The sequence below is a fragment of the Achromobacter arsenitoxydans SY8 genome (assembly GCF_000236785.1).
GTDB classification, from domain to species: Bacteria; Pseudomonadota; Gammaproteobacteria; order Burkholderiales; family Burkholderiaceae_B; genus Achromobacter; species Achromobacter arsenitoxydans.
Genome location: NZ_AGUF01000047.1, coordinates 1 through 111969 on the forward strand (window position 1 = coordinate 1; position 111969 = coordinate 111969).

At 67.4% G+C, this 111969-nt stretch carries 111 protein-coding genes (1 of these 111 only partly in view); 48 read left to right on the plus strand and 63 right to left on the minus strand.

Translation table 11 applies throughout. From position 1 onward, the window contains the following. Positions 1-733 (plus strand): D-alanyl-D-alanine endopeptidase (gene pbpG / locus KYC_RS12795; protein ID WP_008162770.1); only part of this gene is annotated, 733 nt, incomplete at its 5' end. 79 nt (positions 734-812) lie between these two features. On the opposite strand, the gene KYC_RS12800 is transcribed toward pbpG, so the two are convergent. Continuing rightward, positions 813-1199, minus strand: coding sequence for a ribbon-helix-helix domain-containing protein (locus tag KYC_RS12800; protein WP_008162772.1), 387 nt, complete (start codon positions 1197-1199; stop codon positions 813-815). A gap of 258 nt (positions 1200-1457) precedes the next feature. Here KYC_RS12800 and adhP point away from each other — a divergent pair, with 258 nt between their 5' ends. Beyond that, on the plus strand, positions 1458-2483 hold the full coding sequence (gene adhP / locus KYC_RS12805) for an alcohol dehydrogenase AdhP (RefSeq protein WP_008162773.1): 1026 nt from the start codon (positions 1458-1460) through the stop codon (positions 2481-2483). A gap of 75 nt (positions 2484-2558) precedes the next feature. On the opposite strand, the gene KYC_RS12810 is transcribed toward adhP, so the two are convergent. The 4 genes from KYC_RS12810 to KYC_RS12825 form a co-directional block, all read right to left on the minus strand. Continuing rightward, positions 2559-3137: a DJ-1/PfpI family protein gene (locus KYC_RS12810; RefSeq protein ID WP_008162775.1), complete on the minus strand. Its 579-nt coding sequence runs from the start codon at positions 3135-3137 to the stop codon at positions 2559-2561. Between the two features lie 125 nt (positions 3138-3262). Further along, positions 3263-3751, minus strand: a complete 489-nt coding sequence (gene ybaK / locus KYC_RS12815; protein WP_008162777.1) for a Cys-tRNA(Pro) deacylase — start codon at positions 3749-3751, stop codon at positions 3263-3265. Positions 3752-3790: 39 nt separating this feature from the next. Beyond that, entirely contained in the window at positions 3791-4771 is a 981-nt protein-coding gene (gene xerD / locus KYC_RS12820) for a site-specific tyrosine recombinase XerD (protein ID WP_008162779.1), read from the minus strand. A 9-nt stretch (positions 4772-4780) separates the two neighbouring features. Beyond that, a complete protein-coding gene (locus KYC_RS12825) occupies positions 4781-5707 on the minus strand; it encodes a LysR substrate-binding domain-containing protein (RefSeq protein ID WP_008162781.1) in 927 nt (308 codons plus the stop codon). A 167-nt stretch (positions 5708-5874) separates the two neighbouring features. Between KYC_RS12825 and KYC_RS12830 the strand changes: the two genes are divergently transcribed. The 3 genes from KYC_RS12830 to KYC_RS12840 all read left to right on the plus strand — a co-directional run bounded on the left by KYC_RS12830 (position 5875) and on the right by KYC_RS12840 (position 10095). Continuing rightward, positions 5875-7557 carry a thiamine pyrophosphate-binding protein gene (locus KYC_RS12830; protein WP_008162783.1) on the plus strand — a complete coding sequence of 561 codons (1683 nt, stop codon included), beginning with the start codon at positions 5875-5877 and terminating at the stop codon, positions 7555-7557. Between the two features lie 131 nt (positions 7558-7688). Next, complete coding sequence (locus KYC_RS12835) at positions 7689-8882, plus strand: acyl-CoA dehydrogenase (protein WP_008162784.1); 1194 nt, start codon at positions 7689-7691, stop codon at positions 8880-8882. A gap of 226 nt (positions 8883-9108) precedes the next feature. Next, positions 9109-10095: a TRAP transporter substrate-binding protein gene (locus KYC_RS12840; RefSeq protein WP_008162786.1), complete on the plus strand. Its 987-nt coding sequence runs from the start codon at positions 9109-9111 to the stop codon at positions 10093-10095. Positions 10096-10115: 20 nt separating this feature from the next. Here KYC_RS12840 and KYC_RS12845 read toward each other — a convergent pair whose 3' ends face one another. The 5 genes from KYC_RS12845 to KYC_RS12865 form a co-directional block, all read right to left on the minus strand. Continuing rightward, entirely contained in the window at positions 10116-10559 is a 444-nt protein-coding gene (locus tag KYC_RS12845; RefSeq protein WP_008162788.1) for a MaoC family dehydratase, read from the minus strand. A gap of 68 nt (positions 10560-10627) precedes the next feature. Beyond that, positions 10628-11875 carry a benzoyl-CoA 2,3-epoxidase subunit BoxA gene (gene boxA, locus KYC_RS12850; RefSeq protein ID WP_043518316.1) on the minus strand — a complete coding sequence of 416 codons (1248 nt, stop codon included), beginning with the start codon at positions 11873-11875 and terminating at the stop codon, positions 10628-10630. A 52-nt stretch (positions 11876-11927) separates the two neighbouring features. Then, a complete protein-coding gene (gene boxB / locus KYC_RS12855) occupies positions 11928-13355 on the minus strand; it encodes a benzoyl-CoA 2,3-epoxidase subunit BoxB (RefSeq protein WP_008162792.1) in 1428 nt (475 codons plus the stop codon). Between the two features lie 115 nt (positions 13356-13470). Then, complete coding sequence (gene boxC / locus KYC_RS12860) at positions 13471-15129, minus strand: 2,3-epoxybenzoyl-CoA dihydrolase (RefSeq protein ID WP_008162794.1); 1659 nt, start codon at positions 15127-15129, stop codon at positions 13471-13473. Positions 15130-15334: 205 nt separating this feature from the next. Then, a complete protein-coding gene (locus tag KYC_RS12865) occupies positions 15335-16243 on the minus strand; it encodes a helix-turn-helix transcriptional regulator (RefSeq protein ID WP_008162797.1) in 909 nt (302 codons plus the stop codon). A 177-nt stretch (positions 16244-16420) separates the two neighbouring features. Between KYC_RS12865 and KYC_RS12870 the strand changes: the two genes are divergently transcribed. The 8 genes from KYC_RS12870 to KYC_RS12905 all read left to right on the plus strand — a co-directional run bounded on the left by KYC_RS12870 (position 16421) and on the right by KYC_RS12905 (position 24050). Beyond that, positions 16421-16894 carry a DUF4863 family protein gene (locus tag KYC_RS12870; protein WP_008162800.1) on the plus strand — a complete coding sequence of 158 codons (474 nt, stop codon included), beginning with the start codon at positions 16421-16423 and terminating at the stop codon, positions 16892-16894. Between the two features lie 83 nt (positions 16895-16977). Continuing rightward, positions 16978-18537, plus strand: a complete 1560-nt coding sequence (locus KYC_RS12875; protein ID WP_008162802.1) for a benzoate-CoA ligase family protein — start codon at positions 16978-16980, stop codon at positions 18535-18537. After that, complete coding sequence (locus KYC_RS12880; RefSeq protein WP_008162804.1) at positions 18534-19358, plus strand: alpha/beta fold hydrolase; 825 nt, start codon at positions 18534-18536, stop codon at positions 19356-19358. Before KYC_RS12875 ends, KYC_RS12880 begins: the two co-directional genes overlap by 4 nt. A gap of 55 nt (positions 19359-19413) precedes the next feature. Further along, complete coding sequence (locus tag KYC_RS12885; RefSeq protein ID WP_008162806.1) at positions 19414-20574, plus strand: ABC transporter substrate-binding protein; 1161 nt, start codon at positions 19414-19416, stop codon at positions 20572-20574. Positions 20575-20605: 31 nt separating this feature from the next. After that, complete coding sequence (locus KYC_RS12890) at positions 20606-21487, plus strand: branched-chain amino acid ABC transporter permease (RefSeq protein WP_008162807.1); 882 nt, start codon at positions 20606-20608, stop codon at positions 21485-21487. Between the two features lie 40 nt (positions 21488-21527). Next, positions 21528-22586: a branched-chain amino acid ABC transporter permease gene (locus KYC_RS12895; RefSeq protein ID WP_008162809.1), complete on the plus strand. Its 1059-nt coding sequence runs from the start codon at positions 21528-21530 to the stop codon at positions 22584-22586. Continuing rightward, entirely contained in the window at positions 22579-23340 is a 762-nt protein-coding gene (locus tag KYC_RS12900; protein ID WP_008162811.1) for an ABC transporter ATP-binding protein, read from the plus strand. Before KYC_RS12895 ends, KYC_RS12900 begins: the two co-directional genes overlap by 8 nt. Continuing rightward, positions 23340-24050: an ABC transporter ATP-binding protein gene (locus tag KYC_RS12905; protein WP_008162812.1), complete on the plus strand. Its 711-nt coding sequence runs from the start codon at positions 23340-23342 to the stop codon at positions 24048-24050. The genes KYC_RS12900 and KYC_RS12905 overlap by 1 nt, the downstream gene beginning before the upstream one ends. On the opposite strand, the gene KYC_RS12910 is transcribed toward KYC_RS12905, so the two are convergent. The 5 genes from KYC_RS12910 to KYC_RS12930 form a co-directional block, all read right to left on the minus strand. Beyond that, on the minus strand, positions 24047-25606 hold the full coding sequence (locus KYC_RS12910; RefSeq protein WP_008162814.1) for an acetolactate synthase large subunit: 1560 nt from the start codon (positions 25604-25606) through the stop codon (positions 24047-24049). The two genes, KYC_RS12905 and KYC_RS12910, sit on opposite strands and share 4 nt — an antisense overlap. A gap of 201 nt (positions 25607-25807) precedes the next feature. Next, positions 25808-28216 carry a TonB-dependent siderophore receptor gene (locus tag KYC_RS12915; protein ID WP_008162815.1) on the minus strand — a complete coding sequence of 803 codons (2409 nt, stop codon included), beginning with the start codon at positions 28214-28216 and terminating at the stop codon, positions 25808-25810. Positions 28217-28312: 96 nt separating this feature from the next. Then, entirely contained in the window at positions 28313-29278 is a 966-nt protein-coding gene (locus KYC_RS12920; RefSeq protein WP_008162817.1) for a DUF4880 domain-containing protein, read from the minus strand. Beyond that, positions 29275-29793 (minus strand): sigma-70 family RNA polymerase sigma factor, encoded by a 519-nt coding sequence (locus KYC_RS12925; protein WP_008162819.1) that lies wholly within the window; start codon positions 29791-29793, stop codon positions 29275-29277. The genes KYC_RS12920 and KYC_RS12925 overlap by 4 nt, the downstream gene beginning before the upstream one ends. Before the next feature lie 218 nt (positions 29794-30011). Next, positions 30012-31034, minus strand: a complete 1023-nt coding sequence (locus tag KYC_RS12930; RefSeq protein WP_008162820.1) for an amino acid ABC transporter substrate-binding protein — start codon at positions 31032-31034, stop codon at positions 30012-30014. A 353-nt stretch (positions 31035-31387) separates the two neighbouring features. Between KYC_RS12930 and KYC_RS12935 the strand changes: the two genes are divergently transcribed. Genes KYC_RS12935 through KYC_RS12950 form a run of 4 tightly spaced genes read left to right on the plus strand, consistent with a single transcriptional unit; the run spans position 31388 to position 34612 of the window. After that, complete coding sequence (locus KYC_RS12935; protein ID WP_008162822.1) at positions 31388-32407, plus strand: Bug family tripartite tricarboxylate transporter substrate binding protein; 1020 nt, start codon at positions 31388-31390, stop codon at positions 32405-32407. Positions 32408-32452: 45 nt separating this feature from the next. Next, a complete protein-coding gene (locus KYC_RS12940; RefSeq protein WP_008162825.1) occupies positions 32453-33133 on the plus strand; it encodes a 3-oxoacid CoA-transferase subunit A in 681 nt (226 codons plus the stop codon). A 10-nt stretch (positions 33134-33143) separates the two neighbouring features. Beyond that, positions 33144-33785, plus strand: coding sequence for a 3-oxoacid CoA-transferase subunit B (locus KYC_RS12945; protein WP_008162828.1), 642 nt, complete (start codon positions 33144-33146; stop codon positions 33783-33785). After that, a complete protein-coding gene (locus tag KYC_RS12950) occupies positions 33785-34612 on the plus strand; it encodes an IclR family transcriptional regulator domain-containing protein (RefSeq protein ID WP_008162830.1) in 828 nt (275 codons plus the stop codon). The genes KYC_RS12945 and KYC_RS12950 overlap by 1 nt, the downstream gene beginning before the upstream one ends. 16 nt (positions 34613-34628) lie before the next feature. Here the strand turns inward: KYC_RS12950 and KYC_RS12955 are convergent, their stop codons facing one another. From KYC_RS12955 to KYC_RS12980, 6 genes are all read right to left on the minus strand, one after another. Beyond that, positions 34629-35678, minus strand: a complete 1050-nt coding sequence (locus KYC_RS12955) for an L-threonylcarbamoyladenylate synthase (RefSeq protein ID WP_008162831.1) — start codon at positions 35676-35678, stop codon at positions 34629-34631. A 13-nt stretch (positions 35679-35691) separates the two neighbouring features. After that, positions 35692-36879 (minus strand): 5-(carboxyamino)imidazole ribonucleotide synthase, encoded by a 1188-nt coding sequence (locus KYC_RS12960; RefSeq protein WP_043518319.1) that lies wholly within the window; start codon positions 36877-36879, stop codon positions 35692-35694. 5 nt (positions 36880-36884) lie between these two features. Continuing rightward, a complete protein-coding gene (gene purE / locus KYC_RS12965; RefSeq protein WP_008162835.1) occupies positions 36885-37406 on the minus strand; it encodes a 5-(carboxyamino)imidazole ribonucleotide mutase in 522 nt (173 codons plus the stop codon). 105 nt (positions 37407-37511) lie between these two features. Further along, positions 37512-38084: a disulfide bond formation protein B gene (locus tag KYC_RS12970; protein ID WP_008162836.1), complete on the minus strand. Its 573-nt coding sequence runs from the start codon at positions 38082-38084 to the stop codon at positions 37512-37514. 10 nt (positions 38085-38094) lie between these two features. Next, on the minus strand, positions 38095-38253 hold the full coding sequence (locus KYC_RS29645; RefSeq protein WP_008162839.1) for a DUF5993 family protein: 159 nt from the start codon (positions 38251-38253) through the stop codon (positions 38095-38097). A 163-nt stretch (positions 38254-38416) separates the two neighbouring features. After that, positions 38417-39298 carry a phosphoribosylaminoimidazolesuccinocarboxamide synthase gene (locus KYC_RS12980; protein ID WP_008162841.1) on the minus strand — a complete coding sequence of 294 codons (882 nt, stop codon included), beginning with the start codon at positions 39296-39298 and terminating at the stop codon, positions 38417-38419. A gap of 248 nt (positions 39299-39546) precedes the next feature. On the opposite strand from KYC_RS12980, the gene KYC_RS12985 reads away from it, so the two are divergent. Then, on the plus strand, positions 39547-39999 hold the full coding sequence (locus tag KYC_RS12985; protein WP_008162843.1) for a GFA family protein: 453 nt from the start codon (positions 39547-39549) through the stop codon (positions 39997-39999). Between the two features lie 99 nt (positions 40000-40098). On the opposite strand, the gene fba is transcribed toward KYC_RS12985, so the two are convergent. The 7 genes from fba to KYC_RS13020 all read right to left on the minus strand — a co-directional run bounded on the left by fba (position 40099) and on the right by KYC_RS13020 (position 49224). Then, entirely contained in the window at positions 40099-41163 is a 1065-nt protein-coding gene (fba, locus tag KYC_RS12990; protein ID WP_008162845.1) for a class II fructose-bisphosphate aldolase, read from the minus strand. 220 nt (positions 41164-41383) lie between these two features. Next, on the minus strand, positions 41384-42823 hold the full coding sequence (locus tag KYC_RS12995; RefSeq protein ID WP_008162847.1) for an amidase: 1440 nt from the start codon (positions 42821-42823) through the stop codon (positions 41384-41386). Then, positions 42816-44447 carry an ABC transporter ATP-binding protein gene (locus KYC_RS13000; RefSeq protein ID WP_008162849.1) on the minus strand — a complete coding sequence of 544 codons (1632 nt, stop codon included), beginning with the start codon at positions 44445-44447 and terminating at the stop codon, positions 42816-42818. The genes KYC_RS12995 and KYC_RS13000 overlap by 8 nt, the downstream gene beginning before the upstream one ends. After that, positions 44447-45286 carry an ABC transporter permease gene (locus KYC_RS13005; protein ID WP_008162851.1) on the minus strand — a complete coding sequence of 280 codons (840 nt, stop codon included), beginning with the start codon at positions 45284-45286 and terminating at the stop codon, positions 44447-44449. Before KYC_RS13005 ends, KYC_RS13000 begins: the two co-directional genes overlap by 1 nt. After that, positions 45283-46260: an ABC transporter permease gene (locus KYC_RS13010; RefSeq protein ID WP_008162853.1), complete on the minus strand. Its 978-nt coding sequence runs from the start codon at positions 46258-46260 to the stop codon at positions 45283-45285. The genes KYC_RS13005 and KYC_RS13010 overlap by 4 nt, the downstream gene beginning before the upstream one ends. After that, positions 46257-47861, minus strand: a complete 1605-nt coding sequence (locus KYC_RS13015; RefSeq protein ID WP_008162855.1) for an ABC transporter substrate-binding protein — start codon at positions 47859-47861, stop codon at positions 46257-46259. Before KYC_RS13015 ends, KYC_RS13010 begins: the two co-directional genes overlap by 4 nt. A 40-nt stretch (positions 47862-47901) precedes the next feature. Further along, the gene (locus tag KYC_RS13020; RefSeq protein ID WP_008162856.1) at positions 47902-49224 is read right to left on the minus strand and encodes an ArgE/DapE family deacylase; all 1323 of its coding nucleotides are present in this window, start codon (positions 49222-49224) and stop codon (positions 47902-47904) included. Between the two features lie 231 nt (positions 49225-49455). Between KYC_RS13020 and KYC_RS13025 the strand changes: the two genes are divergently transcribed. After that, complete coding sequence (locus tag KYC_RS13025) at positions 49456-50229, plus strand: IclR family transcriptional regulator (RefSeq protein WP_008162859.1); 774 nt, start codon at positions 49456-49458, stop codon at positions 50227-50229. A gap of 173 nt (positions 50230-50402) precedes the next feature. After that, positions 50403-52004, plus strand: coding sequence for an ABC transporter substrate-binding protein (locus tag KYC_RS13030; protein WP_008162860.1), 1602 nt, complete (start codon positions 50403-50405; stop codon positions 52002-52004). Positions 52005-52046: 42 nt separating this feature from the next. Here the strand turns inward: KYC_RS13030 and KYC_RS13035 are convergent, their stop codons facing one another. After that, on the minus strand, positions 52047-52946 hold the full coding sequence (locus KYC_RS13035; RefSeq protein WP_008162862.1) for an SMP-30/gluconolactonase/LRE family protein: 900 nt from the start codon (positions 52944-52946) through the stop codon (positions 52047-52049). Positions 52947-53257: 311 nt separating this feature from the next. On the opposite strand from KYC_RS13035, the gene KYC_RS13040 reads away from it, so the two are divergent. Then, positions 53258-54550 (plus strand): dicarboxylate/amino acid:cation symporter, encoded by a 1293-nt coding sequence (locus KYC_RS13040; protein ID WP_043518336.1) that lies wholly within the window; start codon positions 53258-53260, stop codon positions 54548-54550. A 159-nt stretch (positions 54551-54709) separates the two neighbouring features. Then, the gene (locus KYC_RS13045; protein WP_008162865.1) at positions 54710-55099 is read left to right on the plus strand and encodes a hypothetical protein; all 390 of its coding nucleotides are present in this window, start codon (positions 54710-54712) and stop codon (positions 55097-55099) included. A gap of 33 nt (positions 55100-55132) precedes the next feature. On the opposite strand, the gene KYC_RS13050 is transcribed toward KYC_RS13045, so the two are convergent. From KYC_RS13050 to phnG, 8 genes are all read right to left on the minus strand, one after another. Then, a complete protein-coding gene (locus KYC_RS13050) occupies positions 55133-55567 on the minus strand; it encodes a hypothetical protein (RefSeq protein ID WP_008162867.1) in 435 nt (144 codons plus the stop codon). Positions 55568-55733: 166 nt separating this feature from the next. Further along, positions 55734-56933, minus strand: coding sequence for an alpha-D-ribose 1-methylphosphonate 5-triphosphate diphosphatase (locus tag KYC_RS13055; RefSeq protein WP_008162870.1), 1200 nt, complete (start codon positions 56931-56933; stop codon positions 55734-55736). A 2-nt stretch (positions 56934-56935) separates the two neighbouring features. Then, the gene (gene phnL, locus KYC_RS13060; protein WP_008162871.1) at positions 56936-57655 is read right to left on the minus strand and encodes a phosphonate C-P lyase system protein PhnL; all 720 of its coding nucleotides are present in this window, start codon (positions 57653-57655) and stop codon (positions 56936-56938) included. A 2-nt stretch (positions 57656-57657) separates the two neighbouring features. After that, positions 57658-58443 (minus strand): phosphonate C-P lyase system protein PhnK, encoded by a 786-nt coding sequence (phnK, locus tag KYC_RS13065; RefSeq protein ID WP_008162874.1) that lies wholly within the window; start codon positions 58441-58443, stop codon positions 57658-57660. After that, entirely contained in the window at positions 58440-59321 is an 882-nt protein-coding gene (locus KYC_RS13070; protein ID WP_008162875.1) for an alpha-D-ribose 1-methylphosphonate 5-phosphate C-P-lyase PhnJ, read from the minus strand. The genes phnK and KYC_RS13070 overlap by 4 nt, the downstream gene beginning before the upstream one ends. Then, complete coding sequence (locus tag KYC_RS13075; protein ID WP_008162878.1) at positions 59318-60448, minus strand: carbon-phosphorus lyase complex subunit; 1131 nt, start codon at positions 60446-60448, stop codon at positions 59318-59320. Before KYC_RS13075 ends, KYC_RS13070 begins: the two co-directional genes overlap by 4 nt. Before the next feature lies 1 nt (position 60449). Further along, positions 60450-61067, minus strand: a complete 618-nt coding sequence (phnH, locus tag KYC_RS13080; RefSeq protein ID WP_008162879.1) for a phosphonate C-P lyase system protein PhnH — start codon at positions 61065-61067, stop codon at positions 60450-60452. Between the two features lies 1 nt (position 61068). Further along, positions 61069-61539 carry a phosphonate C-P lyase system protein PhnG gene (phnG, locus tag KYC_RS13085; RefSeq protein ID WP_043518323.1) on the minus strand — a complete coding sequence of 157 codons (471 nt, stop codon included), beginning with the start codon at positions 61537-61539 and terminating at the stop codon, positions 61069-61071. 185 nt (positions 61540-61724) lie between these two features. Between phnG and phnF the strand changes: the two genes are divergently transcribed. The 4 genes from phnF to phnN all read left to right on the plus strand — a co-directional run bounded on the left by phnF (position 61725) and on the right by phnN (position 65078). Further along, entirely contained in the window at positions 61725-62447 is a 723-nt protein-coding gene (gene phnF / locus KYC_RS13090; protein ID WP_008162884.1) for a phosphonate metabolism transcriptional regulator PhnF, read from the plus strand. Between the two features lie 116 nt (positions 62448-62563). Then, on the plus strand, positions 62564-63757 hold the full coding sequence (locus KYC_RS13095) for an alpha-D-ribose 1-methylphosphonate 5-triphosphate diphosphatase (protein ID WP_008162886.1): 1194 nt from the start codon (positions 62564-62566) through the stop codon (positions 63755-63757). A gap of 2 nt (positions 63758-63759) precedes the next feature. Beyond that, the gene (locus KYC_RS13100; RefSeq protein ID WP_008162889.1) at positions 63760-64503 is read left to right on the plus strand and encodes a DUF1045 domain-containing protein; all 744 of its coding nucleotides are present in this window, start codon (positions 63760-63762) and stop codon (positions 64501-64503) included. After that, positions 64500-65078 carry a phosphonate metabolism protein/1,5-bisphosphokinase (PRPP-forming) PhnN gene (gene phnN, locus KYC_RS13105; RefSeq protein ID WP_008162890.1) on the plus strand — a complete coding sequence of 193 codons (579 nt, stop codon included), beginning with the start codon at positions 64500-64502 and terminating at the stop codon, positions 65076-65078. Before KYC_RS13100 ends, phnN begins: the two co-directional genes overlap by 4 nt. Positions 65079-65084: 6 nt before the next feature. On the opposite strand, the gene KYC_RS13110 is transcribed toward phnN, so the two are convergent. Next, positions 65085-66056 carry a LysR family transcriptional regulator gene (locus KYC_RS13110; protein ID WP_008162893.1) on the minus strand — a complete coding sequence of 324 codons (972 nt, stop codon included), beginning with the start codon at positions 66054-66056 and terminating at the stop codon, positions 65085-65087. A 108-nt stretch (positions 66057-66164) separates the two neighbouring features. Here KYC_RS13110 and KYC_RS13115 point away from each other — a divergent pair, with 108 nt between their 5' ends. Genes KYC_RS13115 through KYC_RS13125 form a run of 3 tightly spaced genes read left to right on the plus strand, consistent with a single transcriptional unit; the run spans position 66165 to position 69547 of the window. Continuing rightward, positions 66165-68000, plus strand: a complete 1836-nt coding sequence (locus KYC_RS13115) for a gamma-glutamyltransferase family protein (RefSeq protein ID WP_008162894.1) — start codon at positions 66165-66167, stop codon at positions 67998-68000. A gap of 54 nt (positions 68001-68054) precedes the next feature. Then, on the plus strand, positions 68055-69029 hold the full coding sequence (locus KYC_RS13120; RefSeq protein ID WP_008162896.1) for a Bug family tripartite tricarboxylate transporter substrate binding protein: 975 nt from the start codon (positions 68055-68057) through the stop codon (positions 69027-69029). Continuing rightward, complete coding sequence (locus KYC_RS13125; RefSeq protein ID WP_008162897.1) at positions 69026-69547, plus strand: GAF domain-containing protein; 522 nt, start codon at positions 69026-69028, stop codon at positions 69545-69547. Before KYC_RS13120 ends, KYC_RS13125 begins: the two co-directional genes overlap by 4 nt. Before the next feature lie 37 nt (positions 69548-69584). Here KYC_RS13125 and phnE read toward each other — a convergent pair whose 3' ends face one another. The 3 genes from phnE to phnC all read right to left on the minus strand — a co-directional run bounded on the left by phnE (position 69585) and on the right by phnC (position 72315). After that, entirely contained in the window at positions 69585-70379 is a 795-nt protein-coding gene (gene phnE / locus KYC_RS13130; protein WP_008162899.1) for a phosphonate ABC transporter, permease protein PhnE, read from the minus strand. Positions 70380-70456: 77 nt separating this feature from the next. Further along, positions 70457-71440, minus strand: a complete 984-nt coding sequence (gene phnD / locus KYC_RS13135; protein WP_008162901.1) for a phosphonate ABC transporter substrate-binding protein — start codon at positions 71438-71440, stop codon at positions 70457-70459. Positions 71441-71472: 32 nt separating this feature from the next. Then, positions 71473-72315, minus strand: a complete 843-nt coding sequence (gene phnC / locus KYC_RS13140; protein WP_008162904.1) for a phosphonate ABC transporter ATP-binding protein — start codon at positions 72313-72315, stop codon at positions 71473-71475. Between the two features lie 195 nt (positions 72316-72510). Here phnC and KYC_RS13145 point away from each other — a divergent pair, with 195 nt between their 5' ends. From KYC_RS13145 to KYC_RS13160, 4 genes are all read left to right on the plus strand, one after another. Next, the gene (locus KYC_RS13145; protein WP_043518341.1) at positions 72511-72963 is read left to right on the plus strand and encodes a GFA family protein; all 453 of its coding nucleotides are present in this window, start codon (positions 72511-72513) and stop codon (positions 72961-72963) included. 37 nt (positions 72964-73000) lie between these two features. Then, positions 73001-73540 (plus strand): SRPBCC family protein, encoded by a 540-nt coding sequence (locus KYC_RS13150; RefSeq protein WP_008162908.1) that lies wholly within the window; start codon positions 73001-73003, stop codon positions 73538-73540. Between the two features lie 515 nt (positions 73541-74055). Continuing rightward, on the plus strand, positions 74056-74319 hold the full coding sequence (infA, locus tag KYC_RS13155; RefSeq protein ID WP_008162910.1) for a translation initiation factor IF-1: 264 nt from the start codon (positions 74056-74058) through the stop codon (positions 74317-74319). A gap of 153 nt (positions 74320-74472) precedes the next feature. Then, entirely contained in the window at positions 74473-74760 is a 288-nt protein-coding gene (locus KYC_RS13160) for a hypothetical protein (RefSeq protein ID WP_008162912.1), read from the plus strand. Between the two features lie 15 nt (positions 74761-74775). Here the strand turns inward: KYC_RS13160 and KYC_RS13165 are convergent, their stop codons facing one another. The 3 genes from KYC_RS13165 to mog all read right to left on the minus strand — a co-directional run bounded on the left by KYC_RS13165 (position 74776) and on the right by mog (position 76710). Continuing rightward, on the minus strand, positions 74776-75642 hold the full coding sequence (locus tag KYC_RS13165) for a peptidoglycan DD-metalloendopeptidase family protein (RefSeq protein ID WP_008162914.1): 867 nt from the start codon (positions 75640-75642) through the stop codon (positions 74776-74778). 5 nt (positions 75643-75647) lie between these two features. Further along, on the minus strand, positions 75648-75986 hold the full coding sequence (locus tag KYC_RS13170) for a hypothetical protein (protein ID WP_008162917.1): 339 nt from the start codon (positions 75984-75986) through the stop codon (positions 75648-75650). 91 nt (positions 75987-76077) lie between these two features. Then, positions 76078-76710, minus strand: a complete 633-nt coding sequence (gene mog, locus KYC_RS13175) for a molybdopterin adenylyltransferase (protein ID WP_008162919.1) — start codon at positions 76708-76710, stop codon at positions 76078-76080. Between the two features lie 278 nt (positions 76711-76988). Between mog and KYC_RS13180 the strand changes: the two genes are divergently transcribed. The 4 genes from KYC_RS13180 to KYC_RS13190 all read left to right on the plus strand — a co-directional run bounded on the left by KYC_RS13180 (position 76989) and on the right by KYC_RS13190 (position 80574). Next, entirely contained in the window at positions 76989-78113 is a 1125-nt protein-coding gene (locus KYC_RS13180) for a D-alanyl-lipoteichoic acid biosynthesis protein DltD (protein WP_008162921.1), read from the plus strand. Continuing rightward, on the plus strand, positions 78110-78235 hold the full coding sequence (locus KYC_RS30050; RefSeq protein ID WP_008162923.1) for a hypothetical protein: 126 nt from the start codon (positions 78110-78112) through the stop codon (positions 78233-78235). The genes KYC_RS13180 and KYC_RS30050 overlap by 4 nt, the downstream gene beginning before the upstream one ends. A gap of 109 nt (positions 78236-78344) precedes the next feature. Further along, on the plus strand, positions 78345-79820 hold the full coding sequence (locus tag KYC_RS13185; RefSeq protein ID WP_008162925.1) for an inorganic phosphate transporter: 1476 nt from the start codon (positions 78345-78347) through the stop codon (positions 79818-79820). Positions 79821-79917: 97 nt separating this feature from the next. Then, entirely contained in the window at positions 79918-80574 is a 657-nt protein-coding gene (locus KYC_RS13190) for a DsbA family protein (RefSeq protein WP_008162927.1), read from the plus strand. A gap of 19 nt (positions 80575-80593) precedes the next feature. Here KYC_RS13190 and KYC_RS13195 read toward each other — a convergent pair whose 3' ends face one another. From KYC_RS13195 to KYC_RS13215, 5 genes are all read right to left on the minus strand, one after another. Beyond that, on the minus strand, positions 80594-81205 hold the full coding sequence (locus tag KYC_RS13195; RefSeq protein WP_008162930.1) for a glutathione S-transferase family protein: 612 nt from the start codon (positions 81203-81205) through the stop codon (positions 80594-80596). Between the two features lie 43 nt (positions 81206-81248). Then, a complete protein-coding gene (locus tag KYC_RS13200; protein ID WP_008162931.1) occupies positions 81249-81596 on the minus strand; it encodes an AzlD domain-containing protein in 348 nt (115 codons plus the stop codon). Next, a complete protein-coding gene (locus KYC_RS13205) occupies positions 81593-82306 on the minus strand; it encodes an AzlC family ABC transporter permease (protein ID WP_008162934.1) in 714 nt (237 codons plus the stop codon). The genes KYC_RS13200 and KYC_RS13205 overlap by 4 nt, the downstream gene beginning before the upstream one ends. Before the next feature lie 61 nt (positions 82307-82367). Further along, positions 82368-82688 (minus strand): chaperone modulator CbpM, encoded by a 321-nt coding sequence (locus KYC_RS13210; protein ID WP_008162936.1) that lies wholly within the window; start codon positions 82686-82688, stop codon positions 82368-82370. 2 nt (positions 82689-82690) lie between these two features. Beyond that, positions 82691-83632 carry a DnaJ C-terminal domain-containing protein gene (locus KYC_RS13215; RefSeq protein WP_008162938.1) on the minus strand — a complete coding sequence of 314 codons (942 nt, stop codon included), beginning with the start codon at positions 83630-83632 and terminating at the stop codon, positions 82691-82693. Positions 83633-83862: 230 nt separating this feature from the next. Between KYC_RS13215 and KYC_RS13220 the strand changes: the two genes are divergently transcribed. The 8 genes from KYC_RS13220 (at position 83863) to fabI (ending at position 91556) form a co-directional block, all read left to right on the plus strand. Continuing rightward, positions 83863-84348 (plus strand): GNAT family N-acetyltransferase, encoded by a 486-nt coding sequence (locus KYC_RS13220; protein WP_008162940.1) that lies wholly within the window; start codon positions 83863-83865, stop codon positions 84346-84348. A 75-nt stretch (positions 84349-84423) separates the two neighbouring features. Beyond that, on the plus strand, positions 84424-84753 hold the full coding sequence (locus KYC_RS13225) for a DHCW motif cupin fold protein (RefSeq protein ID WP_008162942.1): 330 nt from the start codon (positions 84424-84426) through the stop codon (positions 84751-84753). A 116-nt stretch (positions 84754-84869) separates the two neighbouring features. Continuing rightward, entirely contained in the window at positions 84870-85502 is a 633-nt protein-coding gene (gene yfcF / locus KYC_RS13230; RefSeq protein WP_008162944.1) for a glutathione transferase, read from the plus strand. Between the two features lie 58 nt (positions 85503-85560). Further along, positions 85561-85968: a VOC family protein gene (locus KYC_RS13235; RefSeq protein WP_008162946.1), complete on the plus strand. Its 408-nt coding sequence runs from the start codon at positions 85561-85563 to the stop codon at positions 85966-85968. Positions 85969-86133: 165 nt separating this feature from the next. Next, complete coding sequence (locus tag KYC_RS13240) at positions 86134-88587, plus strand: DUF3141 domain-containing protein (RefSeq protein ID WP_008162949.1); 2454 nt, start codon at positions 86134-86136, stop codon at positions 88585-88587. 3 nt (positions 88588-88590) lie between these two features. Further along, entirely contained in the window at positions 88591-89535 is a 945-nt protein-coding gene (locus KYC_RS13245; protein WP_008162951.1) for a phosphate acetyltransferase, read from the plus strand. Positions 89536-89601: 66 nt separating this feature from the next. Next, positions 89602-90786 (plus strand): acetate/propionate family kinase, encoded by a 1185-nt coding sequence (locus KYC_RS13250; RefSeq protein ID WP_008162953.1) that lies wholly within the window; start codon positions 89602-89604, stop codon positions 90784-90786. Further along, positions 90783-91556, plus strand: coding sequence for an enoyl-ACP reductase FabI (gene fabI / locus KYC_RS13255; protein ID WP_008162955.1), 774 nt, complete (start codon positions 90783-90785; stop codon positions 91554-91556). The genes KYC_RS13250 and fabI overlap by 4 nt, the downstream gene beginning before the upstream one ends. Positions 91557-91561: 5 nt before the next feature. Here fabI and KYC_RS13260 read toward each other — a convergent pair whose 3' ends face one another. The 4 genes from KYC_RS13260 to tkt all read right to left on the minus strand — a co-directional run bounded on the left by KYC_RS13260 (position 91562) and on the right by tkt (position 97841). Continuing rightward, positions 91562-93250 (minus strand): SulP family inorganic anion transporter, encoded by a 1689-nt coding sequence (locus tag KYC_RS13260; RefSeq protein ID WP_008162958.1) that lies wholly within the window; start codon positions 93248-93250, stop codon positions 91562-91564. A gap of 241 nt (positions 93251-93491) precedes the next feature. Beyond that, positions 93492-94685: a phosphoglycerate kinase gene (locus tag KYC_RS13265; RefSeq protein ID WP_008162960.1), complete on the minus strand. Its 1194-nt coding sequence runs from the start codon at positions 94683-94685 to the stop codon at positions 93492-93494. Between the two features lie 93 nt (positions 94686-94778). After that, entirely contained in the window at positions 94779-95789 is a 1011-nt protein-coding gene (gap, locus tag KYC_RS13270) for a type I glyceraldehyde-3-phosphate dehydrogenase (protein ID WP_008162963.1), read from the minus strand. A gap of 15 nt (positions 95790-95804) precedes the next feature. Further along, complete coding sequence (gene tkt / locus KYC_RS13275) at positions 95805-97841, minus strand: transketolase (RefSeq protein ID WP_008162965.1); 2037 nt, start codon at positions 97839-97841, stop codon at positions 95805-95807. Between the two features lie 209 nt (positions 97842-98050). Here tkt and KYC_RS13280 point away from each other — a divergent pair, with 209 nt between their 5' ends. Next, positions 98051-98782, plus strand: a complete 732-nt coding sequence (locus KYC_RS13280) for a 16S rRNA (uracil(1498)-N(3))-methyltransferase (protein WP_008162968.1) — start codon at positions 98051-98053, stop codon at positions 98780-98782. Between the two features lie 62 nt (positions 98783-98844). Here the strand turns inward: KYC_RS13280 and KYC_RS13285 are convergent, their stop codons facing one another. The 4 genes from KYC_RS13285 to KYC_RS13300 form a co-directional block, all read right to left on the minus strand. Beyond that, positions 98845-99312, minus strand: a complete 468-nt coding sequence (locus KYC_RS13285; protein WP_043518327.1) for a barstar family protein — start codon at positions 99310-99312, stop codon at positions 98845-98847. Continuing rightward, on the minus strand, positions 99309-100541 hold the full coding sequence (locus KYC_RS13290; RefSeq protein ID WP_008162972.1) for a patatin-like phospholipase family protein: 1233 nt from the start codon (positions 100539-100541) through the stop codon (positions 99309-99311). Before KYC_RS13290 ends, KYC_RS13285 begins: the two co-directional genes overlap by 4 nt. After that, complete coding sequence (locus tag KYC_RS13295) at positions 100522-102810, minus strand: NADP-dependent malic enzyme (RefSeq protein ID WP_008162974.1); 2289 nt, start codon at positions 102808-102810, stop codon at positions 100522-100524. The genes KYC_RS13290 and KYC_RS13295 overlap by 20 nt, the downstream gene beginning before the upstream one ends. 137 nt (positions 102811-102947) lie before the next feature. Beyond that, positions 102948-103835: a hypothetical protein gene (locus tag KYC_RS13300; protein ID WP_008162977.1), complete on the minus strand. Its 888-nt coding sequence runs from the start codon at positions 103833-103835 to the stop codon at positions 102948-102950. Between the two features lie 43 nt (positions 103836-103878). Between KYC_RS13300 and KYC_RS13305 the strand changes: the two genes are divergently transcribed. Then, complete coding sequence (locus tag KYC_RS13305) at positions 103879-105039, plus strand: pyridoxal phosphate-dependent aminotransferase (protein ID WP_008162978.1); 1161 nt, start codon at positions 103879-103881, stop codon at positions 105037-105039. A 49-nt stretch (positions 105040-105088) separates the two neighbouring features. On the opposite strand, the gene KYC_RS13310 is transcribed toward KYC_RS13305, so the two are convergent. Further along, on the minus strand, positions 105089-105907 hold the full coding sequence (locus KYC_RS13310) for a lytic transglycosylase domain-containing protein (protein WP_008162980.1): 819 nt from the start codon (positions 105905-105907) through the stop codon (positions 105089-105091). A gap of 81 nt (positions 105908-105988) precedes the next feature. Here KYC_RS13310 and ubiD point away from each other — a divergent pair, with 81 nt between their 5' ends. After that, the gene (gene ubiD, locus KYC_RS13315) at positions 105989-107533 is read left to right on the plus strand and encodes a 4-hydroxy-3-polyprenylbenzoate decarboxylase (protein ID WP_008162982.1); all 1545 of its coding nucleotides are present in this window, start codon (positions 105989-105991) and stop codon (positions 107531-107533) included. Positions 107534-107619: 86 nt separating this feature from the next. On the opposite strand, the gene KYC_RS13320 is transcribed toward ubiD, so the two are convergent. From KYC_RS13320 to KYC_RS13340, 5 genes are all read right to left on the minus strand, one after another. Further along, positions 107620-107976 carry a hypothetical protein gene (locus KYC_RS13320; RefSeq protein ID WP_008162983.1) on the minus strand — a complete coding sequence of 119 codons (357 nt, stop codon included), beginning with the start codon at positions 107974-107976 and terminating at the stop codon, positions 107620-107622. Positions 107977-107979: 3 nt separating this feature from the next. Continuing rightward, positions 107980-108399 carry a phage holin family protein gene (locus tag KYC_RS13325; RefSeq protein ID WP_008162986.1) on the minus strand — a complete coding sequence of 140 codons (420 nt, stop codon included), beginning with the start codon at positions 108397-108399 and terminating at the stop codon, positions 107980-107982. Positions 108400-108467: 68 nt separating this feature from the next. Then, on the minus strand, positions 108468-108785 hold the full coding sequence (locus KYC_RS13330; protein ID WP_008162987.1) for an ElaB/YgaM/YqjD family protein: 318 nt from the start codon (positions 108783-108785) through the stop codon (positions 108468-108470). An 83-nt stretch (positions 108786-108868) separates the two neighbouring features. After that, positions 108869-109594, minus strand: a complete 726-nt coding sequence (locus KYC_RS13335; RefSeq protein WP_008162989.1) for a hypothetical protein — start codon at positions 109592-109594, stop codon at positions 108869-108871. A gap of 140 nt (positions 109595-109734) precedes the next feature. After that, positions 109735-111969: the 3' portion of a nitrate reductase gene (locus tag KYC_RS13340; RefSeq protein ID WP_050814870.1), read on the minus strand. Its footprint extends 486 nt past the window's final position; only the last 2235 of its 2721 coding nucleotides appear in the window; its start codon lies beyond the right edge, outside the window; its stop codon occupies positions 109735-109737.

Genomic DNA, 111969 nt, shown 5'->3' on the forward strand with positions numbered 1-111969 from the left:
GCAAGACCTGGAAACGTCCACCGTCATCTTCGCCAAGAACGAAAACGTCGTGCGTCCCATCGCTTCCATTTCGAAGTTGATGACCGCCGTCGTGGTCGTGGACGCCAACCTGCCCATGGATGAAATGCTGGAGATCACCGACGAAGACGTCGACGAACTCAAGCACACCACTTCGCGGCTGCGCGTGGGCACCAAGCTGTCGCGCGGCGACATGCTGCACCTGGCGCTGATGTCTTCCGAGAACCGCGCCGCCAATGCGCTGGGCCGCCACTATCCGGGCGGCCTGCCCGCTTTTGTGGCCGCCATGAACGCCAAGGCGCAGTCGCTGGGCATGACCAGCACGCGCTTCATCGAACCCACCGGCCTGTCCAGCAACAACGTGTCGTCGCCGCACGACCTGGCGCGCCTGTTGCGCGCGGCGTCGCAGCGTCCGCTGATTCACCGCTACTCCACCGACACGGAGTACGAGGTCGAGATCAACAACCGCACGCAGACCTTCCGCAACACCAACCTGCTGGTGCGCAAGCCTGACTGGGACATCAAGGTGTCCAAGACCGGCTACATCAATGAAGCGGGCGAGTGCCTGGTAATGCTGGCGCGCATCAATGGCCGCGACCTGGCCATCGTGCTGCTCGATTCGCAGGGCAAGCTCTCGCGCATCGGCGACGCCGTGCGCATCCGCCGCATCGTGCAGAGCGAAGTGGCGCTGGCGTCGATCCAGTCCGGCGGCTGATGCCGGCTTGAACGCGGCGCGCCGCAAGCAAAAGGCCCGATAAACAACATCGGGCCTTTCGCATTTGGGTTGCGGGAATCTAGGCGGCCCGGCGCTTGGGGACCAGCGGCTGCGCGTCGCATAGCGAAGGCGGCAACCCTTCCAGCACGGCCCGCGCATCCAGCGAGCCGATGGGCACGCTGGCATCCACCGGAATCCGGCCTTCGGCCTGCAGCAGCTGATACCGCAGGCAGCACACGCGCAGGAAGGACGTGAAATTTGCGGCCTCGCCGCGGTACTCGACCAGTTCGTCGTACAGACGTTCTATCAGTTGCGTGACGCGCATGCCGTCGCGCGCGGCCAGCTCTTCCAAGACCTGCCAGAACAAGTGCTCAAGCCGCAGGCTGGTCGCCACGCCATGCAGGCGCAGGGAGCGGGTTTCGGAGGCATACGATTGTTCGCTGGCTCGGATGAAGATTTCACACATGGGAGCTCCTGGGATGCCGGGCAACGCGCCCACTGCGGCGGACGCGCCTGCGCCCCAATTTACGACGTTTGCCGCGCCGGCGGCAACCGAGCCAACCCGCAGGCCGCTCGCTTTGCGTCCCCGGCTAAGCGACTGCCCCTTCCTTCTGCAACCACGCGTTACCCGTCATTGCTGCGCCCGCCCAAGTTGATATAAATCATGGTCTTGGACGCCCGTGCGTTCGAGCATAGTGAAACTGATCAGACTTCGGAGGTAGTGATGGACAAGACCATGAAGGCCGCAGTTGCACGAGCATTCGGCAAACCCCTGGTAATCGAAGAAGTCGCAGTGCCGCGCCCGGGCCCGGGCGAACTGCTGGTGAAGATCGAAGCCTGCGGCGTGTGCCACACGGACCTGCATGCCGTCGAAGGCGACTGGCCCGTCAAGCCCAATCCCCCATTCATCCCCGGCCACGAAGGCGTGGGCCATGTCGTCGCGGTGGGCGCAGGCGTCACCCATGTCAAAGAAGGCGACCGCGTGGGCATCCCCTGGCTGTATTCGGCCTGCGGACATTGCGAACACTGCCTGGGCGGATGGGAAACCCTGTGTGAACAGCAGCAGAACGCGGGCTACTCGGTCAACGGCGGCTTTGCCGAATACGCGCTGGCCGCGGCCGATTATGTCGGCCTGCTGCCCAAGAACGTCGGCTTCGTCGATATCGCTCCCGTGCTGTGCGCGGGCGTCACCGTATACAAGGGCCTGAAGATGACGGACACCCGGCCGGGCAACTGGGTGGTCATTTCGGGCATCGGCGGTCTGGGGCACATGGCGGTGCAATACGCCAAGGCCATGGGCCTGAACGTGGCCGCCGTGGACATCGACGATGCCAAGCTCGACTTTGCGCGCCGCCTGGGCGCGGAAGTCACGGTCAACGCCAAGACCACGGATCCCGCCGCCTACCTGAAGCGCGAGATCGGCGGCGCGCACGGCGCGCTGATCACCGCGGTATCGCCCAAGGCCTTCGAACAGGCGCTGGGCATGGTGCGCCGCGGCGGAACGATCTCCCTGAACGGGCTGCCGCCCGGGGACTTCCCCCTGTCGATTTTCGACATGGTGCTGAACGGCGTGACCGTGCGAGGCTCCATTGTCGGATCCCGCCTGGATCTGCAGGAGTCCCTGCAGTTCGCCGAGGAAGGCAAGGTCCACGCCACGGTCGCCACGGAAAGCCTGGAGAACATCAACGACGTCTTCGACCGCATGAAGAAGGGCCAGATCGAAGGCCGCATCGTGCTCGACTTCGCCTGACGCCAGGTATCGCGAATAGCAACGCCCGGGACGGCCATGCCGCCCCGGGCGTTCATCTTTGACAGGCGCCGCGCGTCAGTGCGTGATCTTCGTGCCCAGCACCGCCAGGAACTGCGCCATCCAGGCCGGATGGGCAGGCCAGGCCGGCGCCGACACCAGGTTGCCGTCGGTATAGGCTTGGTCAACGCCGATCTCGGCATAGGTGCCGCCCGCCAGACGGACTTCCGGGGCGCACGCCGGGTACGCCGAGCACGTGCGGCCTTTCAGCACGCCCGCCGCGGCCAGCAGTTGCGCGCCGTGGCATACCGCCGCGATGGGCTTGTTCGCCTTGTCGAAGGCGCGCACGATATCCAGCACTTTTTCGTTCAGGCGCAGATACTCGGGCGCGCGGCCGCCCGGGATCACCAGCCCATCGTAGGACGAAGGTTCGACGCGGTCGAAGTCGTAGTTCAGCGTGAAGTTGTGGCCGCGCTTTTCGGTGTAGGTCTGCGCGCCTTCGAAATCATGGATGGAGGTGGCCACCGTGTCGCCGGCCTTCTTGTCCGGGCAGACCGCGTGCACCGTGTGCCCCACCGTCAGCAGCGTCTGGAACGGCACCATGGTCTCGTAGTCTTCGGCATAGTCGCCGACCAGCATCAACAGTCGTTTGCTCATGATTGTCTCCTTGGGATGAGGGTGGCGTCCGGTTGCGCGCCCGACGTCCGGGCTCCGGCTCTTGATGTTCTCGCCCCCATTTTGCCCGCGCGGATTTCAGGCCGGGTGGTAGCGGGATACCACCTTCACTCCAGCGCCACGGCCACCGGCCGCGCGCCCAGCAGATCCACCAGCACCTTGGGGGCAATGCCCACCAGATAGCCGCGCCGCCCGCCGTTGATGTAGACCACCGGATACTCCAGCACCTCGGCTTCCACCCACACGGGCATCTTCTTGCGGGTGCCGAATGGAGACGTGCCGCCCACCTGGTAGCCGGAATGGCGCTGCGCGACTTCGGGCTTGCAGGGTTCGACCCTTTTCAGCCCGGCCTGGCGCGCCAGGTTCTTGGTGGAGACCTCGCGGTCGCCGTGCATGACGACGATCAGCGGCTTGGCCGATTCGTCTTCCATCACCAGCGTCTTCACGACCGCGTGCGGGTCCAGGCCAAGCTGGCGCGCGGCCTCGCCGGCGCCGCCGTGGTCGACGTAGTCGTAGGTGTGCTCGGTGTAGGCCACCTTGTTCTGTTTGAGGAACTGGGTGGCGGGCGTTTCGGATACGTGGCGGGCTTTGCTCATGAGGAATGCCGGGTTCGAAAGAAAATGGGATGACGGCGGCTAAGCGCGCGGGTGATGCGCCGCGTGCAGCGCCTTCAGGCGCTCTCGGGCCACATGCGTATAGATCTGCGTGGTGGAAATGTCCGCGTGGCCCAGCAGCATCTGCACCACGCGCAGGTCGGCGCCATGGTTCAAGAGGTGCGTCGCGAAGGCGTGCCGCAGCACGTGGGGCGACAGGGGCGCGTGCACGTCGGCCAGCAGGGCGTACTTCTTGACCAGTTGCCAGAACGCCTGCCGCGACATCGCCTCGGCGCGGCTGGTGATGAACAGCGCATCGCTAACACGCCCCGCCGCCAGTTCGGGGCGGGCGGTGGCCAGGTACTGCCCGATCCAGTGCGCGGCTTCGGCGCCCAGCGGCACGAGGCGGTCCTTGCCCCCCTTGCCCTGCACCACCCGCACCACGCCTTCGTTCAGGCTCACGTCCAGCGCGCGCACGCCAACCAGTTCCGACACGCGCAAGCCCGTGGCGTACAGCGTTTCCAGCATGGCGCGGTCGCGCAGGCCGCGCGGCTCGCCAAGATCGGGCGCGCGCAGCAAGGCGTCCACCTGCTGTTCGGACAGGGTCTTGGGCATGCGCGGCGGCTGCTTGGCGGCCACCAGCGTCAGGCAGGGGTCATGACCGGAGCGGTGTTCGCGCAGGGCCCAGGCGTAGAAGCGGCGCAGCGCGGCCAGGCGGCGGTTGGCGGTGGTGGCGCGCGTTTCCTCGTGGCGGAACGCGAACCAGGCCTCGATGTCGGCCTTCTGCGCCTCGCACAGGGGCTTGGCCGGGCCGGCGTCGGGCACGCGGCCCGCGGCCTCGCCGTGGCGGTCGGCCATTTCCCGGGCGTAGGCCTCGGGGTCCTCCAGCCAGCGCGCAAATCCGGTGAGGTCGCGCCGGTAGGCGGCCAGGGTGTTGGCGGACAGTCCGTCCTCGAGCCAGACGGCGTCGATGAAAGCGTCGATATCGGCCTGGGAGGCCAGCGGCTGGCGGGTGTTGGACATGACGGGATTCTACGGCTGGGCGCGGCCGGCAAGGCGTTCGCCCACGCCGGCGGCGGCCGACTTGAGCCAGGTTTCGAACAATTTGAGCGCCTCGGAACGGTCGCTGCGTTGGGGATAGCCGAAGTAATAGCCCTGGCTGACCGCCAGCGATTGCGGCACCGGCATGGCCAGCGAGCCCTGGTCCAGCGCGGGCTGCGCCAGGAAACGCGGCATCAGCCCGACGCCCAGGCCAGCTTGCACGGCCGCCATCACCATGGTGAAAAGCTCGTACCGCGGACCGCCCGCCGCCTGCGGGCCGTACAGATAGTTATTGGCGGCGTACCACTGACGCCAGGCATCGGGCCGCGAGGCCAGATGCAGATGGGTCATGCCGGACAGCGCGCTGGCGCCCTGCTCCGCGGCGCGGGCCGCCAGCTCGGGCGCGCAGACGGGAACCAGCTCGCGTTCGGGGAACAGCAGCCCGCCCTGGGTGCCGGGCCACAACCCGTCCCCGTGGTAGAGCGCGCCATCGAAGGGCTGGTCCTTGAACTGGAAAGGCAAGGTGCGCACGGACAGGCTGACGGTGATGTCGCCATGCTCGCGCTGGAAGTCCGCCAGGCGCGGAATCAGCCAGGTGGTGGCCAGCGTGGGCACCACGGCGATGTGGATGCTGCGGCCCATGCCGGTGCGGCTGACCAGGCCGAACGTGTCTTTTTCGATCTGGTCCAGATGGTGGCGGATGCGGCCGGCGTATTCCGCCCCATGGTCGGTCAGCACGATGCGCCTGCGCACCCGCGTGAAGAGCTGCACGCCCAGGCGCGCCTCCAGGCTGGCGACCTGCCGGTAGACCGCGCTATGGGTCAGGGACAATTCCTCGGCCGCGCGCGAAAAGCTGCCCAGGCGGGCAGATGCCTCGAAGGCCTGCAGGGCGCTCAGATTGGGGATGCCGTTTCTCATGGAGCGGATGACGCCAGGAGCCGGCCCGGGGCCGGTGCGCTGCATGCTGCGGCGCACCAGGCGCGACGTGCCGGCGGATCAATAGATTGTGCAATTTTATCAATTGCGTTGTGCGCTCAGGGAACATATGCTCGGGAATCCTACCCTAGGCTAATCACGACACCACCATGCCTCAGCAAGATTCCCGCCTTGGCGGTCACATCCTGGTCGACCAGCTGGTCGCCCAGGGCGTCAAACATGTGTTCTGCGTTCCCGGCGAAAGCTATCTGGCGGTGCTGGACGGCCTGCACGACGCCGATATCAAGGTCACCGTGTGCCGCCAGGAAGGCGGCGCGGCCATGATGGCCGACGCCCACGGCAAGCTCACCGGCGAGCCCGGCATCTGCATGGTCACCCGCGGCCCCGGCGCCTCGAACGCGCTGGCCGGCGTGCACATCTCCAAGCAGGACTCCACGCCGATGATCCTGTTCGTCGGCCAGATCGAACGCGGCATGCGCGAACGCGAAGCCTTCCAGGAAATGGACTACCGCGCCGTGTTCGGCACCCAGGCCAAGTGGGTCACCGAAATCGACCAGGTCGAACGCATTCCCGAACTGATTTCCCGCGCCTTCCACATTGCCACCTCCGGCCGTCCCGGCCCGGTCGTGATCGCGCTGCCCGAAGACATGCTGGTCGAAGCCGCCAAAGTGGCCGACGCCCCGCGCTACGAAGTGATCGAATCCGCCCCCACGGCCGGCCAGCTCGCCGACCTGGAAAAGCTGCTGGCCGATGCCAAGAACCCGGTCGCCATCCTGGGCGGCGCACGCTGGGACGCCCGCGCCGTGCAGCAGTTCGCCGATTTCGCGCAGCGCCACGCGCTGCCGACCGCCGTGTCGTTCCGCCGCCAGATGCTGTTCCCGGCCGATCACCCCTGCTTCATCGGCGACGTGGGCCTGGGCATCAATCCCGCCCTGCTCAAGCGCGTGGCCGACGCCGACCTGATCCTGCTGGTCGGCGGCCGCATGTCTGAAAACCCCAGCCAGGCCTACACGCTGCTGGACATTCCGGTGCCCAGGCAGAAGCTGGTGCACGTGCATCCCGACTCCGCCGAACTGGGCCGCGTCTACCGCCCCACCCTCGCCATCAACACGTCGCCCGCCGCGTTCGCCGAATCGCTGGCCGGCCTGAAGGCGCCCGCCAAGCCGGTATGGGCCGAGGGCACGCAGGCGATGCGCGAGTCCTACCTGAAGTGGAGCGACCCCGAAGCCATCACCACCCCGGGCGCGCTGCAACTGGGCCAGGTCATGGCCTATCTGGAAAAGACGCTGCCCGCCGACGCCATCATGACCAACGGCGCGGGCAATTACGCCACCTGGCTGCACCGCTTCCACCGTTTCACCCGCTACGGCACGCAGCTGGCGCCCACTTCGGGCTCCATGGGCTATGGCCTGCCCGCGGCCGTGGGCGCCAAGCGCGTCTGGCCGGACAAGACCGTCGTCTGCTTCGCGGGCGACGGCTGCTTCCTGATGCACGGCCAGGAATTCGCCACGGCGGTGCAGTATGACCTGCCCATCATCGTGGTGCTGGTGGACAACGGCATGTACGGCACGATCCGCATGCACCAGGAAAAGCACTACCCGGGCCGCATTTCCGCGACCCAGCTCAAGAACCCGGACTTCGCCGACTACGCGCGCGCCTTTGGCGGCCACGGCGAACGCGTCGAGACCACCGAACAATTCGGTCCGGCCTTCGAACGGGCGCTGGCCAGCGGCAAGCCGGCGATCCTGCACTGCTTCATCGACCCGGAAACCATCAGCCCGTCCACGACCCTGGAAAAGATTCGCGACGCGGCGCTGAAGGCCCAGCACTGATCCCTGAACCGGCGTCAAGGCCGGCGGCGCGCTGAAGCGCACCGCCGTGCAAACCCCAACTTGCCGCCCGAATTATTTTAAGTTTAAACTTTCTAGATTCCGATCTCGGAAATCCATAGCGGAGACCCAGCATGTCCTCGAACCCCTCTTTCCACTGGCAAGACCCCCTGTTGCTGGACCAGCAACTGACTGAAGAAGAACGCATGGTGCGCGACGCCGCCTATGCCTACTCGCAGGACAAGCTGGCTCCGCGCGTGCTCAACGCCTTCCGCAACGAGAAGACCGATCCGGAAATCTTCTCCGAAATGGGCGAACTCGGCCTGCTGGGCGCCACCATCCCCGTCGAATACGGCGGCGCCGGCCTGAACTACGTCAGCTACGGCCTGATCGCCCGTGAAGTCGAACGCGTCGACTCCGGCTACCGCTCGATGATGAGCGTGCAGTCGTCGCTGGTGATGGTGCCGATCAACGAATTCGGCAGCGAAGAACAAAAGAAGAAGTACCTGCCCAAGCTGGCGCGCGGCGAATGGGTCGGCTGCTTCGGCCTGACCGAACCCAACCACGGCTCCGACCCCGGCGGCATGGAAACCCGCGCCGTCAAGACGGCCGACGGCTACAAGCTGACGGGCAACAAGATGTGGATCACCAACTCGCCCATCGCGGACGTGTTCGTGGTGTGGGCCAAGTGCGTCGGCGGCGACTTCGACGGCAAGATCCGCGGCTTCATCCTTGAAAAGGGCATGAAGGGACTGTCGGCTCCCGCCATCCACGGCAAGGTCGGCCTGCGCGCGTCGATCACCGGTGAAATCGTCATGGACGAAGTGGAAGTGTCCGCCGACCAGATGATGCCCGGCGTGTCCGGCCTGAAGGGTCCGTTCACCTGCCTGAATTCCGCCCGCTACGGCATCGCCTGGGGCGCCGTCGGCGCCGCCGAAGCCTGCTGGCACACCGCCCGCCAGTACACGCTGGACCGCAAGCAGTTCGGCCGCCCGCTGGCCGCCAACCAGCTCATCCAGAAGAAGCTGGCCGACATGCAGACCGAAATCACGCTGGCACTGCAAGGCTGCCTGCGCCTGGGCCGCATGAAGGACGAAGGCACCGCCGCCGTCGAGATCACCTCGATCATGAAGCGCAACTCCTGCGGCAAGGCGCTGGACATCGCTCGCGTGGCCCGCGACATGCTGGGCGGCAACGGCATCTCCGACGAATTCGGCGTGGCCCGCCACCTGGTGAACCTGGAAGTGGTCAACACCTACGAAGGCACCCATGATGTGCACGCCCTGATCCTGGGCCGCGCGCAAACCGGCATCCAGGCGTTCTATTGATCGCTCGCCTGCCGTAGCATCCAAGGCCGCCCGTTGGGCGGCCTTTTTCGTGGCCCGATGACAATGCGCCGTTCGCACGACTCCCGGCCGCATTGCCGAAAGCCCGTATAGGCGTGCGCTTGTACACCCCTTACGCTTTGCGGCATTGGCCTGGCACAGGCCCGGACGTTATCCATGGCGTCCGGCGTGCCCGACCCCGGCTTACCCCACCCACCAGGAGTCGCGCATGCAAGGCATTTCAACCCTGCGCCTGGCGGCAGGCATCGCCATGGCTTTCATCGGCCATGGCGCCTACGCCGTCACCACGCTCACCATGACCACCGAATATCCGGCCACCTCCATGCCCGGCCAGGGCGTGTCCACGTTCGCGGAGCTGGTGCGCGCCAAGTCGGCCGGAAACGTCGTGATCGACACCAGCTTCGACGCCAGCAAGGGCATCAAGTCGGGCGACATGATTGAAGCCGTCGAGACGCGCAAGGTCGATGCGGGCGATGCTTTTGCCGGCGCCCTGGCCACGAAGTACCCGCTGTTCGGCGTATCTTCCCTGCCCTTCCTGGCGGACTCGCTGTCCAAGGCCCGCAGCCTGAACAAGGCCGCGCGCCCCGCCTACGAAAAACTGCTGGCCGCGCATGGCCAGAAGCTGCTGTACACGACGCCCTGGCCGGCCTCGGGCATCTGGTCCAAACAGAAGATCGACGGCGTGGCCGCGCTGAAGGGGCTGAGCATCCGCACCTACGACGCGACCTCGCAGGATGTCATGCAGAAGGCTGGCGCCCGCGCCCAGAACATATCGTTCGCGGACGCCATGCCCCGCATCGCCGCCGGCGACGTGAACGCCGTGCTGTCTTCCGGCGATGGGGGAGCGGGCCGCAAGCTGTGGGAGCACCTGCCCCATTTCGCGGAGATCAACTATGCGATGCCGATCTCGGTGGCGACGATGAACCTGAAGGCTTATCAGGCGCTGGATGCGCGCTCGCGCAAGGCCATCGACCAGGCCGCCGCGCAGACCGAGGCCGAGCAGTGGAAACGCATCGAGGGCCGCCTGCAGCAGAACTACGCGAACATGCGCAAGAACGGCGTCGCGATCAACTCGGCCGTACCGCCCGCCGTGCGCAAGGCGCTGAAGGACGCTTCGGCTGACTCCGTCAATGCCTGGAAGACGGCGGCGGGTCCCGAGGCCGCCGGCATCCTGAAGCAGGCCGCCAAGCGGTAGGCGGGAAGCGGCAGACGGGCTTAGTTGTTGCCCGACAAATCGAACAGGCTGGTCGCGTCCATTTCCAGCACGCTTTCGTCGTGCTGGTTAAGGACCGTCCAGGCCCAGGTGATGATGCCCAGGTCCGGGCGCGACGACGAGGTGCGCGCGCCCTGCACGCGCGCTTCCAGGCGCAGGGTGTCGCCTGGCCGCACCGGCGTGCGCCAGCGCACTTCGCCCAGGCCGGGCGAACCAAAGGATTCGGAATCATGCAGGGCGGCGTCGACCGCCATGCGCATGGCCAGCGCGCAAGTGTGCCAGCCGCTGGCGATCAGTCCGCCCCAGCGCCCTTCCGCGGCGCGCTGGGGATCGGTATGGAACCATTGGGGGTCGTACTTCCGGGCGAACTCCAGGATCTCCGCTTCCGTCACGGCGACCGGCCCGGCCTTGATCAGCATGCCGTCCTTGAACTCGGCGAACTTCATGTTTTTTTCCCCGCAGAACGAAACCGGCGCGCCCAGGCGCGCCGATCGTCACGCATGTGTAGTTGGAATCAGTAGGTCTCGAAGTGCAGACGGCCTTCGCGGCGCAGCACATCGTGCAGGATAGACCAATCCTCGCCCGCCTGCATCATCACTTCGCGCAGTGCCTCCAGGACGCCGACCTCCATGCCCTTGAGGCCGCAGACATAGATGCAGGTGTTGCGGTCGGCCAGCAATTCCCGCACCTGGACCGCACGTTCGCGGATCAGGTCCTGGACGTAGCGCTTGGGCTGGCCGGCCTCGCGCGACAGCGCCAGATTGATGTCGATGAAATCGCGCGGCAGCTTCATCAAGGGGCCGAAATAGGGCAGCTCGCGTTCGGTGCGGGCGCCGAAGAACAGCATGAGCTTGCCGATGTCGCCGGAGCCGATGAGGCGCCTGCTGCGTTCGGTCATGGCGCGCATGGGTGCGGAACCCGTGCCCGTGCAGATCATGATGAGATTGGCGCGCGGATGGTTGGGCATCAGGAAGGTGTGGCCGAACGGGCCGATCACCTGCACGGTGTCGTTCCTGGCCAGGTCGCACAGGTAGTTGGAGCAGACGCCGTGTGCGGCCGCGCCGCCGTGGTCCTGCGTGACGCGCTTCACGGTCAGGGACAGGTTGTTGTAGCCCGCCCGTTCGCCATCGCGCGGACTGGCCAGCGAATACTGCCGCGCATGGTGCGGCCGCCCTTGCGCGTCCGTTCCCGGCGGCAGGATGCCGATGGATTGGCCTTCCAGCACCGGGAAAGGCAGTTCGCCGAAGTCCAGCACGATGTGATGGATATCGCTTTCCGTGTCCGCGCCCGTGACGCGGTAGTTGCCCACCACGGTCGCCGTGATGGGCGTCTTGTGCGTGTACAGGTTCACGTAGGGATGCGCCGCCGACCAGGGCGGCACGGCAGCCCCTGCGGCCATGGCCGACGCCGGCGATGCCGCGGCCTGGGACGGCTGCGCGTTGCCGGCTTCGACCGGTTCGGGCGCTTGCTCGACGTCGGCGGGCAGGGATTTTTCGCCCGGCAGTTCTTCCCAGCCCAACTGATCCTGCACCGAGTAGGCCTCGGCGCGCACCACCAGCCGCCAGTTGTCGATAGACCCGGTGGGGCAAGGCGGCACGCACGCCATGCAGCCGTTGCAGATATCGGGATCCACCACGTAGTTGTTGGAGTCGTGCGTGATGGCGTCGACCGGACAGGTCTCTTCGCACGTGTTGCAGCGGATGCAGATCTCGGGATCAATCAAATGCTGCTTCAGGACTTCTGCGGGTAATGGGGCGTTCATCGCCGTCCTCCCAATGCGCGGACGGGGCGCAGGCGCCCCGCCCTTGCCGCCTTCAGTTGAAACGGACGTAGTCGAAGTTGACCGGCTGGCGGTTGACGCCCATGACCGGCGGGGCGATCCAGTTGGCGAACTTGCCGGGTTCGGTCACGCGCCCCATCAGGGATGCGACGAACGCGCGGTCTTCCTGCGTGGGCAGCCATTGGTGCTGATTGGCCTGCCATTGCGAGTCGGACAGGATCTCGCCTTCGGGAGACATGCGGATGCCGGCCAGGGTGCCGATCTGGCGGTTGAAGGCCTTGTGCGGCACCTGCAGGCGGAACGGAATGCCGCTCTTTTCGATGACCTTGTTCCAGCGGCCGATGCCGGCCACGGAATCGCGGATGAAGTCGTCGCGCAGCACTTCGTTCAGGGCGTTGAGCATCGGCACTTCTATTTCGCCCAGCTTGCCGTTGCTGACGTTCAGCACCCGGTAGGTATCGTTCTTGAGCTGGTGGTCGTCGGTGCGCTTGCTCTCTTCGTAGCGGCCCTTCAGGCCCGAGCCGTAGAAGATGGCGGCGTTGGACGACTGGTCCGCGCCGAACAGGTCGATGGTGACGCTGTAGTGGAAGTTCAGATAGCGCTGAATGGTGGGCAGGTCGATCACGCCGGCCGCGCGCACGGTTGCAGGATCGTCGGTCTTGAGCTGGTTCATCACCTCGCAGGTGCGCTGGATGACGCGCGAGATGCCGGATTCGCCCACGAACATGTGGTGCGCCTCTTCGGTCAGCATGAACTTGGTGGTGCGCGCCAGCGGATCGAAGCTGGATTCGGCCAGGGCGCACAGCTGGAACTTGCCGTCGCGGTCGGTGAAGTAGGTGAACATGTAGAACGCCAGCCAGTCCGGCGTCTTTTCGTTGAAGGCGCCCAGGATGCGCGGATTGTCCGAATCGCCTGAGCTGCGCTGCAGCAGCGCGTCGGCTTCCTCGCGGCCGTCGCGGCCGAAGTAGCGGTGCAGCAGGTACACCATGGCCCACAGGTGGCGGCCTTCTTCGACGTTGATCTGGAACAGGTTGCGCAGGTCGTACTGCGACGGCGCGGTCAGGCCCAGATGGCGCTGCTGCTCGATCGACGCGGGTTCGGTGTCGCCCTGCGTGACGATGATGCGGCGCAGGTTGGCGCGGTGCTCGCCGGGCACGTCCTGCCAGACATCGCGGCCCATGTTTTCGCCGAAGTGGATCTTGCGCTGGCCGTCTTGCGGCGCAAGAAAGATGCCCCAGCGGTAGTCCGGCATGCGGACATGGTTGAAGTGGGCCCAGCCGTCGGGCTCGACGCTGACCGCCGTGCGCAGGTAGACGTCGAAGCCATGCGAACCGTCCGGGCCCATGTCCTGCCACCATTGCAGGTAGTTGGGCTGCCAGTGCTCCAGCGCGCGCTGCAAAGTGCGGTCGCCGGACAGGTTGACGTTATTGGGGATCTTGTCGGTGTAGTTGATGCCTGACATTGTCTCTGCTCCTGTTCCTGGGATGGGGCCGCTTGCAGCGCGGCGCATATTCCTGAGGACCGCGGAACGCGCGCAGTGCGCGCGCCGCGGCCTTGATCGTTGGCAAGCTGGCCGTTCAGACCCGGTTCCAGTCGAACGCCGCCTGCTCGCCCTTGCCGTACAGCTTGAGCGCGCCCTTGTCGCCGGCCGCGTTCGGACGGTTGAAGATCCAGTTCTGCCAGGCGGTCAGCCGGCCGAAGATGCGTGTTTCCATGGTTTCCTGGCCGCCGAAGCGCAAGTTGGCTTCCAGCCCGGTCAAGGCGTCGGGCGACAGCGCGCGGCGCTCTTCCAGGGCCATGCGCACCTCGTCTTCCCAGTCGATGCTGTCGGGCGCGTAGGTCACCAGCCCAAGTTCCAGCGCGTCGGCGGCGGACAGGCTGTGGCCGGCCTGCGCGCGCACGGCTTCAAGAGGCTCGGTCTCTTCATAGAAGCGGCGCTGCAGGCGGCTCTGCCCGTTGACCAGCGGGTAGGCGCCGAAGTTGCGCTCTCCCACCACGATGCGCGCCGGCGCGGCGGCGTCCTCGTCGTCGAGCATGTAGCTGCGGTCGGCCGCCAGCGCCAGTTCCAGCAGCGTGCCGACAAAGCACGAACCGGGTTCGATCAGCGCGTACAGGCTGCGGGACGTGACGTCCAGACGCGCCAGCGTGCGGCGGAGCATGCCGGCGGTTTCGCGCACGAACCAGTGGTCCGCGTGCTTCTGCAGCGCGGCGTCGGCCGCCAGCACGGCCTGCGGATCGCCTTCCGTCTTCAGGATCCAGGTGCCGATGTCGAGTTCGTTGGTGCGCATGGACAGGATGGCGTCGTCCAGTTCGCGCGCCATCTGCAGCGGCCACCAGTTCGCGCCGGCGGCAACGATGTCCTTCAGTTCCGACTCGACCGGCCCCTGCGGCGCGCGCACCGTCCAGGTGGCCTGGCGCTTTTCGCGATCCAGGCGGATATCCACGTAGCGGTACGACAGGCCGTCGGCGCTTTCCTGGCGCTGCAGCGGCGTCAGGGCCACGCCGGCTTCGCCGGCCGGGCGGTCGCTGTCCTGCGCCAGCGCCAGCGCGCGGGCGCGCACTACTTCCTCGAAGCGCGCGGGCTTGACCACGTCGTCGACCAGGCGCCAGTCCTTGGCGCGCTGGCCGCGCACGCCTTCGACCAGGGTGCAGAAAATGTCGGCGTGATCGTGGCGCACCCGGCGCTTGTCCGTCACGCGGGTCAGGCCGCCCGTGCCCGGCAGCACGCCCAGCAGGGGGACTTCCGGCAAGGCCACGGCGGAGGACCGGTCGTCGATGAGCAGGATCTCGTCGCAGGCCAGCGCCAGTTCGTAGCCGCCGCCCGCGCAGGCGCCGTTCAGGGCGGCGATGAATTTCAGGCCGCCATGGCGGCTGGAGTCTTCGATGCCATTGCGGGTTTCATTGGTGAACTTGCAGAAGTTCACCTTCCAGGCATGCGTGGACAGCCCCAGCATGAAGATATTGGCGCCGGAACAGAAGATCCGGTCCTTCATGCTGGTAACGACCACGCTGCGCACCTCGGGATGCTCGAAGCGTATGCGCTGCAGGGCGTCGTGCAGTTCGATGTCCACGCCCAGGTCATAGGAATTCAGCTTCAGCTTGTAGCCGGGGCGCAGGCCGCCGTCTTCGGCCACGTCCATGGCCAGGGTGGCGACCGGGCCGTCAAACGCCAGGCGCCAATGCCGGTATTGGGCGGGCTCGGTCCGGAAATCGACCCTGCTGATGGGGCTGCTCATAACTTGTCTCCTTCTACGCCCTGCCGTGACAGGAAAAATACTGCACCACATGAATTATTGTGCAGATTAGTGCAGAAGAAATTGGCCGTCAAGCATGACATGCATAAAAGTGCATCCGACATGCCGAATCCATGCGGCAGGGCTCGCCATGAAAAAGGCCGCCCGGATGGGCGGCCTGATGGACGAGGGAATCGGGATCGGCTGGCTACAGCGGCAGGCCGCAGGCCTTGCGCACCTGGGTGCGCAGTCCGGCAAAGCTCTCGGAGACTTCCAGATTGCTGGTGACCCAGGTGAGGTCCGCCTTGGCGTAGAAGGCTTCGCGGCCGGCAAGAATGCGCTTGAGATCCGCCATGGCCTCGTTGTTGCCGGACATGGGCCGGAAGTCGCCCTGCGCCATGACGCGCTCCATGTGCTCTTCAGGCGTGGCGCGCAGCCAGACCGTGTAGCAGTGGGTCAGCAGCAGATTCAGGGTGGCGGGTTCCGACACCAGGCCGCCGGGCGTGGCCAGCACCATCTCGGGGTAGATCTGGACGGCCTCTTCGAGCGCCCGCCGTTCGTAGCGGCGGTAGGCGTTGGGCCCGTAGAGATTGTGGATTTCAAGAATGCCGCAGCCGGCCACCCGCTCGATCTCGCGGTTGAGCTCCACGAAGGGATAGCCCAGGTCATCGGCCAGCATCTGGCCCAGCGTGGACTTGCCCGCGCCGCGCAGCCCGATCAGCGCCACGCGCTGCGTGCGGTTGGGACGCTGCGCCCCCGCGCCCACCCCGAACAGCTGGGACAGGGCTTCGCGGGCGCGTTGCAGATCGGATTCCGTGCGGCCGCTCAGCAGCTCGCGGATCAGCAGCCAGTCGGGCGATTCCGTGGTGACGTCCCCCACCAGTTCGGCCAGCGCGCAGTTGAACGCGCGGGCGATCTGCAGCAGGACCAGGATGGACGCGTTGCCCACGCCGTGTTCCAGATTGGCCAGATGGCGCTCGGATACGCCCGTCGCCTGGGACAACCCCTTGCGCGTCATGCCCCTTATGGCCCGAAGACGGCGCACGCGCTCGCCCAGCGCCACCAGGAAGGCCTCGCGCCGGGGTTCGACAGGCGCCGCGTCTAGCGCTTGATTCATGGTTCAACTGACTCCGCAAAAACCCTGATTACGACTCTTTTATGCACTATAGTGCTTGACCCAAGTCAAAGGAAGCACTATTTTTCCATCCATCGAGTCCAAAGCCGTTCAGGTGCAAAAAAACAGCAGTCGAATTCACTGACTTCTGGAGCGCCGACAGTGTAAAGGAGCAGCCGGGTGAGCACGCCAGACCAATTCCATGCCCTGATGCGCGACGTCACGCGCCTGACGGCCGGCCAGCCGCTGGATGCGGCGCTGCAGGCGCAGCTCAATGCGCAAGCCGGCCCGGACAGCGCCCTGTTCCAGGACATCTTCGCCGCCTGTAGGCAAGGCGTGGCCGACGGCTGGATGTGCGGCCGTGAAGGCGGCGGCATCCGCTACGGCCGGGTAATCAAACCGGCGCCCGACCTGGACGGCTGTTCGGTCGACGTCGTCGACATGGACGACCTGGCCGGCCCCCACCACGCCCATCCCAACGGCGAGATCGACATGGTCATGCCGCTGACCAATGACGCCCGCTTCGACGGCCATGGCGCCGGCTGGCTGGTCTATGGGCCGGGGTCCAGCCACAGCCCCACCGTATCGCGAGGCCGCGCCCTGGTGCTCTACCTGCTGCCGGGCGGCGCCATCGAATTCACGCGCCCCGGCTAGCGCCCGCGCGCCCCGGAACCGCCCTGCCGCCCAACAACAAACACAGGCATGGCATCCGACCACCAGGACATCAGGAGACAACCGTGAACGCCTGCCCCGCCGAACTCAACTTCGCCAGCCATCTTGCCGCGCTGAACGCGCCGCGCGCCGCCAAGCCTGCCTACATCGACGACACCCGCCAGCTCAGCTATGGCGAACTGGCGGAACGGGTGGCCCGGATGGCCGGCGCCCTGCGCCGCCTGGGCCTGCGGCGCGAGGAACGCATCCTGCTGCTGATGCACGACACGGCCGACTGGCCGGTGGTGTTTCTGGGCGCGCTGCATGCCGGCGTGGTGCCGGTGGCCGTGAACACCCTGCTCACCCCGGACGACTACGCGTACATCATTGCGCACAGCCGCGTGCGCGCCATTTTCACCTCCGGCGGCCTGCTGCCCGCCGTGCAGGCCGCCCTGGCCCAGGCGCCGGCGGACGTCGAACACATGGTCGTGTCGCAGCCCGCCGGCCCTCTGCCCGACGGCGCGCACGAATTCGAATCCCTGCTGGCCGGCTCGCCGCTTGCGCCCGCGGCGCGCACGCTGTCCGACGAGATCGCTTTCTGGCTGTACTCGTCCGGGTCCACCGGCAAGCCCAAGGGGGTGGTCCACACCCACGGCAACCTGTGGCACACGGCCGAGCTCTACGCCAAGCCGGTGCTGGGCATCCAGGAAAGCGATGTGGTGTTCTCGGCGGCCAAACTGTTCTTCGCCTATGGCCTGGGCAACGGCCTGACCTTTCCGCTGGCGGTGGGCGCCACCGTCGTGCTGATGGCCGAACGCCCCACGCCGCAGGCCGTGTTCCAGCGCCTGACCCGGCACCGCCCCACCGTGTTCTACGGCGTGCCGACGCTCTACGCCAGCATGCTGGCCTCGCCCGACCTGCCGCCGCGCGAACAGGTGTCGATGCGGGTCTGCACGTCGGCCGGCGAAGCCCTGCCGCGCGACATCGGCGAACGCTTCACGCGCCACTTCGGCTGTGAAATCCTGGACGGCATCGGCTCGACCGAGATGCTGCACATCTTCATCTCCAACCGCGCCGGCCAGTTGCGCTACGGCACCACGGGCAAGCCCGTGCCCGGCTACGAGGTCCAGCTGCGCGACGACAACGGCGCGCCCGTCGCCCCCGGCGCCATCGGCGACCTGTACATCAAGGGCCCCAGCGCTGCGCTGATGTACTGGAACAACCGCGACAAGACGCGCCAGTGCTTCCTGGGCGACTGGCTCAAGAGCGGCGACAAGTACGTCTGCGACAACGACGGCTACTACACCTACGCCGGGCGCAGCGACGACATGATCAAGGTCAGCGGCCAGTACGTGTCGCCGGTCGAAGTCGAGAACATCCTGATCCAGCATGAAGCCGTGCTGGAGGCCGCCGTCATCGGCGTGCCGGACCACGACGGGCTGGTCAAGACCAAGGCCTATGTGGTGCTGCGCGAGGGCTTCGAACCCGACGCCAGCACCGGCGCCGCATTGCAGCACTACGTAAAGCAGCACCTGGCGCCATTCAAGTACCCGCGCCAGATCAATTTCCTGGAGGAACTGCCCAAGACCGCCACCGGCAAGATCCAGCGTTTCCGGCTGCGCCAGCTTGAAGAGGCGACGCTATGACCACGATCGTCGACACCGAAACCGTCTTTGCGCGCATCCATGCGCGCGGCCGCGACATGCAGCTGGAATGTCTTTGGATCACGCCCGAACGGCGCGAGTCGCCGCTGCTGGTCTTTCTGCACGAGGGGCTGGGCTCGGTGTCCATGTGGAAGGATTTTCCCCAGCGCGCGTGCGCGGCCGCCGGATGCCGCGGGCTGGTGTATTCGCGCTACGGCTACGGGCGGTCCACGCCGCGTCCGCTGCGGGAACAGTGGCCGGTCGACTTCATGCACGGCGAGGCGCGCGAGGTCCTGCCCGCACTGCTCACCGCGCTGGACGTGGATGCCGTCGCCGACAAGCCGGTGCTGTTCGGCCATAGCGACGGCGGCTCGATCGCGCTGCTCTATGCCGCCATGCACCCGGACGCCGTGGCCGGCGTGGTGGCGGCAGCGCCCCACATCTTTGTCGAGGACGTGTCCGTCGAGAACATCGGGCTGGCGCGCCAGGCCTACGTCGATTCGGATCTGCGCGCCCGGCTGGGCCGGCATCACCAGGACGTGGACTCGGCCTTCTGGGGCTGGAACGACATCTGGCTCAAACCCGAATTCCGGCGCTGGAACATCGAAGACTACCTGCCGCGCATCGCCTGCCCCCTGCTCGCCATCCAGGGCACGGGCGACGAATACGGCACGCTGGAGCAGGTGCGCGGCATCCGCCGCCGCGCGCCCCAGACCGAACTGCTGGAGATCCCGGACTGCGGCCATTCGCCGCACCGGGATCAGCCCGCCACCGTTGTCCAGGCCGTCGCCAACTTTGTCGGCGCGCTGGGAAAACCCGGTTGACTCCGGGCCTGTCCGCAGGCCTGGCGTCCGCCCATAACAAGCACGGAGACAAACCATGAACCACGCCCTGACCCGGGCTGCGCTGGCCGCAGCCCTGACGCTCGCCGCAAGCGGCGCGCAGGCCGCAGACAAGATCAAGGTCGGCTTCATGCTGCCCTACAGCGGAACGTTCGCCGCGCTCGGCAACGCCATCGAGAACGGCTTCAAGCTGTATGTGGCCGAACAGGGAGGCAAGCTGGGCGGGCGCGAAATCGAATACTTCAAGGTGGACGACGAGTCCAACCCGGCCAAGGCGGCGGAAAACGCCAACCGCCTGATCAAGCGCGACCAGGTGGACGTGCTGATCGGCACCGTGCATTCGGGCGTGGCGATGGCGCTGGCCAAGGCCGCCAAGGACACCGACACGACACTGATCGTGACCAACGCCGGCGCCAATGCGATCACCGGTCCGCTGTGCGGCCCCGGCATCTTCCGCACGTCGTTCACCAACTGGCAGCCCGCCTACGCGATGGGCCCGGTGGCGTACGCCAAGGGCCACAAGACCGCGGTGACGATCACCTGGAAGTACGCGGCGGGCGACGAGGCCATCGGCGGCTTCAAGGAAGGCTTCGAGAAGGCCGGCGGCAAGGTCGTGCGCGAACTGAGCCTGCCCTTCCCCAACGTGGAATTCCAGTCGCTGCTGACCGAGATCGCCGCGCTCAAGCCCGACATGGTCTTCACCTTCTTCGCCGGCGGCGGCGCCGTGAAGTTCGTGCAGGACTATCACGCGGCCGGACTGGACAAGACGATCCCGCTGTACGGATCAGGCTTCCTGACCGACGGCACGCTGCAGGCGCAGGGCGCGTCCGCGCAGGGCCTCCTGACCACGCTGCACTATGCCGACGGCCTGAACACGCCGCGCGACAACGCCTTCCGCGCCGACTATTCCAAGGCGTACAAGATGCCGCCGGACGTCTACGCGGTGCAGGGCTATGACGCGGCCCAACTGATGCAGTCGGGCCTGGCCGCCGTGAAGGGCGACTTCGGCAAGAAGGAAGCCTTCCGCAGCGCCATGCGCGGCGCGACCGTGGACAGCCCGCGCGGCACGTTCACGCTGTCGAAGGCCGGCAACCCGGTGCAGGACATCTACCTGCGCCGCGTCGACGGCCTGGAAAACAAGGTCGTGGAAGTCGCCGCGAAGAAGCTGGCCGACCCCGCCCGCGGCTGCAAGCTGTAGCCACTGAACCGCGTCCGCCAAGGGAGGCCCCATGGACATCAGCATCCTGCTCATACAGAGCCTGAACGCTTTCCAGTATGGCTTGCTGCTGTTCCTGGTGGCCAGCGGGCTCACGCTGATCTTCGGGATCATGGGCATCATCAATCTTGCCCACGGCAGTTTCTACATGATCGGCGCGTACATGGCGTTTGCGCTGGGTCCGCTGGTCGAACGCTGGCTGGGCGGCGGGTTCCTGGCGACGCTGCTCGTCTGCGTGCTGGCTGCCGCCGTGCTTGGCTATCTGCTGGAGGCCGCGTTTTTCAGCTACCTGTACAAGCGCAACCACTTGCAGCAGGTGCTGATGACCTACGGCCTGATCCTGGTGTTCGAGGAGCTGCGCAGCATCCTCGTCGGCAACGACGTGCACGGCGTGCCGCTGCCGTCCTGGCTGAAGGGCAGCATTGCATTGGGCGACGTGATGACGTATCCCGTCTATCGGCTGTTCATCTCGGCCGTGGGCATCGCGGTGGCGCTGCTGTTGTACTGGGTCATCTCGCGCACGCGGCTGGGCATGATGCTGCGCGCCGGCGCCAGCAACCGCGAAATGATCAGCTCGCTGGGCATCGACATCAACAAGCTCTACCGGTTGGTGTTCGCGGCGGGCGTGGCGCTGGCGGCGCTGGCCGGCAGCATCGCCGCGCCCGTGTCGTCCGTCTATCCCGGCATGGGCAACGGCGTGCTCATCATCTGCTTCGTGGTGGTCGTGATCGGCGGCATCGGGTCGATCCGCGGCGCCTTCCTGGCCGCGATGCTGGTGGGATTTGCGGAAACCTTCGGCCAGGTGCTGTTTCCCGCCGCGGCGGGCGTGCTGGTGTACCTGCTGATGGCCTTCATTCTTCTGTGCAAGCCCGAAGGGCTTTTCAAACAGGGCTAGGGCCTGTTGACACTAAAGGGACCCTCGCATGCGCTCGCCTATGCTGAACCGACTCCTTCCCCTTGCCACGCTGATGGCGCTGGCCGCCTTTTACTGGAGCGGCAGCGACTACTACACCGGCCTTGCCATCAAGATCATGATCTACGGCATCTTCGCGCTCAGCCTGCAGTTGCTGGTGGGCGGCGCGGGGCTGGTCAGCCTGGGGCACGCGGCCTTCTTCGGCATCGGCGCGTACGTCGCCGCGCTGCTGTCGCCCGAATCCGAGGCGGCCAGCCTGTGGTGGCTGCTGCCGGCCGCCCTGCTGGCGGCGGCAGCGTATGCCGCCATCACCGGCGCGCTCGCGCTGCGCACGCGCGGCGTGTATTTCATCATGGTCACGCTGGCGTTCTCGCAGATGGCGTACTACGTGTTCCACGACACCAAGATCGGCGGCGGCAGCGACGGCATCTACCTGTACTTCCGGCCCGCGCTGTCGCTGGGCGGCTGGACGCCCTTCGATCTGGGCGATGCCGCCGCCTTCTACTTCTTCGTGCTGGCCTGCCTGGCGGCGTGCTGGGGCTTCCTGGCGCTGCTGCGGCGCTCGCCGTTCGGCGCGGCCCTTGCCGGCATACGCATCAACGAACAGCGCATGCGCGCGGCTGGCTACTCGACCTACCCGTACAAGCTCGCCGCCTACGTCGTCGGGGCCACGCTGGCCGGCCTGGCGGGCTTTCTCTTTGCCCTGAAGGACGGCTTCGTCACGCCGGAACTGCTGGCCTGGGAACAATCCGGGCTGGTGCTGCTGATGGTGATCCTGGGCGGCATGGGCAGCCTGGGCGGCGCCGTGCTGGGCACCGTCGCCATGGTGCTGCTGCAGGAACTGTTCCAGTCGCAGGAGTTGTTCGGCGACTATGCGCGCCACTGGCACCTGCCCCTGGGCATCGCCATCATCGCGCTGGTGGCCTTGCTGCCCAACGGGCTGGCCGGCCTGCCCGCCCAGTGGCGCGAACGCCGCGCGGCCCGCGCGGCGGACAGGAAGACCGAGGCCGGCGCGCCCGCGCGCGCCGACGCCAAGCCCGCGGCAGCCCGCCTGCCCCTCCAGGGAGAACGCCATGTCTGACCTCTTGCTGGCCGCGACGGCGGTCACCCGGCGCTTCGGCGGCCTCACGGCGGTCAACGGCGTGTCGCTAGGCTTGCGGCGCGGCGAAGTGCATGCCGTGATCGGCACCAACGGGGCGGGAAAATCCACGCTGATCAACATCCTGTCGGGCGAGCTGGCGCCCACCAGCGGCCAGGTCATGCTGGGCGGCCGCGACATCACCGCCTGGCGCCAGCCCGAACGCGCGCGGGCCGGGCTGGGCCGCAGCTACCAGCGGTCCACGATCTTTCCCGAACTCAGCGTGTTCGAAAACTGCCGGCTGGCCGCGCAGGCGGGCCGGCAGCGCTTCTGGCACTGGTGGCGCGACGCCGCCGCCTGCCGGCGCAGCGCCGAATTGGCCGCGTCGGCACTAGAGCGTACGGGTCTGGCCGACGACGCCCGGCGCACGGCCGGCCTGCTGCCGCACGGCCGCAAGCGCCAGCTCGAAATCGCCATGTGCCTGGCGGGCGAACCGCAGGTGCTGTTGCTGGATGAACCGCTGGCCGGCATGGGCCCCGAGGAAACCGACCGCATCCTGGACCTGCTGCAGACGCTGAAGGCCGGCCACGCGATCCTGCTGGTCGAGCACGACATGGATGCCGTGTTCCGCATCGCCGAGACCATTACCGTCATGGTCAACGGCACGGCGATCGCCAGCGGCGCGCCCGCGGAAATCCGCGGCAACGCCGAGGTCCGCACCGCCTATCTGGGCGAAGACGAACTGGGAGGCCATTGATGCATGCGCTGATCGAAGCGGGCGGCTTGCATGTCTACTACGGCGCCAGCCACGTGCTGCGCGGCGTCGACATGCACATCGCGCCCGGCGAATCCGTCGGCCTGGTGGGCCGCAACGGGATGGGCAAGACGACGCTCATCCGCAGCCTGATGGGCCACGTAAAAAGCGCGCAGGGCAACGTGCGGGTGCGCGGCAGCGACTGCACGCACGCCCAGCCCCACGCCATCGCGCAGATGGGCGTGGCCTACGTGCCCGAGGGACGCGGCATCTTTCCCAACCTGAACGTGCGCGAAAACCTGCAAGTCGCGGCGCGGCCCGGCAGGCGGGCCGGCGAGGACTGGACCTACGCGCGGGTGCTGGACACGTTCCCGCGCCTGCGCGAACGGCTGGGGCACGGCGGGCAGCAATTGTCAGGCGGCGAGCAGCAGATGCTGGCCATCGGCCGCGCCCTGATGACCAATCCGGACCTGCTGATCCTGGACGAGGCCACCGAGGGCCTGGCGCCGCTGATCGTGGCGGAGATCTGGAAGATCATCCGCCAGATCCGCGCCACCGGGATGTCCACGCTGATCGTGGACCGCAACTACCGGGCGGTGCTGGAACACACCGACCGGTGCCTGGTCATGGAAAAAGGACTGATCGTGCAGGACGGCGACAGCGCGTCGCTGGCCCGGGAACCCGAGCAATTGACGCGCTATCTGGGGGTTTAGATCACCGCTTCGATCAGGAACGGGCCGCGGCGCTTCAGGCCGTCGGCCAGCGCGCGCGCGAAGCCCTCGACCGTATCCACGCTGACGGCTTCCACGCCCATGCCGCGGGCCAGGTGGGTCCAGTCCAGGTAGGGCTCTTCCAGGTCCAGCATGCGGCGGGCGTTGCGGCCCGGCTCCACCACGCCCACGTTCTTCATCTCGCCGTGCAGCGTGGCGTACGACCGGTTCGCCAGGATGATGGTCAGGCAGTCCAGGTTTTCGCGCGCCTGCGTCCACAGCGCCTGCAGCGTGTACATGCCGCTGCCGTCCGCCTGCAGGGTCACGACCTTGCGGTCCGGGCAGGCCACGGCGGCGCCCGTCGCCATGGGCAGGCCGATACCGATGGCGCCGCCCGTCAGCATGAGCCAGTCGTGCGGCGCGCTGCTGACGCTGTAGAGCGGGAATTCACGGCCCTGCGTGATGGACTCGTCGCAGACGATGGCCTGTTCGGGCAGGGTGTGCGCGACCAGGATGTTGACGGCTGCGCCCGTCAGCTTGCCCGCTGTCGGCACTTCATAGGCGGGAGCCGGCGCGGTCAGGCGCGGGGCGTCCGCGGCGATGCCCAGTTCGTCGGCCAGCCATTCCAGGGCATGCGGCAGGTCCTGGTCGGCCGTGGCCAGCACCAGCTGGTTGCTGTCCTGCGGGGCCAGCAGGCTGGGCTTGCCAGGGTAGGCAAAAAAGCCGACGGGCGACTTGGCGCCCGCCAGCACCAGATGCTTGACGTCCTTGAGCTTGGCCACCGCCAGGTCGATCGGGTAAGGCAGGCGGTCCACCGGCGTGCGCGAGCCGCCGCGCTCGATCCGGCGGTTCGAGGTTTCCGACACCAGACGCACGCCCGTGGCGCGCGCGATGCGGCCGGCGGCGTTCAGGGCGCGCTCGCGCAGCGCGGCGCCGCCCAGCATCAGGACGGTCGTCTCGCCGGAACGGATGGCGGCGGCGGCCGCGCGGACGGCTTCGGCGGTGGTCTGGGTCAGGGCGGCATCCCTGGCCACGACGGGCGGGGGGAAGTTGTCCGGCAGTTCGGTCCAGGCCGTGTCGGCCGGCAGGATCAGGGTGGCGATATTGCCGGGCGCGCGCCGCGCCACGCCGACGGCTTCGGCGGCGTCCGCGGACAGGGCCGCGGCGGTCATGGTGCGCTTGACCCAGTGCGACATGGGACGCGCGACGCCTTCCACATCGCTGGTCAGCGGGGCATCGTATTGCACGTGGTACGTGGCGTGGTCGCCCACGATGTTGACCATCGGCGTGCGCGCGCGCTTGGCGTTGTGCAGATTGGCCAGGCCGTTGCCCAGGCCCGGGCCCAGGTGCAGCAGCGTCGCCGCAGGCTTGTCGGCCATGCGCGCATAGCCGTCGGCGGCGCCGGTCACCACGCCTTCGAACAGGCCCAGCACGCAACGCATCTTCGGTTTGCGATCCAAGGCCGCCACAAAGTGCATTTCCGATGTGCCCGGGTTCGCAAAGCAAACGTCCACATCATTGGCAAGCAAGGTATCGCAGAGGCTGTCGGCGCCGTTCATCGTGTTTCCCTGGTAGTTATCAATGGCAGTGAGGGACGCATGCGCGTCCCGCCTGACGGACATGATAGGGAGCCTGGAGGAAACGGGATAGAGCCATTTCAGCTTGCGCGCATGGAACCATTCCCCCTGGGGTTCCGTCTGCCGGAACAAATCAGGGCGCCGCCCGGGAGCGAACCTGCCGCCCCGGGGCTCTCTCGCCGGTCAGAACGTGGCGCGCAGCGCCAGGCGGAAGGAGCGCGGCGCGCCGAAGTAATTGAAGTAGTCGGTATTGCCCACCGACTGGTAGTAGTGCCGGTCGAAGAGGTTGTCCACATTGAACTGCACCGCCAGGTTCTTGTTGACGTCGTAGACCGCGTGCAGGCCGACCAGGGTGTAAGCGCCCTGCGAGATCTTGTAGTCGACCCCGCCCGAGCTGCCGTCGTTGTAGATGCCGCTCTGCGCATAGACCGAGCCGCCCACGCGCAGCTTGTTCCATTGGTTCGGCAGGCGGTAGTCCGTGGACACCTTCAGCAGATGGCGCGGAAAGGTGCTGGCGAACGTCTGGCCGGCCTGCGGCCCCTGCGCGTATTTGGATTGCGTGTAGGTATAGCCCAGGCTGACGTTCCAGGCCGGCGTGATGGCGCCGTTGATTTCGAAGTCCACGCCGCGGCTGCGCACCTTCTCGGCGGCGCGGTAGCAGGAAAGGACGCCCGGCGGGCACAGGTCGATGTCGTAGATCCGGTCGGCCCGGCCCTTCTGGTCCGTCTGGAACAGCGCCAGCGCGGTGTTCACCCGGCGGTCCATGAACTCGCCCTTCAGGCCGATCTCGTAGTTCTGCCCTGTCATCGGCGGCAGCACGCCGCCGTCGACGCCAATGTTCTCCTGCGGCTTGAAGATTTCGGTATAGCTGGCGTAGGCCGACAGATTTTCATTCAGATCCTGCACCACGCCCGCATAGGGCGTGACCTTGCCGCGCTGCTCATAGCGGCTTTCCGTGCGCACGGTGGTCTGCGCAAAGCGGTCGTATTCGAACCAGCTCATGCGCGCGCCCAGCAGAAAGGTCGTGCTGTCAGTCAGGCTGAAGCGGCCGGCGGTGTAGATGCCCTGCTGCTTTTGCGTAATGTTGTACTGCCACATGTCCACGTCCAGCCCGGTCGGCGCTGGCGGATTGAAGGCGCCCAGGTTGTTCATGTCGACCAGATAGCGATAGCTGGCGTCGCGCCCGCCGTGATAGTCGAAGTCGTCCTTGCGCGTGGAGGCGCCCACCACCAGCTCATGCTGGCGGCCCAGCAGCTGGAACGGGCCGGACGCGTAGGCGTCCAGTCCCCACTGCGTATCGTTGAAATGGAAGAGACGCGGGTTCAGCGTGAAGAGGTCGCCGGTGGAGCGCTGCGTGTAATTGCCCAGGAAGTCCGACTTGGCGGACAGCCAGGTCCCTGCCAGCGTGACCTTCCAGCCGTTGTCGAATTCGTGCTTGATGTCGGCAAACAGATTGGTGTTGCGCTTGTTCACGTAGTTCCAGTCGCCGACCAGGGCCGTCTTGCGCGACATCGGGTAGAACGAGCCGTCGGCCCGCGTCGGCAGCCCGGACCAGTCGTAGCCCTGGTTGCGGTCCTTCTGGTAGCTGAGACCCGCCGTCACCGTGGTGGCGGGCGTGATGTCGGCCTCCAGGATGCCGTAGAAGAGCGTGTTCTCCTTGCCCGCCTGTTGCTGGAACCCGCCCGAGTTGGTGTAGGCCGTTACGGCGCGCCCGCGCAGCGTTTTCGCCTCGTTCAGGGGCGACGACACGTCGAGCATCGTGCGATAGTCGTCCCACGAGCCCGCCGACAGCGTCATGACCCCCGTCGTCTCGTAGCCGGGCCGCTTGCGCACCATGTTGATGGAGGCCGCCGGATTGCCCGCGCCTTCCAGCAAACCCGTGGCGCCGCGCACCACCTCGATCCGGTCATAGATCTCGGTCGTGGGCTTGTTGATGGCGTCGAACGAATACGGATTGTTGATGTTGACCGGCACGCCGTCGATCTGCAGGTTGTCGATCTGCTGGCCACGCGCCTGATACGTCGAACGCTCCGAACCACTCTGCACCACCGATATGCCGGTGGTCGCCTGCATCACATCGTCCAGGTTCCGCATCGACTGGTCGTCCATGCGCTGGCGGGTCACCACCGTGACCGACTGCGGCGTCTCACGCTGCGACAGGTTCAGGCGCGTGGCGCTGTTCGTCACCCGCACTGCGTAGGTGCCGCTGGTATCCACGGGCGGCAAGAGGCCGGACACGGTGACCGGCGCAAGCGTCGTCGTCTGGGCGCCCGGCGCGCGCCGCAAGGTCAGCGTGCCGTCCGAGGTCCGCGCAGACTCCAGGCCGCTTCCCGCCAACGCGGCGCGCAACGCCCCATCCGTCGTGTAGACGCCTTGCACGGCAGGGGCATTCAGGCCGCGCACGAGCTGCGGATCGTAGGACACCACGGTCTTTGTAAGCCGTGCAATCTCGGTCAGCGTGGCATCCAGGCTGCCGGCGGGCAGGTCGAACGCGATAGGCGCCCGCGGCTGGGCTTGGACGGGCGTGCCAAGGCTGGATGCCGCCAGGACCACGGCGACACTCAGGACATGGGGAACGGGCAAAACGCGCATGAAGATCTCCGATACGTTGCGCACAGCGATATGTAGACATGTGCCGCGAGATCGGAAAAGTGACAGTCCCCATGCGAAAAAAAATGAAAAAACCGGTCATGCCGGGCGTACGTCGATCAGCGTCAGCCAGCGCGTGTAGCGGCTGACGCTGATCGGCAGCGTGTGCTCCAGCGCGCTCAGCGCGCGGTCGGTGTCGTCCAGCGGGTACAGGCCCGACACCGCAAGACGGGCCGCCTCCGGGCTCACGCGCAGCAGGCCCGTACGGTAGCGGCCCAGCGCCGCGGCGATTTCGCCCAGGGGCTGGTCGCGCGCCTTGAGCCATCCTTCCCGCCACGAGGCGGCGTCTTCCATATCCCTGCTGGGCCGGTCCGCCCAGCCCTCGCCAAAGCTGGCGCCTTCGCCCGCCGCCAGCGTGACGCCGCCCGCGTCGCGTGGAAGGATGTCGATGCTGCTCTGAAGCGCGACCGCCAGGCTGGCCTGCGGTTCCAGCCTGACCATGCAGCCGGCGCCCGCGCTGCAGACCCGGCCATGCGGCGTATGCACGGCGAACAGCGCCTGAAGTCCGGCCCGCGGCTGGACGACCAGCGCGCCTTCAAGCAGGCGCACGCCGCGGGCGTCGGCCGTGAAGGCCAGGTCCACCCGGCTGCGGGCATCCAGCGTGAGCAGGCTGCCGTCCGGCAGCGTGTACTGGCGGCGCTCGCCGGTGGCGGTGCCCAGGTCGGCGGTCAGGTTGCCCAGCGGCGATACCCGGTTCGCCATCCAGCCGCCGGCCGCCGCCACGCCAACCAGGCCCGCCGCATTGAGCATCACCCGGCGCCGCGCCGGCCGAACCAGGGTGCGGCGCAGGGCATGGTGTTCGTTCTTCATCACCGTTTCCAGCCGCCCGACCGACTGGGTCAGCCCCTGCTGCAGCCGGGTCCACGCGCGTTCGTGCGCCGGGTCGGCCGCGCGCCATGCCGCGCATGCGCGGTGGTCGGCGTCCGTCGCCTCGCCTGACGTCAGCGTCAGCCAAAAACCGATCGCGCGGTCGCCCGCGTCGGTGCCTGCCTGCTCGCGGCTCATGGCGCGTCCGCCAGCGCATAGCAGCGCTGCAGCGCCTGCGCGATGTACTGCCGCACCATGCTCACCGACACGCCCAACGCGGCGGCGATCTCCTTGTGCGTCAGGCCGTCCAGCTGGCTATACAGGAAGGCCGCGCGCGCCTTCGCAGACAGGCCGTCGAGCATCTGGTCCACCTGCTGCAGCGTCTGGAGGATGACCAGCTGTTCCTGCGGCGACGGGGCCAACTGCTCGCCCTTGTCGAACAGGCTCTCAAGCCATGCGGCTTCCAGTTCGCGGCGGCGCCACAGCTTCCAGACCAGCCGCTTGGCGATGGTGATGATGAGGGCGCGCGGCTCGCGCACCGACGCAAGCCTGGGCGTCTGGATCAACTGCACGAACGTATCGCCGGCGACATCTTCCGCGTCCTCGACATTGCGCAGGCGGGTGTAGAGCCGCCCGAGCAGCCAAGGCCTGTCCTCGGCGTAGATGCGGGTCAGCAGGTCCCGGTCCGGGATAAGCGTGGAAGGCGGAAGCATGGAGGCGCGGCGACTGGACTTATTCGATACAAATAGGAATCGCTCTCATTCTATATCAGGTGTCCCTGTTATGCGTCCCGGGCGCCGTCAGGCTCCTGGAACCCGCCCTCCCCGCGCCTGTCCGCCGCCCCATGAAAAAAGCCTCCCGGAAGGAGGCTTTGCGGACCGCTGCGGAACCGGAACAACGCTTGCCCGGCCCCGCCGCCGGCGCCCGGGCGTCAGCGGATCGGCCACGGATACATGGCGCCGCCCTGGTTCCACAGCGCATTCGTGCCGCGCTGCAGGCCCAGCTTGCTGTCCTTGCCGACGTTGCGTTCGAACACTTCGCTGTAGTTGCCCACCGCCTTGATGGCGTTGTAGGCCCACTTTTCGTCCACGCCCATGTTCTTGCCCGCGCCGGGCGTCACGCCCAGGATGCGCAGGATGTTCGGGTTCTTGCTTTTGAGCATTTCGTCCACGTTCTTTTGCGTGATGCCGTACTCCTCGGCTTCCATCAGCGCGAACAGGGTCCAGCGGACGATGCCCAGCCAGTTCTCGTCGCCCTGGCGGACCATGGGGCCCAGCGGCTCCTTGGAGAAACGCTCGGGCAGGATCTCGTAGTCGTCGGCGTTGGCGACCTGCGTGGCGCGCACGGCGGCCAGTTGCGAGGCGTCGTCGGTGAAGGCGTCGCAACGGCCGGATTCGAAGGCGCGCACGACCTCGGTCACCTTGTCGATCACGACGGGCTTGAATTCAATGTTGTTCGCGCGGAACCAGTCGGCCAGGTTCAGTTCGGTGGTGGTGCCCGGCTGCACGCAGACCGTGGCGCCGTTGAGTTCCTTGGCGCTCTTGACGCCCAGCTTCTTGCTCACCAGGATGCCCTGGCCGTCGTAGAAGCTGGCCGCGACCGCCGCCAGGCCCAGCGAGGTATCGCGCGTCTGGGTCAGCGTCACGGTGCGCAGCAGCACGTCGACTTCGCCCGATTGCAGCGCGGTGAAGCGTTGCTGCGTGGACAGCGCGGTGCCCTTGAATTTGGTGGGGTCGCCGAACACGGCCGCGGCGACGGCGCGGCAGATGTCGACATCCATGCCCTCCCATTCGCCCTTGCTATTTGTGGCGGAGAAACCGGAGACGCCGTCGGTCAGGCCGCATTGCACGAAGCCCTTTTTCTTCACCGCATCCAGCGTGGGACCGGCCACCGCCGCCTGGGACGCGCAGGCCAGCGCGAGCGCGCCGGCCGCAACCATCAAAGTCCGCTTCATTTTGCATCTCCTGAGATAGAGGGCCGCAAGCAGCTTGTAGCCGGCAGCGGCTGAAACCAGGACCCGCCTTACTGGTCCGGCCGCCAGATTAAGCCATGTCCACAGCGTGAACAACGCGCCCTTTCCTAGTGAAAACCCGAACCGGATCGCGCGCCGCGGCGTCGCGCCCGTTGTCCGGTGATCGAACTTTATCGCCCCGCTGCGACCCGCCCTGCCCGCCCCTGCGTGCCATACTTTTTTTGCGTCTTTGTCCGATAGGCAGCAAAGCCGCAGCCCCTTTAAATAGCCGGGCGCGCCACAAAAAAACCCGGGCGCGCATCGACATTCGGCCGACTCATGGAGGAGACAAGTCCATGGCACAAGCATGCAAATCGCAGCCCCATCGCTCGGCGGCAGCTGGACGCCGCCACGCCCTCAGGACCCTGCTGTACGCCGCCGTCGCGTCCGCGGGAATGGCCCTGGCGCCCGCCCACGCGGCGGATGACTGGCCCAGCAAACCCATCAAGATCATCGTTCCGTACACGCCGGGCGGCTCCACCGACATCGTCACCCGCATCGTGATGGAAAAGCTCGGCCCCCGCCTCAAGCAAACCATCGTCGTCGAGAACCGGCCGGGCGCCAACAGCAGCCTGGGTTCGGCCATCGCAGCCAAGGCGGAGCCCGACGGCTATACCTTTCTGTCGATGCTGCCCGCCTACATCATCAACTTCCACCTGTACAAGCTGGGCTACACGCCGGCCGACCTGACGCCGGTGGTGCAGATGGCGGACTTGCCCCTGTTCCTGTTCGTTTCCGAAGAGCTGCCCGTCACGACCGTGGCGGACCTGGTGGCGTATGCCCGCAAGAACCCGGACAAGCTGACCTACGCGTCCAGCGGCAACGGGTCCAGCGCGCACCTGACGGGCGCCGACTTCGCGCTGCAGAGCAAGATCACGATGACGCATGTGGCCTACAAAGGCAGCGCGCCGATCCTCACCGATCTGCTGGGCAACCGCGTGTCCATGGTTTTCGATCCCATCCTGGTGCCGATGCAGTACGTGAAGCAGAACCGCCTGAAGGCGCTGGCGTTCACCGGCAAGGAACGCTGGCCCACCGAGCCGAACATCCCCACCATGGAAGAAGCCGGCCTGCCGGGCTTTGTGACGGGATCCTGGGCCGGGTTGATGGCGCCGGCCAATACGCCCAAGCCGATCATTGAACGCATGGCGCGCGAGATCAGCGAAATCGTCAAGGAACCGGACGTCAGGCAGAAATTCGTGGACGCGGGCTTCCTGCCCGTGGGCGGCACGCCGGCCCAGTTCGCCGACCTGATGAAGAAGGACTCGGCGCGCTACGCCGAGATCATCAAGCAGGCGAACATCACCGTGAATTGAACGCTGGCGGGCGCCGGCTGGCGCCCGCTCCCCGACGGAGTTCCCATGATCGACAAGTTCATCGACACCCCCGCGGCCGCGGTCTCGGACATCCACGACGGCGCCACGGTGCTGATCAGCGGATTCGGCGGCGCAGGCATGCCCACCGAACTGATCCATGCGCTGATCGACCAGGGCGCGCGCGAACTGACCGTGGTCAGCAACAACGCGGGCAACCGCGAAACCGGCCTGGCGGCCCTGATCAAGGCCGGGCGCGTGCGCAAGGTCATCTGCTCGTTTCCCAAGGCCTCGCATTCCTGGGTCTTCGACGACCTCTACCGCCAGGGCCGCATCGAGCTCGAATGCGTGCCGCAAGGGACGATAGCCGAACGGCTGCGCGCGGCTGGCGCGGGGCTGGGCGGCTTCTACACGCCCACCGCCTACGGCACCGACCTGGCGCGCGGCAAGGAAACCCGCATGATCGGCGGGCGCGGCCACGTATTCGAAGAGCCCCTGCATGGCGACTTCGCGCTGGTCAAAGCGGACCGTGGCGATCGCTGGGGCAACCTGACCTACAACATGAGCGCGCGCAACTTCGGCCCCATCATGTGCATGGCCGCCAGGACCACCATTGTGCAGGTGCGCGCCAAGGCCGCGCTGGGCGAACTGCCGCCCGAAGCCGTGGTCACGCCCGGCATCTTCGTCAAGCGCGTCACGCAAGTCGCCGACGCCGCCTTCTCCAGCTAGGAACCGCTCAATGATTCGTCCCCTGACCCGCGAGGCCATGGCGCGCCGCCTGGCCCTGGACATCCCCGACGGCAGCTACGTGAACCTGGGCATCGGCATGCCGGTGCTGGTGGCGGCCCATCTTCCCGCGGACCGCGAGATCGTGCTGCACAGCGAAAACGGCATTCTCGGCATGGGCCCGCCGCCCGCCGAGGCCGACATCAACCTGGACCTCATCAACGCCGGCAAGCAGCCGGTGACGCTGCTTACCGGCGGCTCGTACTTCCATCACGCCGATTCGTTCGCGATGATGCGCGGCGGCCACCTGGACATCTGCGTCATGGGCGGCATGCAGGTCGCCGCCAATGGCGACCTGGCCAACTGGTCGCTCAACAAGCCCGGCGAAGCGCCGGCCGTGGGCGGCGCGATGGACCTGGCGGTGGGCGCGCGCAGCGTGTTCATCATGATGGAGCACAACAGCAAGAACGGCGATCCCAAGATCGTCGAGCGCTGCACCTACCCGCTGACTGGCGCCGGCGTGGTCGATCGCATCTACACCGACCTGGCCGTCATCGAGGTCACGCCGGACGGGCTGGTTGTTCGGGATATGATCGACGGCATGACGCTCCCCGACCTGCAGGCCCGCACCGGCGCGCCCTTGCGCGCAGGCTGATGCTGCCCAACCTGCCTCCTCCCGGCTACGCCGCGCCGCCCACGGCGGAAGACCATCCCGACCAACTGCGCGGCGATCCGGACTACATGCTGACGCTGGCGCGCGGCCTGCACGTCATCCGCGCCTTCGGCACGCGCCGCCATCCGCAAACCGCCGCCGAACTGAGCCGTCGCGCCGGCCTGCCCCGCGCGGTCGTGCAGCGCTGCCTGCATACGCTGATCCTGCTGGGCATGGCCGAGCAGCACGGCCGGCTCTATGTCCTGACGCCGCGCATCCTGGGTCTGGGCTATGCGTATTTTTCGTCGACGCCTTTTGTCTCGCTGGCCCAGCCGGTGCTGGAGGAACTCAGCGCAACGGTGAACGAAACCTGCGCGCTCGCCATCATGGAAGGCCACGAAATGCTGTACCTGGCGCGTTCCGAAGTGAACCGCCTGCTGGCCACGTCGATGGGCCTGGGCAGCAGGCTGCCAGCGTATTGCACGTCCATCGGGCGCGTGCTGCTGGCGGAATTGCCCGAACCCGCGCTGGCGCGGTACTTCGCGGCGACCGACCTGCAGCCCTACACCGAATTCACGCTGACCACCGAAGCGAAACTGCGCGCCGAACTGCTGCGCATCCGCGAGCAGGGCTACGCGGTGGTCGACCAGGAACTGGAATTGAATGTGCGCGCCATTTCCGTGGCCGTGCGTTCGGCCAGCGGCAAGGCCTGCGGGGCGGTCAACGTCAGCGTGAAAGCCGCGCGCGTGCCGCTCGACCGGCTGAAGGACGAATTCCTGCCGCCCCTGCGGCAGGCGGTGGAACGCATCGGGGAATTCCTGGCCGCCTGAGCGGCCAGGCCAGCAACTAAAGGCCGGTGGTGTCCAGCGTGAACGCCGCGGCGGCCCGGCCGATGCGGTCGTTGACGGCGTGCCAGTCGTCGGTGGCCGGCGGCGCCTGCACGATGATGCGCGCATAGCCCTGCCCGTCCAGGTCGCGCAGCAGGCCATACAGCGCCTGTGCATAGCGCGCCGGATCCGCCGGCACCGGCTGCCATTGGACACGGGCGTCGGCCGTGGATGGCTTCGGGCCATACGCAACGACCACCACCTTGCCCGCGGGCAGATTGCGGCCTTCCAGCACGTCCTGCATGCGTTCGTCGCTGGCCAGTTCCAGCGGCGTGCGCGGCGCGTAGTGCGCCTTCAGCGTGCCCGAGGCGCGCGGCGCCGCGGCATCGGGCGCGAACACCTGCACGCCCAGCACGGCTTCGATCTGCGCGGCGCTGACGTGGCCGGGACGCAGCAGCACGGGGCCCGCGCCGCGGTCCAGGCGCGACAGGTCGAGGATGGTGGATTCGATGCCCACTTCCGACGCGCCGCCTTCCAGCACCGGCATGCCGGCCGCGACTTCGTCGGGAAACTCGCTGCGGACGTGTTCGGCGCGCGTGGGTGACACCTGGCCGAACTTGTTGGCCGACGGCGCCGCCACGCCGCCCTGCCCGTTCGGCTTGCCGGCCGCGAACGCCGCCAGCAGCGCCTGGGCCACCGGATGCGACGGGCAGCGGATGCCGATGCTGTCCTGGCCGCCGCTGACCGCGTCGACGATGTGCGGCGCGCGCTTCAGGATCAGCGTCAGGGGACCGGGCCAGAAGGCGTCGATCAACAGGCGCGCCTCGGGCGGCACGTCCGCCGCCCAGTACGAAACGTCGCCCTGCGGGGCGATGTGCACGATGACCGGATGGTTCGAAGGCCGGCCCTTGGCCGCATAGATCTTGGCGACCGCCTGCGGGTTTTCCGCGTCCGCGCCCAATCCGTAGACGGTTTCGGTGGGAAAGGCGGCCAGCTCGCCGTCCAGCATGCGCTGGGCGGCGTGGGCGATATCCGCGGCGCCGGCGGATTCGGGAGGGGACTGGGTCATCGGATCGCCGGGCTTATTCGGGCGCCTGCATGCCCAGCGCCGCCGCCACGCGGGCGGCGTCCAGGCGGGCCTGCTGTAGCGTGGCCGCCACGATGGTGATGTGGCCCATCTTGCGGCCGCGGCGCGCCTCGCGCTTGCCGTACAGGTGCAGCTTGGCCGACGGCACGGCCAGCGCGGCCGCCCAGTCGGGCTCGCGCTGCGCGGTGTCGGTATCGGACGCGTACCAGATGTCGCCCAGGATGTTCAGCATCACGGCGGGCGCCAGCAGGTCGGTGCCGCCCAGCGGCAGGCCGGCCATGGCGCGCGCCTGCTGCTCGAACTGGCTGGTGACGCACGCGTCCATCGTGTAGTGCCCGCTGTTGTGCGGACGCGGCGCGATTTCGTTGACGATGAGGCTGCCGTCCTTGAGCACGAAGAATTCCACGCACAACACGCCGTGGTAGCCCAGGCCCTGCGCGATGGCCTGCGCCGCCTCGGTGGCGCGCGCCTGGCGTTCGGCGTGGGCCGCGTCCTGCACGGGCGCGGCGGTGGACACGGCCAGGATGCCGTCGCGATGCACGTTGCGCGCCACGGGGAACACCACGCTGGCGCCGTCAAAGCCGCGCGCCAGCACCACGGAGATTTCGTAGTCCAGCGGCATCAGCGCTTCCAGCACGCAGGCCACGCCGCCGAATTCCGCAAAGGCGGCCAGCGCTTCTTCGCGCGTGTCGATGCGGGCCTGGCCCTTGCCGTCGTAGCCCAGCCGGGCGACTTTCAGGATGCCCGGAAACAGCGCGTCAGCCGCGGCGACCAGATCGGCTTCGCTGCGGATGGCGGCGTGCGGCGCAACCGGAATGCCTTGCGCAGCGATGAAGGTCTTTTCGGCGATACGGTCCTGCACGATGGCCACGGCGTCGCCGGCCGGGCTGACGCGGCAGCGCGTAGCCAGCGTGCGCAGGCTGTCGGCCGGCACGTTTTCGAATTCGGTGGTGACGGCCTGGCAAGTCTGGGCCAGCCGGGCCAGCCCGGCTTCGTCGTCGTAGGCGGCCTGGATGTGCAGGTCCGCGACCATGCCCGCCGGGCACTCCGCGGCCGGGTCCAGCACCGCGACCTTGTAGCCCAGGCTTTGCGCCGCGTGACAGAACATGCGGCCCAGTTGACCGCCGCCCAGCATGCCCAGCCAGCCGCCGGGTGCAATCATGAAAGCATTCGATTGTGTCATTCGCATCAAGCCTCGGGCGGAACCTTCATGTCGCGCGCGGCCTGCGTCTGGCGGGCGCGGAAGGCCAGCAGCTTCTTGTGCAGGCCGGCGTCGGTGCCGGCAAGGGTGGCGATCACGTGCAGGGCGGCGTTGGCCGCGCCGGCCTCGCCGATGGCGAAAGTGGCCACGGGCACGCCCTTGGGCATCTGCACAATGGACAGCAGCGAATCTTCGCCGCGCAGGTATTTGGACGGGACCGGCACGCCGAACACCGGCACTTCGGTCAGGGCGGCCATCATCCCCGGCAGGTGCGCGGCGCCGCCGGCGCCGGCGATGATGCCGCGCAGGCCGCGGGCGTGCGCGGCGGCGCCGTATTCGGCCATGTCCTGCGGCATGCGGTGCGCGGAAATCACGCGCGCCTCATGGGTCACGCCGAATTCCTCCAGCATGGCCACCGCGTGCTTCATGACCTCCCAATCGCTGGAAGATCCCATAATCACGCCCACCACGGGGGAGGCTTGCGCCGCTGCGGAAGTCTGGTCTGTCATAGCCGGTGTCTAAGAGTTGAGACCGCGGCGCCTGCGCCGCGAAATGTCGGGGAACCGCGGAACCTTGCCGCGAAACCCGCTATTTTACCCGGCGCGGACCGGCCGCTAGGGCGCGGCCGCGGATCCCAGCCAAAGATAGCCAGCCGGGTCGTCCGGGCAGGGCCCGAAACCGCATTGCAGCGTGGTGCTGCCGGCATTGGCCAGCACGGCGATGAAAAACAGGGCCATGACCACGACGCCCAGCGCCGACATGGGTTTTTTCAGCATGCTGTCGCCCCATTTGCGGTCGGCGGACAGCATCAGGGCGCAGAACGCGATGATGGCCGAAAAGGCGATGAAGGCCCAGGTATAGAAATGCAGGCCCAGGAACGGCGTGCCGTAGCCCGGATCGCCCGGCGCGATGTGCAGCAGCACCTGCCGGCCCGACGCCGCCATGCCGCCGAGCGAGGCCGCGATGCTCATCGCATAGTGCATCGGCGACGGCCCCAGCCGCATGTTCAGCAGGAACCCCACGCCGGCAAGCATGAGCGCCGCGCGCTGCAGCAGGCACAAGGGGCAAGGCAGCTCGTCGTAAACGAACTGCCAGACAAACGCCATGCAGAGGATTGCGGTGATGCCCAGCAGCGCCAGGCCATTCAGGATGCGCGAGCCGCGCGCGGGATTGCGGGAAAAGATCATGGCCCGCGCTTTACAGGGAGAGGGCCAGCGGACTGGTCATGTGGTACTGGCACCACGCGGCAAAGAGCGCCAGGGTGAGCAGCCAGAACGTCACGCATGGCCGGCGCCTGCCCAGCATCCCGAACCATGTGGCGGCCAATGCAGTCACGAAAGGCAACATCATTACCATGCGGCGCTCCTCTCTCCAAGGCGGTCCCGAAATCGCAGCGGACGAGTATAGCGTAACAATCGGAAATAATTACAATCAAATTCTTCGGGTTTCCCCTCGTCCAGGCGTCTTTGGGACAAAAAAAACCCGCTCGATAACGAGCGGGCTTTTCATGCGTAGCCGGTCAGGCGATCAGGCGGTCCAGCGCTTCGCGGTACTTGGCGGCCGTCTTTTCCAGCACGTCCTGGGGCAGGCGCGGCGCGGGCGGCGTCTTGTCCCAGGTCTGGGTCTCGAGCCAGTCGCGCACGAACTGCTTGTCGAAGGACGGGGGGCTGATGCCCACGCGATAGCCGTCAGCCGGCCAGAAGCGCGACGAGTCCGGCGTCAGGACTTCATCCATCAGATGCAGCGTGCCGTTGTCGTCCAGGCCGAACTCGAACTTGGTGTCGGCAATGATGATGCCCTTGGTCGCGGCGAAGCTGGCGGCCTCGGCGTACAGCTTGAGCGTCACGTCGCGGATGCGCTCGGCCATTTCCTGGCCGACTTCCTTGACCACGTGCGCGAAGTCCACGTTTTCGTCGTGCATGCCGAATTCGGCCTTGGCGGCGGGCGTGAAGATGGGCTCGGGCAGCTTGCTTGCCTGTTGCAGGCCGGCCGGCAGCTTGATGCCGCAGACGGCGCCAGTGGCCTGGTAGTCTTTCCAGCCGGAACCGATCAGGTAGCCGCGGGCAACCGCCTCAACCAGGATGGGCTTCAGGCGCTTGACCACCACGGCGCGGCCGCGGACCTGGTCCACTTCGTCCGGAGCGACCACGTCCTCGGGCTTTACGCCGGTGGAGTGGTTGGGCAGGATGTGGGCCAGCTTCTGCAGCCAGAATTCGGTCAGCTCGGTCAGCACCTGCCCCTTGCCGGGAATGGGGTCGTCAAGGATCACATCGAAGGCGGAGATGCGGTCCGACGCGACGATCAGCAGCTTGTCGTCGCCGACGGCGTACATATCGCGCACCTTACCGCGGCCCAGCAGCGGCAAGGACTTGATGCTGGATTCATGCAAAGCAGAAGTCACGGGAATGGCCTATGGCAAAAATGAACATTCCCGCCGCGGGCGGGCGCCAGGGCGGGAAGTAGAACGAAATCGGACACTGTGCGGGAGCGGCGCCGGATGGCGGCCCCTGCAAAGCGCATAGATTACTGCAAATAAGTTCACCTTGCCGCAGGCCGGGGGCCGGGTTAGGCTTTCTTCCCCAACCCACTATTCGCGCCGGCCGCCCCCGGGCGTCACGGCGCAGACCCACTGCCCGGAGACAGAGTCGTATGCAGGATGCTTCCCACAAGCGCATGCCCCACGCCGACGCACAGGTGCACATGACAGGCGGTTGCCAGTGCGGCGCCGTCCGCTACGCCCTGACCGACGAGCCCATCACGGCCGCCACCTGTCATTGCCGGGACTGCCAGTATTCCAGCGGCGGCGCCCCGGCCCACGCGCTGATCTTCCCGGCCGGCGCGGTCACGCTGCTGCGCGGCCAACCCAAGGAGCACCGCTACCAGGGCGATTCCGGGCACACGGTCATGCGCAGCTTCTGCGCCGCCTGTGGCACGCCGCTGTTCGGCGGCTCGGAAGGCATGGGCTACGAAGTCGTGCGCGCGGGGTCCCTGGACGACCCGGAAGCGTTCCACGCCAAAGTCAGCCTGTGGACGGATTCGGCCCCGTCATGGCATCACGTAGACCGCACGGTGCCGCATTTCGCCAGGAACGCGCCGCAGTAGCGCTGCCGGATTCCGGCCGCGCAAATAAAAAGGGCTGGCCCCCAAGGACCAGCCCTTTTTGCGTGCCGCGCCGGTTGGCGCGGCACTGGCGTCGGACGCTTACTGAACCACCTGGGCCAGCTTGCCGGACGCGTATTGCGCGGCGATGTCGGTCAGCGGCAGCGCCTTGATCTTGCTGGCGTTGCCGGCCGTGCCGAATTCCGTGTAGCGAGCGACACAGATCGCCTTGGCGGCGGCGCGGGCGGGCTTGAGGTATTCGCGCGGGTCGAACTTTTCGGGGTTCTCGGCGAAGAAGCGGCGGATGGCGCCGGTCATGGCCAGACGGATATCGGTGTCGATATTGATCTTGCGCACGCCGTACTTGATGGCTTCCTGGATTTCCTCGACGGGCACGCCGTAGGTTTCCTTCATGTTGCCGCCGAATTCACGGATTTCGGCCAGCAGTTCCTGCGGCACGCTGGAGCTGCCGTGCATCACCAGGTGGGTGTTGGGCAGGCGGGCGTGGATTTCCTTGATGCGGGAGATCGACAGGATGTCGCCGGTGGGCTTGCGCGTGAACTTGTAGGCGCCGTGGCTGGTGCCGATGGCGATGGCCAGCGCGTCGAGCTGCGTGCGGCGCACGAAGTCGGCGGCCTGTTCCGGGTCGGTCAGCAGCTGGTCCATGGTGAGCTTGCCGTCGGCGCCGTGGCCGTCTTCCTTGTCGCCTTCCATGGTTTCCAGGGAACCCAGGCAGCCGAGTTCGCCTTCGACGGTCACGCCCAGCTTGTGCGCGATGTCCACGACCTTCTTGGTGACTTCGACGTTGTAGTCGTAGTCGGCGATGGTCTTGCCGTCTTCCTTGAGCGAGCCGTCCATCATGACGCTGGAGAAGCCCAGGTCGATGGCGCCCTGGCAGACCTTGGGCGACTGGCCGTGGTCTTGGTGCATGACCACGGGGATGTGCGGGTAGGACTCAACGGCGGCCTGGATCAGGTACTTCAGGAAGCCTTCGCCCGCGTATTTGCGCGCGCCGGCCGAGGCCTGCATGATCACCGGGCTGTCGGTCTCCGCCGCGGCTTCCATGATGGCCTGGACCTGTTCCAGGTTGTTGACGTTGAAAGCCGGAATGCCGTAGCCGTGCTCGGCGGCGTGGTCGAGCAACTGGCGCATGGAGACTAGGGCCATGAGTGGTCCTCCTTAGGTACTGTCTATTGAAAGATGGTTGAAGTCCTGCTGAATGGGGTGATTTTACGGGGGAATCGAAGAAAGGTCTTGCAACGGCCGGTATCCTATCCCTTCAGTCGACGCCATAAGGTTTACAACCTGCCCTCGCCCTCCCCCGGGCGGCCGACCCGGCGGATGAAAAGACGGGGCCAGCCGGCCCCGCTTGCCCTGTTTCCGGCCGTCAGGCCGCGCCGGGAACGGCGATCCGGCCTGCCCAGGGCTGGGCGGCCTCAAGCTGGGACGACAGCGCCAGCACCACATCTTCGCGGCCGTAGCGGCCCACCACCTGCACGCCGACGGGCAGGCCCGCGCCGGTCCACACCAGCGGCAGGCTGGCCGCCGGCTGCCCGGACGCGTTGAACGCGGCCGAGAACGTGCCGTAGGTGGCGACCTTGCGGCGGAAGTCCAGGAACGAACCCGTAGCGGTGGAGAGCTCGCCGAGCTTCAGGGGAAGCTGCGTCAGCGACGGCGTCAGGATGGCGTCATAGCCCTGCATGTAACCATCCAGGATGCGGCCGATGGCGTGGAACCGGTTCACGCTGGCAATGTAATGCGCCGCCGGCAGCGTCTTGCCGTATTCGTAGCCCTGCCGCAGGACGGGTTCCAGGTCGCCGTCGCGCAGCGGCTGGCCGGTAAGTCCCAGCCGCGTGTCGACCGACAGCACGATGTTGCCGGCCAGCACATTGGCGTGGGCCAGGACGAAGGCCTCGTATTCGATATCCGGCGGCGCGCTGTCCACCACGTCATGCCCGAGCTCCCGGCACAGCGCGGCCGCTCGCTCCACCGCCGCGACGCACTCCGGCGCCACCGCAATGCCGTTCCAGGCGTCGCGCCACAGGGCGATGCGCAGCTTGCGCGGCGGTTCCGCCAACGCCTTCAGGTAGGACGCGGGCCCGGCCGGCGCCGCGTAGGGGGCTCCCGGCTCATGGCCGCCGATGGCGTCCAGCGCCGCGGCCGTGTCGCGCACCGAGCGCGACAACACGCCGTCCGTCGCCAGGCCGCCCCAGCCTTCGCCGCGGAACGGCCCCATGGGCACGCGCCCGCGCGACACCTTCAAGCCATAGACGCCGCAAGCGGCGGCCGGAATGCGGATCGAGCCGCCGCCGTCGCTGCCGTGCGCCAGCGGCACGATCCCCGCGGCCACCGCCGCCGCCGCGCCGCCGCTGGATCCGCCGGACGAGCGGGTCGGGTCCCAGGGATTGCGGGTGGGGCCGCCGTTGCGCGCCGCCTCGGTGGTGGGTGCCATGCAGAACTCCGGCACGGTCGTGCGCGCGAACGGAATCAGGCCGGCGTCCTCGAAACGGTCGGCCAGGGTGGCGTTGCGCGCATACGGCGTGTCGTTCAGCAGGCGCGATCCCAGACTGGACGGAAAGCGCGTGTGCGCCAGGCCGGAATCCTTCAGCAGGAAGGGAATGGCGCCGAACGCCCCTTTAGGCTGCCAGGCTCGCGCCACGTCCAGCGATTCTTCATAGCGCTCGTAGCACAGCGCGTTCAGCGCCGGCGCGCGCTCCCGCGCCAGCTTGATGGCGCAGGCCATCAATTCCTCGGCGCCGACTTCGCGCCGCGCCAGCAAATCGGCCAGCGCCAGCCCGTCCAGCAACTGATACTCGGTGTCACGCATACTGCTTGCTCCTGGTTGAAGGATCCGACAGCGCCGCCAGGTCCGGCTTGTTCCAGGCCTTGCCCGGCACCGAATCGATCAGGCGGCGCGTGTAGTCATGTTGGGGGTGATAGAAGATGGTGGCGGCGCGGTCCAGTTCGACCAGCTGCCCCTGGCGCATCACCGCGATGCGGTCGCAGATCTGGGCCGCGACGCGCAGGTCGTGGGTGATGAACAGCACCGAAAGATCGAACTGACCGCTCACGGTCTTGAGCAGGTCCAGCACCTGGGCCTGGATGGAAACGTCCAGCGCGGACACCGCCTCGTCGGCCACCAGCAGCCGCGGCTTGAGCGCCAGCGCGCGGGCGATGCCGACCCGCTGGCGCTGCCCGCCCGAGAACTGGTGCGGATAGCGGTCGCCGGCGTCGCCGCCCAGGCCCACCAGTTCAAGCAGTTCGCGCGCCTCGCGCAATGCGGTCTTGCGGTTCTCGCCGAAGGCGATCGGCCCCTGCGCCACGGCCTCGATGACGCGGTGGCGCGGATTGAGCGACGCGTACGGATCCTGGAACACCATCTGGATCTGGCGGCGATAGGGCCGGAAGTCGCGCGGCTTCATGCCCACGAGTTCCTGGCCGTCCATGCGGACGCTGCCGCTGTCGGGCGCGATCAGTCCGATCAGCGTGCGGCCCAGCGTCGACTTGCCCGAGCCGGATTCGCCGACCAGCCCCAGCGTTTCCCCCTGGCGTATTTCCAGCGAGATGTCGCGCAGCGCATCGACGCGCCGGCCGCCCGTGGCGAACGTCTTGCACAGCTTCTGCACCACCATCAGCGGCTGCGCCGCCGCGGCTTCGTCCTTGCCTTCCGGCTTGTGCGGCACCGCGGCGATGAGCTGGCGCGTGTAGGGATGCTGCGGGCGGTTCAGGATGTCTTCGGCAGCGCCCGACTCCACCACCGTCCCCTTGCGCATCACCACGATACGGTGAGCAATGTCGGCCACCACGCCGAAATCGTGGGTGATGAAAATGACGCCGATACCCATGCGCCGCTGGATGTCCTTGATCAGGTCCAGGATCTGCGCCTGCGTGGTGACGTCCAGCGCGGTCGTGGGCTCGTCCGCGATCAGCACATCCGGTTCCAGCGCCAGCGCCATCGCGATCACCACGCGCTGGCGCTGTCCGCCTGACAGCTGGAAGGGATAGGCGTCGTACATGGCCTGCGGGTCGGGCAGCAACACCTGGCCGAACAGCTCCAGCACGCGCTGCTTGCGCGCGGCGGCGCCCAGGTTGGTGTGGCGCTCCAGCACTTCGTCGACCTGCCGCCCCACCCGCATGATGGGGTTGAGCGCCGTCATGGGTTCCTGGAAAACCATGCCGAAGGATCGGCCGCGCAGCCCGTACCAGTCCGTGGGCGACAGATGGACGAGGTCGTGCCCGCCGTACAGGATCTGGCCCTGCGTGACGCTCAGTTGATCGGCCGGCAGCAGTCCCATGATGGCGTGCGCGGTCACGGACTTGCCCGAACCGGACTCGCCCACCACGCACAGGATTTCATTGCGGTTCACGGTGTAGGACACGCCCTGCACCACTGTCGGGCCGCCATGGGCTGCGGTGACGCTCAAATCGCGGATTTCCAGCAGCGTGCTCATCACGTCGTCCTCCTGCGGGCCAGCTTGGGGTTGAGGGCGTCGTTGAGCGCTTCGCCGATCAGGTTCAGCGCCAGCACGGTCATCAGGATCGCCACGCCGGGAAACACGCTCATCCACCAGGCATCGCGCAGCACGCTGCGCGATGCGCCGATGATGTAGCCCCAGGTCATGGCGTTGGGGTCGCCCAGGCCCAGAAAGCTCAGGGCGGATTCCAGCAGGATGGAGCTGGCGATCATCAGCGAACCCGACACGATCACGGGCGACAGGCTGTTGGGCAGGATCTGCGTAAGGATGATGCGCAGGTTCGACTGCCCGGACAGCATCGCAGCCTGGACGAACTCGCGGTTCTTCAGGCTCATGAATTCCGCGCGGACCAGGCGCGCCAGCGGTGGCCAGGACACCACGGCAATCGCGAAAATCACCGTGGCCATATTGGGCGTCAGGATGGCGACCAGCACCACTGCCAGGAAAAAGCTGGGGATGGTCTGGAACAGTTCGATGAAGCCCACGATGGCCTGGTCCACGCGCCCGCCGTAAAACCCGGCCAGCGCGCCGACGGTGATGCCAAGCAGGATCGACACCGCCGTAGACACGGCGGCCAGCACCAGCGTGATGCGCGAACCGTAGGCGATGCCCGAGGCGATGTCGCGGCCCAGCGTGTCAGTGCCCAGCAAGGCGCCTTCAGACAGCGGCGGCATGAAGGGACCGTTGATGATGTCCCAGGGGCTGTCGGGAAAGACCCAGCTTGCAGTGATGGCCACCAGCGTCACCAGCGCCAGCACGATCAGCCCCATGATGCCGCCCTTGTTGCGGCAGAACGATTGCATGAACGCTTTCATTTGAGTTCGATCCTGGGATCCGCCACCGTGTACAGGATGTCGGTGATGAGGTTGACCACGACCACGATCAGGGAGGCCATGAAGAACACGCCCAGCAGCACGCTGTAGTCGCGCTGGATCAGCGCGTCGAACGCAAGCCGCCCGATGCCCGGCCACGCAAACACGGTTTCCACCAGCAGCGATCCGCCGATCAGCCCGCCCGCCTGGATGCCGGCGTAGGTGATGACGGGCAGGAGCGCGTTGCGCAGCACGTGGCGCACGATTACGGTGCGTTCCGACAGCCCCTTGGCGCGAGCCGTCTTCACGAAGTCGAGCTGGCTGATTTCCAGGATGGACGCGCGCGTCAGCCGGGCGTAGACCGCCATGTAGAACATGCCCAGTGTCAGCGCGGGCAGCAGCAGGTGCTTGCCCACGTCGGCCGCGCGGGCCAGTCCGGTCAGGTTGGCGCCCACGCTTTCATAGCCGAAGGCGGGTAGCCATTCCAGGTTCACGGAAAACAGCAGCACCAGCATCAGCCCCACCCAGAACAGCGGCGTGGCATAGGCCAGCATCGACAGGGTCGTGATGACGGTATCGCCCCATTTCCCGACGCGCAGCGCGGCCTGCGTGCCCAGGCTTACGCCCGCCAGCAGCGCAAAGGCGAACGCCGTCAAGGTCAGCAGCAAGGTGGCCGGCAGGTGCTCCAGGATCAGGCTGGAGACCGGCGCCTGCTGGCGGTAGGAATAGCCCAGATCGAACGTGGCGACGTTCTTGAGATACTGCCCAAGCTGCACCGCGATCGGCTTGTCCAGCCCGAATTCCTGCCGCAGCTTGGCGATGAACTCGGCATCCACCGCCCCGGACTGGCCGGCCAGGATTTCCGCCGGGTCGCCCGGCGCGGCGCGCACCAGAAAGAAGTTGAAGAGCGCGATCATCAGCAGAACCAGGACGCTCTTGACCACCCGGTTCGCCAGGAACTTGGCGATCTTCTTCATTCTTTGGACAACCAGGTGTCGCTTTGCGTGTCCACTACGCCCAGCGCGGTCGTCACGGCGTCATGCACGCGCTTGTTCAGCAACGTCGAATAGTTGGTGTCGGCGATCCACAGCACGGGCACGTCTTCCACCAGGATCCGCTGCACTTCGCTGTACAGCTTCTGGCGCTCTTCGTCGGTGGCGGCGGTGGCGGCGGCGTTGAACAGCTCATCGACCTTGGGGTTGTTGTACTGCGACGTATTGGTGAACATCAGCCCCTTCTTGATATTGCTGCCAAGATAGGTGCGCGATACGCCGATGGCCGGATCGCCATACTGGAACACGCCGTTCGAGCCCATGTCGAAGTCCCAGTTGCCCACGCGGCTGGTCCAGCCGCCCACGTCGGTGTTTTCCAGCGTCACGGCCACGCCGATCTTGGCCAGGTTCTGCTTGATGTACTCGGCGACGCGGCGCTGCATCTCGCCATAGGGCAGCGGAATCAGGCCGACCGAGGCGCGCACGCCCTTGGCGTCGGGCTTCAGGCCCATTTCGTCCAGCAGGGCGACGGCCTTCTTGGGGTCGTAGGGATAGGCCTTGACGTTGGAATCGTAGAAGCGGGTGTTGTGATGGATGGGGCCGGTGGCGACGGTGCCCGTGCCGAACATGATCTTGTCGACGATGAACTGGCGGTTGATGCCGTACATCAGCGCCTGGCGGAAGCGCTTGTCCGAGAACGGCTGACGGCCGCCGTTCAGCTCTATCCATTGCATCGTCGACCAGTACTCGTAGCCCTTGTGGGTCTGGGCGATGTTGGGCAGCTTGGCCACGCGCGCAACATCCACGGGCTCAATATCCTGCAGCCAGGCCTGCAGCACCGTGCCCTGCTCAAGCGCCACGCGGCGCGACGCGGAATCAGGAATCACACGGTAGGTGATGCCATCCAGATAGGGGCGCCCTTCTTTCCAATAGTGCTCGTTCTTGACCAGCTCGATGTACGAGCCGCGCTCCCAGCGCTTGAACTTGAACGGACCGGTGCCAACCGGCGCGTTGTTGTTGGGGTTCTGGCCGATCGGCGTGTCCACGTCATACAGGTGCTTGGGCAGGATCGCGCCGCCGCCGATGTCGAAGGCGTACAGGAAGGCGGAGTACGGCTGCTTCAGTTTGAAGACCACCGTCTGCGCGTCCGGCGCCGAAACCTCCTGCACGTTCGCCATCAGGGTGCGCGTGCGCGGCGTATTGGCCAGGATCTTGGTGTAGGTGAACACCACGTCCTCGGACGAGAATGGCTTGCCGTCGTGCCACTGCACCTTGGGCTGCAGGTGGAAGGTATAGGTCAGGCGATCGGCCGACACGTCCCAGGATTTGGCCAGGCCCGGCTGCGGTTTCAGGTCGAACGAATAGGTGAGCAGGCTTTCGAAGATCTTGCCGGCCACCAACTGGGTGCTGGCCACCTGCTGCACCGCCACGTTCAGCGTGGGAGGCTCGGGGCTGACGATGGCGGTCAGGATCCCGCCGTACTGCGGAGTTTCGGCGGCGTGCGACGGGGAAACGGCGAAGGGCAGCAGGCTGGCGGCGGCAAGGACGCAGCGCGCCAGGGCGCGCCGGGCGTTGAAGGAATTCATGGCGGGACTTCCTGGGAAATAGTGGGGATGGCTTACGGGCTCAGGCTTGCAGCGGTTCGACGCCGCACCAGTCATGGATGAACAGCGCCAGCGAGGTCGCGACGCGCACCATGCTGTCCACCGACACGCACTCGTTGAAACCATGCACGTTCTGCACCTTGGGGCCGTAGCAAGTGACCGGCACGTCCATCATCAGCCGGAAGTGGCGGCCGTCGGTGGTGGCCGTCAGGGCGCTAGGCTGCGGCAGTTCGCCCGCCACGCGGCGGTGCGCATCGGCCAGCAGCTGCATGGCGGGCACGTCCAGGTCATACTCGCAGCCCGGGGCGTGAAAGCCTTCGTAGCGAATGTCGATGCGCACGTCGCTATCGGTCAGGCCGGCCTCGACGGTCCGGATGCGCGCTTCGACCAACTTCTTGGCCGCGTCGATAGTCATGTCGGGATAGCAGGCGATGCGCATGCCCAGCGTGCACACGCTGGGCACGGACGAATTCCAGTCGCCGGCATGGATCTGGCCCAGGTTGAAGTTGATGGGGTGCGCATGGTCGCGATAGGCCGGATGCCGGTTTTCCGGCAAGTTCCATTCATGCTCCAGCTGCTTCATGGCGTCGACGATGCGCAGGCCTGTCTCGACCGGGTTCACGCCCGTTGTCATGTAGGCGGCGTGCGCTGGCCTGCCCACGATGTCCACGTACATCCAGTAGACGCCAAGCTGCGCGCTCATCATGCGTTCGTGCGTAGGCTCGGGGATGACCACCGCGTCGAACGCGCTGAGCTTGGCCGCCGCGATGGCGCTTTGCAGCGCCGACACCGTGGCCAAGGTGCCGTTGCCCGTGTTTTCCTCTTCCAGCACGCCATTGAAGCCGACGGCCCCCGCGGGCTGCACGCCCAGGTCTTGCAGAGCCTTGAACGCGGCCAGGGCGCAGATGATGCCCGCCTTCATGTCGCCAGCGCCGCGGCCATAGAGCCAGCCGTCGCGCAGTTCGCCGTCGAACGGCGCGGGATCCCACAATTCGTGCGGGCCGGTGGGCACCACATCCAGGTGGCCGTTGAACAGCACGGCACGGCCGCCGGCGCTGCGGGGCTCATGACGCGCCAGCACGTTGTACCGGCCGCCGTCGGGGCAGCAGGCGGGGGAGTACAGCGGCAGGTTCTTGAGTTCTTCAGTGCGCAGCGCGATGCGCTCGGACGCGAGGCCCAGGTCGGCCAGGGCGCCTTCCAGGAACTCGGCGGCGGACGTTTCCTGGCCCGGCAGGCTGCGGCACTGCACGAAGCCCGTAAGCGTATCGGTCATGTACTGGCGAAGTTTGCCCACGGCTTCGGCGATCTTGGCCTGGTCAAGGCTGGCTGCTGCGACGGCGGTCATTGCATTCCCCTTTTTGAGTATGGAATTGCTGATTTCAGAAGTATCAATAGTTGATACTTAGATATCTATATTTGGCATGATAGAGTTCGAACCAGCGCGCAGCAATACAATATCCATGGGTGATTTCCCTAGCCCTGGCAGAAAACGCTTGCCGCTACAGTGCGTATCCCGCGCTCTGTTGCAACGGGCCATTGCAGTGCCGCACATAACAAGAGAAATGGAGAAATCAACATGGCCACAACCGAGACCCGGTTCAACCAATCCCTGGCGAAAGGCTTCGGCATCCTGGAGGCTTTTTCCAACCACCCCGGCCCGCTCAGCCTCAACGAATTGACGGAACTGTCGGGGCTGGACCGCAGCTCTACCCAGCGCATGCTGCATACACTGGTGGCGCTGGGCTACCTGGAGCGCGGCAGCAACCAGCGCGGCTATGTGCTGGGCAAGAAGATCCTGGACCGCACCTTCGATTTCCTGCGCGGCCATCCGCTGCTGGAACGCGCCACGCCCATTCTTGAACAGCTGCAGCAGGAATGCGGCGAACGCGTGGACCTGAGCCTGTTCGACGACCTGACCATCGTCTATGCGCTGCGCCGCCAGACCAAGCGCCAGACCTTCTACGCCACGCTGGTAGGCCGCCGCATGCCCACGTTTTCGTCGTCCGGCGGACGGGCGATCATGTCGCACCTGGCAGACGCCGAGGTCGACGACATCCTGGCGCGCAGCGACATGCGGCCACTGACGCCCAAGACCATCACCGATCCCGATGTGATCCGCCAGCGCGTGCAGGACGCGCGGGTGCAGGGCTACGCGCTCTGTCTGGAAGAGAGCATGGTCGGCGAAATCGTGCTGGGCAGCGCCGTGCTCGACCACAGCGGGCGCCCCCTGGCCGCCATCCACATTTCCGGCCTGCTGGCCGAATGGACGCCCGACTCCTTCACCCAGCGCTTCAGCTCGCTGGCGATCTCCGCGGCACGCTCGCTCAGCGGCCGCCCCAACCGCAACTGAGGCCGCCGGCCCACCGTGCTTCGCGGGAAATCCCTAGCGCCGGTCGCCTTGCGCGGCCCGGCACACTGCTGCACCATAGTCCTCTTGGATTCTTGAGTATCAATATTTGATACTCAAGATTTGAAGCCGCAGCGGCCTACGGCATTGCTGGGCCGCCCACGAGGAGATTCGCCTTGAAGTGCAATAACGTCCGCCGCGCCCTGATGCAGGGCCTGCTGGCCGCCGCCGCGATTGCCGCCGTTCCCGCCGCCAGCGCCGCCGATCCCCAGCCGCAGTACGGCGGCGTCCTGACCGCCATCCTGAACCCCGAGCCGCCCAACCTGAACGTCGCGATGCAGCAGGTGGGCACCACGCAGATGGTGGCCGGAAAGATCTATGAAAGCCTGCTGACCTATTCCTTCGACCTGAAGCCGCAGCCCAGCCTGGCCCGGTCCTGGGACGTGTCCACCGACCAGCTGACCTACACCTTCCACTTGCAGCCCAAAGCGCAGTGGCATGACGGCAAGCCCTTCACGTCGGCCGACGTGCTGTTTTCGTACAAGCAGATCCTGGCCAACACGCCGCGCACGCGTTCGCTGATGCGCTATATCCAGGACATCACGGCGCCGGACGAGCACACCGTGGTGTTCCACCTGAAAGAGCGCTATTCGGCCTTCCTGTACGCCTTCGACATCGGCGGCGGCGTGATCCTGCCCAAGCACCTGTACGACGTGGACACGCCGCTGGCGCAGAACCCGCACAACAACGCGCCCGTCGGCACCGGGCCATTCAAATTCAAACGCTGGGAGCGCGGTTCGTACATCGAACTGGTCAAGAACGAGCACTACTGGAAAGAAGGCCGCCCCTATCTGGACGGCATCACCTACCGCGTAATTCCCGACGCGGCATCGCGCCGGCTGGCGCTTGAGCAGCGGACGGTGCAGCAGGCCTGGCTGCAGGACATCGAACCCTTCGACATGCCGCGCGTGGCTAAGCTGGCGCACATCAACGTCACGCAGAAAGGCTACGAATACTGGTCCACGCTGCACTGGATCGAAATGAACGAAGCGCGCAAGCCGATGGACGACAAGCGCTTCCGGCAGGCGGTCATGTACGCAATCGACCGCGAATTCATCGCCAAGCGCATCATGTTCGGGATGGGCACCGTGTCCACCGGGCCGTTCCATCGCAACACGCGCTTTTACGATCCCAACGTCCGGCAATACCCCTACGATCCGAAGAAGGCCATCGCCCTGCTGGACGAGATGGGCCTGAAGCCCGACGCCAAGGGCGTGCGCGTGAAGCTGGGCCTCATCCCCAACCCCTACGGCGAAATGCAGCGCCGCATCGCCGAATACACCAAGCAGAGCCTGGGCAAGGTGGGCATCGTCATAGATATCGAAAGCACCGACGTGGGCGGCTGGACCACGCGCATGGGCAACTGGGACTTCGACATGGCCTACAACGGCGTGTTCCAGTATGGCGACCCCGCCATCGGCGTATCTCGCACCTACGTCAGCAGCAACATCAAGAAGGGCCTGGCGTTCACCAATACCTCGCAGTACCGCAATCCCAAGGTGGACGAGCTGTTCGACCAGGCCGCCACGGCCCCGACGGACGAGGAACGCCAGCGGCTGTACACGGAAGTGCAGAAGATCCTGGCGGAAGAGGTGCCGCTCGCGTGGATCGACGACACCAACTATTCCACCTTCCTGGACAAGCGCGTGCATGGCGCCATCACGACGGGACTGGGCGCGGTGGACACCTACGCGGACGCGTGGCTGGCGCCTAAGTAGGGCCGGCCGCCGCGGCGGCTGCGCCGCGGGCCGTGGACTGCGTCAAGGCCGCCCGGCGTGCGGCACGTCCACCCGCGTCGCCAATATCCGCGCCTGCGGCTTGGCGCGGCGGTTGGCCTCGATGAAGTCCGGCGCCGCCGCCATGAACAGCGTCCGGCCGTCGGGCCCGCCCAGGGCGGCGGCGAAGATGCCGAATTCGCCGGTGTCGATCTGCTCCAGGATCCTGCCGCCACGCTCCACGCGCACGATGCGCTTGCCGATGGCGTCGGCCACCCAGATCGCCCCTTCCTCGTCCAGCGCGCCGCCGTCCGGCGCGATCGCCGACGCGGCGATCAGCGTGTCCAGGTTGTCGCTGTCGGGCAGCTCGCCGAAATTGGCCCAGTCGCGGCGCGGCCCGAGCGACCCGTTAGGCTGGATGTCGAATTCGGAAATGCGGTTGGCGAAGGTCTCGTTGACGATCAGGGTCTTGCCGTCCGGCGTGATGAATGAGCCATTGGGAAAGCACAGCCCGTCGGCCACCACCTGCGCCACGCCGTCCGGGTCCACCCGCACCAGGGTCGTCGTGCGGACGGGCGCGCCCGCCATGATGTCGAAGCCGAAGTTGCCCACATACGCCCTGCCCTGCGCATCCACCACCATGTCGTTGATATGGCCGCCGGTCAGGGCGGACAGGTCGGCATGAACCGACAGGGCGCCGTCCTTCTCGCGGCGCAGCACCTTGCGGTCTTTCATGGACGAGATCAGCATGCGGCCATCGGGCAGCCAGCCCAGGCCCGACGGCTGCTGCGGCACCAGACAGACGCGGTCCACCGCGCCTTGCTGCGTCACGGTGATGATCTGTCCCGTATAGAAGTCCGAAGCCCACAGGCGGTCGTCGTGCCAGCGCAATCCTTCCAGATAGGTGTATCCGGACGCCAGCACGGACAGTTCGCGATTCGGCATTGTTGTGTCTCCATTTGTCGCCCCGGACGGGGCCGGTTCCAAGGCCAGCAGTGGCAGCCTCCGGCAGCGCAGGCCGGCGGCCCATTCTGGCATGACCCGGCGCCGCTTGGCCCTCCCCGTTTACCCCTGTTCCGTCCCCAAACTGACAACTAACTGTCAGCTTCGCGGCGTTAACATCGCGCCCCAAGGGTTAACCCGAGCAGCGCCCGGGCCCTGGCATGTCCGTCACCGGACCGTCTTGCCCCGCCCCATGCCGGCGGGACTGGCCCCCTCGGGGCCCAGCGGCGGCTCCCTGCAATCCCGTTTTGAACATGAACACTAAGAAGCTGACGCGTTATATCGGCATCGCCATGGTGCTGGGCATCGTGGTGGGCTATTTCTGCAACAAGTACGCGCAGAACCAGCAGGAGGCGGCGCAGATCGCCTCGTACTTCAGCCTCATCACGGACATCTTCCTGCGCATGATCAAGATGATCATCGCGCCGCTCGTGTTCGCCACCCTGGTCACCGGCCTGGCCAGCATGAGCGACGCCAGCGCGGTGGGCCGCATCGGCATGCGCGCGATGATCTGGTTCATCGCCGCCTCGGCGATCTCGCTGCTGCTGGGCCTGGCGCTGGTCAACATCTTCCAGCCCGGCGCGCACATGAACCTGGCGATACCGGACACGCACATCACGTCCGGCCTGAAGACGGGCGATTTCACGCTTAAGGCCTTCATCGCGCACGTCTTCCCCAAGAGCATTGCGGAAGCCATGGCCAATAACGAGATCCTGCAGATCCTGGTGTTTTCGCTGTTCTTCGGCGCGGCGCTGTCGTTCATCCGCGGCAAGGGCCACAACACCCTCTACAACATGATCGACGAGCTGGCCAAGATCATGTTCCGCGTGACCGACTACGTGATGCGCTTTGCCCCGCTGGGCGTGTTCGCCGCCATGGCCGCCGCCATCACCACCGAAGGCCTGGGCGTGCTGGTCAGCTACGGCAAGCTGATCGGCGAGTTCTACCTGGGCCTGGCCCTGCTGTGGACCATCCTGTTCGCGGTCGGCTACCTGTTCCTGGGCAAGTCCACGTTCCGCCTGGGCGGCCTGATCAAGGAACCGACCCTGCTGGCCTTCTCGACCGCCAGCAGCGAATCGGCCTATCCCAAGACGATCGAGGCGCTGGAGCGCTTCGGCGTGTCCAAGCGCATTTCGGGCTTCGTGCTGCCGCTGGGCTATTCGTTCAACCTGGACGGGTCGATGATGTACCAGTCCTTCGCGGTGCTGTTCATCGCCCAGGCCTACAACATCGAGATGAGCTTCGCGCAGCAGCTGACCCTGCTACTGGTGCTGATGGTGACCAGCAAGGGCATGGCCGGCGTGGCGCGCGCCTCGCTGGTCGTGGTGGCCGCGACGCTGCCGATGTTCCATCTGCCGGAGGCCGGCCTGCTGCTGATCATGGGCATCGACCAGTTCTTTGATATGGGGCGCACCGCGACCAACGTGGTGGGCAACAGCCTGGCCACCGCCGTCATCGCGAAGATGGAAGGCAACGAGGAAAGCCTGCCCGCCCAGGCCGCCGCAGACGAAGCGCCGGCCGCTCCCTCGGCTACCCAGAACGCATAAGAAAATCGGGCCGCAACGGCCCGATTTTTTTGGCTGGCGACAGGCTTGACCGGCGGCAACGTCCGGGCGCAACATAAAAGCCCTTTCTGACCTGCCCGCGCGGCGCGCAAGGGTTGTAGGCGCGATGCGCATGGGCCTTCCCGCCTTGCCGCGCATGCCATGACACCGCTCTATCTGTCCCGCGCCGCGGCGGCCGCCGCGCTTTGCGCCGGCGCGCTTGCCTCAGCCCCCGCTGCACATGCCTGGACACGCATTTCCTGCGACCTTTCCGGCATCGTGGACAGCCTGCCGGCCACGATGCGGCAGTACCGCACCGACGGCACGGAATTGTCCCAGGTCATGTTCAGGCTGAAGGTAAAGGCCGCGCAAGTTCCGGACGGCGAGCGCGCCGACGGCGACTGCGCCCAACTGGTCAGCCGGGATGTCGACGTGGTGCTGGAAAACGTGGCGGCCCGCAAGATCCAGAAGGGCAAGCCCCTGAAGGTGCGCTATCGGTATGACGAGTCGCTGGGGCAAAGCCTGGCCACGAAGTACGAGCTGGCCCCGTAGGGCCAGCCTGCAGACCGCCGGTTCAGGCGTAAGTTAATCGTTCACCGAGCACGACACGGGCGCGCCGTCTTCGAATTCGACGTCATAGGTGTGGACGGGATCCCACGGCAGCGTGAACCACAGTTCGTAGCCGTCGCCGTCTTCGTCGAACAGCCACAAGGCGCGCAACACGGCTTTTTCGGCCATGGCTTCGGCGGTTTCTTCCTTGAGGAGCTGGTCGTCTTCGATGCCGAGCTTCTTGTAGTGCTCGTACGAATAGTTGTCGAGCAGGAACTCGGCCGCGGCCAGGATCTGCTCGTCCAGGTTGTCGATGATGGCCTTGACCACCTTGGACGCGGAACTGTCGGGCTCTTCGCCATCCGTCTGGATCATGACATGGATGGGCGGACGGCCTGCGCCCGCGGCGACGTTTTCGGCCGCCCACAGATCGGGTTCTTCGAGGTCCTGGGTGAAATTGAATCGTGCCATTTCGGGCTCCGGAAAATGGGACGGCGAGCCGCAAAAGACGCGGCTCGCCTTGGGGCCTGTTAAGCCTTTCCGCCATTTAACCAGATGCAGGCCCCTCCGTCTGTGGCGGGCGACGATGTTTTTGCGCCTAAGCCATACGCACGTCTTGCCAAACAGGCGCGGCGTGTCAGGCGGCCAGACTCTGCGCCGCGTCCGCCCTGCCCTCGCGCGAGCGCAGCGGCGGATAGTGGGCCGAGAACACCAGCCGGCCCGACGACCACGTATGGCTGACCAGGGGTTGGGCGCCCACCTGGGCCACCGCCACCAGGTCCGCCCGCGCGCCCACCGCGATGCGGCCGCGGTCCGACAGCCCGCAGGCGTCCGCCGGATTCCGGGTGACCAGCGCGACGGCCTGCGGCAGCGACAGATCCGACTGGGCCTGGGCCGCAAACGCGGCGGCGATCAGCGTGGACGGCTGGTAGTCGGAACACAGGCAGCTCGCCACGCCGGCGCGGATGGCGTCGATCGCGCGCATGGACCCGCTCTGGCTTTGGCCGCGCAGCACGTTGGGCGCGCCCAGAATGGTGGGCAGGCCGCAGGAGACCGCCGCACGCGCCGTGTCCAGCGTGATGGGGAATTCGCTCATGCGCACGCCCAGGTTGCGCATGGTGGCGATGCGGTGGATGGAATCGTCGTCGTGGCTGGCGGTGGGAATGCCGTGCGACTGGGCATGCGACAGCAAGGCCTCCACGCGCGCGACCGCCCCGTCCCTGGACCGCGCCTTGGAATGCGCCGCCTCTTCGGCCTGCTCGCGGCTCATCGCATGATTGCCCATCATGTACTGCAGATAGGACTCCAGCGTCTTGAACTGGCCCTGGCCCGGCGAGTGGTCCATCACCGACAGCAGGTCGACGGCGCCCTCGTCCATCAATAGGCGCAGCACATCGACCGACGTCTCGTCGGTGACCTCGTAGCGGCAATGGATGCGATTGTCGACCAGACTGTGATCGCGGAAGGCGCGCACCGTGCGCACCACCTGGGCCGCGGTCTGGTTATTGCGCACGCCCCATTCGCTGTTGGCGAACGACAGGGCGTGATAGGGCGTGGTGATGCCCGCGGCCGCGTTGCGCCTGTCGACCTGGGCCACCGCGAAGTCCAGCGGAAACAGCACGCGCGAGCGCGGCTCGGCCTCTTTTTCGATGGCGTCGCAGTGCAGGTCGATCAGGCCAGGCATCAGGGTCTGGCCCTGCAGGTCAAGCACGCAGTCCGCGCGCGCGCCGTCCGGCTCGATCGCAAGAATGCAGCCATCGCCGATCAGCACGGCGCTGTTTTCCAGCACATGGTCGGCCAGCACCACGCGGGCGTTCGTGAGGTAAGTGCTTTGCATGATTACTCCATGTCGGCCGTGGCCGGCAGCGCCGGCCGCAGCGCAAGCGTCTGGGTGGCGACGGCGTCGCGCACCTGCGCGTCGTGGAAGATGCCCAGAAGGCAGCGGCCGGCGGCCAGGGCCTCGTGGATGAGTTCGATTACCACCTGCCGGTTGTCCGCGTCCAGCGACGCCGTGGGTTCATCCAGCAGCAGAATCGGATGCCCAGCGATGAAGCCGCGCGCGATGTTGACGCGCTGCTGCTCGCCGCCGGAAAAGGTGGCGGGCGCCAGTCCCCACAGCCGGGGCGGCACGTTCAGGCGCCGCAACAGGGCGGCGGCGCGCTCGCGCGCCGCTTCGCCTTCCACGCCCGCCATGCGCAGCGGTTCGGCCACTACCTCCAGCGCGGATACCCGCGGTATCACCCGCAGAAACTGGCTGACGTAACCGATGACATCGCGGCGCAGCGCCAGGATGCGCTGCTCGGGCGCGCCCACCATTTCGACCCATTGATCCGCGGCGCGCACGCGGATGCTGCCTTCGGTCGCCAGGTAATTGCCATACAGGCAGCGCAGCAGCGTGCTCTTGCCCGTGCCCGACGGTCCCGCCAGCACCAGGCAGTCGCCCGCGCCCGCGTCGAAATCGACGGCGTCCAGCACGGGCAGGCGCATGCCGCCCTGGTTGTGCAGGGTGAACATCTTTCCGAGGCCCCGCACCTCGATCATGGTTTTCGTCGCGCTCATGCTCAGCTCTGCAAGATGGAAGACACCAGCAACTGGGTGTAGGGATGCTGCGGATCGTCGAGTATCTGGTCGGTCAGCCCGCTTTCGACGACGCGGCCGCCCCGCATCACCAAGGTGCGGTGCGCCAGCAGCCGCGCCACGGCCAGGTCGTGCGTCACGACGATGGCGGCCAGCCCCAGGTCGGTCACGAGCTGGCGCAGCAGGTCCAGCAGCCGCGCCTGCACCGAGACGTCCAGGGATGCGGTGGGCTCGTCCATGAACACCAGCCGCGGATGCGTTACGAGGTTGCGGGCAATCTGCAGGCGCTGCTGCATGCCGCCCGAGAAAGACACGGGCGTGTCGTCCAACCGGCCTGCGTCGATTTCCATCTTGTGCAGCCAGTTGCCCGCTGTCTCGCGCAGGTCGCCGTAGTGCCGCTCGCCAACGGCCATCAGCCGCTCCGCGATGTTGGCGCCCGCGCTGACCTGCATGCGCAGGCCGTCGCGGGCGTTCTGGCGCACAAAGCCCCAGTCGGTCCGGGACAGGAGGCGCAGGCGCGCGCCCTGCAGCGCGGCCAGGTCGATGAAACCCTGGTCGCGCGTGTCGTACCAGACGCTGCCCGCGTCCGGCATGGTCTGATGCGACACCGCCGACAACAGCGTGCTCTTGCCGGAGCCGGACTCGCCGACCACGCACAGCACTTCGCCAGGGTAGAGGTCGAAGCTGACGTCGCGGCAGCCATGCGTGCCGTCCCAGGTGCGCGTAACGTTGCGCACGGACAGCAAGGGTTGAAGGGTGTGGGCGGTCATGCGGCGGCCTCGCTATCGCGCATCTGCGCCTGGCGGTGATTGCAGTATTCGGTATCGGAGCAGACGAAGCGGCGCGTGCCGGCGTCGTCCAGGATGATCTCGTCCAGGTAGCTGTCGTCCGATCCGCACAGGTCGCAGCATTCGGTCCACTTTTCCACCGTGAAGGGATGGTCCTCGAAATCCAGGCTCTTGACGCGGGTGTAGGGCGGGACCGCGTAGACGCGCTTCTCGCGGCCGGCGCCGAACAGCATCAGGGCCGGGCTGTGGTCGAGCTTGGGATTGTCGAACTTGGGGATGGGCGACGGCCGCATCATGTAGCGGTCGTTCACGATCACGGGGTAGTCGTAGGTCGTGGCGATGTGCCCGTGCTGCGCGATGTCTTCGTACAGCTTGACATGCATGCCGCCGTACTCGGCCAGCGCATGCATGGTGCGGGTCTCGGTCTCGCTGGGTTCGAGCCACCGCAGCGGCTCGGGGATCGGCACCTGGAACACCATCACCTGCCCTTCCGCCAGGGGCGTCTCGGGGATACGGTGGCGCGTCTGCACGATGGTGGCCTCGGGCGTGGACTCCGTCGTCGCCACGCCCGTCACGCGGCCGAAGAAGCGGCGGATGCTGATGGCGTTAGTGGTGTCGTCCGAGCCCTGGTCAATAACCTTCAGGACATCGTCGCGGCCGATGATGGAGGCGGTGACCTGGATGCCGCCCGTGCCCCAGCCGTAAGGCAGGGGCATTTCGCGGCTGCCGAACGGCACCTGGTAGCCGGGGATGGCCACGGCCTTGAGCAAGGCGCGGCGCAGCATGCGCTTGGTGGATTCGTCCAGGTACGCGTAGTTGTAGTGGTCGTCGCGTTCGACCGTTGCGTTCGGCATCGTCATGGGGCAACCGCCTCGTCCATCAGATCGTTGTTCGCGGAATCGGGCGCGGCGCTTTCCTGCGCCCCGCGTTCGGCGCGCATGCGGCGCAGCAGTTCCAGGTTGGCCTGGAAGTCCACGTAGTGCGGCAGCTTCAAGTGCTGCACGAAACCCGAGGCCTCGACGTTGTCGCTGTGGTACAGCACGAACTCGTGGTCGTTGGCCGGGGAGTCGGCGCGCTCGCCCAGGTCGCGCGCTTTCAGGGCCCGGTCCACCAGCGCCATCGACATGGCTTTTCTTTCGCCATACCCAAAGGCCAGCCCATAGCCGCGCGTGAACTTCGGCCCTTCGTCGGCATTGCCGGCGAACTGGCTGACCATCTGGCATTCCGTGATGTCCAGTTCGCCGATGGTGACGGCAAAGCCCAGCTCTTCGATGTGCATTTCCACCTCCAGCGAGCCGTAGCGGATTTCGGCCGCGAAGGGATGCGTGTTGCCGTAGCCGCGCTGCGTGGAATAGCCCATGGACAACAGAAAGCCCTCGTCGGCGCGCGCCAGGTTCTGCAGCCGGGCGGCCCGCGTGGCGGGAAAGTCCAGCGGCTGGCGCGTCAGGTCGAAGGGTTCCGGATCGCCCTCGGGCACAGGTTCCGCGTCGATCAGTTCGTCCCGCGCCAAAAGGTCGGTCACGCGCGGCATGGCGCTGTCCAGCCTGTCGCTGCCCGCCGGCAGGGCGTCGGCCTCGCGGCCGGCTTCCAGCGTGAAATCCAGCAGGCGCTGCGTGTAGTCGTAGGTCGGGCCCAGGATCTGCCCGCCCGGCACGTCCTTGAACGTGGACGAGATGCGCCGTTGCAGGCGCATGCGGCCCGTGTCGATCGGCTGCGTGTAGCCATAGCGCGACAGCGTGGTGCGATAGGCCCGCAGCAGGAAGACCGCTTCGATCAGATCGCCGGCCGCCTGCTTGATGGCCAGCGCGGCCAGTTGCGGGTCGTACAGCGAGCCCTCCGCCATGACGCGCGACACCGCCAGCGGCATCTGCTCGCGGATCTGCTCGACGCTCAGCTCGGGCAGTTCGCGGTCGCCCCGCCGGTAGTCGTCCAGCATGCGATAGGAATTCAGGATGGCGCGTTCGCCTCCCTTGACGGCCACGTACATGTCAGCTCTCCACGCGCGTGCTGCGAGGCAGCCCGCAAATCCGCCGGTCCTGCGTCAGGAAGACGTCGACGCCCAGCGGGAACCGTTGATGGTTGAGGCGCCATTCGCGCCAGAATCCGTCCGGCAGTCCGCCGGCTCGCAGCGTCTGTCGGGTCTGGATGCCGGGCCCCGACAGCGCGACGGGGTCTCCGTCCGACAGCGACGCGACTTCGATCAGCAAGGTGGTCGACAAATCGGGATAGGCGGGGTCGCCGGGGTGGCAGGCCGACAGCGCGGGCGCGGCCAGGCCGGCGGGCACGGCGGCGAAGCGCGCCAGCGAGGGCGACGGCACGATGGGGCAGCCGCAGTGAAAGCGCAGGAATGCGATCGCATCGCCGCTCGCGCCCTGCGGCAGCCACAGCGGCGTATCCACATCCACCAGCGTCAGCAGCAGCGCGGTCATTGCCGGGGACAGTCCCTCGGGCACGCCGCAGCCGGCCATGATGTCGCGCACGCGGCCCGGATGGGCCAGCGAATCGAGCGCCGCGCGGAACGTGGCCTGCGCGTCGTGGCCGGGGTCCGCGAAACCGGGCAGTAGCCCGCGGCTGGCGGCCGGGGCGGCAAGTGTTTCGTGTGGCATGTCAGTCCTCGCCTCGCACCATCGTGAAAAACTCCACCTTGGTCTGGGCCGCCACGCGCGCCTGGCGTTCGGCCCTTTCCGCGTGCTGGCGCGCCAGCGGCTGGATCAGGTGCGCCTGCACGGTCTCGTGCCAGTCCGGCAACTGCAGCAGCGCGTCGGCGATCGCGGCCTGCTCGGCGTGCCGCAGGGAACGGCCCTGTACGTAGGACACGCCGACCACGCCGTCGTCCATGGTCACGGCGCAACGTGTCACGGTCATTTCGCCCAGATTGAACCGGGCGCCGGTGCCGCCGCTGCGGGCGCGCACCATGGCCATGCCCGTCTGGGCGGGCCGCAGCGTCCGATGGGGCGGCAGCCCGCCCAGTGCGCCGAACGCCCCGTCCAGCGCGGCCGGATCGGCCAGCGCCAGCACGCGCATCCAGGCCGCTCGCCGCGCGTTCGCCGCAGCCTGCCCTGCTTGTGAGTGATCCATATTTCCTCTACACGTCTAGACGACCGGATGGAGTATGATCGCTTCAGATCGGAAGTTCAACAGCCGGGCGTGAACTTTTGATGACAGTTGCAGCGTCGCGCGCAGCGCCTATCCCGCGGCCGCCACATGATGCACAATCACGGCCAAATGTTCATGAACTTGATGTGACAGCACGAGCGCACCCTATGGTTGAAAGAGGTTCCGGCATCGCCGTCTGGCGGCAAATCGGCGAATCGCTTGCGGACGACATCCGCAACAAGCTCTACGCGGCGGGCGAACAGCTGCCGTCCGAACCGGAGCTGGCCGCCAAGTTCTCGGTCAACCGCCACACGATCCGGCGCGCCATGGGCGAACTGGAGCAAAGCGGCCTGGTCCGGATCGAACAGGGGCGCGGCACGTTCGTGCAGGAACACGCGATCGACTACGCCATCGGCAAGCGCACGCGCTTTTCCGAAAACCTGCGCAGCCAGGGCGTGCTGGGCCATCTGGAAGCCCTGGGCAGCCAGACCCTGCGCGCCGCCGAAATCGCCAAGCACCTGGGCCTGTCCCGCAGTGCGCCGCTGCTGCGCGTCCAGATGGTGGGCAAGGCCGAAAACCGCAACATCAGCGCCTCGGAGCATTACTTCGATGAAAAGCGCTTTCCCGATTTCGCCGAGCGCATCGCGGCGCTGCACTCGGTTTCCAAGGTCTACGCGCACTACGGTATCGGCGACTACACGCGCAAGTGGTCGCGCATCACCGCCGCCCTGCCCTCGCCCGAGGTCGCCCGCCTGCTGGGTCAGCCCAAGACCCGGCCTATCCTGCAGGTAGAGGCCCTGAACGTGGACCAGGACGGCGCGCCGTTGCAATACAGCATCACCCGTTTTGTCGGCGACCTGGTCCAGCTGATGGTGGCGGACGACGCCTGATTTCCACATGGCGCCGCCCGGCCCGATCGCGGCATGGCGGCGCCCGAACGACATTCGGCAAGCCGACTAACTCATCTAGACATCTGGTTGTAATGCAAAATAGATAACGTCACGCCATGAACCCACACGCCCCCTCGCCCCTGGCCGGTGTCACAGGCCAACGCATCCTGACTCCCCACGGCATCGCCTCGGCGAGCCTGCGGTTCCACGGCGGACTGATCGACGACGCCGGCTTGGCGCCCGCACGCGGCAGCGCCTGGTTCGACGCCGGCGACCTGCTGGTGCTGCCCGGCATCGTGGACCTGCATGGCGACGCTTTCGAGCGCGCCATCATGCCGCGCCCCAGCGTAACGTTCCCCTATGACAGCGCCCTGCTCGACGTCGACCGCCAGTTGCTGGCCAACGGCATCACCACCGAGTTCCACGGCGTCACGCTGTCGTGGGAAGGCGGGCTGCGCGGCGAGGCCTATGCCGAGCACATGTTCGACGCGCTGGAGAACCTGCGGCATATCCTGGGCGCACGGCACTACGTGCACCTGCGCTTCGAAACGCACCACGTGGGCGGCCTGGACATCGCCCAGCAATGGATACGCGACGGCCGCGTCCGCTTTCTGGCCCTGAACGACCACCTGCCGAGCATGGCGCGCCGGCTGGGCGACGAGCGCAAACTGATGCAGTACGCCAACCGCGCCGAGTGCGATCTGGATGTCTTCCAGGAACGGATCCGCGCCGCGATGTCGGCGGCCGACGCCGTGGCCGACGCCATGCGCGAACTCACGCGCTGCGCGCAGCAGGCCGGGCTGCGCGTTGCGTCGCACGACGATCCCGACGCGGCCACCCGCCGCTATTACCACCAGCTGGGCTGCGGCGTGGCCGAGTTTCCGCTGACGCGCGAGGCCGCCGGCGTCGCGCGCGACCTGGGCGATTCGGTCGTGTTCGGCGCGCCCAACGTCGTGCGCGGCGGCAGCCATACCGGCGCCCCCAACGCCACGGAAATGGTCCGCGCCGGCCTGTGCGACATCCTGACGTCCGACTACTACTATCCCGCGCCGCTGGCCGCGGTGTTGCGGCTGGTCCGCGACGGCGTGCTGCCGCTGGACCAGGCCTGGAATCTCGTATCGCTGAATCCGGCGCGCGCGGCCGGCCTGAAGGATCGGGGCGCCCTGACGCCGGGCCTGATCGCAGACGCCATCGTGGTCGACGACCGCGAGCCCGGACTGCCGCGCGTCTGCGCCGCCATCGTCGGCGGCGAACTACGCTACGCAACGCGCGCCTTCGGCGCCGAGCACGGCCAGCGGATGGCGGCCTGACCATGCCGCTCGCCCACCGCTACGCCCTGTATCTGGCGCCCACCGGCCCCTGGCGCGACCTCGGCAGCCGCTGGCTCGGCCGCTGCGCCGACACCGGCGAGCCCCTGCCCCCGCCGCCCGGCCAGGCTGCGCCGTCCGCGCACTGGACCCAGGCGCCCCGCCACTACGGCCTGCACGCCACCCTCAAGCCGCCCTTCCGCCTGCGCGCGGGCTGCAGCCCGCGCGACGTGGACGCAGCGGCCCGCGAACTGGCCAGCCAGAACAGCCCGTTTGCCGTCCAGCTGGAATGCGAACCGCTGCGCGGCTTTCTGGCCTGGCGCATCCCCGAGTCCGACCCGCAGGGGCGGTCACGCATCCAGTCGCTGGCCGACGCGGCCGTGCGCGGCCTGGACCCACTGCGCGCGCCGCCCACGCCCGAGGAAACCGCGCGCCGTCAGCCGCAGTCGCTGACGCCGGCGCAGCAGGCGATGCTTGAGCGCTGGGGCTATCCCTACGTGTTCGATACCTACACGTTCCACATTACGCTGACCGGCAAGCTGGACGGCGATGCGCTGGAAGCGGCGCGCACAGACATCGCCGCATTCGCCGACCCCTTGCGCGGGCAGGCCATGCCGGTGCCTGGCGTGAGCGTCTACGTACAGGCGACGCCGGGCGCCGACTTCGTCGCGGCGCGGCACTACCATTTCGACGGCAGCCATACCGATGCCGCCGGCGCCGGCTATCTCGACGGGCCCGCTGTCGCATGAGCGCCGCCGCCCCAGCGGACGGCGCCCGCCTGATCTACCTGATGGGCGCTTCCGGCAGCGGCAAGGACACGCTGCTGCGGCTGATGCGCACGCGCCTGCGGGGCGCGGAACCCGTCCTGGTCGCACACCGCTACATCACGCGCGACAGCGGTGATGCCGAGGATTCAATGCGCCTCACGCCCGAGGAGTTCTCGCGCCGCGCCACGCTGGGGTGCTTTGCCCTGCACTGGGCCAGCCACGGCCTGCAGTACGGCATCGGCGTCGAGATCGACGCCTGGCTGGGCCGTGGCGCGGCCGTCATCATCAACGGATCGCGCGCGCACCTGGAACAGGCGCACGCGCGCTATCCCGCCCTGACGGCGGTGGAAGTGGCGGTCGATCCCGCCCTGCTGGCCCGGCGGCTGGCCGGCCGGGGCCGCGAAAGCGCCGCGCAGATTTCGGACCGGCTGGCGCGCGCCGCCCAGACGTTTCCCGTACCCGACCGCTGCCGGTTGCTGCAAGTCAGCAACAACGACCAGCCTGAAACGGCAGCGGCCGCGCTACTGGACATCGCCCGGGCGAAACTGGACGCGTAGGCCCGCTCAGCCCTCGCCGGCCGCTCCCTGGCGCCACGGCGCGGCCGCGTCGCCGCACAGTTCCAGCAGGATTTCGGAAAAGCAATCTTCGGCCGCCAGCGGCTGTTCGCGCTTGCGGCGGATCAGGTTGATCGGCGGCAGCTCCCAGCCGAAATCCCAGGGCACCATGCCCAGCCTGCCGCGCTGGCACAGTTCGCGCGCAATGTCCTCGGGGACGACGGATATGAAGGTCTCGTTCATCGTCAGCATGCCTTCGATCACATCGGTCGAATAGGCCTCCAGCACGGGCGACGGCGGACGCAATTCCGCGCGGATGAAATGCTCCACGATCAGCTGCCGCGTGGGCGTATTGGCCGCCGGCAGCACCCAGTCCATCTGTGCGACCGCGGCCCAGTCGGGCTTGCGGCGGGCCAGCCGCTGAGCCAACCGCCCATGCGCGATCAGGCGCGGCCTCTGGCGGTACAACACGCGATGGTTCAGGTCGTCGAGCGCAACCGTGGACGTGGATCGGCTGATGATGCAATCCAGCTCGTGCTGGCGCAGCATCGGCACCAGATGGTCGGTCGTGGCGCGATGCAGGCTGAGCGTTACGCCGTGGCGCTGGTGCAGGCGGCTGATGGCGGCGGTCAAGAGCGCGCTGGACACGTACGGCACCACGCCCACATGCAGGTGCGCCGAGCGGCCCGCATGCAGGGCCTGGACCTCGCGCGCCCACAGGTCCAGGTCGCTGATCATGAGGCGAGCGCGCACCAGGGCCAGGCGGCCCAGCGCCGTGGGCTGCAATCCGCGCCCGGTGCGCATGAAGAGCGGCGCGCCAAAAATGTCTTCGATCTCGGCCAGCGCCTTGGTGACGGCAGGCTGGCTGACGCCCGTCGCGGCGGCCACCCGCGTCAGCGAGCCGTGCCGCTCGATACTGACCAGCAGCGTCAGGTGGCGATGCTTCAGACGGTTCGCCAGACGGACGGCGTCCCAGCTCATGGCGTTTTTCCTATAACTGAATGGTTATTCAATTATGCCTATAAAGGAGAAATCAGTTATTTCACGATCCTATACTGCAATCATCTTCCCGCCGCCCGGACCCGCCCCATGAGCCCCTCTTTCACCACCCGCCCCGAAATACGCGGCACGTACGGCGTGGTTTCGTCCACGCACTGGCTGGCGTCGCAAGTCGCCATGGGCGTGCTGGAGCGCGGCGGCAACGCCTACGACGCGGCCGTGGCCGGCGGCTTCACGCTGCAGATCGTCGAACCGCACCTGAACGGCCCTGGCGGCGAAGTGCCCATCCTGTTCTGGAGCGAACGCGAGCAGCGCATGCGCGCGCTATGCGGCCAGGGCCCCGCCCCCGCGCTGGCCACGCCCGCCTACTTCCGCGGAATGGGCCTGGACCTGGTGCCCGGCATCGGTCTGCTGCCCGCGACCGTGCCCGGCGCGTTCGGCGCCTGGCTCACCCTGCTGCGCGACTACGGCACATGGGAACTGGCCGACGTGCTGCGCCCGGCCATCGACTACGCGCGCAACGGCTTTCCGCTGGTGCCGCGCATCTCGCAGGCCATTCTGGCCGTGCAGGCGCTGTTCCGCGACGAATGGACGAGTTCCGGCGACGTCTGGCTGCCCGGCGGCCGCGTGCCCGCCCCCGACGCCCTGTTCCGCACGCCGGCCATCGCGGCCACGTACACGCGCATCCTGGACGAGGCGCACGCCGCCAGCACCGACCGGCACGGCCGCATCGACGCGGCGCTGGACGTCTGGTACCGCGGCTTCGTCGCCGACGAGATCGACGCCTATTACACGAACACGGCGGCGCTGGACACCACCGGCCAGCGCAATCGCGGCCTGCTGCGCAAGTCCGACCTGGCCGACTGGCGCGCCGTCTACGACGAACCGCTCACCACCCAATACGGCCGCTACACCGTGGCCAAATGCGGCGTCTGGTCGCAGGGCCCGGTCCACCTGCAGCAGCTGGCGATGCTGCGGCACCTGGACGTCGGCGCACTGGACCCGCTGTCGCCGGAATTCGTGCATCGCGTGGCCGAGGCGGCCAAGCTGGCGTTCGCGGACCGCGCCGCCTGGTACGGCGACCCTGACTTCGCAGAGGTGCCGCTGGCGGCGCTGCTCAGCGACGACTACGCGCGCCTGCGCGCCGCCGGCATCGGCGACCGCGCTTCGACGGCGCTGCAGCCCGGCAGCCCGGCCGGCCAAGCGCCGCGCCTGCCCGACCTGGACGCTGCGGTCCGCACCCTGGCCGCATCGGACACCCGCTACGGCGTGGGCGAGCCGACCTTCGCGGCGCTGCCTCCCGTCACCGAATGGGCTTCCCGCGAGCTCTTCGTGGGCGACACCTGCCAGATCGACGTCATCGACCGCGACGGCAACATGGTCGCGGCCACGCCTTCGGGCGGCTGGCTGTCGTCCAGCCCGGTTGTGCCCGCGCTGGGCTTTTCCCTCACGACCCGCCTGCAGATGACCTGGCTGGACGAGGGCGTGCCCGGCCAGCTGCGGCCCGGCAAGCGCCCTTGCACCACCCTGTCGCCCGGCCTGGCGCTGCGCGACGGACTGCCGTACATGGCCTTCGGCACGCCGGGCGGGGACCAGCAGGACCAATGGACCGTGGCGTTTTTCCTGCGCCACGCGATGGGCATGAACCTGCAGGAAGCGATCGAGGCGCCGTCCTGGCATATCGACCACTTCCCGGGTTCGTTCTGGCCGAGGTCGCAGACGCTGAACCGATTGACGGTGGAAGCGCGCATGCCCGCCGCCACGCTCGACGCGCTGCGCGCGGCCGGCCACGACGTCAAGGTCGGGCCGGACTGGTCCGAAGGCCGCATCAGCGCCTGCACGCGCGAACCCGCCGCGGGCGGCGGCCTGCTGCTCCGCGCGGGGGCCAATCCCCGCGGCATGCAGGGCTATGCCGTCGGCCGCTGAACCTGTTTTTTTCGACCGGCGCACAGACCGGAAACCAAGCAAGGGGTAAACACCATGAAACTGCCATTCCAACGACTGCTGAGCGCCTTCGCGCTGGGCCTGGCCCTGGCCGCGCCGACCGTCTCGCAAGCGGCCTGGCCCGAAAAGCCCATCACCCTGATCGTGCCGTGGGCCGCGGGCGGATCGACCGACATCCTGGCGCGCGTGCTGTCCGAAGGGCTGACCCAGTCGCTGGGCCAGCCGGTCATCGTGGAGAACCGTTCGGGCGCGTCCGGCAACATCGGCACGACTTTCGTCGCCCGCGCCAAGCCGGACGGCTACACGCTGCTGGTGGGCTCGATGAGCACCCACACGATGAACCAGGCGCTGTACTCCAACATGCCGTTCGATGGCGTGAAGGACTTCACGCCCATCGCCGAACTGGCGCTCGTCACCAACACCATGGTGGTGCACCCGTCCGTGCCGGCGTCGAACCTGAAGGAATTCATTGCTTACGTGAAGGCCAATCCCGACGCCGTGGCCTATGCCTCCGCGGGCCAGGGCTCCACCAACCATCTCAGCGCCGCGCTGTTCGAGAAGGCCGCCGGCGTGAAGATGATGCACATCCCCTACCGCGGCGGCGCGCCGGCGGTGCTGGACACCGTGGCGGGCCGCACGCAAGTGCTGTTCAGCGCCGGCACGCAGACGTTGCCGCACGTGCAGACGAACAAGCTCAAGCTGCTGGCCGTGACCGAGGACGCCCGTTCGCCGTTCCTGCCGGACGTGCCCACCGTGGCTGAAACGCTGCCCGGCTACGAGCTGGCGGTCTGGTACGGCGCGTTCGGCCCGGCCGGCATGCCGCCCGAACTGACGGCCAGACTGAACCGCGAGATCAACCTGATCCTCAAGCGTCCCGAAGTGATCAAGAAGATGGCCGACATGGGCGTGCTGTTGACCGAGACCACGCCGGATCAGTTCGGCCAGATCCTGGCGCGCGATGCCGACAAGTACGGCAAACTGATCAAAGAACTGGGAATCACCGCGGAATGACGGACGCCAACAGCGCCTCTCGGCGCGCGGACACTGCGCTTGCGGGTGTCGCCGCGATCGCCCGGGCTTACGCCGGCGCGGACGCGGGCGCCGCCTTCCAGGCGATCGACGACTACGCGCGCCTCAGCCTGGCGCACGCCCTGTGCACGGTCAATCGTTTCGACGCCCAGTCCATGCGCGTGGTGCGCCTGTACAGCTCGAACCCCCAGGCCTACCCGCCCGGGGGCAGCAAAGACAAGAGCGGCACGGCCTGGGGCCGCCATGTCCTGCTGGAGCAGCAGGTATTCGTGGGAGAAGGCGAGGACGCGATCCGCGAATTCTTCAACGATCACGACGCGATCCGGGACCTGGGCCTGCAATCCGTCATCAACGTTCCGGTGGTGTACGGCGGCGCCTGCCTGGGCACCGTCAATTTCCTGATGCCGCGCCCGGCGCTGTCGGACGCCGACGTCCACGCCGCGCGCCTGGCGGGCCTGCTGGCCCTGCCGGCGTTCCAGGCGCTGCGCCTGGAACCATAAGGGAAAAGGCGCCGGGGCCCGCGCGGGCCCCGCGCCCTTAGATCAGCGCACTGCGGATCCGCGCCGACGCCATGTCGATCACCACCACGAACGCCACAATGATGATCATGACCGCGCAGGTCTCGGCATAACGGAAGCTGCGGATGATTTCCCACAGCACGGTGCCGATGCCGCCGGCGCCCACGATGCCCACCACCGACGCCGACCGCACATTCGATTCAAAGCGGTACAGCGAATACGAAATCCACAGCGGCAGCACCTGCGGAATCACGCCGTAGACGATTTCCTCGAGCGCATTCGCGCCGGTGGCGCGTACGCCCTCCACGGGCCGCGGGTCGATGGCTTCGACCGCTTCCGAGAACAGCTTGGCCAGGACGCCCGTCGTATGGACCCACAGGGCCAGCACGCCTGCGAACGGCCCCAGTCCCACCGCGACGATGAACAGCATCGCGAAGACCATTTCATTGATGGCGCGGCACGCGTCCATCAGGCGCCGCATCGGCTGATAGACCCAGGCGGGCACCATGTTCGACGAACACATCAGGCCCAGCGGCACGGCCACCACGATGGCCAGGAATGTGCCCCATACGGCGATCTGCACCGTGACGATCATCTCGTCCAGATACATGCGCCAGTCGCGGAAATTCGGCGGGAAGAAATCGGCGGCAAACTGCGCCATGTTGCCGGAGTCGCGCAGCAGGTCCAGCGGACGCATGTCGGCGCCCCGCCACGACATGACAAGTAGCGCCAGCACGACGGCCCAGACTAGAAGGACCGGCAGCGACGAGCGCGGCGCGGCGGGCAGGCGGGAAGAATGCGTGGCCAGGTTCATTGGGGGTGGGAGTCCGCTCGGGGTATGCGTGGAAAGGACGCCGGCGCGCCCGCGGGCGCGCCGGCTCAGGGTAGTGCTTATTGCTTGGCCGCGGCCGGCTGGCCCAGGCTGGCCAGCTTGCCATCCAGTTCGGCCAGCTGCTTCTGCTTTTCAGCCTGACCCAGCGTCGCGTCAGCCTCGACCTTGGCCTTTTCGCGAGCCAGTTCGATCTGGCGGATGGGCACGAGCTGCTGGTTGTCCGACGCGCGGAAGCCCTTGTAGGTCAGCGCCTTCAGATTGGCCAGTTCGCGCTCGGCGTCCTTGCCCTTGCCGTAATTGATGAAGAAGTCGCGGATCTTGGTCTTCAGGTCGGCCGGCAGGTCGCTGCGCACCACCAGCGGATCGGCGGGAATCAGCGGCGACTTCCACAGCACGCGCACGCTGTCGTTGGCGTCCTTGCCGGTGTTCAGGCGATAGCGCTCCAGCGCCTCGGTGTTGTTGACGGCCACGTCCACCTGCTTGTTGATGACCGACAGCAGGTTGGCTTCGTGATTGCTGGCGCGCACCGTCTTGAAGAAGGTCTTGGGCTCGATCTTGTTGGCGGCCCACAGGTAGTAGCCGGGCACCGCGGTGCCGGACGTGGAGTTCGGATCACCCGCGCCGTAGCTCAGCTTGGCGCCATTCTTCAGGACGTCGTCCAGCGTCTTCAGGTTGCTGTCCTTGTTGACGATGAGCAGCGACCAATAGCCCGGGTTGCCGTCCTTGTCGATAACCGACGCGAACACCTCGCCCTTGGCGCGGTCGACGGCCTCGATGGCCGACTTGTTGCCGAACCAGCCCATCTGCACCTTGTTGAAGCGCATGCCCTCGATGATGCCCGCGTAGTCCGAGGCGAAGAACGGCTTGACCGGCACGCCGATGGCGCGGCTCAGGTCGTCGATGACGGGCTGCCAGACCGACTTCAGGTTGGTCGACGACTCCGTCGAGATGATGCCGAAATTCAGCGTCTTGGCGTCCTGCGCGTAGGCCTGCGTGGCCAGCGCCGCCGTGGCGATCAGGGTGAAGAAAGTTCTGCGTAGCATGGAGGGCTCCGGGAAAGGTGGGGGCCAGGGTTTCAGGCGGCTTGCGCCAGTCGGGAAAGTCGCGCCGCAGCCGGCATGGCCGGCGCCTGCGGCGCGTATTCGGGAAGCAGTTCGTTCAGCTCGGATCCGTACAGGCTGCTCAGCATCGCGGGCGTCAGGTCCGCGGACGGGCCGTCGTAGACCACCTTGCCCTGCCGCAGCGCGACCACGCGCGGGCAGTAGCGCAGCGCCACGTCCACCTGGTGCAGCGACACCACGACCGCCACCTTGCGGCTGCGGTTAATGTGCGCCAGCGTGTCCATCACGCGGCGCGAGGACTCGGGGTCGAGCGAGGCGATCGGCTCGTCGGCCAGGATGACGCGCGCGTTCTGCACCAGGGTGCGGGCAATCGCGGCGCGCTGCTGCTGGCCGCCCGACAGGGTGGAGGCGCGCTGAAATGCATAGTCGTCTATACCAACCTGGGCAAGAGCGTCCAGGCCCTGGCGCACTTCGTCGCGCAGGAACCAGCGGGTCAGGCTGCGCCACAGGGGCACCCGCGGCAGCATGCCGGTCAGGACATTGGTAATGACGGGCAGGCGGCCCACCAGATTGAACTGCTGGAACACGAAGCCGATGCCGGCCCGCGCGCCCCGCACGTCGCGGCTCAGGCGGCCATTGCGCTGGATTAGCCGGCCATTGACCGTGACGCTGCCGCTGCCCGCGTCGCCGGCCACGAAACCGGCCAGGTGGCGCAGCAGGGTCGACTTGCCGGAACCCGAAGCGCCCAGCAGCGCGACCATCTCGCCATCGGCCACCTGCAGGTTGACGCCGTCCAGCGCCCGCGCGCCGGCCTGGAATGACTTGCTGAGTCCTTGAACTTCGATGGCGTTCGTCATCGCCAGATCCCCTTGGATGTGTTCATGGGCGCATTCTGTTTACGCGGCATGACAGCAAGATGACCTGAAAATCAAAACATTTGGCGTAAATTGGGGACGCCGGAACGAACTGAAAGACGTCTGTCACAAAACCCGGTTCGCACGCGCTGCGGCGCAGGTATATTGAAGTTGTTCCCCACTCGCTTGGCGCTCATCATGATCAAAGGTTCCTGCCTGTGCGGCCGGGTTGCGTACGAGATCAACGGTCCGCTCACCAACGCCCTCAACTGCCACTGCGTCATGTGCCGCAAGTCGCACGGCGCCGCCTTCCGCAGCCGCGCCACCGTCCAGGCCAAGGACTTCGCCTGGACCCAGGGAGAAAACCACGTCACCTGGTATTCCTCGTCGCCCGGCAGCTACCGCGGTTTTTGCGAGGCCTGCGGCACGCCCCTGCTCAGCCGCTTCGACCAGACGCCCGATGTCTACGGCCTGCCGCTGGGCGCCCTGGACGACGATCCGGGCGTCAAGCCCGAGGCGCACTGCCACGTTTCCAGCAAGGCGCCGTGGTTCGACATCACGGACGACCTGCCGCAGCATCCAGGCCCCATCGACGAGCCCCCCGACCACCAGGCGCAGATATCCCACCTGACCTTTTCGCACGGACGATGAGGGCAGGCCCGGCTCGCGCCTCCCACAGGAGATTGATATGAACGACCACGGCGTCGTACTGGACCCCGCCACCCTGCGCTTCACACGCGAGCTGCCCGCCAGCGTCCCGCAGGTCTGGACCTGGCTGACCGAATCCGAAAAGCGCGGCCGGTGGCTGGCGTCGGGCGACATGGAATTGGTCGAAGGCGGCGGGGTCACCCTGAGATTCCTGCACACGGACCTGTCGTCCGTGCGGGAACCCACGCCCGAGGCCTACAAGCCCTACGAAGACGGCGTCACGACCCAGGGCCTGATCACCCGCTGCGAGCCGCCGCATTTGCTGGCCTACACCTGGGGCGGCTCTGCGGGTTCGCCGTCCGAAGTCACGTTTGAACTGTCCCCGCTAGATGAAGGGACTCTGCTCGTGCTCACGCACCGCAAGCTCGCCAGCCGTGCCGACATGATCGACGTAGCCGGCGGCTGGCACACCCACCTGAACGTGCTGGCCGCCAGGCTGGCCGGGCGCGAACCTGGCCCGTTCTGGTCGGCCATTGCGGCCCGGGAAGCCGAATACCAGGCGCGCATCCCCCGCTCCTAAAGTCGTTCAAGCGCAACTATCACGGGATGGCCGGGCATAAAAACTGGCTAATCGGCCCGCTTTGCAGTAACATAAGCCCGTGATTTTTCCGCAAAAACCGGGCTTCGGTCACTCTGCGTGCCAACCTGTAGCGCCAGCGGGACGGCGCTAATGGAAGCGCGCCAGCTACGCCAACTGCATCCGGTTTTTCTTGGGCGAACCCCACCACTGCCAATCGCGCCGCCGCAACCCTCGCGGCGCAAGGCATTGCAGCAGACGCTCCAACCCGCTTCTTCCGGCAACGTGCGCAAAACGCCGCTGCCGCGACCAAGGCGCGCCCCGCGCGCACTTACCCTCGGGGCGCGAGTATCCGCCATTTCAGACATCCGCTGGATGCCGTGGCCCATACCCGCGCTTGCCCGGACGTTTTTACGTTCAAACCGCTGGACCTGGTTATCTGTGTCCAACGCGCGTGCCGCCTTGAGCGGCGCGCCATGCCGCCGGCATGGCTGCGCGTATTGATCAAGGAGTAGAGAATGGCTAAAGAAGAACTCATCGAACTGGATGGCATCGTTGACGAAGTGCTGCCCGATAGCCGCTACCGCGTTAAGCTGGACAACGGCATCGAAGTCGGCGCCTACGCCTCCGGCCGCATCCGCAAGCACCGCATCCGCATCCTGGCGGGCGATCGCGTGACCCTGGAAATGTCTCCGTACGACCTGACCAAGGGCCGGATCAACTTCCGCCACAAGGACGAGCGCGCCCCCGCGCCGCAGCGTCCGCAGCAATACCGCCGTTAAGCCGGGCTGCCGGCCCGGCGCCGGCTCCCCAGCCCTGCAGCCCGCGAATCTTAAGCCGGTGACGCGAACTGCCGTAATGCGTGGAACGCCCGTTCATGAAAGAATGGCGGTCCCCGCCTGGCGCGACGCCGGGCCGGATACGCACGAAGCACGATGGATCTGAAAGAAGAATTGCAAGCCGCCGCAGACCAGCTTGCCCTGGCGCGAAAACGATTCGTGAGGGGCGAGGATGGACTGCGCCTGCTGCGCCAGTCGCGCGAGGCCTTCATCAACAGCCTGCGCAACACCGGCCTGACCTACGCCGAAGCCAAGACCAAGTACGACAACTGCCTGGACGACCAGGAAGCCGGGCATCTGCACGTCCGGCAACAGATGGAGTATGCCGAACGCATGCACCAGTTCGTGCTGAACCGGATCGCGCTGCAGGCCGCGCAGGCCTGAAGCGCCTCCCGCGTATCAGGGCTTGAACGCCCCGATGAAGATGGCCGGATCGACGCGCGCGTCGTTCAGGCTGACATTCCAGTGCAGATGCGGGCCGGTCGCCCGCCCCGTTGCCCCCACCTTGCCCACCACGCCGCCACGCGGCACCTCGTCGCCGACTTTCACGTCGATGGCGGACATGTGGCAGAACATGCTGACGAAGCCCTGGCCATGGTCCAGGAACACCGTCTTGCCATTGAAGAAGTAATCTCCCACCAGCACGACCACGCCGGCAGCCGGCGCCTTGATGGGCGTCCCCGCCGGCACGGCGAAGTCCAGCCCCGAATGGGGGTTGCGCTCTTGGCCGTTGAAAAAGCGGCGCAGGCCGAACGGGCTGGACAGGCGGCCGCCATTGACCGGCCGGTCCAGCAGCAGATTGCTGGGCGTGACGCCCGCCCGGTAGCCGCGGTTGGCCGCGCTCTGCTCGGCCATCTCGCGTTCGATGCGCTTCATGTCGTCCGGATTGGGATCGACCTGGCGCGGGTTTTTCAACGTAATGTGCTGCGCCACGTACTTCTTGGAGCCGACCGTGAACGCGACCTTGCGCGGGCCCTTCGCGTCCTTGACGTCGATCTGTTGCTGGCCGGGCTTCACGCTGAGCGGGATGCCGACCACCGCGATCCACTGCCTGCCCTCTTCGCGCACGACCAGCACGCGGCGGTTCAGGTAGCTGACTTCGGGCGCGCGGTCGCCGTCGCCCAGCGCCAGCACCGCCACGCCGCCCGGCACCCGGGCATCAAGCTTGCGGCTGATATAGCCTTCCTGCTGCGCGCGCGCCGGCCAGCCCAGGCAGACGGCGGCTGCGGCCAGGCCAGCCCGCAGGATGTCGCGGCGTTCAATCATGGCGCTTACAGGCACAGGTTGGCGGGTTCGATCATGCTCTGGTCGCGTCGGGCGATCCGCGTGGACAGGCGCACCTCTGTCTTGCCCTTCCAGTGGATGGTCGACAGCACGGCCTCGACGCCCAGGCTGTCTTCCTGGACCAGTTCAAAGCCATTGCGCACCGCAGTCTGCTTGAAATTGACGCCCTGGGCCTTCCAGGCGTCGGCCACGCACTGCGTGTAGTCCTCGGCCGTGCGCTGGGTGGAGCCATAGAAGACGGGATCACGATCGCGCACATCTTTGACGTTGGCGCAGGCGGACAGGGCGGCCAGGACGGCGAGGGACAGGACGATGCGAACCTTCATGACTATTGGACTCTACTCGGGCTAGGGGATGGATCGGGGCGGCCAACTATAACGCACGGCCCCGGCGGGCCCGTGTGCGCGGACGTTGGCCTCAGGCTTGCGGCGCCCGCCGGGCGGACTTGGGACGGAAGGCCGCGATGACCTCCGCGCGGGTTTCGGCGTACGGGCCGCCGATCAGGTCGATGCAATAGGGAATGGCGGCGAAGATGCCCGGCACAAGGACGGCGCCGTCTTCGGCCTTCAGGCCCTCCAGGGTTTCGCGTATGGACTTGGGCTGGCCGGGAAGGTTCACGATCAGGGCGGCATGGCCGTCGGTTTCGCGGATGACCGCCACCTGACGCGACAGGATGGCCGTGGGCACGAAACGCAGGCTGATCTGGCGCATCTGCTCGCCGAAGCCCGGCATTTCCTTGGTGCCGACCGCCAGCGTCGCCTCGGGGGTGACATCGCGCCGCGCGGGCCCCGTGCCTCCGGTGGTCAGGACCAGATCGCAGCCGCACACGTCGACCAGTTCGATCAGGGTGTCGGAGATGCCGGCGGCCTCGTCAGGAATCAGCCGGTCCACCGCCTGCCAGGGTGAAGCCAGCGCGCCGCCCAGCCATTCTCGTAGTGCGGGCAGCCCCTGGTCCTGGTAGGCGCCGGTGGAGGCGCGGTCGGATACAGACACCAGCCCCACGATCAATTCATCGGGGTGGCTGCGGACGATACGGGTAGGCACGGTCATGGGCGGCGTAGGGCAATTCAGCGGTGGGACGCCGCGGACAGCGGCGCGGGTTGCGGTCAATCCTGGAAATCCAGAAGCGGCGCGCGACAACGATGCTATCGCATTCTCCGCCCGGAGGCCGGCCGGCCCTGTCGGCACGCCCGGCCTCCCGGGTGTGGCAAAAAGGCGAATCGGCGCGCCTACCAGGGTTTACAGCGCTTGTCCCTGTCATGGACGCTGGATAACATCCGCTAACAATCGCGGCCTTTGCCCAGGCCGCCGCGCTTTTTCGGATTCCCATGTTCAAACGCACTCTCCGGCAGCACGCCCTGGCTGCGGCGCTGACCCTGTCCGCGGCCGTAGCGGCCGGCTGGGGAGCCCTGCACGCGCTCGCGCTGAAAACCGAGCCGGTGCCGGCCGCCGCGCCCGGCATCTACATCCCCAACCTGGGCAATACGCTGGACGAGCAGACGCGCAACCTGTCGCGGCTCAGCCAGGCGCTGCGCACCGGAGACCGGCTGGTGATCCTGGGGTCTTCGGAACTGACCAGCAACGACCTGCGCTTCGTGCCCTACCGCTATCTGGCCGACGAACTGCAGATGCCCGTGCTGGCCTACGGCCATTCGGGCTTCCAGTCGCTGGGCATGCAACTGGTGCTGGCGGCGCTGGCCGACGACCTGTCGCCGGCCTCGCGCGTGGTCGTGATGCTGTCGCCGGGCTGGTTCGACGGCGACGGCGGACTGGGCCCGGACGAATTCAAGGAACACGCCAATCCGCTCCTGCCCCGCCTGCTGCGGCAGCCCGAAGGCCGGGCGCAGATGGCCCGCTGGCTGGACGACAAGGGCGACGCCGGCGTGCTGTGGTCCATGGCGGCCGAACAGGCCTACGTATTCCGCCAGCGCCTGGCCGGGCTCTGGTCGCCGGCTCATGCCGCGCCCGCCCCCGAGCCGGAACGCCAGGGTCCCGCAGCGGCGGCCCGCGTGGTGGACTGGGACGCCCTGGCGGGCGAGGCCCAGGCGGCCGAGCAATCGCAAATGACCGGCAACCGCTACGCCGTGCGCGACGAGTTCTTCAACAAATACCTGCGCGCCATCCCAGAAGGCGGCAAGACCGCCTACCTGCCCCAGCCGCTCACCGGCCGCGACGAACTGCGCGAGCTCACCGCCTTGATGGCCCTGCTGCGCGGGCGCGGCGTCGACGCCCTGTTCGTCATGCAGCCCCTGCATCCCATGGTGTTCAAGGACCTGGACCGCTTCGAGCCGGTCCAGCGCCAGGTCGCCGCGCTGTGCCAGCGCTATGCGATGACCTGCATGGACATGTACGACGCGCCCTTCGAGGTGGGGACGCTGCGCGACGTCCAACACCTGGGCGAACTGGGCTGGCTGCGCGTCAACCAGAAGATTGCCGAGGTATTCCGCCCATGAAAAGAACGCTGTGGCTCTGCCTGCTTTACCTGGGCGTGCTGGCCGTGATGGTGATCCAGGCGGACACGTCCGCCAACCTGGGCAAGCCGATGGAAATCGAGTTCCAGTACTCGAAGTTCTAGACCGCCCTTCCCGGACGCGCCGCATCCCTGCGTAACGGCCGCCTTTCGGGGACAGGTCACAAATCTGCAATAATCGGGGCCTTCTCGCCGGAACCTCGCCCCCGACTCCATGTTCGACCTCTTCCACGGCCTAGACCTTTGGGTTGGCCTCAGTCTTGTGCTGGCCCTGACATTCGTCCTGGCCTTCGAATTCATCAACGGCTTTCACGACACGGCAAACGCCGTCGCGACCGTCATCTACACCAAGGCGATGCCGCCGCACCTGGCGGTGGTGCTGTCGGGCATCTTCAATTTCCTCGGCGTGCTGCTGGGCGGTGTGGGCGTGGCCTACGCCATCGTTCACCTGCTGCCGGTCGAACTGCTGATCAACGTGGACACGGGCCGCGGCCTGGCCATGGTGTTCGCCATGCTGGCGGCGGCCATTGCCTGGAACCTGGGCACCTGGTATTTCGGCATTCCGGCTTCCAGTTCGCACACCCTGATCGGCTCGATCCTCGGCGTGGGCCTGGCCAACGCGATAATCACCGATCTGCCCCTGGGCGAAGGCGTGAACTGGGGCAAGGCCATTGATATCGGCCTGTCGCTGGTGGCCTCGCCCATCGCCGGTTTCGTGGTGGCGGGCGGGCTGCTGCTGGCGCTCAAGCGCTGGCTTCCGCTGTCCAAGATGCACAAGACGCCCGAACAGCGCCGCGCCATCGACAACAAGAAGCACCCGCCCTTCTGGAACCGACTGGTGCTGGTGCTGTCGGCCATGGGCGTGAGCTTCGTGCACGGCTCGAACGACGGCCAGAAAGGGATCGGCCTGATCATGCTGGTGCTGATCGGCATTGTCCCCGCGAACTTCGTCCTGGACACCAACAGCACCACGTACCAGATCGAGCGCACTCGCGACGCGGCCAACCATCTGCTGGTGTTTTACCAGCGCAACGAAGCGATGCTGGGCGACTACCTGGCGCTCAAGCGCACGGACATCCAGGAAGAGCTGCCGGCCAATTTCCGCTGCGATCCGGCCCTGACCGTGCCGACCATCATCGCGCTGCAGACTGACCTGCACGGCGTAAGCAACTACAGCGACCTGTCGGCCGACAAGCGCATCGCGGTGCGACGCTATCTGCTGTGCCTGGACGACACCGCCAAGAAGGTGTCCCGCCTGGAAGGGCTGCCGGCCCGCGAACGCGCCGACCTGCAGCGCCTGCGCGCAGACCTGACTGCCACGACCGAGTACGCCCCCTTCTGGGTGATCGTGGCGGTCGCCCTGGCGCTCGGCGCGGGCACCATGGTCGGCTGGCGCCGCGTGGTGCTGACCGTAGGCGAAAAAATCGGCAAGCAGGGCATGACCTACGCCCAGGGCATGTCGGCGCAACTGACGGCGGTTGGCGCCATCGGCCTGGCCAACGTGTTCAGCCTGCCCGTATCGACCACCCACGTGTTGTCCTCCGGCGTGGCGGGCACGATGATCGCCAACAAGACCGGGCTGCAGGGCAACACCGTGCGCAACATCCTGCTGGCCTGGGTGCTGACCCTGCCCGCGTCGATGCTGCTGGCCGCCGGCCTGTTCTGGATCGGCGTGCAGATCGCGGGCTGACGGCCCGGGCCGTGCGGGCAATCCGCACGGCCGATGCAACACTCTGGCTATCGCGCCGGTCTAGCCCCGCATCCCCGCCGGCGTCTACGATGGCGCCATGGCTACCCGAACCCCCACCCTGCATTACATTTTCGACCCGCTCTGCGGCTGGTGCTACGGCGCCGCGCCGCTGGTGGAGGCCGCGCGCGGCATCCCCGGCCTGCACATCGAGCCCCACGGCGGCGGCATGATGACGGGCAGCAACCGCCAGCCGGTCACGGACGCCCTGCGCCGCTACGTCATGCCGCACGACGAGCGCATCGCCGGGCTGACGGGCCAGGTTTTCGGCCCCGATTATTTCGACGGCCTGCTGCGCGACAGCGGCGCCGTGTTCGATTCCGCGCCGCCCACTACGGCAATTCTTGCCGCGCAGACCCTGGCCGGCCGCGGCCTGGACCTGCTGCGCCGGATCCAGCACGCGCACTACGTGCAGGGCCTGCGCATCGCCGACCCCGCCGTGCTCAAGGATCTGGCCGCCGACATCGGCCTGGACGCCGATGCATACGCCACGGCCTATGCCGACGCCGACGGCGCCCCCACTGCCGCGCATATCGCCGCCAGCCGCAAACTGCTGGCCCAGGTCGGCGGCACGGGCTTCCCCACGCTGGCGCTGGAACGCGACGGCGTCTACGCGCTGCTGGAACCCAGCCGCTATCTCGGCCGGCCCGAGCAATGGCAGGCGCATCTGCGGGAGCGGATCCAGGGCCCGGCCTGACGCCGGGCCGTCCGCGGCCCTAGGACTCTTCGATATCCCCGTCCCGCTGCAGGGCGCGGTGCATGGCCGGGCGGTCGCCCAGACGTTCGACATAGGCGCCGAAAACGGGCGTCTCCGGGATGATCTTCAATTGCATCATGTATTGCAGCGAGCCGCCCAGCACGATGTCCACGGCCGAGAACCTGTCGCCCAGGAAAAACGGCCGCGCCTCCAGCACGCGAGTCAGCACTTGCTCGACCTCGTCGGCCGACGCCCACCCGAGCGCCGGCTGGTGCGGCGTCTTGAAGGCGCGCTCGACCATGGCGGGCTCGAACACCCCGGTGGAATAGGCCAGCCAGGTCAGGTAAGGCCCGCGCTGGCGGTCTCCCACGAGCGGCCCCAGCCCGCCCTGCGGAAAAAGGTCGGTAAGGTACAGCGCGATGGCGGGCGTTTCGAACACGGGCACCCCGTCGTGCACCAGCGCGGGCACTTTGCGGTGGGGGTGTATGTCGATGTAATCCGAGGGGATCGGGCCCGCGCCGTCGCTGCCGTGGATCGACACCATTTCGGTGTCGTAGGGCACACCCAGTTCCTCGAGCAGCCAGAGAATCCGGAACGACCGCGAGCGCGGCGCATGGTAGAGCGTAAGCATGGTCGGCCTCCTTGGGGGTACGACCATTTTGCCTTGCTGGTTGCTACGCCGCCAAGGCCAGCAATATCCCGTATCCCGCCATCCCGAGCAGCACCGCCGCGCCCGTGTTGCTGACGAGGCGCGCCGCCACCCCGGTGACGGCCAGTCCGCCCACGTAGGGCGCGATGCTGGCAGCTTGCTCGCCTGCACCCAGCAGGTCCGGCACGATCACGGCGGCGGCGATCCCCGCCAGCAGCGACGGCCCCAGCGCCGCCAGCGCGGAACCCTCGCGGGAAAGATGGCGCAGCAGGCGGCTGCGCTCGGACAGCATGAAGGGCAGCGCGCGCGTCAGATAGGTGATGACCGCCATGGCGATGACCGCGCCCCAGAATTCCAGTCCGCCGGCGTTCATGCGAGCCTCTTCAAACGATAGGCGGCGCAGCCAATCACGGCGCCGACCAGGATGGCCAGGCTGGTGTGGCCCAGGGCGGCCACCAGGCCCGCGCCCGCCACCGCCGCGACGATGGGCAGGCCCATGCCCCGCCTGGCGCTCTGGCAGACCAGCGCCATGAACAGCGCCGGCAGCGCAAAGCGCATCACCTGGGACAGCATCGGGTAGTGGCGTTCCAGTCCGTCGCCCGCGTACACGCCCACCGCGGTGCCGGCGATCCAGGTCAGCCAGGCGCCCAGACCCAAGGCGATCATCCACCCCTGGCGGCGGCCGGGCTGGACGCTCTGCAGGCGATTGAACGCGGTGGCGAAGACTTCGTCGGTCAAGAGGAACGCGACCTTCAGGCGGTCGTGCAGGGCGGGCGGCAGGAAACGCGACAGAAGCGGCCCGTACAGCAGATGGCGGGCGTTGAGCAGCGAACACAGCGCCACCACCCACAGCCAGGGCGTGCCGGCCTTGATCGAGGCCAGCAGCAGGAACTGGCTGGCGCCGGCATAGACCAGCACCGAGATCAGGACAACCTGCAGCGGACTCAGTCCGGCGGCAACGCCCGCAATGCCGAAGGTCACGGCCACCGGAAAGTAGCCGATCATCACGGGCAGGCAGGATTTCAGTCCGTCGATGCGCGCGCTGCCGGGCAGCGCGGTCGGGGCGGCGTGGGGAGTCTCCAAGGTGCTTTTCGCTTCTTCGTAGTACAGCAGGCGCCCATTCTACCCATCCCCGCTGGCCGCTTCAGGGCTTGTCCGGCGCCCCCAGCGCCCGCAACTGGGCCTTCAGCCGGCGGACCTCCTGGCTGAGGTCCAGGATGAGCGCCACGGCGTCCAGGCCGGCGCCAAAGTCATGCTCCAGGCGGCGCGCGTGCAGCGCGCGCTGCAGGTCCACACTGTAGAACCGCCAGTCCGAAGGACCGCGGCCGCTGGCGTTGACAATGCCGACCTCGACCAGGCGGGCGACCCACTCCACTTCCGCGCCGCAGGCGCGCGCCAGGTCGTCCGTGCTGAGCGGCTGCGCCTTGCCCACGACGGTGGCGCTGGTGATCACAATCTTCTTCATGGTCAGACCCCCAGGTGGCGTCGCGGGTTGAAGGGCAGGTCCTGCTGCAGCTTGCGGTAGGCCGCCTTGGCGGCCTCGCTGTCGGCCGGCGGCAGCACCAGATCCAGCACGAAATACAGGTCTCCGGCCGGATCGCCAGGAATGCCGCGCCCGCGCAGGCGCAGCTTGCGTCCGTTACCCGAACCGGGCGGAATCGAGACCTCGACCGTGCCGCCGGGGGTGGGCGCCTGGACGCTGGCGCCCAGGGCCGCTTCCCATGGCGCCACCGGCAGCGTCATGTAGAGATCGCGGCCTTCGGCGCGGTAGCGCGGATGCGGCTTGAAGCGCACTTCCAGGTACAGATCGCCGTTTTCGGCGCCGCCATAGCCGGGCATGCCCTGCCCGGCCAGGCGGATGTACTGGCCTTCGCGCACGCCTGCCGGGATCTTGACGCTGAGGGTGCGGCTCTGCATGTGCGGACGGCCCTGATCGTCCATCTGCATGGACCGCAGGCTGATATCCCGCGTGGCGCCCTTGAGGGCGTCCTCCAGGTCGACCTCGATGGCCGCGTGGTGGTCTTCGCCGCGCGCGCGGAATTCCTGCTGCCGCGCGCCGTGCCGCTGGGCGCGGCCGCCGAACAGCGACGAGAAGAATTCGCTGAACTGCGCCTCGTCGCCGGGCGCCGCGCCGCGATGGAACTCGAAGCCTTCGTCCCAGCCGGGCGGCGGCTGGAATCCGCCATCGGGCGTTACGCCCGCCGCCAGGTTGTCATAGGCCTGGCGCTTTTCGGCGTCGCGCAGCACGTCGTAGGCTTCGTTGACGTCGCGCATGCGGACCTCGGCGTCGCTTTCCTTGCTGACGTCGGGATGGTATTTGCGGGCGAGCTTGCGGTAGGCCTTCCGGATTTCATCGTCGGACGCGCCCTGCTCCACCCCGAGAATGCTGTAGTAGTCCTTGAACTCCATATGCCAGCTCACCTTAAGGGTTGAGGCCGCACCCGGGGGCAAGCCCGCTCCGGCCTTGAATAGCAAAAAGATAGGGGTTATGGACCGATTTTTCAATGCGCTATGCCGTCATTTGCCCGGCGCGCATAATGTGCGATTACCGCGCATCCGCCCCCCCTGAGCGGCCCGGGCGCCCGACCTGTCCTTTACCCATCGCGGGCCCTGTGCAAGCCCCGCCCCAGGAACTGAACGTGCTGGAAATCATCGACGTCGACTTCAACAACCCCGAACACGGCAGCCAGGTGCTGGCCATGCTGAACGAATACGCCAGCGGCCCCATGGGCGGCAACGCGCCGCTGCCGGCCTATGCGCAGGCGAACCTCATCGCCGAACTGGCCCGGCGCCCCACCGCGCACGCGCTGCTGGCGCGCATCGACGGCGAGGCCGCGGGCGTGGCCGTCTACCTGGAAGGCTTCTCCACCTTTGCCTGCCGGCCGCTGCTCAACCTGCACGACCTGGCCGTGGCCCCGAAATTCCAGGGCCAGGGCGTCGGCGGGCGGCTGCTGGGCGCCCTGGAGGCGCGGGCGCGCCAGATGGGCTGCTGCAAGATCACACTGGAGGTGCTGGAAGGCAATGCGGTAGCCCAGGGGCTGTACCGCAAGCTGGGCTTCGAGGGCTATGCGCTGGACGACGCCACCGGCCGCGCCATGTTCTGGCAGAAAAAGCTGGCCGCCTGAATGGCGTAGTATTGGTGTTTTTGCCCGGGGGCGCGGATACCGCCGGGCCGGCAGATCCACGACGCAGGAATCGCAATGAAGATGAGCAACATCCCCTTCGGCACCACGGACTGGTCCGAGGTGGAACGCACCGAACACGCCGGCGACACAGGCATGGCGTACTGGCGCACCCGGCAATTTGGCGACCTGCGGGTGCGCATGGTGGAATACACGGCCGGCTACCTGGCCGACCACTGGTGCAGCAAGGGACACATCCTGTTCTGTCTTGAAGGCGAACTGCACACCGAACTGGAAGACGGCCGCCGGTTCGTGCTGACGCCCGGCATGAGCTACCAGGTGGCCGACCAGGCCGAACCGCACCGCTCGTCCACCGCCACCGGCGCAAAACTCTTCATCGTGGACTGACGCGCCGGCGCGACACGGCCGGATTGCAGTTGCGTTACGCTTTGCAAACGTGCTTTTGCAAACTCGGCCGCCCCGCGGCCCAGACACAAATTACCCCGCCTGACCGGAGACAAGCCTTGGGCGCCCCGATTACGCTATACGTCGATTCCCTGTTCCTGAGTCCCTACGCCATGTCGGTGTACGTGGCGCTGACCGAAAAGCAGCTGTCTTTCGAAGTGCGCCCCATCGACCTGGCCGCCGGGGAACAGCGCATGCAGCCATTCCAGTGCCGCGCGCTGACCTCCCGGGTGCCGGCGCTGACGCATGCGGACTTCAACCTGACCGAATCCAGCGTCATCGCCGAATACCTGGACGAAGCTTTCCCGCCGCCCAAGCATGCCGCCCTGTATCCGTCCGACCTGCGCGAACGCGCCCGCGCGCGCCAGTTGCAGGCGTGGCTGCGCAGCGACCTGGCCGCCCTGCGCCAGGAGCGGCCTACCGAGACCGTGTTCTACGGCGTTGCGGGCGAACCCCTTTCCGACGCCGCCCATGCCGCCGCGGCCAAGCTGATCCACGTGGCCGACCACCTCATCGGGGTGGGCCAGACCACGCTGTTCGATGCGTGGAGCATCGCCGACACCGACCTGGCGGTCATGCTCAAGCGGCTGTCGCTGGACGACCTGCCCGACACCTTGCGCGACTACGCCGACGCCCAGTGGCAACGGCCCGCCGTGCAGAAATGGCTGGAACACAACGCCGCCGCCCGCTAGCAGCGGCAGGACGGCATTCCCTGGACCTCTGCGACAAGGCCACGCCCCGGGAGCCGCGATGCAATTGCTGGATCACGTCTCCATTACCGTCTCCCGCCTGGACGCCGCCCGCCCCTTCTATGACGCCGTGATGCGGGCGCTGGGCGCCGACAAGGTCTACGACCGCCCCGACGCCCTGGGATACGGCGAACGCTGCCGGCCGGGCAGCGACGCCCATACTTATCTTTCTGTTTTCGCCACCATCGGCGCGCCGCCGGATGCCGCCTCGGGCGCCCGGCGCCACTGGTGCTTCAAGGCGCCCAGCCGGGCGGCCGTCGACGCCTTCCATGCCGCAGGGCTAGCTCACGGCGGCCGCGACGAAGGCGCACCCGGCTTGCGTCCCGATTACCACCCCCAGTACTACGCCGCATTTCTGCTGGACCCGGAAGGCAATCGCGTCGAAGCTGTCTGCCACGGCCCGGGCTGAGCCGTCGCGCCCTCCCCGTCCCCAGGTATTTTTGACCCGGGTCAAACGTGCTGATGTTGCACCGCAGCATCCATTGAGGTGTAATGGAGAGGTCAAATCAGCCGGTTCCACTGGGGACCGGCCCGGCGGCCTTCCGCCGCCGGCAGCTACTTAGAGGAGATCGCCATGGCCGGATCCGGCAACGATCACGCACCCGCCCCGTCCTTCAATCCCTGGACGGCCGCCTACGAATACGCTGTGGATGCCTGGCAGCGCGGCGTGCTCTACGCGGACGTGATGCGACAGCGCGGCAATCAATACCACGCCCACATGGCCAAGCGCGCGCCCAACGTGCTCAGCATGGAATTCGAGCTGGTGCTGGACGGGCGCGAACTCCCCCGTCCCGTCAATTACGGCCTCCTGCGCATCACGCCGCCCGCCGGCGTGGAAACGGATCCGATCAAGCGGCCCTTCCTGGTGGTGGACCCGCGCGCCGGCCACGGCCCGGGCATCGGCGGCTTCAAGCCGGAAAGCGAGATCGGCGTGGCGGTGCGCGCGGGACACCCGTGCTACTTCGCGACCTTCCTGCCCCAGCCCATGCCCACCCAGACCGTCGAAGACGTGATGATGGCCGAGGCCCGCTTTCTGGAAGAAATCATCGCGCTGCACCCGGATGCGGAAGGCAAGCCCGTGGTCGTGGCCAACTGCCAGGCCGGCTGGCAGATCATGATGACCGCCGCGGTGCGGCCCGAACTGTTCGGCCCCATCATTGTGGCGGGCGCTCCGCTCTCCTACTGGGCGGGCTGGCGCGGCATGAACCCCATGCGCTACGCCGGCGGCCTGCTGGGCGGCAGCTGGCTCACCGCGCTGACCAGCGACCTTGGCAACGGCAAGTTCGACGGCGCCTGGCTGGTCCAGAACTTCGAGAACCTCAATCCTGCCAACACGCTGTGGTCCAAGCAGTACAACCTGTACTCCAAGGTGGACACCGAAGCCAGCCGCTACCTGAGCTTCGAGAAATGGTGGGGCGGCCACGTCTTCCTGAACGGCCCCGAAATCCAGTACATCGTCGACAACCTGTTCGTGGGCAACCGCCTGGCCACTGCCGGCCTGGTGACCTCCGACGGCATCCGCATCGACCTGCGCAACATCCGTTCGCCCATCGTCGTGTTCTGCTCGAAGGGCGACAACATCACGCCCCCGCCGCAGGCGCTGGGCTGGATCCCCGACCTCTACCAGAACGAGGCCGAAATCCTCGCCCACGGCCAGACCATCGTGTATGCCGTACATGAAAGCATCGGCCACCTGGGCATCTTCGTGTCGGGCAGCGTGGCCCGCAAGGAACACCAGGAATTCACGTCCAACATCGACATGATCGACGTGCTGCCCCCCGGCATCTACCAGGCCGAGATCGCCGACAAGACGCCGGACACGCCCAACGCGGACCTGGCCTACGGCAAGTACGTGCTGTCGTTCGAACAACGGACCCTGGACGACGTGCGCGCCATCGTCGACCGCAACGAAGAGGACGACCAGCGCTTTGCCGCCGTCGCCCGCATCTCCGACATCAACCTGGGCATGTACCGCAGCTTCATGCAGCCCTGGGTGCGCGCGATGGTCACGCCGCAATCGGCGGAATGGATGCAGCGCCTGCATCCGCTGCGGCTGCCCTACGAACTGATCTCGGACCGCAACCCCATGATCGCCCCGATCGCCCAAGTGGCCGAACGCGTGCGTGAACACCGCCAGGAGGCTTCGCCCGCCAATCCTTTCGTGGTGGCGCAGGAAATGTTCTCGAACATGGTCGAGACCAGCCTGAACATCTGGCAGGAACTGCGCGATTCGGCCGACGAACGCACGTTCATGAGCGTCTACGGTTCGCCGGTGGTGCAGGACCTGGCGGGGCTGGGCGCCAAATCCGGCCCGCCGCGCAAGCATCCCGGCGTGTCCCCGGAGCATCGCCGCTTCATGGAAGAGCGCGCCGCCGAATTGCGCTCGATGCTGCAGGAAGGCGGCCTGCGCGTGGCGGCAATCCGCATGCTGCTGTACGTGTCGGGCGCCGAGGGCGGCCTGGACGAACGCAGCTTCGCCCTGATCCGCAAAATGCGCGCCGACGCCGACAACGCCCTGACGCTGGAAGAGTTCAAGGACGTCATCCGCGTACAGGCCCTGATGATGACGCTGGACTCCGCCGCCGCAATCCAGGCCATGCCGCGCCTGCTGGAAAGCTCCACGGCGGCCGAGATCCGCGGCAGCCTGGACGCGATGAAGGGCGTGCTGGAAGCGGCTGAGCCCCTCAGCGAAGCCGCCCGCGAAAGCCTGGACGAAATGGAGCGCATCTTCGAATCGGCCGAACGCCGTGCGCAGAAGCGCGAACAGGCCCAGGCGCCCGCTGCCGCCAGACAGGCCCCTAAGTCCAGGACGGCCGATCCGGTCGATGACCTGGTCGAGGCGGCCGCGAAGGTCCCGGCCAAGACGGCCAGGCCCCACCGCGCCGCGGCCCGCAAGGCGACCAACGGCAGCGCCGCCGCCAAACCCGCCGCGAAGGCCGCGCCCAAGGCTGCCGCAAAGACCCCCGCCAAGGCGCCCCGCAAGCGCGCAGCCGCTAAGACCGCAACCCGTCAATCTTCCAAGGCCTGACCCATGAGCCTGCCCACGTCCACGCACTACGACAAACTCATCGCGCGCGCCCAGACGCTGGAGCCGGCCGCGTGCGCCATCGCCCATCCCTGCGACGAACCCTCGCTGTCGGCCGCCCTGGAGGCCCGCGACCTGGGCCTTCTGCAGCCCATCCTGGTGGGTCCCGAGGGAAAGATCCGCGACACCGCCGCCCAGTTCAAGCTGAACCTGGGCGACGCCCGCATCGTGGATGCGCCGCACAGCCATGCGGCCGCCGAAACCGCGGTGGGTCTGGTGCGCAACGGCGAGGCCAGCCTGCTCATGAAGGGCAGCCTGCATACGGACGAATTGATGCACGAAGTGGTGGCGCGCACGACCGGCCTGCGCAGCGGCCGGCGCATCAGCCATGTGTTCATCATGGAAGTGCCCACCTATGCGGAACCGCTGTTCATCACCGACGCGGCCATCAACATCTTCCCCGACCTGGAAACCAAGGCCGACATCATCCGCAACGTGATCGACCTGCATCTGGGACTGGGCCTGGGCGAACCGCGCGTGGCCATCCTGTCGGCCGTGGAACAGGTCACGCCCAGCATTCCCAGCACCATCGAAGCCGCCGCGCTGTGCAAGATGGCCGACCGCGGCCAGATCTCGGGCGGTCTGCTCGACGGTCCGCTGGCGCTGGACAACGCCATCAGCCCCGACGCCGCCCGCATCAAGGGCATCCGCTCGCCCGTGGCCGGCGTGGCCCAGGTGCTGGTGGTGCCCGACCTTGAAGCCGGCAACATGCTGGCCAAGAACCTGACGTTCCTGGCCAACGCGGAAGCGGCCGGCATCGTGCTGGGCGCGCGCGTGCCCATCATCCTGACCAGCCGCGCAGACAGCCCGCGCTCGCGCCTGGCCTCCTGCGCGGTGGCCGCCATCTACGCCAGCCACCTCGGCCAACAACAAGCTCGACCGCTCGCCTGACAGCGCGGTCCCCTGCCCGCCGACGCGGGTCCTGCGCGACTTGTCTCAACGTGGAATCACAGCGCCATGAGCGATACCATCCTCGTCATCAACGCCGGCAGTTCCAGCATCAAGTTCTACCTGTACGACATCGACGCCAAGCATGAGCTGGCGCCGCGCCTGGGCGGCCAGCTCGAGGGCATCGGCACCACCCATCCGCGGCTGCGGGTGCGCGACGCAGCGGGCCAGACGCTGGTCGAACGCGACATCGCGCCCAGCCATGCCCCCGACGTGCCCAATGCGCAGGAAGTCGTGGGCACCTGGCTGAGCGGGCACCTGGGCGGCGCGCCGCTGGCCGTGGGGCACCGCGTGGTGCATGGCGGTCCGGACCTGTCCGAGCCCGTGCTGATCGACGACGCCATCCTGGACAAGCTGGCCACCTTCACCCCGCTGGCGCCGCTGCACCAGCCCAACAACCTGGCGCCGATCCGCGTCATCCGCGACCGCCGGCCCTGGATTCCGCAGGTCGCCTGCTTCGACACGGCCTTTCACCGCAGCCACTCCGACGTGGCCGACCGCTATGCGCTGCCCGAGCGCCTGTACTTGGAAGGCGTGCGCCGCTACGGTTTCCATGGCCTGTCGTACGAGTACATCGCGCAGCGCCTGAAACAGGCGCTGCCGGACATCGCCATGGGCAAGATCGTCACGGCCCACCTGGGCTCGGGCGTCTCGGCCTGCGCCATGCACCACGGCAAAAGCGTCGACAGCACGATGGGATTCACGGCCCTGGAAGGCCTGCCGATGGGCACGCGTCCGGGCCGCCTGGATCCCGGCGTGGTGCTGTGGATGATGGAACAGGGCATGAGCCACGACGAGATCGAGCACCTGCTGTACCACGACTGCGGCATGAAGGGCCTGTCCGGCATCAGCAACGACATGCGTGAACTGCTGGCCAGCGACGCGCCGTCGGCCAAGCTTGCGCTCAAGTACTTCGCCTGGCGCGTGGCGGAAGGCATGATCGGCCTGGGCTGCGCCATGAACGGCATCGACGGCATCGTCTTCACCGCCGGCGTGGGCGAGAACTCCGCCGAGATCCGCCAGGCCATCAGCGAGCACTGGGGCTGGCTGGGCATCAAGCTGGATCCGGAACGCAACGCCCACAACGGGCCGCGCATCTCCAGCGACGACAGCCGCGTCGGCGTCTACGTCGTGCGCACGAACGAGGAACTGGTCATCGCGCAGCACACCCTCGCCCTGGTGCGCCAGCAATGAACGCGCTACTGCCGCTGGCGGGCAAGCGCGGGCTGGTGACCGGTATCGCCAACGCCGATTCCATCGCCTGGGGCTGCGCCAAGGCGTTCCGGGCGATGGGCGCGGAACTGGCCGTGACCTACCTGAACGACAAGGCGCTGGCGCACGTGGAACCGCTGGCGCGGCAGGTCGACGCCAAACTGCTGATGCCGATGAATCTGCTGAACGACGGCGAACTCGAGGCCGTGTTCGACCGCATTACGCAAGACTGGGGCGCACTCGATTTCGTGCTGCACTCCGTGGCCTACGCGCCGCGCGACGACCTGCACGGCCGCGTCACGGACTGTTCGCGTGCGGGCTTCCTGCAGGCGATGGACGTGTCGTGCTGGTCATTCATTCGCATGGCCAAGCTGGCCGAACCGCTCATGGCGAACGGCGGCGCCCTCTTCTGCATGAGCTACTACGGCTCGCAGATGGTGGTCGATCACTACAACATGATGGGGCCGGTGAAGGCGGCGCTGGAATCCGCCACGCGCTACCTGGCGGCCGAATTGGGCCCGCAGGGCATCCGGGTGCATGCGATATCGCCGGGGCCGCTCAAGACGCGCGCCGCGTCCGGCATCGCGGAATTCGATTCGATGCTGGACCGCGCCCAGGCCAAGGCGCCCGCGCGCAGCCTGGTGTCCATCGACGACGTGGGCGAAGCCACTGCCTGGCTGGCCACCGACGCCGCGCGCCTGATGACCGGGCAGACCCTGTACATCGACGGCGGCTATCACATCATCGACTGAGCCGCTCAGGCCAGCGTGTCCGGCGGGCCCTGGCGCCAGCGCTCGATCGCCTCGACCGCCTGCTCAGGCGTGCCGAAGATCTTGTCGCGGCCGATCTTCTTGACCAGGCCGGAGCGCTCCAGCGCCGTCCGGAACTTGCCGTGCCCCCCCGCGACCAGCAGCGTGATCCCGCGCTCGTCCAGTTTGCGCTTGAGCTCATACAGGGCTTCGACCGCATCGGCGTCGGCCTGGGTCATGGCCTCGGCGTCCAGCACGAACCAGCGCACGTCGCCGGCCTGTTCGATGATTTCACGGGCGCGCCGGCGGAAGGCGTCCGCGTTGAAGAACCACACCGATGACTCGAACAGCCAGATCACCGTGCCCGGCACCGGATGGGCATCGGGATTCAGGTGCAGCTTGCCCAGCACCGATTCCCCGGGCAGGCGGCCCAGCAACGCATCGCGGGGGTTGCCCGACACGTACATGGCGTACAGCAGCGTCGCGCCCACAGACACGGCCACGCCCTGCAGCACGCCGAACCCCACCACACCCACCGCCGCCAGGATGCCGAACGCCAGTTCGATCCGCGAGATCCTGGCCAGGCGCTTGAAGGCGTGCCAGTCGAACAGGCTGGCGGCGGCCAGCAACAGGATGGCCGACAGCGCCGCCTGCGGCAGCCAGTACAGCGGCGCGCTCAACAGGCCCACCACCACTGCCAGTGCGGCGGCGGCGCTGATGCTGACCAGCGGCGACGCCCCGCCAGCCACCAGGCCCACCGCGGTGCGCGAATCCGCGCCGGTCACTACATAACCCTGGAACAGGCCCGCGGCCACGTTGGCCGCGCCAAAGCCGACCAGCTCGCGGTTCGGGTCGACGTGCTCGCCCGAACGCGCCGCAAAGCTGCGCGCCGTCACGATGCCGCTGGAGAAGCTGACGACCAGCACGCCCGCGGCGCCCAGCAGGATGCTGTCGATGCCCTCCAGGCGCGTCGGCACGCTGAACGCAGGCAGGCCGGCGGGCACCTCGCCCACCACCGCGATGCCCAGCGCCGGAAAATTGAAGATCCACGAAAGCAGGCAGGCGCCGGCCACCAGCAGGATGGGCCCCGGCCAGGTGGGCCGCCAGCGCTTGATGGCCACCAGCATCAGGCAGGAGGCCAGCCCCAGGCACAGCGTCGGAATCTGGATCTCGGACAGCCGCCGGGAGAGCTCCATGAAGGGATGCACCAGACCGCTGTTGCGCAGCCCCACGCCCGTTAGGCCGCTAAGCTGCGACATCGCCAGGGTGACCGCCACGCCCGCCATGTAGCCGATCAGGACGGGCCGCGACAGCAGGTTGGCCAGCACGCCCAGGCGCAGCACGCGCGCGATCAGGCAGCCGATGCCGACGGCCAGCGCAATGCTTGTGGCGCCCAGCAGGCGGTCTTCGGGGGTGGTCAGCGCCATGCCGGTCAGGGTGGCGGCGATCAGGGTGCAGGTGGCGGTGTCGGGGCCCACGATAAGGGTGCGCGACGAACCGAACAGCGCGTAGCCCAGCATGCCCGCGATGGCGGCCCACAATCCCGCGACGGGCGGCACGCCCATCATGGCGGAATACGCCAGGCCCACCGGCAGCGCCACCGCAGCCACGCTCAGGCCCGCGGTGATGTCGCGCCGCGCGGATTCCCGGGTGACGCCCCGGAAGTTGTTCAGGCCAGGAATGAATCGTAGGTTCATGGTGCAGCGGGACGACCAGAAGAAGAAGCTCCCGCAAGGCGCGGGACGACCGGCAAGCCTACACCAAGCCCGCCGCGCGTTGCGCGCGGCGGGTCAAGGGTTTGGGGATTTTAGTGCTTTGGGCGAGAGCGGTATCCGCGGTCCCGGCAAGAATAGCCGCCCCGCCGCCGGGCCGGCCCAAGGCGGGGCAGCCCCCTCGGGGGGCAGCAAGCGCGCAACGCGCGCGCAGCGTGGGGGCTTATTACCCCTTTCTGGCTTCCAGCACGGCCACGGCCGGCAGGGTCTTGCCTTCCAGGAATTCCAGGAAGGCGCCGCCGCCGGTCGAGATGTAGCCGACCTGTTCGCCGATGCCGTACTTGGCGATGGCGGCCAGCGTGTCGCCGCCGCCGGCGATCGAGAAGCCTTCCGAGTCGGCGATGGCGCGCGCCACCACTTCCGTGCCGTTGGCGAATTGGTCGAACTCGAACACGCCCACCGGGCCGTTCCAGACGATGGTGCCGGCCTTCTTCAGGATCTCGGCCAGCTGCGCCGCGGTCTGCGGGCCGATGTCCAGGATCATGTCGTCGTCGGCCACGTCGGTGGCGGCCTTGACGGTGGCTTCGGCGTCGGCGCCGAAGGACTTGGCGCACACCACGTCCACCGGAATCGGCACGGCCGCGCCGCGCTTTTTCATGATGTCGATGACGGCGCGCGCCTGGTCGACCTGGTCGGGTTCGGCCAGCGACTTGCCGATGGACAGCCCGGCGGCCAGCATGAAGGTGTTGGCGATGCCGCCGCCCACGACCAGCTGGTCGACCTTGTCGGCCAGCGACTGCAGGATCGACAGCTTGGTGGACACCTTGGAGCCGCCCACGATGGCGACCAGCGGACGCTTGGGCTCATGCAGGGCGCGGCCCAGGGCTTCCAGTTCGGCTTCCAGCAGCGGGCCTGCGCAGGCCACGGGCGCGAAGCGCGCGATGCCGTGCGTGGTGGCTTCGGCGCGGTGGGCCGTGCCGAAGGCGTCGTTGACATAGACGTCGCACAGCGCAGCCATCTTCTTGGACAGCGCTTCGTCGTCCTTCTTTTCGCCGACGTTCACGCGGCAATTTTCCAGCAGCACGACCTGGCCGTGATCGACCTGCACGCCGTCGACCCAGTCGCGCACCAGCTGCACGGGCATGCCCAGCAGTTCGGACAGGCGCTGGCCGACCTTGGCGAGCGAGTCGGCGTCGGTCAGCACGCCTTCTTTCGGACGGCCCAGGTGGGACGTGACCATCACAGCGGCGCCGGCGTCCAGCGCCAGGCGAATGCCGGGCACCGAGGCGCGGATGCGGGTGTCTTCCGAGATGCGGCCGGCGTCGTCAAACGGGACGTTCAGGTCGGCGCGGATGAACACACGCTTGCCGGACAGGGCGCCGGCCTTGGCCAGCGCGGACAAAGTATTGACCTTGGACATATTTGGATTCCTTCGGTAGGCGAACAAAGGGGACGAACCCATTTTCCGCAATGGCGGAAAACAAATCCGTCCCCTTATGGACTGGCGGTGTGCTTACTTGGCCGACATCAGCGCGACGGTGGTGTCGAGCATGCGGTTCGAGAAGCCCCACTCGTTGTCGTACCAGGACGAGACCTTGACCAGGCGGCCCGAGACCTTGGTCAGCGACGCGTCAACGGTGCTGGAGGCCGGATTGTGGTTGTAGTCCACCGAGACCAGGGGTTCGGTGTTGTAGTCCAGGATGCCCTTCAGTTCGCCTTCGGAGGCGGCCTTCAGGATGCTGTTCACTTCTTCGGCGGTCGTGTCGCGGCTGGCCACGAACGACAGGTCGACCAGCGACACGTTGATGGTCGGGACGCGGATGGCGTAGCCGTCCAGCTTGCCGTTCAGTTCCGGCAGCACCAGGCCCACGGCGGCGGCGGCGCCGGTCTTCGTGGGGATCATGCTCATCGTGGCCGAACGCGCGCGGCGCAGGTCTTCGTGGTAGACGTCGGTCAGGACCTGGTCGTTGGTGTAGGCGTGAACGGTGGTCATCAGGCCGTTTTCCAGGCCCAGCTTGTCGTTCAGCGGCTTGACCAGCGGGGCCAGGCAGTTGGTGGTGCACGAAGCGTTGGAGATGACGGTGTCCGTCGACTTCAGCACGCCGTGGTTGACGCCGTAGACGATGGTGGCGTCGACATCCTTGCCGCCCGGGGCCGAGATGATGACCTTCTTGGCGCCGCCCTTGATGTGCGCGCCGGCCTTTTCCTTGGTCGTGAAGAAGCCCGTGCATTCCAGCACGACGTCGACCTTCAGTTCGCCCCAGGGCAGTTCGGCCGGGTTGCGGTTGGCCAGCACGCGGATCTTGTCGCCGTTGACGACCATGAATTCGCCGTCGACTTCGACGGTGCCCGGGAACTTGCCGTGGGCGGTGTCGTAGCGCGTCAGGTGCGCGTTCGTCTTGGGATCGCCCAGGTCGTTGATGGCGACGATTTCGATATCGTGCTTCTTGCCACCTTCATAGTGGGCACGCAGGATGTTGCGGCCGATGCGACCGTAACCGTTGATGGCGACGCGAATGGTCATGACTAAGCTCCTTTTTTACAAAACTTGCTTGACGGTCTCGGCCACCTTGTCGGCGGTCAGCCCGAAGAATTTGAACAGTGCGCCGGCAGGTGCGGACTCGCCGTAGCGGTCAATGCCGACCACGGCGCCTTCCAGGCCCACGTATTTGTGCCAGAAGGCGGTGACGCCGGCTTCGACGGCCACGCGCGGCAGGCCCTTGGGCAGCACGGATTGCTTCCAGGCGGCGTCCTGCTTGTCGAAGACGTCGGTGCTGGGCATGGAGACCACGCGCACCGCGATGCCTTCCTTGGCGAGCGCCGCTTGCGCGTCCAGCGCGATGGCGACTTCCGAGCCGGTGGCGATGATGACGGCGCGGGCGCCGTCGGCGTCGCGCAGCACATAGCCGCCGCGGGCGATGGCGTCCACGGTGGCCGCGTCGCGCTGCACAAAGGGCAGGTTCTGGCGCGACAGCAACAGGGCCGTGGGGCCGCCGTCATGCACGTCCATGCCGATGCTGGTCGGGCGCGTCACCGCGGCGTTCCAGGCCACCGCGGTTTCGGTGGTATCGCAGGGGCGCCACAGCGACAGGTTGGGGATCAGGCGCAGGCTGGCCGCGTGTTCGATGGACTGGTGGGTCGGGCCGTCTTCGCCCAGGCCGATGGAGTCGTGGGTGAACACGTGGACGACGCGCTGCTTCATCAGCGCGGCCATGCGGATGGCGTTGCGCGAGTAGTCGGAGAACGTCAGGAACGTGCCGCCGAACGGCAGGTAGCCGCCGTGCAGGGCCACGCCGTTCATGATGGCGGCCATGCCGAATTCGCGCACGCCGTAGTTGATGTGGCGGCCGAACTGGATGCCCTTGTCGCCGGCGCGGACGGCGGCGACGCCCTTCCAGTCGGTGAAGTTGGAGCCGGTCAGGTCGGCCGAGCCGCCCAGCATTTCCGGCAGCAGCGGCGCCAGCGCGGCGATCGCGAACTGCGACGCCTTGCGCGTGGCGACGGTTTCGCCCTTTTCGAGCGTGGCGGCCAGGAAGGCCTTGAACTGGTCGGCGTAGCCGGCGGGCATTTCGCCCTTCATGCGGCGCGTGAATTCAGCGGCCTCGGCGGGGAATTCGGCGGCGTAGGCGTCGAACGCGGACTGCCATTCGGCCTGGGCCGCGGCGCCCTGCTTGCGGCCGTCCCAGCCGTCGTAGATGTCCTGCGGGATCTGGAAGGGTTCCGACGACCAGCCCAGCGCGGCGCGCGTGGCGGCGATTTCGTCCTTGCCCAGCGGGGCGCCGTGCACGTTGTGCGTGCCGGCCATGTTGGGCGAACCCTTGCCGATCACGGTGCGGCAGACGATCAGGGTGGGCTTTTCCGATTGCGAACGCGCGGCCTTGATGGCTGCGTCGACGGCGGCGACGTCATGGCCGTCGACGCCGCGGATCACGTTCCAGCCGTAGCCTTCGAAGCGCTTGGCGGTGTCGTCGGCAAACCAGTGTTCGACGTGGCCGTCGATGGAGATGCCGTTGTCGTCATACAGCACGACCAGCTTGCCCAGCTTCAGGGTGCCGGCCAGCGAGCACACTTCGTGCGAGATGCCTTCCATCAGGCAGCCGTCGCCGGTGAAGGCGTAGGTGTGGTGGTCGACAAGCGTGTGGCCGGGCTTGTTGAATTCGGCGGCCAGCAGCGCTTCGGCCAGCGCCATGCCCACGGCGTTGCCCAGGCCCTGGCCCAGCGGGCCGGTGGTGGTTTCCACGCCCGGGGTGATGCCCACTTCGGGGTGGCCCGGGGTCTTGGAATGGAGCTGGCGGAAATTCTTGAGTTCTTCGATCGGCAGATCGTAGCCCGTCAGGTGCAGCAGGGCGTAGATCAGCATCGAGCCGTGGCCGTTGGACAGCACGAAGCGGTCGCGGTTGGCCCAGGCGGGATCCTTGGGATTGTGGCGCAGGTTGCCGGCCCACAAGGCCTGGGCGATTTCCGCCATGCCCATGGGAGCACCCGGATGCCCGGAGTTCGCTTGTTGCACGGCATCCATCGCGAGGGCGCGGATGGCATCCGCCAAGGCAAGTTTAGGGGCGGTCGGATTGCTCATTCGGAAGGCTCTTTGAAACCGGCGCGCCTACGGAAGAAATAGGGCCGGTTGAGTAGGTTGCGAAGCAGGTGATTTTAGCATCAGGGGATTTCCCGGAGGCCATCGGCCGGATGCCCTATGTAATCGTGCGTTTCCGGGGGAAAGGAACAAGCGGTGGTAGGCTACGCGTACACTCTCGCCGCCCCTTGTATCCCGACCCCGCGACACCCATGCCCGCCCCACGCTTTTACTGCGACGTTCCGCTGTCCGCCGGCGCCCGCATCGCCCTGCCCGACGCCCTGGCCCACCACGCCCTGCGCGTGCTTCGCCTGCGCGCTGGCGAAACCATCGTCTTGTTCAACGGCCTGGGCGGCGAATATCCGGCCGTCCTGGAAATCGACGGCAAGGCCGGCTTTGCCCAACTGGGCGATTTCGATCCTCGCGAGGCCGAGCTGGCCGGCCGCATCACAGTCGCGCAAGGGCTGCCTTCCGGCGACAAGATGGACTGGGTGGTGGAAAAGGCCGTGGAACTGGGCGCGGCCCACGTCAGCCCCATTGCGGCGCAGCGCAGCGTGCTGCAGCTGTCCGGCCCGCGGCTGGAAAAACGGGTCGCCCACTGGCAGCGCATCGCGCAATCGGCCGCGGAGCAGTGCGGCCGCAACCGGCTGATGACCGTCGATGCGCCGCAGACGCTGGCCGACTGGCTGGCGCAGCCCGCCGACGGGCTGCGCCTGCTGTGCCATCCCGAAGCCGCGGAAGACCTGGCGGGCAGGCTGCGCGCCATGCCCGACGCGCGGGCGCTGACCCTGCTGGTCGGGCCCGAAGGGGGATGGTCTGACAAGGAACTGGAACAGGCCCGCCAGGCGGGCGTGCAGGCGGTGCGCTTTGGCCCCCGCGTGCTGCGTACCGAAACCGCAGGGCTGGCGCTGCTGTCGGCCGTCAGCGCCTTGCTGGGCTGGTAAGCCCCAATAAGCGGGTAGGCCCCAATAAACAGAAAGGCCGGGGAACCGCCCCGGCCAGGAATTCAGTCGTTTTCGCCGTAGGGCGCCGCGGCCACGCCGGGCTCGGGATCGGGATGCTTGCCGGCGTGCTCGATGACGTAGGCGAAGACGCGGCCGTTCTCGTGCGCGAAGTCCGCCGCGTCCGAACATACGGTTTCAATGCGGCCGGCGTCCTCTTCAAGCGCCGGATCGCCCGAATGCAGCCGGTACAGCCATAGCACCACGCCAGATTTGTGATCCAGGACGGTGTCGCACAGGCAGTCGTACAGGGCGTCCAGGTTGCCGCCGAAATACTCGGGAAAATCCACCGCCTTGACGATGGCTCGCAATACGGCCGAGCGGCTGCGGCAGGGGTCGCAATTGGCGACGAACAAGGACAGGCCGAGTTCGTGCGCGGCATCGACCACGGCCTTCTTGTCCAGCCCTTCATGGGCCAGCGCTCCTCCGCGCATCAGTTGCCGCTGCAAAGTAGATTGGCCATTGCGCGTCATGCCTGAGCCCCCCCGAAAAAGGCGATCACTTCGTCGTTACGCTGCATCGTATCGGCATAACCCAGTTCTATCAATCGCTTGGTGTAGCTTGCTTCGAACAAGAGGTAGGACATCAGGGCTCCCCCGCCAGGACGGCCTGGATCGGACGATACACCGAGTACGCGGAAAAGGGCACGCGCCTGGGCGGGCATGTCGTGCAGATGCTCCAGCGCCATCAGGTCCAGCGACTGGCTGGGCGTGATCGTCAGCACCTCGATGCGGCGCACGGTGCTGCTGCGGGCGCCATCGGGGCCGGCCTGGTCCATCAGGTAGTTGATCCGCTCCAGGCGCTCGACGTCCACCGACAGGCCATCCAGGAAGATGCTGGACAGCGCATGGCCGCCCACCTGGGCCAGCGACGGGTACGGCGGGGAATCCTCGCGGTTCTCGGGGTGGGTGTCGTCGCGATAGCCCGTGCCGATCACCAGCACCCGGTGGGCGCCCAGGTGGATGGCCGGACTGATGGGCGCCAACTGGCGCATCGACCCGTCGCCGCACCATTCGCCCTTGCCGTGCACCTGCACCTGGCGGGCGGGAAAGACAAAGGGGATGGCGGACGACGCCATCAGATGGTCGATGCCGATGGGCGTGGGAATCGCCAGGCGCAGATAGCGGTGCCAGGGTTCGATAGGCGTGTGCGCCTGGTAGAACGTCAGGTGCTCGCCGCTGGTGTAGCCCGACGCCGTGATCGCCAATGCGGACAACGAGCCGCTTTCCAGGTTGGCGCGCAGGTTCTGGAAATCGAGCACCCGCTCCAGCAGCGCCTGCATGGGCGCATTGTCGAGCAGGGAATGGGGCCGCTTGCGGGTCAGGCCCGAATACATCCAGCCCAGCGACAGCAGGCCCAGCCAGCGCACGCCGGTGCGGATCAGGCCGGGCGCGTCGGCCCGGTAGATCATGTCGGTGTTCAGCGACGACCACAGGCGGCGGATGCGCCGCACGCCCAGGTGGGGCCGGTTCGCGCGGCAGGCCAGCGCGGCGGCGTTGATTGCGCCCGCGGACGTGCCGCAAATGATGTCGAAGGGGTTCTGGAAACGGGAATGCCAGTCGGGGTCCAGCAGCTCCATGATGGCGCTGAGCACCCCCACCTGATACGCGGCGCGCGCGCCGCCGCCCGTCAGGACCAGGCCGGTGGGCGTGCGTGGGCACGCCCGGCCGGCCGGCGTCACTTCAACGCGGAATGTTGACATCGACCACCGTCATCGCGGTCATGTTGACGATGCGGCGCACGGTGGAGCTGGAGGTCAGGATATGCACCGGGGCGTTGCAGCCCAGCAGGAAGGGGCCCACCGCCACGTTGCCGCCGGCCGCCGTCTTGAGCAGGTTGTAGGCGATGTTGCCCGAGTCTACGTTCGGGCACACCAGCAGGTTGGCTTCGCCCTTGAGCGTGGACGACGGCAGGATGCGCATGCGCAGCGCCTCATCCAGCGCGCAGTCGCCGTGCATTTCGCCGTCGATCTCCAGTTCAGGGTCGATCTGGCGCACCAGTTCCAGCGCGCGGCGCATCTTGGCGCCCGATGCCGAACTGCCCGAACCGAAGTTCGACCGCGACAGCAGCGCCGCCTTGGGCGCCAGGAACATGCGGCGCATTTCGCGGGCGGCGGCCACGGTGAATTCGGCGATCTGCTCGGCCGTGGGCTCGTCGTTCACGTGCGTGTCCACCAGCACCACCGTGCGCTCATTGAGCAGCAGGATGTTCATGGCGGCGTACACGTTGTGGCCCGGGCGGCGGCCGATCACCTCGTCCACGAAACGCAGATGATCATGGTAGGCGCCGACCGACCCGCAAACCATGCCGTCGGCGTCGCCCAGGTGCACCATCATCGCGCCAATCAGGGTCATGCGGCGGCGCATTTCCACGCGCGCCATTTCCTTGGTGATGCCGCGCCGGCACATCAGTTCCCAGTAGGTGGTCCAGTACTGGTGGAAGCGCTCGTCGTATTCCGGATTGGTGACTTCGACATCTTCACCCAGGCGCAGGCGCAGGCCCAGCTTTTCGATGCGGGTCAGCAGCACCGACGGGCGGCCCACCAGGATCGGACGGGCCAGGCCTTCGTCCACGATCACCTGCACTGCGCGCAGCACGCGCTCGTCCTCGCCTTCCGCGAAGACGATGCGAGCGGGGCCGCCTTCGCGCACGATGCGCTTGGCGGCCGAGAACAACGGCTTCATGAACGCGCCCGAGTGGTACACGAACTGCTGCAGCTGCTCTTCGTAGGCTTCCAGGTCGGCCAGCGGACGCGTGGCCACGCCGCCTTCCATTGCCGCCTTGGCCACGGCCGGCGCGATGCGCACGATCAGGCGCGGGTCGAACGGCTTGGGAATCAGGTATTCGGGACCGAACGAGATGTCGAACGTGCCGTAGGCCGCGGCCACGACTTCGTTCTGCTCTTCTTCGGCCAGCTCGGCGATGGCATAGACCGCCGCCTTCTCCATTTCACGGGTGATGGTCGTGGCGCCCACGTCCAGCGCACCGCGGAAGATGTACGGGAAGCACAGCACGTTGTTGACCTGGTTCGGGTAGTCCGAACGGCCGGTGGCCATCACCACGTCGTCGCGCACCCCGTGCGCCACTTCCGGCAGGATCTCCGGCGTGGGATTGGCCAGCGCCAGGATCAGCGGGCGCGTGCCCATGGCCGCGACCATCTCGGGCTTGAGCACGCCGCCGGCCGACAGGCCCAGGAACACGTCCGCGCCCTCGATCACTTCGGCCAGCTTGCGCGCGTCGGTCTTTTGCGCAAAGCGCGCCTTGTCCGGGTCCATCAGCGTGGTGCGGCCTTCATAGACCACGCCCTCGATGTCGGTCACCCAGATGTTTTCCAGCGGCAGGCCCAGGTCCACCATCAAATCCAGGCACGCCAGCGCCGCGGCGCCCGCGCCCGACGTCACCACCTTGACCTTCTTGATGTCCTTGCCCACGACCTTCAGGCCGTTGATGAAGGCGGCCGACACGCAGATCGCGGTGCCGTGCTGGTCGTCGTGGAAGACGGGGATCTTCATGCGCTCGCGCAGCTTGCGCTCGACGGTGAAGCACTCCGGCGCCTTGATGTCTTCCAGGTTGATGCCGCCGAAGGTGGCTTCCAGGCCGGCGATGATCTCGACCAGCTTGTCCGGATCGGTTTCGTTGATCTCGATGTCGAACACATCCAGGCCGGCGAACTTCTTGAACAGCACCGCCTTGCCTTCCATCACCGGCTTGGAAGCCAGCGCGCCGATGTTGCCCAGGCCCAGCACCGCGGTGCCGTTGGTGATCACGCCGACCAGATTGCCGCGGGCGGTGTAGCGGTACACGTTGGCCGGATCGGCCACGATTTCCTCACAGGCCGCCGCCACGCCGGGCGAGTACGCCAGGGCCAGGTCGCGCTGGTTCGTCAGTTGCTTGGTAGGCGTGACCGAGATTTTGCCGGGGCGCCCGTGCTCGTGATATTCAAGGGCGGCTTTGCGGAGATTGGCATCCATAGGGGCGGCTTCTGGGTAGAGTATGTGACACGGAAAGAGGGAGGAATTCTATTCCCATGACGGACGTCGCGATACTTTTGCGATATCCGTCCTCCTTGAGAACGAGCGACGAAATCTTACAACAAGCTGAATAACTGTCAGGACTCGTGGGGCTTGAAGGCGGGAAAGCGGCCTTCCGGATCGAACAGCGCCTTCACTTTCCCGTCCAGTCTGAAGGTGGCAAGGCCCGGGGTTTCCAGCTCGGGCCCGGTCTGCGTCCAGGCCGCCGCGTCTGTCAGCACAGCACCCTGCACCCAGGCGAGCGTGCCGCCGTGCCCCAGCATCAGATGCGCCAGGTTGACGGTGGCCGGCGCCTGGGGCTTGAGGGCGTCCAGGCGGTAGCGGCCCAGCCAGTGGTAGCCGTCGTTGGTGGCGAAGGCGTCGCCGCCCGAGGCAAGCTGAAACAGGGACGGCACCAGGCGCTGCACCGTGGCCGAGCGCAGCGGCTGGACGTCGGATTCGCCGAACGGGCCCAGCGACTCTTCCACGCCATCGGCCAGCAGGACGTCCACCGACAACAGCCCCGAGGCCGCGCAGCGCCCCGCCGGCCAGGGCGCCGGCGCCGCCAGCCATTGGGCCAGTGTCATGTCGCCCGGCAATCCGGCGAACTGCCGCACCCCGGCCCGGGCCAGCGCTGCCAAGGTCACGCCGGGTTCGGCGCGCCACCGGGGCGCGTCGCCCTCCAGCCGGGCCAGGCCGGCCAGCAAAACGGGATCCACCCGCAGTTGCGGTCCCGAGGCCGGGGCATGGGGGCCGTCGGCGCCTTCCAGCGTCAGGGCGACGCGGTACTCGGCGCATAGCTTGCGCGCCTGCGCCACGTCGGCATCGCGCGCCGGCGTGAGAATGGCGCACGCGCCGCCCGCCCCGCCCTCGCCCAGGTCGCGGACCTCGCCCTGGCAGACCAATGCCAGTCGTTGCACAAAGGCCGCCCAGGGCGTCTGGACCGGACGACGGCCAAGGAGGAAGGCGCGCCGGGATGGCTGCATGACTACAATTCCTTTTTTGCTAGTTAACGCTTTCGAGATTCCGATGCCCCGCCTTGCCGACCGCACCCACGATTTCCTGACGTTCCAGGTCATGGAACTGTTCAAGCAGGCGCAGGCGCTGCAGGCGGCGGGCAAGGACATTATCAGCCTGGGCATCGGCGAACCGGACTTTACCGCGCCCCCCCAGGTGGTGGAAGCGCTGGACCGCGCCGCCCGGGCCGGGCTCAGCGGCTACAGCCCCGGCGCGGGGATCGCGCCGCTGCGCGAGGCCATCGCCCAGTTCTACCAGGACCAGTTCGGCGCCACGATCAATCCGCGCCGCGTCATCGTCACGGCCGGCGCTTCCGGCGCCCTGACGCTGGCCTGCGCGGCCCTGGTGAACACGGGCGGCGAAGTGCTGATGCCGGACCCGTCCTACCCGGCCAACAGCAACTTCGTGCTGGCCGCGGGCGGCGTGCCGCGGCTTATCCCCAGCACGGCCGAAAAGCGCTTCCAGCTGTCCGCCGACGACGTCGCCCGGCACTGGACGCCCGCCACCCAGGGCGTGATGGTGGCCTCGCCCAGCAACCCCACCGGCACGTCCATCGCCCATGACGAACTGGCCGAACTGCTGGCGCAGGTGCGCGCGCGCGACGGCTTCGCCATTGTCGACGAGATCTACCTGGGCCTGTCCTACGACGGCCAGCCGCGGTCGGCCCTGACGCTGGACGGCGACGTCATCGTCATCAACAGCTTCTCGAAGTATTTCCACATGACGGGCTGGCGCCTGGGCTGGATGATCGTGCCCGAGGCCATGGTGGCCCCGGTGGAAAAGATCGCATCCAGCCTGGCGATCTGCGCGCCTACGCTGGCCCAGCACGCCGCGCTGGCCTGCTTCACGCCCGCCGCGCTGAAAATCTTCGAACACCGCCGCGAGGCCTTCAAGCAGCGCCGCGATTACCTGCTGCCGGAATTCGAGCGGCTGGGCATCGACGTGCCGGTCAAGCCGGACGGCGCCTTCTATATTTATGCCGACATCAGCAGCCTGGGAATGGACAGCGCCGCGTTTTCGCAGCGCCTGCTGCTGGAAGCCGGGGTGGCAGCCGTGCCGGGGCTGGACTTCGGCCCGGCCCACGCCGCGCACACCATGCGGTTTTCCTACGCCACGGGCCTCGACCGCCTGGAAGAGGCTGTGGCCCGGATGGGCGTGCTGCTGGGACGCTGACGCAAAAAAGGCGCGCCCTCCGGGGCGCGCCTTCGGATCAGGCGAGATGTCAGTCGCGGGCCAGGGCGATGCCCGACGCCAGCGCCAGGCGCCGGCGTTCCGCCTGCACCTTCGCGCCGTAGCCGTTGTCGTCCGGACCGGTGGAACCCACGTAACAGGCCAGGCCGCCGTCCACGGAACCGCGGCGGTTGATGCAGTCGCGCAGGATCGTGGCGCCGACGCCAATGTTGGCGGCCGGATCCAGCGCGTTCTTGCCGACCGCGTCGAACTTCTCCTGGTGCACGCTGGTCATGACCTGCATCAGGCCCTGCGCGCCCACATGGCTTTCGGCCAGCGGGTTGTAGCGCGACTCGATGGCGATCACGGCCAGGACCAGCAGGGGGTCCAGCTGTTTTTCGCGGCTCACCTTGTACACGGTGTTCAAGAGCGGGCCGGTCGCGTCATAGGCGACCTTGTACTTGCGCGAGATATAGTTGCGCAAGGCTTCCGCCTGCGGTCCCGTAGCCGCCGAGGCGGTCTTCTTGGGCGCGGGCGGCGCGACGCGGGCCGGCCCCAGCATGCCGGTGGCGTTGCTGGCGGGTGCGGCGGGTACGGCCATGGCAATTGCCGACGCAGTGTCGGAACCCAGTTCGGAGCCGGCTTCGGTATCGGAGCCGGCCTGCATGGATGAAGGCGCTAGGGCGGTCAACAAGGCTTTGTGCACTTGCAATGCCTGGTCGCGCAAACCAGGCAGGGCGAATCCCATGCTTACCGTCACAATGACCGCGATGCCCAGATAGACAGAGCAAATGCGCAGCGATTCGGCAAGATATTCGTGCACTCCTTGGGCCATGTTCCTGAACAGGCTGGCCACTGACGCATCGGGCATAAAACCTCCTGCGTAAAAAAGAGGGAGTCAATGTTAACCTCTCTTTGAACCTGAAATGTAACCAAATCGCTGGGATCTGTAGTGAAATACCGCGACCTTAGAGACTTCCTCGCCCAACTTGAACGGATGGGCGACCTCAAACGCATCGCCGCGCCGGTCTCCACGCGGCTGGAAATGACCGAAATTTCCGATCGCGTGCTGCGCGCCGAAGGGCCCGCCCTGCTGTTCGAAAACACCGTCCACGACGGGCAGCCCGCGCAGATGCCGGTGCTGGCCAACCTGTTCGGCACTCCTGCCCGCGTGGCCCGCGGCATGGGCGCGGACGACGTCAGCGCCCTGCGCGACATCGGCGAACTGCTGGCCTCGCTGCGCGAGCCCGAGGCGCCCAAAGGCCTGCGCGATGCGCTGGCCAAGGTGTCCATGCTGAAGTCCGCGCTCTGGGACATGAGCCCCAAGAACGTCAAAAGCCCCGCCTGCCAGGAAATCGTCTGGGAGGGCAAGGACGTAGACCTGACTCGCCTGCCGATCCAGACCTGCTGGCCCGGCGACGTGGCGCCGCTGCTGACCTGGGGGCTGGTCATTACGCGCGGCCCCAACGCCAAGCGCCAGAACCTGGGCATCTACCGCCAGCAGTTGCTGGGGCCGAACAAGCTGATCATGCGCTGGCTGTCGCACCGCGGCGGCGCGCTGGATTTCCGCGACCACGCGATCGCGAACCCCGGCACGCCCTTCCCCATCGCGGTCGCGCTGGGCGCCGACCCGGCCACCACCCTGGGCGCGGTCACGCCGGTGCCGGACAGCCTGTCCGAATACCAGTTCGCCGGCCTCCTGCGCGGCTCGCGTACGGAAGTGGCGCAGGCGCTGGGCAGCAACCTGTCCGTGCCGGCCTGGGCCGAAATCGTGCTCGAAGGCCACCTGCTGCCGTCGTCGGACCCGCGCGCCATCAAGCCCGTGGTGCCGGAAGGCGTCAACCCGCCCGCGGATACCGGCTATGAAATGGCGCTGGAAGGCCCCTACGGCGACCACACCGGCTATTACAACGAGCAGGACTGGTTCCCCGTGTTCACGGTGGAGCGGATCACGATGCGGCGCAATCCCATCTACCACTCCACCTACACCGGCAAGCCGCCCGACGAGCCCGCCGTGCTGGGCGTCGCGCTAAACGAGGTCTTCGTGCCCCTGCTGCGCCGCCAGCTCCCGGAAATCGTGGACTTCTACCTGCCGCCCGAGGGCTGCAGCTACCGTCTGGCCGTGGTGTCGATCCGCAAGCAGTATGCGGGCCACGCCAAGCGGGTCATGTTCGGGCTATGGAGCATCCTGCGCCAGTTCATGTACACCAAGTTCATCGTCGTGGTGGACGAGGACATCAATCCGCGCGACTGGAAGGAAGTCGTGTGGGCGATGACCACCCGCATGGACCCGGTACGCGACACGCTGCTGGTCGAGAACACCCCCATCGACTACCTGGACTTCGCCTCGCCGGTGTCGGGCCTGGGCGGCAAGATGGGCCTGGACGCCACCAATAAATGGCCGGGCGAGACCAGCCGCGAGTGGGGCACCCCCATCACGATGGACGCCGACGTCAAGAAACGCGTAGACGATATGTGGGGACAACTGGGGCTTTGAGGTCCCGGCCCCTCGCGTCAAATAAAAACCCCGCCTCTGCATGCGCATGAAGGCGGGGTTTCTTTTGGCGGCGACAGCTGCGGGCATTACCCCCTGTCGCGATCCTGGCGCATGCCCCGCCACGCTTTGAACAATTGCCAGCCGACCAAGGCGCCGCCGGCGACTTTCAAAAGCTTGGACCGCTTGCCGCCACGCATGAACATGGCCGACAGGGACGAGCTGACGATGGGATATCGCCGCGCCAGCGTGATGGCCTGCAAGGCCCAGCGGGACGCGCCGCTGGACGCCAGCCGGGGCAGCAGGCCGCGCACCAGCGCCGCCGGTTCAAGCTTGCGCCCCGTGGAGACGATGCTTTGCGCCAGCGACTCGCGTTCGATGGCTGCGCGGGCGCGCAGCAGTTCGATGCGCACGGCGCGGTCGACGGTGGGAGATCTTTTGGCCATGGCTCAGGCCTCCTCGCGGCGGCGGACCGCCGCCTCGTCGTCATCGCCCTGCGCATCGCGCACGCGGTCCAGCAGTTCCGCGTCGCGCCCCAGTTCCTCGAGCGTGGCCGAGAACGGGGTTGGGCCGTAGATCAGCCCATGGCGCACCACCAGCAGCAGCACCACGCCTGCAATCCCATAGAAGGCCGCCAACAGGCCCAGGGCCAGGTAGCGGTCTTCGGTGGGCCAGAACGCCACGGCGATGGTGACGGTGGCCACCAGCACTGCCAGCGTCAGGAACAGCAACGCAGCGAACGACAGGCCCAGCAGCTTGAGCAGCCGCGCCTTTTCGTCCGCCGCTTCCAGAGCCAGCAGCTCCAGGCGCGTGCGCGTCAGCCCGACCAGGCTGGACGCAACACCGAAAACAGATTTTCGTAGACCCATGGCTGAAAGAACGCCGGGCGGGGAGCGCGGCAAAACGCCGGCGCCGCCCGCCCGGACGTCCTGCCTTATCAGCGGCGGCTGATCAGCAAACCGAGCAGCAGGCCGGTCACGCCTGCGACCCCGATGGCTTGCCAGGGATTGTCATGCACGTAATCGTCCGTTGCCCGGGCTGCCTTGCGGCCGCGTTCGAGCACGGCGTCCTGGGCTTCGTACAGGGCTTCACGCGTGCGCTTGAGCGAAGTCAGGGCGCGGTCGCGCAATTCGTTGGCCTTGTCGCCGGTGCTGCTGGCGGCTTCGCGCAGCAGGCTTTCGGCGTCATTCAGGCTGGTCTTGACACTGTCGATGAGTTTTTCTTTTGCGACGTCTTCGGATTTTCTCGTTGCCATTTTCTGAGCTCCTGTTGTGTGTCCATGACGAAACCATCATACCAGCCGCCATGCGGTGAACATGGCGCGCTTGCTACCGGGTGCTACTTGATCTGCGTAATCTCGACCGCGGACTTCACGCCGCCCTGATCAATGTCCTGCTTCATCACCAGATTCACCGCCGGGCAATACCAGTCGGTGACCGTGGTGTTCATGCCTGGGATCGGAATGGTCAGGCCCTGGAAGGTGGCCATGGTGGGATCGGAGTTGCGCGTATAGGTGATCGGATGGCAGGACTGCTTGCCCAGCGCGGTGTCCAGCGACGCCTGCTTGCCCACCGTCTTTTCGCCGATGCGAACGGTGGTGCTGGGCTGCCCGCCCACTGGCGCTTCCTTGCCGATCTTCAGGCGGAACGACGAGCCGGGCAGCTTCTGGCCCGCGTTGAGCTTGCCGTCGTAGGCGAACAGGCCGAGCATGCGCAGGTCGAACTGGCCTTCGGACGGTTGCGGCGCTTCGCCGGCGCTGGCGTAGCGCAGGAAAGTGGCCTGGCCGCCTTTGACGGTCATCAGGTAGTCGAGTTTGGATTTGCCGGGCGGCAGGCCCGCGTAGCTGAACCGGGCAACGCCCTGCACGCGCGCGCGGCAGTTGTCGCCATTGCTTTTTGTAACCTCGGCGAAGGTCAGGTCGGCGCCCAGCGCCAGATTGCCGCTGCCGGTGAGCTGCACCGCGCCGCCGTCGTGCATGAATTGCGCGTCGCACACGCCAGCCTGCGCCGTCGCGGCCGCGCCCAGCGCGCCCACCGCAAAAATCAGGGATGCCAGTTTCCGCATCGTCGTCACAAGCCACTCCATAAATCCGGGAAAGCCATTCGCACCGGCAAATGACTGGCTTGATACTACACCGGTTGCCATGCCCGGCGTATGTCGGAACGTGTCGGACGCGGCGCGCTGGCGGCCCCGGTGCGCGCTGGCTAGGCCAGCGCGTGCGCGGCGGGTCGGCGCGCCAGCAGCGACTGGATTTCCGGCACGCACGAACCGCAGCCCGTGCCGCAGCCCAGCGTCGCCTTCAGCGCCGCCAGGTCGCAACCGCGTCCGATGCCGCCCAAGATCGCCGCCTCGCTCACGCCGTTGCAGACGCAAATGGTGCGCGACCGCGCCGCGCCCGCGGCGCGCCCCATCAGCAGCGCGGCAATGCCGGCGGGCGCGTCCCCGCCCGCCGCCCAGGCCAGCAGCGCGTCCTGCGCGCGCAGGTCGCCGGCCAGCAGGAAGGCGCGCAGCCCGCCCTGCCCGCCCGCCACGCGGCGCATGTAGCCGCGCGACGGGTCGTCGAACGCCACGTCGGCACGGCCCAGCGTCAGCGCATCCGCCAGTTCGTCCAGCAGCGCTGCGCCCGGGGCCGCGCGCGACGCCAGCCGCAGCCGGACGCCGTCGGCGCCGGCCGGCAGCACGACGGCATAGTCGAAGCGGCGCAGCCAGGGCGCCAGGCGCGCGCGCAGCGCCATCGCGTCGCCCTGCAGCCATCCCGCGGCCTGCCAGGCCAGGCCGGCGGGTTCGGCGCGCGCCGCGCTGAACTTAAGCTCCGGCTGGCGCGAAATCGGATCCGCCGCGGAATGGGTCAACCCATTCACGCCCAGGCCCGCCATGTAGCCGCTGCCCCAGTGCATGGGAACAAAGGCATGGCCGGGTTGCACGGCATCGTCCGCCTGCGCGGGCAGCACCAGGCTGCCCCGCGGCGTGTGCAGCCGCGTCAGCGCGCCGGGTTCGAGCTTGAGCCGGCGCATGTCCTCGGGATGCAGCGACACCCAGGGTTCTTCGACGTGCTGCGTCAGCGCGCGCGCCAGGGAGGTGCGCGCCATCGTGTGCCAGTGATCACGCAGGCGGCCGGTGGTGAGCTGCAGGGGAAACTCCGCCGACACGGTTTCGGCGGTGGGCCGCCAAGCCACGTCGACAAACCGGGCGCGGCCGCTGGGCGTGGGAAAGACGCCGTCCGCATACAGGCGCGCGGTGCCTTCGCCCTGGCGGTAAGGCCATTGCTGCGGACCGCGCTGGGCCAGGACGTCGTAGTCCAGCGCGCTGTAGTCCAGGTCCCGGCCCGCCGTCATGCGGACGTGCTCGGCGTAGACCTCGGATTCATCGCGGTAGCCGAACAGCGCCGCCTTGGCCGGCGCGATGCGGGCGGCAAGCCGCCGCGCGACCGCCTGCGCCAGCCGCCAGTCGGGCTGCGCGTCCCCGGGCGGCGCGATGGCGGCGCGGACCCGGCTGACGCGACGTTCCGAATTCGTCACGGTGCCCGACTTCTCGGGCCAGGTCGCCGCCGGCAGCACCAGGTCGGCATACGCCAGCGTCTCGGTGCCGGCGAAAGCCTCCTGCACGATCACGAATTCCGCCCGCTCCAGGGCGGCGCGCACGCGGGCCTGGTCGGGCAGCGACTGCGCCGGATTGGTGGCCGCGATCCACAGCACCTTGATGTGTCCCGCCAGCACCGCGTCGAACATATCCAGCGCCGTGGCGCCCGGCGCATCGGGCAGGCTGTCGACGCCCCACAAGGCGGCGACCTCGGCGCGGTCCGCCGGCGAAGCCGGGTCGCGATGGCCCGGCAGCAGGGTCGCCATGCCGCCGGCCTCGCGGCCGCCCATGGCGTTGGGCTGTCCGGTCAGCGAAAACGGCCCGGCGCCGGGCCGGCCGATCTGGCCGGTGGCCAGATGCAAATGGATCAGCGCCGCATTCTTGTCGGTGCCGGCGACCGACTGGTTCAGGCCCATCGTGTAGAGCGACAGCGCCGCACCGGCTTCGCCGAACCAGCGCGCCGCCTGGACGATGTCCTTCGCCGGCACGCCGCAGATGCGCTGCGCGGCTGCGGGCGTGTATTCCTCCACCCGCGTCCGCAGCGTCTCGAAGCCCTCGGTATGGCGCGCGATGTAGCCGTGGTCGACCAAGCCCTCGCGCAGCATCACATGCAGCATGGCGTTGAACAGCGCCACGTCCGACCCCGGCGCCAGCGGCAGGTGCAGGTCCGCGAATGCGGCGGTGTCGGTGCGCCGCGGATCCGCCACGATCACCTTCATGCCGGGCCGGCTGGCGCGCGCAGCCTCCAGCCGCCGGAACAGCACCGGATGCGCGTAGGCCATGTTGGAGCCGGCGATCAGTACGGTATCCGCCAGCTCCAGGTCTTCATAGCAGGCCGGCGGCGCGTCCGCGCCCAGCGT

What these genes read in the sequence shown, in the direction of transcription:
- KYC_RS13040 (WP_043518336.1), top strand. Translation starts at nt 53,258, where the DNA reads ATGAACACTAAGAAGCTGACGCGTTATATCGGCATCGCCATGGTGCTG.
- KYC_RS13185 (WP_008162925.1), top strand. Translation starts at nt 78,345, where the DNA reads ATGTTCGACCTCTTCCACGGCCTAGACCTTTGGGTTGGCCTCAGTCTT.
- boxC (WP_008162794.1), bottom strand. Translation starts at nt 15,129, where the DNA reads ATGAGCAGCCCCATCAGCAGGGTCGATTTCCGGACCGAGCCCGCCCAA.
- KYC_RS12880 (WP_008162804.1), top strand. Translation starts at nt 18,534, where the DNA reads ATGACCACGATCGTCGACACCGAAACCGTCTTTGCGCGCATCCATGCG.
- KYC_RS13025 (WP_008162859.1), top strand. Translation starts at nt 49,456, where the DNA reads ATGGCCACAACCGAGACCCGGTTCAACCAATCCCTGGCGAAAGGCTTC.
- phnN (WP_008162890.1), top strand. Translation starts at nt 64,500, where the DNA reads ATGAGCGCCGCCGCCCCAGCGGACGGCGCCCGCCTGATCTACCTGATG.
- mog (WP_008162919.1), bottom strand. Translation starts at nt 76,710, where the DNA reads ATGACCGTGCCTACCCGTATCGTCCGCAGCCACCCCGATGAATTGATC.
- KYC_RS29645 (WP_008162839.1), bottom strand. Translation starts at nt 38,253, where the DNA reads ATGGTAATGATGTTGCCTTTCGTGACTGCATTGGCCGCCACATGGTTC.
- fba (WP_008162845.1), bottom strand. Translation starts at nt 41,163, where the DNA reads ATGGCCCTAGTCTCCATGCGCCAGTTGCTCGACCACGCCGCCGAGCAC.
- KYC_RS13335 (WP_008162989.1), bottom strand. Translation starts at nt 109,594, where the DNA reads ATGCGGAAACTGGCATCCCTGATTTTTGCGGTGGGCGCGCTGGGCGCG.
- KYC_RS12925 (WP_008162819.1), bottom strand. Translation starts at nt 29,793, where the DNA reads ATGCTTCCGCCTTCCACGCTTATCCCGGACCGGGACCTGCTGACCCGC.
- phnL (WP_008162871.1), bottom strand. Translation starts at nt 57,655, where the DNA reads ATGAGCGCGACGAAAACCATGATCGAGGTGCGGGGCCTCGGAAAGATG.
- KYC_RS13280 (WP_008162968.1), top strand. Translation starts at nt 98,051, where the DNA reads ATGCCCGCCCCACGCTTTTACTGCGACGTTCCGCTGTCCGCCGGCGCC.
- KYC_RS12915 (WP_008162815.1), bottom strand. Translation starts at nt 28,216, where the DNA reads ATGCGCGTTTTGCCCGTTCCCCATGTCCTGAGTGTCGCCGTGGTCCTG.
- KYC_RS12960 (WP_043518319.1), bottom strand. Translation starts at nt 36,879, where the DNA reads ATGACACAATCGAATGCTTTCATGATTGCACCCGGCGGCTGGCTGGGC.
- KYC_RS13095 (WP_008162886.1), top strand. Translation starts at nt 62,564, where the DNA reads ATGAACCCACACGCCCCCTCGCCCCTGGCCGGTGTCACAGGCCAACGC.
- infA (WP_008162910.1), top strand. Translation starts at nt 74,056, where the DNA reads ATGGCTAAAGAAGAACTCATCGAACTGGATGGCATCGTTGACGAAGTG.
- KYC_RS12995 (WP_008162847.1), bottom strand. Translation starts at nt 42,823, where the DNA reads ATGCGTGACACCGAGTATCAGTTGCTGGACGGGCTGGCGCTGGCCGAT.
- KYC_RS13290 (WP_008162972.1), bottom strand. Translation starts at nt 100,541, where the DNA reads ATGTCAACATTCCGCGTTGAAGTGACGCCGGCCGGCCGGGCGTGCCCA.
- KYC_RS13250 (WP_008162953.1), top strand. Translation starts at nt 89,602, where the DNA reads ATGAGCGATACCATCCTCGTCATCAACGCCGGCAGTTCCAGCATCAAG.
- KYC_RS13330 (WP_008162987.1), bottom strand. Translation starts at nt 108,785, where the DNA reads ATGGCAACGAGAAAATCCGAAGACGTCGCAAAAGAAAAACTCATCGAC.
- KYC_RS13050 (WP_008162867.1), bottom strand. Translation starts at nt 55,567, where the DNA reads ATGGCACGATTCAATTTCACCCAGGACCTCGAAGAACCCGATCTGTGG.
- KYC_RS12865 (WP_008162797.1), bottom strand. Translation starts at nt 16,243, where the DNA reads ATGAATCAAGCGCTAGACGCGGCGCCTGTCGAACCCCGGCGCGAGGCC.
- gap (WP_008162963.1), bottom strand. Translation starts at nt 95,789, where the DNA reads ATGACCATTCGCGTCGCCATCAACGGTTACGGTCGCATCGGCCGCAAC.
- KYC_RS12885 (WP_008162806.1), top strand. Translation starts at nt 19,414, where the DNA reads ATGAACCACGCCCTGACCCGGGCTGCGCTGGCCGCAGCCCTGACGCTC.
- KYC_RS13010 (WP_008162853.1), bottom strand. Translation starts at nt 46,260, where the DNA reads ATGAAGAAGATCGCCAAGTTCCTGGCGAACCGGGTGGTCAAGAGCGTC.
- KYC_RS12930 (WP_008162820.1), bottom strand. Translation starts at nt 31,034, where the DNA reads ATGAAGCGGACTTTGATGGTTGCGGCCGGCGCGCTCGCGCTGGCCTGC.
- KYC_RS12945 (WP_008162828.1), top strand. Translation starts at nt 33,144, where the DNA reads ATGATTCGTCCCCTGACCCGCGAGGCCATGGCGCGCCGCCTGGCCCTG.
- phnG (WP_043518323.1), bottom strand. Translation starts at nt 61,539, where the DNA reads ATGGATCACTCACAAGCAGGGCAGGCTGCGGCGAACGCGCGGCGAGCG.
- KYC_RS12890 (WP_008162807.1), top strand. Translation starts at nt 20,606, where the DNA reads ATGGACATCAGCATCCTGCTCATACAGAGCCTGAACGCTTTCCAGTAT.
- KYC_RS30050 (WP_008162923.1), top strand. Translation starts at nt 78,110, where the DNA reads ATGAAAAGAACGCTGTGGCTCTGCCTGCTTTACCTGGGCGTGCTGGCC.
- phnH (WP_008162879.1), bottom strand. Translation starts at nt 61,067, where the DNA reads ATGCCACACGAAACACTTGCCGCCCCGGCCGCCAGCCGCGGGCTACTG.
- KYC_RS13160 (WP_008162912.1), top strand. Translation starts at nt 74,473, where the DNA reads ATGGATCTGAAAGAAGAATTGCAAGCCGCCGCAGACCAGCTTGCCCTG.
- KYC_RS13070 (WP_008162875.1), bottom strand. Translation starts at nt 59,321, where the DNA reads ATGACGATGCCGAACGCAACGGTCGAACGCGACGACCACTACAACTAC.
- KYC_RS13055 (WP_008162870.1), bottom strand. Translation starts at nt 56,933, where the DNA reads ATGCAAAGCACTTACCTCACGAACGCCCGCGTGGTGCTGGCCGACCAT.
- KYC_RS13320 (WP_008162983.1), bottom strand. Translation starts at nt 107,976, where the DNA reads ATGGCCAAAAGATCTCCCACCGTCGACCGCGCCGTGCGCATCGAACTG.
- ybaK (WP_008162777.1), bottom strand. Translation starts at nt 3,751, where the DNA reads ATGAGCAAAGCCCGCCACGTATCCGAAACGCCCGCCACCCAGTTCCTC.
- phnC (WP_008162904.1), bottom strand. Translation starts at nt 72,315, where the DNA reads ATGACGAACGCCATCGAAGTTCAAGGACTCAGCAAGTCATTCCAGGCC.
- KYC_RS13215 (WP_008162938.1), bottom strand. Translation starts at nt 83,632, where the DNA reads ATGGAGTTCAAGGACTACTACAGCATTCTCGGGGTGGAGCAGGGCGCG.
- KYC_RS13245 (WP_008162951.1), top strand. Translation starts at nt 88,591, where the DNA reads ATGAGCCTGCCCACGTCCACGCACTACGACAAACTCATCGCGCGCGCC.
- KYC_RS12950 (WP_008162830.1), top strand. Translation starts at nt 33,785, where the DNA reads ATGCTGCCCAACCTGCCTCCTCCCGGCTACGCCGCGCCGCCCACGGCG.
- KYC_RS13005 (WP_008162851.1), bottom strand. Translation starts at nt 45,286, where the DNA reads ATGAAAGCGTTCATGCAATCGTTCTGCCGCAACAAGGGCGGCATCATG.
- KYC_RS12800 (WP_008162772.1), bottom strand. Translation starts at nt 1,199, where the DNA reads ATGTGTGAAATCTTCATCCGAGCCAGCGAACAATCGTATGCCTCCGAA.
- KYC_RS13165 (WP_008162914.1), bottom strand. Translation starts at nt 75,642, where the DNA reads ATGATTGAACGCCGCGACATCCTGCGGGCTGGCCTGGCCGCAGCCGCC.
- KYC_RS12905 (WP_008162812.1), top strand. Translation starts at nt 23,340, where the DNA reads ATGCATGCGCTGATCGAAGCGGGCGGCTTGCATGTCTACTACGGCGCC.
- KYC_RS13325 (WP_008162986.1), bottom strand. Translation starts at nt 108,399, where the DNA reads ATGGGTCTACGAAAATCTGTTTTCGGTGTTGCGTCCAGCCTGGTCGGG.
- KYC_RS12825 (WP_008162781.1), bottom strand. Translation starts at nt 5,707, where the DNA reads ATGAGAAACGGCATCCCCAATCTGAGCGCCCTGCAGGCCTTCGAGGCA.
- KYC_RS13285 (WP_043518327.1), bottom strand. Translation starts at nt 99,312, where the DNA reads ATGACGCGCAATGGCCAATCTACTTTGCAGCGGCAACTGATGCGCGGA.
- KYC_RS13260 (WP_008162958.1), bottom strand. Translation starts at nt 93,250, where the DNA reads ATGAACCTACGATTCATTCCTGGCCTGAACAACTTCCGGGGCGTCACC.
- KYC_RS13200 (WP_008162931.1), bottom strand. Translation starts at nt 81,596, where the DNA reads ATGAACGCCGGCGGACTGGAATTCTGGGGCGCGGTCATCGCCATGGCG.
- KYC_RS13100 (WP_008162889.1), top strand. Translation starts at nt 63,760, where the DNA reads ATGCCGCTCGCCCACCGCTACGCCCTGTATCTGGCGCCCACCGGCCCC.
- KYC_RS13000 (WP_008162849.1), bottom strand. Translation starts at nt 44,447, where the DNA reads ATGAGCACGCTGCTGGAAATCCGCGATTTGAGCGTCACCGCAGCCCAT.
- KYC_RS13145 (WP_043518341.1), top strand. Translation starts at nt 72,511, where the DNA reads ATGATCAAAGGTTCCTGCCTGTGCGGCCGGGTTGCGTACGAGATCAAC.
- KYC_RS13295 (WP_008162974.1), bottom strand. Translation starts at nt 102,810, where the DNA reads ATGGATGCCAATCTCCGCAAAGCCGCCCTTGAATATCACGAGCACGGG.
- KYC_RS13045 (WP_008162865.1), top strand. Translation starts at nt 54,710, where the DNA reads ATGACACCGCTCTATCTGTCCCGCGCCGCGGCGGCCGCCGCGCTTTGC.
- KYC_RS13265 (WP_008162960.1), bottom strand. Translation starts at nt 94,685, where the DNA reads ATGTCCAAGGTCAATACTTTGTCCGCGCTGGCCAAGGCCGGCGCCCTG.
- KYC_RS12955 (WP_008162831.1), bottom strand. Translation starts at nt 35,678, where the DNA reads ATGACCCAGTCCCCTCCCGAATCCGCCGGCGCCGCGGATATCGCCCAC.
- purE (WP_008162835.1), bottom strand. Translation starts at nt 37,406, where the DNA reads ATGACAGACCAGACTTCCGCAGCGGCGCAAGCCTCCCCCGTGGTGGGC.
- KYC_RS13180 (WP_008162921.1), top strand. Translation starts at nt 76,989, where the DNA reads ATGTTCAAACGCACTCTCCGGCAGCACGCCCTGGCTGCGGCGCTGACC.
- phnE (WP_008162899.1), bottom strand. Translation starts at nt 70,379, where the DNA reads ATGAACCTGGCCACGCATTCTTCCCGCCTGCCCGCCGCGCCGCGCTCG.
- KYC_RS13015 (WP_008162855.1), bottom strand. Translation starts at nt 47,861, where the DNA reads ATGAATTCCTTCAACGCCCGGCGCGCCCTGGCGCGCTGCGTCCTTGCC.
- KYC_RS13035 (WP_008162862.1), bottom strand. Translation starts at nt 52,946, where the DNA reads ATGCCGAATCGCGAACTGTCCGTGCTGGCGTCCGGATACACCTATCTG.
- KYC_RS13210 (WP_008162936.1), bottom strand. Translation starts at nt 82,688, where the DNA reads ATGAAGAAGATTGTGATCACCAGCGCCACCGTCGTGGGCAAGGCGCAG.
- phnF (WP_008162884.1), top strand. Translation starts at nt 61,725, where the DNA reads ATGGTTGAAAGAGGTTCCGGCATCGCCGTCTGGCGGCAAATCGGCGAA.
- KYC_RS12840 (WP_008162786.1), top strand. Translation starts at nt 9,109, where the DNA reads ATGCAAGGCATTTCAACCCTGCGCCTGGCGGCAGGCATCGCCATGGCT.
- KYC_RS12935 (WP_008162822.1), top strand. Translation starts at nt 31,388, where the DNA reads ATGGCACAAGCATGCAAATCGCAGCCCCATCGCTCGGCGGCAGCTGGA.
- boxB (WP_008162792.1), bottom strand. Translation starts at nt 13,355, where the DNA reads ATGTCAGGCATCAACTACACCGACAAGATCCCCAATAACGTCAACCTG.
- KYC_RS13310 (WP_008162980.1), bottom strand. Translation starts at nt 105,907, where the DNA reads ATGCCCGATGCGTCAGTGGCCAGCCTGTTCAGGAACATGGCCCAAGGA.
- KYC_RS12910 (WP_008162814.1), bottom strand. Translation starts at nt 25,606, where the DNA reads ATGAACGGCGCCGACAGCCTCTGCGATACCTTGCTTGCCAATGATGTG.
- KYC_RS13115 (WP_008162894.1), top strand. Translation starts at nt 66,165, where the DNA reads ATGAGCCCCTCTTTCACCACCCGCCCCGAAATACGCGGCACGTACGGC.
- KYC_RS13240 (WP_008162949.1), top strand. Translation starts at nt 86,134, where the DNA reads ATGGCCGGATCCGGCAACGATCACGCACCCGCCCCGTCCTTCAATCCC.
- KYC_RS12830 (WP_008162783.1), top strand. Translation starts at nt 5,875, where the DNA reads ATGCCTCAGCAAGATTCCCGCCTTGGCGGTCACATCCTGGTCGACCAG.
- boxA (WP_043518316.1), bottom strand. Translation starts at nt 11,875, where the DNA reads ATGAACGCCCCATTACCCGCAGAAGTCCTGAAGCAGCATTTGATTGAT.
- KYC_RS12835 (WP_008162784.1), top strand. Translation starts at nt 7,689, where the DNA reads ATGTCCTCGAACCCCTCTTTCCACTGGCAAGACCCCCTGTTGCTGGAC.
- KYC_RS12895 (WP_008162809.1), top strand. Translation starts at nt 21,528, where the DNA reads ATGCTGAACCGACTCCTTCCCCTTGCCACGCTGATGGCGCTGGCCGCC.
- KYC_RS12810 (WP_008162775.1), bottom strand. Translation starts at nt 3,137, where the DNA reads ATGAGCAAACGACTGTTGATGCTGGTCGGCGACTATGCCGAAGACTAC.
- KYC_RS13300 (WP_008162977.1), bottom strand. Translation starts at nt 103,835, where the DNA reads ATGCAGCCATCCCGGCGCGCCTTCCTCCTTGGCCGTCGTCCGGTCCAG.
- KYC_RS13020 (WP_008162856.1), bottom strand. Translation starts at nt 49,224, where the DNA reads ATGACCGCCGTCGCAGCAGCCAGCCTTGACCAGGCCAAGATCGCCGAA.
- KYC_RS13235 (WP_008162946.1), top strand. Translation starts at nt 85,561, where the DNA reads ATGCAATTGCTGGATCACGTCTCCATTACCGTCTCCCGCCTGGACGCC.
- KYC_RS13075 (WP_008162878.1), bottom strand. Translation starts at nt 60,448, where the DNA reads ATGTACGTGGCCGTCAAGGGAGGCGAACGCGCCATCCTGAATTCCTAT.
- KYC_RS13195 (WP_008162930.1), bottom strand. Translation starts at nt 81,205, where the DNA reads ATGCTTACGCTCTACCATGCGCCGCGCTCGCGGTCGTTCCGGATTCTC.
- phnK (WP_008162874.1), bottom strand. Translation starts at nt 58,443, where the DNA reads ATGACCGCCCACACCCTTCAACCCTTGCTGTCCGTGCGCAACGTTACG.
- KYC_RS12900 (WP_008162811.1), top strand. Translation starts at nt 22,579, where the DNA reads ATGTCTGACCTCTTGCTGGCCGCGACGGCGGTCACCCGGCGCTTCGGC.
- KYC_RS13120 (WP_008162896.1), top strand. Translation starts at nt 68,055, where the DNA reads ATGAAACTGCCATTCCAACGACTGCTGAGCGCCTTCGCGCTGGGCCTG.
- KYC_RS12985 (WP_008162843.1), top strand. Translation starts at nt 39,547, where the DNA reads ATGCAGGATGCTTCCCACAAGCGCATGCCCCACGCCGACGCACAGGTG.
- KYC_RS12940 (WP_008162825.1), top strand. Translation starts at nt 32,453, where the DNA reads ATGATCGACAAGTTCATCGACACCCCCGCGGCCGCGGTCTCGGACATC.
- adhP (WP_008162773.1), top strand. Translation starts at nt 1,458, where the DNA reads ATGGACAAGACCATGAAGGCCGCAGTTGCACGAGCATTCGGCAAACCC.
- KYC_RS12920 (WP_008162817.1), bottom strand. Translation starts at nt 29,278, where the DNA reads ATGAGCCGCGAGCAGGCAGGCACCGACGCGGGCGACCGCGCGATCGGT.
- KYC_RS12970 (WP_008162836.1), bottom strand. Translation starts at nt 38,084, where the DNA reads ATGATCTTTTCCCGCAATCCCGCGCGCGGCTCGCGCATCCTGAATGGC.
- KYC_RS13110 (WP_008162893.1), bottom strand. Translation starts at nt 66,056, where the DNA reads ATGAGCTGGGACGCCGTCCGTCTGGCGAACCGTCTGAAGCATCGCCAC.
- KYC_RS13170 (WP_008162917.1), bottom strand. Translation starts at nt 75,986, where the DNA reads ATGAAGGTTCGCATCGTCCTGTCCCTCGCCGTCCTGGCCGCCCTGTCC.
- KYC_RS13125 (WP_008162897.1), top strand. Translation starts at nt 69,026, where the DNA reads ATGACGGACGCCAACAGCGCCTCTCGGCGCGCGGACACTGCGCTTGCG.
- KYC_RS13190 (WP_008162927.1), top strand. Translation starts at nt 79,918, where the DNA reads ATGGCTACCCGAACCCCCACCCTGCATTACATTTTCGACCCGCTCTGC.
- fabI (WP_008162955.1), top strand. Translation starts at nt 90,783, where the DNA reads ATGAACGCGCTACTGCCGCTGGCGGGCAAGCGCGGGCTGGTGACCGGT.
- tkt (WP_008162965.1), bottom strand. Translation starts at nt 97,841, where the DNA reads ATGAGCAATCCGACCGCCCCTAAACTTGCCTTGGCGGATGCCATCCGC.
- KYC_RS13305 (WP_008162978.1), top strand. Translation starts at nt 103,879, where the DNA reads ATGCCCCGCCTTGCCGACCGCACCCACGATTTCCTGACGTTCCAGGTC.
- KYC_RS13225 (WP_008162942.1), top strand. Translation starts at nt 84,424, where the DNA reads ATGAAGATGAGCAACATCCCCTTCGGCACCACGGACTGGTCCGAGGTG.
- KYC_RS13150 (WP_008162908.1), top strand. Translation starts at nt 73,001, where the DNA reads ATGAACGACCACGGCGTCGTACTGGACCCCGCCACCCTGCGCTTCACA.
- xerD (WP_008162779.1), bottom strand. Translation starts at nt 4,771, where the DNA reads ATGTCCAACACCCGCCAGCCGCTGGCCTCCCAGGCCGATATCGACGCT.
- KYC_RS12845 (WP_008162788.1), bottom strand. Translation starts at nt 10,559, where the DNA reads ATGAAGTTCGCCGAGTTCAAGGACGGCATGCTGATCAAGGCCGGGCCG.
- phnD (WP_008162901.1), bottom strand. Translation starts at nt 71,440, where the DNA reads ATGCTACGCAGAACTTTCTTCACCCTGATCGCCACGGCGGCGCTGGCC.